Annotated in this window: 93 protein-coding genes, 2 tRNA genes, 1 riboswitch and 1 other annotated feature; of the genes, 54 read left to right on the forward strand and 41 right to left on the reverse strand. The window is 44.6% G+C overall.

From position 1 onward, the window contains the following. Positions 1-103: 103 nt before the first annotated feature. The 3 genes from infA to aat all read right to left on the reverse strand — a co-directional run bounded on the left by infA (position 104) and on the right by aat (position 1,812). Positions 104-322: a translation initiation factor IF-1 gene (gene infA, locus AB4486_RS02785; RefSeq protein WP_001040192.1), complete on the reverse strand. Its 219-nt coding sequence runs from the start codon at positions 320-322 to the stop codon at positions 104-106. Positions 323-403: 81 nt separating this feature from the next. After that, positions 404-1,102: an arginyltransferase gene (locus AB4486_RS02790; RefSeq protein ID WP_065585123.1), complete on the reverse strand. Its 699-nt coding sequence runs from the start codon at positions 1,100-1,102 to the stop codon at positions 404-406. After that, positions 1,102-1,812 (reverse strand): leucyl/phenylalanyl-tRNA--protein transferase, encoded by a 711-nt coding sequence (gene aat / locus AB4486_RS02795; protein WP_372116428.1) that lies wholly within the window; start codon positions 1,810-1,812, stop codon positions 1,102-1,104. Before aat ends, AB4486_RS02790 begins: the two co-directional genes overlap by 1 nt. A gap of 53 nt (positions 1,813-1,865) precedes the next feature. On the opposite strand from aat, the gene AB4486_RS02800 reads away from it, so the two are divergent. Beyond that, entirely contained in the window at positions 1,866-2,321 is a 456-nt protein-coding gene (locus AB4486_RS02800) for a glycine zipper 2TM domain-containing protein (RefSeq protein ID WP_004736438.1), read from the forward strand. Positions 2,322-2,483: 162 nt separating this feature from the next. Further along, the gene (gene aroA, locus AB4486_RS02805; protein ID WP_017062105.1) at positions 2,484-3,764 is read left to right on the forward strand and encodes a 3-phosphoshikimate 1-carboxyvinyltransferase; all 1,281 of its coding nucleotides are present in this window, start codon (positions 2,484-2,486) and stop codon (positions 3,762-3,764) included. A 61-nt stretch (positions 3,765-3,825) separates the two neighbouring features. Here aroA and AB4486_RS02810 read toward each other — a convergent pair whose 3' ends face one another. Further along, positions 3,826-4,071: a YciN family protein gene (locus tag AB4486_RS02810; protein WP_017062104.1), complete on the reverse strand. Its 246-nt coding sequence runs from the start codon at positions 4,069-4,071 to the stop codon at positions 3,826-3,828. A 439-nt stretch (positions 4,072-4,510) separates the two neighbouring features. On the opposite strand from AB4486_RS02810, the gene topA reads away from it, so the two are divergent. From topA to AB4486_RS02830, 4 genes are all read left to right on the forward strand, one after another. Continuing rightward, entirely contained in the window at positions 4,511-7,141 is a 2,631-nt protein-coding gene (topA, locus tag AB4486_RS02815; RefSeq protein WP_372116430.1) for a type I DNA topoisomerase, read from the forward strand. A 523-nt stretch (positions 7,142-7,664) separates the two neighbouring features. Next, positions 7,665-8,894, forward strand: a complete 1,230-nt coding sequence (gene glgC / locus AB4486_RS02820) for a glucose-1-phosphate adenylyltransferase (RefSeq protein ID WP_080582251.1) — start codon at positions 7,665-7,667, stop codon at positions 8,892-8,894. Further along, entirely contained in the window at positions 8,884-10,338 is a 1,455-nt protein-coding gene (glgA, locus tag AB4486_RS02825; protein ID WP_372116432.1) for a glycogen synthase GlgA, read from the forward strand. The genes glgC and glgA overlap by 11 nt, the downstream gene beginning before the upstream one ends. Before the next feature lie 285 nt (positions 10,339-10,623). Continuing rightward, positions 10,624-11,421 (forward strand): alpha/beta fold hydrolase, encoded by a 798-nt coding sequence (locus AB4486_RS02830; RefSeq protein ID WP_017062100.1) that lies wholly within the window; start codon positions 10,624-10,626, stop codon positions 11,419-11,421. A 131-nt stretch (positions 11,422-11,552) separates the two neighbouring features. Here the strand turns inward: AB4486_RS02830 and AB4486_RS02835 are convergent, their stop codons facing one another. The 5 genes from AB4486_RS02835 to torD form a co-directional block, all read right to left on the reverse strand. Further along, positions 11,553-11,870 carry a DUF2007 domain-containing protein gene (locus AB4486_RS02835; protein ID WP_017062099.1) on the reverse strand — a complete coding sequence of 106 codons (318 nt, stop codon included), beginning with the start codon at positions 11,868-11,870 and terminating at the stop codon, positions 11,553-11,555. A gap of 64 nt (positions 11,871-11,934) precedes the next feature. Then, the gene (locus tag AB4486_RS02840; protein WP_372116434.1) at positions 11,935-12,615 is read right to left on the reverse strand and encodes a TVP38/TMEM64 family protein; all 681 of its coding nucleotides are present in this window, start codon (positions 12,613-12,615) and stop codon (positions 11,935-11,937) included. A gap of 134 nt (positions 12,616-12,749) precedes the next feature. Then, entirely contained in the window at positions 12,750-13,340 is a 591-nt protein-coding gene (locus tag AB4486_RS02845) for a TfoX/Sxy family DNA transformation protein (protein ID WP_019820997.1), read from the reverse strand. 127 nt (positions 13,341-13,467) lie between these two features. Next, positions 13,468-13,553, reverse strand: a riboswitch (cyclic di-GMP riboswitch). 170 nt (positions 13,554-13,723) lie between these two features. Further along, positions 13,724-14,728 (reverse strand): HTH-type transcriptional repressor PurR, encoded by a 1,005-nt coding sequence (gene purR, locus AB4486_RS02850; protein ID WP_017062096.1) that lies wholly within the window; start codon positions 14,726-14,728, stop codon positions 13,724-13,726. Between the two features lie 316 nt (positions 14,729-15,044). Beyond that, positions 15,045-15,692 (reverse strand): molecular chaperone TorD, encoded by a 648-nt coding sequence (gene torD / locus AB4486_RS02855; RefSeq protein WP_017062095.1) that lies wholly within the window; start codon positions 15,690-15,692, stop codon positions 15,045-15,047. Positions 15,693-15,977: 285 nt separating this feature from the next. Between torD and torR the strand changes: the two genes are divergently transcribed. Continuing rightward, positions 15,978-16,691, forward strand: a complete 714-nt coding sequence (torR, locus tag AB4486_RS02860; protein ID WP_017067841.1) for a two-component system response regulator TorR — start codon at positions 15,978-15,980, stop codon at positions 16,689-16,691. A gap of 164 nt (positions 16,692-16,855) precedes the next feature. On the opposite strand, the gene elyC is transcribed toward torR, so the two are convergent. Further along, positions 16,856-17,707: an envelope biogenesis factor ElyC gene (elyC, locus tag AB4486_RS02865; RefSeq protein WP_017067525.1), complete on the reverse strand. Its 852-nt coding sequence runs from the start codon at positions 17,705-17,707 to the stop codon at positions 16,856-16,858. 115 nt (positions 17,708-17,822) lie between these two features. Here elyC and cmoM point away from each other — a divergent pair, with 115 nt between their 5' ends. The 5 genes from cmoM to fdhF all read left to right on the forward strand — a co-directional run bounded on the left by cmoM (position 17,823) and on the right by fdhF (position 29,878). Next, positions 17,823-18,608: a tRNA uridine 5-oxyacetic acid(34) methyltransferase CmoM gene (gene cmoM, locus AB4486_RS02870; RefSeq protein WP_017063509.1), complete on the forward strand. Its 786-nt coding sequence runs from the start codon at positions 17,823-17,825 to the stop codon at positions 18,606-18,608. A 125-nt stretch (positions 18,609-18,733) separates the two neighbouring features. Next, positions 18,734-20,071, forward strand: a complete 1,338-nt coding sequence (gene mukF / locus AB4486_RS02875; protein WP_017055049.1) for a chromosome partition protein MukF — start codon at positions 18,734-18,736, stop codon at positions 20,069-20,071. Further along, on the forward strand, positions 20,052-20,858 hold the full coding sequence (gene mukE, locus AB4486_RS02880; RefSeq protein WP_372116435.1) for a chromosome partition protein MukE: 807 nt from the start codon (positions 20,052-20,054) through the stop codon (positions 20,856-20,858). Before mukF ends, mukE begins: the two co-directional genes overlap by 20 nt. Continuing rightward, a complete protein-coding gene (gene mukB, locus AB4486_RS02885; protein WP_372116437.1) occupies positions 20,855-25,315 on the forward strand; it encodes a chromosome partition protein MukB in 4,461 nt (1,486 codons plus the stop codon). The genes mukE and mukB overlap by 4 nt, the downstream gene beginning before the upstream one ends. A gap of 333 nt (positions 25,316-25,648) precedes the next feature. Beyond that, on the forward strand, positions 25,649-29,878 hold the full coding sequence (gene fdhF, locus AB4486_RS02890; protein WP_372116439.1) for a formate dehydrogenase subunit alpha: 4,230 nt from the start codon (positions 25,649-25,651) through the stop codon (positions 29,876-29,878). Positions 29,879-29,987: 109 nt separating this feature from the next. On the opposite strand, the gene AB4486_RS02895 is transcribed toward fdhF, so the two are convergent. From AB4486_RS02895 to AB4486_RS02920, 6 genes are all read right to left on the reverse strand, one after another. Further along, positions 29,988-30,968 (reverse strand): alpha-L-glutamate ligase-like protein, encoded by a 981-nt coding sequence (locus tag AB4486_RS02895; protein WP_026084277.1) that lies wholly within the window; start codon positions 30,966-30,968, stop codon positions 29,988-29,990. Positions 30,969-30,971: 3 nt separating this feature from the next. Beyond that, on the reverse strand, positions 30,972-32,477 hold the full coding sequence (locus AB4486_RS02900; RefSeq protein ID WP_372116441.1) for an inactive transglutaminase family protein: 1,506 nt from the start codon (positions 32,475-32,477) through the stop codon (positions 30,972-30,974). 17 nt (positions 32,478-32,494) lie between these two features. Further along, entirely contained in the window at positions 32,495-33,235 is a 741-nt protein-coding gene (locus tag AB4486_RS02905; protein ID WP_372116443.1) for an ATP-dependent zinc protease, read from the reverse strand. A 288-nt stretch (positions 33,236-33,523) separates the two neighbouring features. Beyond that, positions 33,524-34,495: a tRNA 5-methoxyuridine(34)/uridine 5-oxyacetic acid(34) synthase CmoB gene (gene cmoB, locus AB4486_RS02910; protein ID WP_009846365.1), complete on the reverse strand. Its 972-nt coding sequence runs from the start codon at positions 34,493-34,495 to the stop codon at positions 33,524-33,526. 238 nt (positions 34,496-34,733) lie between these two features. Further along, positions 34,734-35,462, reverse strand: coding sequence for a carboxy-S-adenosyl-L-methionine synthase CmoA (gene cmoA, locus AB4486_RS02915; RefSeq protein ID WP_017062083.1), 729 nt, complete (start codon positions 35,460-35,462; stop codon positions 34,734-34,736). A 139-nt stretch (positions 35,463-35,601) separates the two neighbouring features. Next, positions 35,602-36,507 (reverse strand): DUF72 domain-containing protein, encoded by a 906-nt coding sequence (locus AB4486_RS02920; protein ID WP_372116445.1) that lies wholly within the window; start codon positions 36,505-36,507, stop codon positions 35,602-35,604. Between the two features lie 280 nt (positions 36,508-36,787). Between AB4486_RS02920 and aspS the strand changes: the two genes are divergently transcribed. From aspS to AB4486_RS03005, 17 genes are all read left to right on the forward strand, one after another. After that, the gene (gene aspS / locus AB4486_RS02925; RefSeq protein WP_017630636.1) at positions 36,788-38,560 is read left to right on the forward strand and encodes an aspartate--tRNA ligase; all 1,773 of its coding nucleotides are present in this window, start codon (positions 36,788-36,790) and stop codon (positions 38,558-38,560) included. Positions 38,561-38,699: 139 nt separating this feature from the next. Next, positions 38,700-39,221, forward strand: coding sequence for a crossover junction endodeoxyribonuclease RuvC (gene ruvC / locus AB4486_RS02930; protein ID WP_008219936.1), 522 nt, complete (start codon positions 38,700-38,702; stop codon positions 39,219-39,221). A gap of 153 nt (positions 39,222-39,374) precedes the next feature. Beyond that, positions 39,375-39,986, forward strand: a complete 612-nt coding sequence (gene ruvA / locus AB4486_RS02935) for a Holliday junction branch migration protein RuvA (protein WP_017062079.1) — start codon at positions 39,375-39,377, stop codon at positions 39,984-39,986. A 103-nt stretch (positions 39,987-40,089) separates the two neighbouring features. After that, positions 40,090-41,106, forward strand: a complete 1,017-nt coding sequence (gene ruvB / locus AB4486_RS02940) for a Holliday junction branch migration DNA helicase RuvB (RefSeq protein ID WP_017062078.1) — start codon at positions 40,090-40,092, stop codon at positions 41,104-41,106. A 551-nt stretch (positions 41,107-41,657) separates the two neighbouring features. Next, positions 41,658-43,244, forward strand: coding sequence for a cytochrome ubiquinol oxidase subunit I (gene cydA / locus AB4486_RS02945; RefSeq protein ID WP_017062077.1), 1,587 nt, complete (start codon positions 41,658-41,660; stop codon positions 43,242-43,244). Positions 43,245-43,257: 13 nt separating this feature from the next. Continuing rightward, complete coding sequence (cydB, locus tag AB4486_RS02950; protein WP_372116447.1) at positions 43,258-44,394, forward strand: cytochrome d ubiquinol oxidase subunit II; 1,137 nt, start codon at positions 43,258-43,260, stop codon at positions 44,392-44,394. A 31-nt stretch (positions 44,395-44,425) separates the two neighbouring features. Continuing rightward, positions 44,426-44,533, forward strand: coding sequence for a cytochrome bd-I oxidase subunit CydX (gene cydX, locus AB4486_RS02955; RefSeq protein ID WP_000270284.1), 108 nt, complete (start codon positions 44,426-44,428; stop codon positions 44,531-44,533). Next, positions 44,526-44,828 carry a cyd operon protein YbgE gene (gene ybgE / locus AB4486_RS02960; RefSeq protein WP_017067532.1) on the forward strand — a complete coding sequence of 101 codons (303 nt, stop codon included), beginning with the start codon at positions 44,526-44,528 and terminating at the stop codon, positions 44,826-44,828. Before cydX ends, ybgE begins: the two co-directional genes overlap by 8 nt. A 172-nt stretch (positions 44,829-45,000) precedes the next feature. Then, positions 45,001-45,438, forward strand: a complete 438-nt coding sequence (gene ybgC, locus AB4486_RS02965; RefSeq protein WP_017062074.1) for a tol-pal system-associated acyl-CoA thioesterase — start codon at positions 45,001-45,003, stop codon at positions 45,436-45,438. Continuing rightward, positions 45,428-46,111, forward strand: coding sequence for a protein TolQ (gene tolQ / locus AB4486_RS02970; RefSeq protein WP_017063515.1), 684 nt, complete (start codon positions 45,428-45,430; stop codon positions 46,109-46,111). The genes ybgC and tolQ overlap by 11 nt, the downstream gene beginning before the upstream one ends. 3 nt (positions 46,112-46,114) lie before the next feature. Then, the gene (gene tolR / locus AB4486_RS02975) at positions 46,115-46,558 is read left to right on the forward strand and encodes a protein TolR (protein WP_017062072.1); all 444 of its coding nucleotides are present in this window, start codon (positions 46,115-46,117) and stop codon (positions 46,556-46,558) included. A 13-nt stretch (positions 46,559-46,571) separates the two neighbouring features. Further along, complete coding sequence (gene tolA / locus AB4486_RS02980) at positions 46,572-47,639, forward strand: cell envelope integrity protein TolA (protein ID WP_017062071.1); 1,068 nt, start codon at positions 46,572-46,574, stop codon at positions 47,637-47,639. A gap of 12 nt (positions 47,640-47,651) precedes the next feature. Continuing rightward, positions 47,652-49,004 (forward strand): Tol-Pal system beta propeller repeat protein TolB, encoded by a 1,353-nt coding sequence (gene tolB, locus AB4486_RS02985; RefSeq protein ID WP_017062070.1) that lies wholly within the window; start codon positions 47,652-47,654, stop codon positions 49,002-49,004. A 113-nt stretch (positions 49,005-49,117) separates the two neighbouring features. Further along, positions 49,118-49,660 carry a peptidoglycan-associated lipoprotein Pal gene (pal, locus tag AB4486_RS02990; RefSeq protein ID WP_017062069.1) on the forward strand — a complete coding sequence of 181 codons (543 nt, stop codon included), beginning with the start codon at positions 49,118-49,120 and terminating at the stop codon, positions 49,658-49,660. A gap of 33 nt (positions 49,661-49,693) precedes the next feature. Next, positions 49,694-50,476: a tol-pal system protein YbgF gene (gene ybgF / locus AB4486_RS02995; RefSeq protein ID WP_017062068.1), complete on the forward strand. Its 783-nt coding sequence runs from the start codon at positions 49,694-49,696 to the stop codon at positions 50,474-50,476. 209 nt (positions 50,477-50,685) lie between these two features. Next, the gene (nadA, locus tag AB4486_RS03000; protein WP_017062067.1) at positions 50,686-51,747 is read left to right on the forward strand and encodes a quinolinate synthase NadA; all 1,062 of its coding nucleotides are present in this window, start codon (positions 50,686-50,688) and stop codon (positions 51,745-51,747) included. A 175-nt stretch (positions 51,748-51,922) separates the two neighbouring features. After that, positions 51,923-52,954, forward strand: a complete 1,032-nt coding sequence (locus AB4486_RS03005) for a potassium channel family protein (RefSeq protein WP_017063519.1) — start codon at positions 51,923-51,925, stop codon at positions 52,952-52,954. A gap of 75 nt (positions 52,955-53,029) precedes the next feature. Here the strand turns inward: AB4486_RS03005 and AB4486_RS03010 are convergent, their stop codons facing one another. Further along, complete coding sequence (locus AB4486_RS03010) at positions 53,030-53,599, reverse strand: UPF0149 family protein (protein ID WP_017062064.1); 570 nt, start codon at positions 53,597-53,599, stop codon at positions 53,030-53,032. Positions 53,600-53,770: 171 nt separating this feature from the next. Between AB4486_RS03010 and AB4486_RS03015 the strand changes: the two genes are divergently transcribed. The 6 genes from AB4486_RS03015 to AB4486_RS03040 all read left to right on the forward strand — a co-directional run bounded on the left by AB4486_RS03015 (position 53,771) and on the right by AB4486_RS03040 (position 61,320). After that, positions 53,771-56,224, forward strand: a complete 2,454-nt coding sequence (locus AB4486_RS03015) for a hybrid sensor histidine kinase/response regulator (RefSeq protein ID WP_229647091.1) — start codon at positions 53,771-53,773, stop codon at positions 56,222-56,224. A 248-nt stretch (positions 56,225-56,472) separates the two neighbouring features. Continuing rightward, positions 56,473-56,922, forward strand: a complete 450-nt coding sequence (locus tag AB4486_RS03020; RefSeq protein WP_017062062.1) for an L-alanine exporter AlaE — start codon at positions 56,473-56,475, stop codon at positions 56,920-56,922. Positions 56,923-57,102: 180 nt separating this feature from the next. Next, a tRNA-Ser gene (locus AB4486_RS03025) sits at positions 57,103-57,193 on the forward strand. Between the two features lie 254 nt (positions 57,194-57,447). Beyond that, positions 57,448-58,662: a sodium/glutamate symporter gene (gene gltS / locus AB4486_RS03030; protein ID WP_017062061.1), complete on the forward strand. Its 1,215-nt coding sequence runs from the start codon at positions 57,448-57,450 to the stop codon at positions 58,660-58,662. Between the two features lie 251 nt (positions 58,663-58,913). Then, entirely contained in the window at positions 58,914-59,840 is a 927-nt protein-coding gene (locus tag AB4486_RS03035; protein WP_017062039.1) for a LysR family transcriptional regulator, read from the forward strand. A gap of 226 nt (positions 59,841-60,066) precedes the next feature. After that, entirely contained in the window at positions 60,067-61,320 is a 1,254-nt protein-coding gene (locus AB4486_RS03040; protein ID WP_136978945.1) for a D-amino acid dehydrogenase, read from the forward strand. 75 nt (positions 61,321-61,395) lie between these two features. On the opposite strand, the gene AB4486_RS03045 is transcribed toward AB4486_RS03040, so the two are convergent. From AB4486_RS03045 to AB4486_RS03060, 4 genes are all read right to left on the reverse strand, one after another. Continuing rightward, positions 61,396-62,133 carry a dienelactone hydrolase family protein gene (locus AB4486_RS03045; RefSeq protein ID WP_372097813.1) on the reverse strand — a complete coding sequence of 246 codons (738 nt, stop codon included), beginning with the start codon at positions 62,131-62,133 and terminating at the stop codon, positions 61,396-61,398. A gap of 225 nt (positions 62,134-62,358) precedes the next feature. Then, entirely contained in the window at positions 62,359-63,294 is a 936-nt protein-coding gene (locus AB4486_RS03050) for a pyridoxal-phosphate dependent enzyme (RefSeq protein ID WP_229647088.1), read from the reverse strand. 138 nt (positions 63,295-63,432) lie between these two features. Next, the gene (locus tag AB4486_RS03055; protein ID WP_372116449.1) at positions 63,433-64,719 is read right to left on the reverse strand and encodes a sensor histidine kinase; all 1,287 of its coding nucleotides are present in this window, start codon (positions 64,717-64,719) and stop codon (positions 63,433-63,435) included. Continuing rightward, on the reverse strand, positions 64,716-65,393 hold the full coding sequence (locus AB4486_RS03060; RefSeq protein WP_372116451.1) for a response regulator transcription factor: 678 nt from the start codon (positions 65,391-65,393) through the stop codon (positions 64,716-64,718). The genes AB4486_RS03055 and AB4486_RS03060 overlap by 4 nt, the downstream gene beginning before the upstream one ends. A gap of 125 nt (positions 65,394-65,518) precedes the next feature. Between AB4486_RS03060 and AB4486_RS03065 the strand changes: the two genes are divergently transcribed. From AB4486_RS03065 to AB4486_RS03075, 3 genes are read left to right on the forward strand one after another with little or no spacing between them, the layout of a single operon-like run. After that, positions 65,519-66,538 (forward strand): glycosyltransferase family 2 protein, encoded by a 1,020-nt coding sequence (locus tag AB4486_RS03065; RefSeq protein ID WP_372116453.1) that lies wholly within the window; start codon positions 65,519-65,521, stop codon positions 66,536-66,538. After that, positions 66,535-68,022: an ArnT family glycosyltransferase gene (locus AB4486_RS03070; RefSeq protein WP_372116455.1), complete on the forward strand. Its 1,488-nt coding sequence runs from the start codon at positions 66,535-66,537 to the stop codon at positions 68,020-68,022. Before AB4486_RS03065 ends, AB4486_RS03070 begins: the two co-directional genes overlap by 4 nt. Beyond that, the gene (locus tag AB4486_RS03075; protein WP_017062031.1) at positions 68,009-68,473 is read left to right on the forward strand and encodes a GtrA family protein; all 465 of its coding nucleotides are present in this window, start codon (positions 68,009-68,011) and stop codon (positions 68,471-68,473) included. Before AB4486_RS03070 ends, AB4486_RS03075 begins: the two co-directional genes overlap by 14 nt. Positions 68,474-68,558: 85 nt before the next feature. Here AB4486_RS03075 and AB4486_RS03080 read toward each other — a convergent pair whose 3' ends face one another. Then, complete coding sequence (locus AB4486_RS03080; RefSeq protein ID WP_408063670.1) at positions 68,559-70,856, reverse strand: YgiQ family radical SAM protein; 2,298 nt, start codon at positions 70,854-70,856, stop codon at positions 68,559-68,561. 330 nt (positions 70,857-71,186) lie between these two features. Between AB4486_RS03080 and AB4486_RS03085 the strand changes: the two genes are divergently transcribed. Both AB4486_RS03085 and AB4486_RS03090 read left to right on the forward strand, forming a co-directional pair. After that, positions 71,187-71,867, forward strand: a complete 681-nt coding sequence (locus AB4486_RS03085; RefSeq protein WP_017062029.1) for a hypothetical protein — start codon at positions 71,187-71,189, stop codon at positions 71,865-71,867. Positions 71,868-71,999: 132 nt separating this feature from the next. Beyond that, positions 72,000-72,200 carry a DUF4250 domain-containing protein gene (locus AB4486_RS03090; RefSeq protein ID WP_004736508.1) on the forward strand — a complete coding sequence of 67 codons (201 nt, stop codon included), beginning with the start codon at positions 72,000-72,002 and terminating at the stop codon, positions 72,198-72,200. A 139-nt stretch (positions 72,201-72,339) separates the two neighbouring features. Here the strand turns inward: AB4486_RS03090 and AB4486_RS03095 are convergent, their stop codons facing one another. Beyond that, a complete protein-coding gene (locus AB4486_RS03095; RefSeq protein ID WP_372116459.1) occupies positions 72,340-73,251 on the reverse strand; it encodes a LysR substrate-binding domain-containing protein in 912 nt (303 codons plus the stop codon). A gap of 280 nt (positions 73,252-73,531) precedes the next feature. On the opposite strand from AB4486_RS03095, the gene metE reads away from it, so the two are divergent. Then, the gene (gene metE / locus AB4486_RS03100; RefSeq protein ID WP_372116460.1) at positions 73,532-75,901 is read left to right on the forward strand and encodes a 5-methyltetrahydropteroyltriglutamate--homocysteine S-methyltransferase; all 2,370 of its coding nucleotides are present in this window, start codon (positions 73,532-73,534) and stop codon (positions 75,899-75,901) included. A 107-nt stretch (positions 75,902-76,008) separates the two neighbouring features. Here the strand turns inward: metE and AB4486_RS03105 are convergent, their stop codons facing one another. The 6 genes from AB4486_RS03105 to AB4486_RS03130 all read right to left on the reverse strand — a co-directional run bounded on the left by AB4486_RS03105 (position 76,009) and on the right by AB4486_RS03130 (position 79,606). Continuing rightward, on the reverse strand, positions 76,009-76,404 hold the full coding sequence (locus AB4486_RS03105) for a GspS/AspS pilotin family protein (RefSeq protein ID WP_010437997.1): 396 nt from the start codon (positions 76,402-76,404) through the stop codon (positions 76,009-76,011). A gap of 1 nt (position 76,405) precedes the next feature. Next, positions 76,406-76,702, reverse strand: coding sequence for a YciI family protein (locus tag AB4486_RS03110; RefSeq protein WP_010437999.1), 297 nt, complete (start codon positions 76,700-76,702; stop codon positions 76,406-76,408). A gap of 195 nt (positions 76,703-76,897) precedes the next feature. Continuing rightward, complete coding sequence (yciA, locus tag AB4486_RS03115) at positions 76,898-77,296, reverse strand: acyl-CoA thioester hydrolase YciA (protein WP_010438001.1); 399 nt, start codon at positions 77,294-77,296, stop codon at positions 76,898-76,900. A gap of 188 nt (positions 77,297-77,484) precedes the next feature. Then, positions 77,485-78,051, reverse strand: a complete 567-nt coding sequence (locus AB4486_RS03120) for a septation protein A (RefSeq protein ID WP_017067397.1) — start codon at positions 78,049-78,051, stop codon at positions 77,485-77,487. 133 nt (positions 78,052-78,184) lie between these two features. Further along, positions 78,185-78,433 (reverse strand): hypothetical protein, encoded by a 249-nt coding sequence (locus AB4486_RS03125; RefSeq protein ID WP_017069991.1) that lies wholly within the window; start codon positions 78,431-78,433, stop codon positions 78,185-78,187. 285 nt (positions 78,434-78,718) lie between these two features. Beyond that, complete coding sequence (locus AB4486_RS03130; protein WP_372116462.1) at positions 78,719-79,606, reverse strand: LysR substrate-binding domain-containing protein; 888 nt, start codon at positions 79,604-79,606, stop codon at positions 78,719-78,721. Between the two features lie 181 nt (positions 79,607-79,787). On the opposite strand from AB4486_RS03130, the gene hisC reads away from it, so the two are divergent. The 5 genes from hisC to AB4486_RS03155 all read left to right on the forward strand — a co-directional run bounded on the left by hisC (position 79,788) and on the right by AB4486_RS03155 (position 85,130). Continuing rightward, positions 79,788-80,930, forward strand: coding sequence for a histidinol-phosphate transaminase (hisC, locus tag AB4486_RS03135; protein ID WP_102427834.1), 1,143 nt, complete (start codon positions 79,788-79,790; stop codon positions 80,928-80,930). A gap of 10 nt (positions 80,931-80,940) precedes the next feature. Next, positions 80,941-81,714 (forward strand): ABC transporter substrate-binding protein, encoded by a 774-nt coding sequence (locus AB4486_RS03140; protein ID WP_029235360.1) that lies wholly within the window; start codon positions 80,941-80,943, stop codon positions 81,712-81,714. Positions 81,715-82,294: 580 nt separating this feature from the next. Then, on the forward strand, positions 82,295-83,254 hold the full coding sequence (locus AB4486_RS03145; protein ID WP_017063537.1) for a TRAP transporter substrate-binding protein: 960 nt from the start codon (positions 82,295-82,297) through the stop codon (positions 83,252-83,254). Between the two features lie 67 nt (positions 83,255-83,321). Next, entirely contained in the window at positions 83,322-83,801 is a 480-nt protein-coding gene (locus AB4486_RS03150) for a TRAP transporter small permease (RefSeq protein ID WP_004736522.1), read from the forward strand. Between the two features lie 21 nt (positions 83,802-83,822). Further along, entirely contained in the window at positions 83,823-85,130 is a 1,308-nt protein-coding gene (locus AB4486_RS03155) for a TRAP transporter large permease (RefSeq protein WP_010438025.1), read from the forward strand. Between the two features lie 102 nt (positions 85,131-85,232). On the opposite strand, the gene AB4486_RS03160 is transcribed toward AB4486_RS03155, so the two are convergent. The 8 genes from AB4486_RS03160 to AB4486_RS03195 form a co-directional block, all read right to left on the reverse strand. Continuing rightward, the gene (locus tag AB4486_RS03160; protein ID WP_346393668.1) at positions 85,233-86,552 is read right to left on the reverse strand and encodes a dicarboxylate/amino acid:cation symporter; all 1,320 of its coding nucleotides are present in this window, start codon (positions 86,550-86,552) and stop codon (positions 85,233-85,235) included. A 310-nt stretch (positions 86,553-86,862) separates the two neighbouring features. Further along, positions 86,863-87,669: a tryptophan synthase subunit alpha gene (gene trpA, locus AB4486_RS03165; RefSeq protein WP_017069986.1), complete on the reverse strand. Its 807-nt coding sequence runs from the start codon at positions 87,667-87,669 to the stop codon at positions 86,863-86,865. Continuing rightward, positions 87,669-88,859, reverse strand: a complete 1,191-nt coding sequence (gene trpB, locus AB4486_RS03170; protein WP_009848758.1) for a tryptophan synthase subunit beta — start codon at positions 88,857-88,859, stop codon at positions 87,669-87,671. Before trpB ends, trpA begins: the two co-directional genes overlap by 1 nt. 130 nt (positions 88,860-88,989) lie before the next feature. Next, positions 88,990-90,441: a bifunctional indole-3-glycerol-phosphate synthase TrpC/phosphoribosylanthranilate isomerase TrpF gene (gene trpCF / locus AB4486_RS03175; RefSeq protein WP_372116465.1), complete on the reverse strand. Its 1,452-nt coding sequence runs from the start codon at positions 90,439-90,441 to the stop codon at positions 88,990-88,992. Positions 90,442-90,461: 20 nt separating this feature from the next. Further along, positions 90,462-91,457: an anthranilate phosphoribosyltransferase gene (gene trpD / locus AB4486_RS03180; RefSeq protein WP_372116467.1), complete on the reverse strand. Its 996-nt coding sequence runs from the start codon at positions 91,455-91,457 to the stop codon at positions 90,462-90,464. Positions 91,458-91,466: 9 nt separating this feature from the next. After that, complete coding sequence (locus tag AB4486_RS03185) at positions 91,467-92,075, reverse strand: aminodeoxychorismate/anthranilate synthase component II (RefSeq protein ID WP_017063544.1); 609 nt, start codon at positions 92,073-92,075, stop codon at positions 91,467-91,469. 2 nt (positions 92,076-92,077) lie between these two features. Further along, entirely contained in the window at positions 92,078-93,667 is a 1,590-nt protein-coding gene (locus tag AB4486_RS03190; protein WP_017063545.1) for an anthranilate synthase component 1, read from the reverse strand. Positions 93,668-93,792: 125 nt separating this feature from the next. Continuing rightward, positions 93,793-93,907 (reverse strand) — a sequence feature (Trp leader region). Further along, the gene (locus AB4486_RS03195) at positions 93,854-93,979 is read right to left on the reverse strand and encodes a trp operon leader peptide (protein ID WP_009848753.1); all 126 of its coding nucleotides are present in this window, start codon (positions 93,977-93,979) and stop codon (positions 93,854-93,856) included. Its footprint overlaps the feature before it by 54 nt. Positions 93,980-94,099: 120 nt before the next feature. Here AB4486_RS03195 and rnm point away from each other — a divergent pair, with 120 nt between their 5' ends. From rnm to rluB, 3 genes are all read left to right on the forward strand, one after another. Further along, positions 94,100-94,954 carry an RNase RNM gene (rnm, locus tag AB4486_RS03200; protein WP_017061496.1) on the forward strand — a complete coding sequence of 285 codons (855 nt, stop codon included), beginning with the start codon at positions 94,100-94,102 and terminating at the stop codon, positions 94,952-94,954. Positions 94,955-95,016: 62 nt separating this feature from the next. Further along, the gene (locus tag AB4486_RS03205; RefSeq protein ID WP_009848751.1) at positions 95,017-95,637 is read left to right on the forward strand and encodes an L-threonylcarbamoyladenylate synthase; all 621 of its coding nucleotides are present in this window, start codon (positions 95,017-95,019) and stop codon (positions 95,635-95,637) included. A gap of 159 nt (positions 95,638-95,796) precedes the next feature. Then, entirely contained in the window at positions 95,797-96,831 is a 1,035-nt protein-coding gene (rluB, locus tag AB4486_RS03210; RefSeq protein ID WP_136982007.1) for a 23S rRNA pseudouridine(2605) synthase RluB, read from the forward strand. A 232-nt stretch (positions 96,832-97,063) separates the two neighbouring features. On the opposite strand, the gene AB4486_RS03215 is transcribed toward rluB, so the two are convergent. The 3 genes from AB4486_RS03215 to yeiP all read right to left on the reverse strand — a co-directional run bounded on the left by AB4486_RS03215 (position 97,064) and on the right by yeiP (position 98,603). After that, the gene (locus tag AB4486_RS03215) at positions 97,064-97,546 is read right to left on the reverse strand and encodes an RNA methyltransferase (RefSeq protein ID WP_017061495.1); all 483 of its coding nucleotides are present in this window, start codon (positions 97,544-97,546) and stop codon (positions 97,064-97,066) included. A gap of 147 nt (positions 97,547-97,693) precedes the next feature. Then, a complete protein-coding gene (locus tag AB4486_RS03220) occupies positions 97,694-98,023 on the reverse strand; it encodes an HI1450 family dsDNA-mimic protein (RefSeq protein ID WP_004741258.1) in 330 nt (109 codons plus the stop codon). 10 nt (positions 98,024-98,033) lie between these two features. Further along, positions 98,034-98,603, reverse strand: coding sequence for an elongation factor P-like protein YeiP (yeiP, locus tag AB4486_RS03225; protein WP_017055115.1), 570 nt, complete (start codon positions 98,601-98,603; stop codon positions 98,034-98,036). 137 nt (positions 98,604-98,740) lie between these two features. Between yeiP and AB4486_RS03230 the strand changes: the two genes are divergently transcribed. Further along, positions 98,741-99,508, forward strand: coding sequence for a nucleotidyltransferase domain-containing protein (locus tag AB4486_RS03230; protein ID WP_372107023.1), 768 nt, complete (start codon positions 98,741-98,743; stop codon positions 99,506-99,508). Between the two features lie 93 nt (positions 99,509-99,601). On the opposite strand, the gene AB4486_RS03235 is transcribed toward AB4486_RS03230, so the two are convergent. Then, the gene (locus AB4486_RS03235; RefSeq protein WP_372107022.1) at positions 99,602-101,965 is read right to left on the reverse strand and encodes a DNA polymerase II; all 2,364 of its coding nucleotides are present in this window, start codon (positions 101,963-101,965) and stop codon (positions 99,602-99,604) included. A gap of 425 nt (positions 101,966-102,390) precedes the next feature. Between AB4486_RS03235 and uvrY the strand changes: the two genes are divergently transcribed. The 4 genes from uvrY to AB4486_RS03255 all read left to right on the forward strand — a co-directional run bounded on the left by uvrY (position 102,391) and on the right by AB4486_RS03255 (position 105,827). Then, entirely contained in the window at positions 102,391-103,035 is a 645-nt protein-coding gene (gene uvrY, locus AB4486_RS03240) for a UvrY/SirA/GacA family response regulator transcription factor (RefSeq protein ID WP_004729778.1), read from the forward strand. 15 nt (positions 103,036-103,050) lie between these two features. Next, a complete protein-coding gene (gene uvrC / locus AB4486_RS03245) occupies positions 103,051-104,883 on the forward strand; it encodes an excinuclease ABC subunit UvrC (RefSeq protein WP_372116468.1) in 1,833 nt (610 codons plus the stop codon). A gap of 46 nt (positions 104,884-104,929) precedes the next feature. Then, positions 104,930-105,487, forward strand: coding sequence for a CDP-diacylglycerol--glycerol-3-phosphate 3-phosphatidyltransferase (pgsA, locus tag AB4486_RS03250; RefSeq protein ID WP_017061490.1), 558 nt, complete (start codon positions 104,930-104,932; stop codon positions 105,485-105,487). Positions 105,488-105,753: 266 nt separating this feature from the next. Further along, a tRNA-Cys gene (locus AB4486_RS03255) sits at positions 105,754-105,827 on the forward strand. Positions 105,828-105,873 lie beyond the last annotated feature (46 nt).

The raw sequence follows: 105,873 nt of genomic DNA on the forward strand, positions 1-105,873 counted from the left end.
CGAGATGCGAGATGCGAGATTGATGTGCTTGTGTAGTAAAAAGCTCAGGCAATAAAAAACGGAGCCTTAAGCTCCGCTTCTTATTGTATTCGCTAATTAAAAATTAACGAGCACGGAAGACGATGCGGCCTTTAGAAAGGTCGTATGGAGTCATCTCAACAGTTACTTTATCACCAGTAAGAATACGGATGTAGTTCTTACGCATTTTACCAGAGATGTGTGCTGTCACTACGTGACCGTTTTCAAGCTCAACACGGAACATTGTGTTTGGTAGAGTATCAAGGACAGTGCCTTGCATCTCGATTACGTCTTCTTTAGCCATCTAATCCTCTTTCGAAATTTGGCGGTTTTCAACGGCTTGATTGTGCCGTTAAAATCAAAATATGTAAAGTTGTCGCGTATTCTACCCTTGCCACCGCTGATTTACTAGCCTTTGATGACGTTGAAATCGTACTTTATAGTTCATCGCAGGGCATTCATCGATTTGATAACCCAAATATAACCATTGTTTTTGTTCTTTCTGGGCATGTTGGATCTGAAATAGAACGCCAAGTGTTCCCATCGAAATGTCTATATCAGGATCGAAGAAGGTATAAAACGCGCTCGTACAGTGAGCCATGATGTCGGTTACGGCGATACCAACCAACTTGTTCTCATCATAGATGTGCATGAACTTTGTAGTAAGCCACTCATTTTTAGAGAATTGTAGAAACTCTTCTTTCTTGGGTGGGTACATGGTTCCCGAACGGTGACGAGCGGTGATATAGCGACTGTATAAGTCAAACCAGTTGTCATCCATCTCATCTTTCAGTTCCCAACGTAGTGATTTTCCTTTGTTAAGGATCCGTCGTTGGCTTTTGGAAAGCTTAACCTCAGGAATTGAAAGCCGAATCGCTTGGCATGCTGAGCAATTATCGCAATGTGGCTTATAAATGGTTGAACCACTGCGGCGAAATCCATTCGCAAGCAGAACTTCATAGTTATCTGAGGTGTGCATGTGTTCGTCAAGCGTGACCGCCACTCTCTCTTCGAAGTGAGGTAAGTAGCTGCAAGCGTGATTGTCTGTTAATCCAATTCTGATTTGTTGTAAATCTGGATTCATTAAGGCATTTCCTTTAGCCATTGGGTTTTAAAGCATGCATCGTCAACGGAGAACTCTTTGAGTAATTGCAGAGAGCCTAGGAATTCATCCCTATCAACCTCGATAGCGCCCAAGGATTCCAAGTGAGGGTTCATGACTTGGCAATCAATCAGTTGTCCGCCGAATCGGGTAAAGTGTTTACAAAAGTACCACAGCGCAATTTTAGAGGCATTGGTCTTTAGGCTGAACATCGATTCACCGCAAAAGACTTGGCCTCTTTGTAAGCCGTAAAGTCCACCGATCAGTTCATCATCTTGCCAAACCTCAACCGAGTGGCAGAAACCTAATGAAGCGAGTTTGCGGTAGGCTGACTGCATGTCGCTGTTTAGCCAGGTTTCTTCTTCGGGTCTTAGTGAAGAGCAATAACCAATTACTCTGTCCGTCGCTTGGTTGATGCTGACTCGGTAATTGTGCTTTCTTTGAAACTTTTTAAGACTTTTTGACGGTTCGAATGTCTTAGGATTAAATACCGCTCGCGGTGCAGGGCTCCACCAAAGTATAGGCTCACTTGGGCCATACCATGGAAATATACCTTGGCTATAAGCGTTTAAAATTCGCATTGGTGATAAATCACCACCGAAGGCGAGCAGACCGTTGGGGTCATCAAGCGCGTCGAAAGGCGAAGGAAACTCTATACTAGTAGTATCAAGTTCGGTTAGGTATATAGTCATAAGTACCGCATTACAGATTAATCACTGACCAAGAGGTCTTTAGGAGTTTTACCATGAAGAAGTTGCTTTGGATTTTACTTGTTTTGCCCATGTTGGCAAATGCAGCTTACAACAGAAACCAAGCTCGACCAGTAAACGAGGTGGTTTATGGTGAGATTGATACGGTCAGATACATCACTCAGCAAGAGATCGTTGAGTCGAAAGCGAATGGTTGGGAAACCTTGTTAGGTGCGGCGATTGGTGGCTTGATTGGTAACCAGTTTGGCGGCGGTACTGGTAAAGAAGTGGCGACAGCTGTAGGTGCAGTAGCAGGTGCGGGTATTGCTCGTAACCGAGGTAACACACAATATAAAGTAGAGTACAAACTGGTCGAGTTATTGGTCAAAACCAAAGACGACAAGTTGGTCAACATTATCCAAGATGTCGATAACTCGATGCTGTTCAACCGAGGCGATGATGTACGAATTCTCTATTTTTCAGATGGTGTTCGAGTTGATCTCGTGTACTAGTATATAAATACGATTGATTGGCTAATTAATCACCGGTTTGGGCCGGATTAGCTCTGGAGTTCGTTGGAAAAGTTCGTTAGTCTGCAAGTACGAAGAATTATTCATCACCCGAAAATAAATACGCACCAGTGACTTCGGGTGGTACAAGGACTATAAGATTTAATGGAAAGCCTTACGTTACAACCAATTCAAAAAGTGAACGGGGAAGTTAACCTACCTGGTTCAAAAAGCGTTTCCAACCGTGCACTTCTTTTGGCTGCACTTTCTACGGGAACCACTCGCCTAACAAACTTGCTAGACAGTGATGATATTCGTCATATGTTGAATGCATTGACTCAGTTAGGTGTTGATTATCAGTTGTCTGCAGACAAAACCGTTTGTGAAGTGACAGGTGTTGGTGGTGCATTTTCAAGTGACAAAGCCCTAGAGCTTTTCTTAGGTAATGCGGGTACGGCGATGCGTCCGTTGGCGGCTGCACTATGTTTAGGTCGCGGTGAATACGTTCTTACTGGTGAGCCTCGTATGAAAGAGCGCCCAATTGGCCACTTAGTAACAGCACTACGAGAAGCCGGTGCCGACGTTGAATATTTAGAGAACGAAAACTACCCGCCATTGAAGATCACAGGTACCGGTTTGAAGAGCGGTACGGTTTCTATCGACGGTTCGATCTCTAGTCAATTTTTGACGGCATTTTTGATGGCTGCGCCTTTAGCTGAAGGTGAAGTGACCATTAAAATTGACGGTGAATTGGTTTCTAAACCTTACATCGATATTACGCTGCACATCATGAAGCAATTTGGTGTGGACGTGATCAATAATGATTACCAAGAGTTTGTGATTCCTACCGGGCAATCTTACTCGGCACCGGGTGATTTCTTGGTTGAAGGTGATGCATCATCTGCGTCATATTTCCTTGCAGCCGCTGCTATCAAAGGTGGTGAGATTAAGGTCACTGGTATTGGTAAAAACAGTATCCAAGGTGATATCCAATTCGCTGATGCGCTTGAGAAAATGGGTGCGGAAATCGAATGGGGTGACGACTACGTTATTTCTCGTTGTGGCGAGCTGAAAGGCATTGATATGGACTATAACCATATCCCAGATGCTGCGATGACTATCGCGACAACCGCATTGTTTGCGAAAGGCACAACGGCAATCCGTAATGTCTACAACTGGCGTGTGAAAGAGACAGACCGCTTGGCTGCAATGGCAACAGAGCTACGCAAAGTCGGCGCTGAAGTGGAAGAGGGTGAAGATTACATTATTGTTAACCCTGTGGCTGAACTGACTCATGCGGCGATTGATACTTACGATGATCACCGTATGGCGATGTGTTTCTCGCTGGTTGCTTTGAGCGATACGCCTGTGACGATTAATGATCCAGGTTGTACGTCAAAGACATTCCCTGATTATTTCGACAAGCTGAAAATGCTAAGTCTATAAAAATGCTTAGTATGTAAAGGTTTAGGAACAAAAAAGCTTGCCTAAGTGGCAAGCTTTTTAATTATTGCTGAATTGTAAATTCTTTCGAAAGGTGGTGCGCTAAGTATTTAAACATGTTAAATACCGCGGTTGTATTCTCTGTCGGCATTCCATTGCTGTCTAAGAAGTATTCACCTTTGAAGACGAGTACATCGTCTTTTTCTACTACGCTGTTTGCGCGCATGCCTTCAATGTAGTCATCATGTGATTGGATAATTTGGTTTGCGATAAGCAGTAAATCAAATTCTGCTATTACTTTCTTTGTCATGAGTTTATCTCTGATAACTGAATATAACGTTGAGTTTATGGTGTCGAACTAGAAATTCAATGATTTCACAACCGATTAAGAGAGTCTTTTCAAACATCCACAATTTATTTTGTGATTTACGGCAAAAATAATTGAATGGGGCTCGCGTTAGATTCGCGGACAAGCTTAGTATGAGCCCGTTTAGACGTAATGCCTGATGAATAGGCTCTTGCAAGTATTCTTAGTGAGTACTTTATAGCTTCTTTATATTGTGACCCTTTTATCTATGAGTCGTCGAATTGTCGAGCGATCAGATCCAATTTTGAAAAAAGCGGTTGATCTTCTAGTAATCTCGCACAATAGTAAAAAAAGAAGCAATGAATTTAGAATATCATGCGTAAAAGCCCACAAGCTAAATTGTTGGTGCTGAAGCATCGTGATTAAGGACGTTAGAGTCAATATGGGTAAATCGCTCGTTATAGTGGAGTCGCCAGCCAAGGCTAAAACTATCAATAAATATCTTGGCAAAGACTTTGTCGTTAAGTCGAGTGTAGGTCACGTACGTGATTTACCAACGGCAGGTCAAAGTACTGGTCAAAAGGCTGCTGCAGTTTCAACCAAGGGTATGAGCCCAGAAGACAAAGCTCGTATCAAGAAAGAAAAAGATCGCAAAGCTCTTATCAAAAAGATGGGTATCAACCCGTATAAAGAGTGGGAAGCGAACTACCAAATCCTACCTGGTAAAGAGAAAGTCGTCGCTGAATTGCAAAAACTGGCTGAGAACGCAGACCATGTTTATCTCGCAACCGATTTGGACCGCGAAGGAGAAGCTATCGCATGGCACCTTCGTGAGATCATCGGTGGCGATGAAACGCGATACAAGCGAGTGGTTTTTAACGAAATCACCAAGAATGCTATTCAACAAGCTTTCGAAACTCCAGGTGAGCTAAATATTGATGGCGTAAACGCACAACAAGCACGACGTTTTATGGACCGTGTTGTTGGCTTTATGGTGTCACCTCTGCTTTGGAAAAAAGTAGCACGAGGCCTGTCCGCTGGCCGTGTTCAATCAGTAGCGGTAAAACTACTGGTAGAGCGTGAGCGCGAGATCAACGCCTTTATCCCTGAAGAGTTCTGGGATGTGCATGCTGATACTAAAACAGCCGAGAAAACCGACTTTAGACTGCAAGTAGCGCAGAAAGACGGTGTTGCGTTTAAACCTGAAAATGAAGCGCAAACACAAGCTGCTGTTAGCGTTTTAGAAAAAGCGCAATACGAAGTATGTAAACGTGAAGACCGCCCAACAAAGAGTAAGCCGTCTGCACCTTACATCACGTCGACGCTGCAACAAGCGGCGAGTACGCGTCTTGGTTATGGCGTAAAGAAAACCATGATGCTGGCTCAACGCCTGTATGAAGCGGGTTACATCACTTATATGCGTACTGACTCAACCAACTTGAGTTCAGAAGCTGTAGAAGCCGCTCGTGAATACATTGGTTCTGAGTACGGCGTGCAATACCTTCCACCTAAAGCACTTGCATACGGCAGCAAAGAGGGCGCTCAAGAGGCCCACGAAGCGATTCGTCCTTCAAGTGTAGATGTTAAGTCGGAAGATCTAAACGGCGTAGACGCAGACGCACACAAGCTTTACTCGCTAATTTGGAATCAATTCGTAGCGTGTCAAATGACGCCAGCTCAATACGATTCAACGACAGTAAGCGTTAAAGCCGATGAGTACACGTTGAAAGCGAAAGGTCGTATCCTTAAATTTGATGGTTGGACTCGTGTTCAGCGTCCAATGGGTAAGAACGAAGATACGATCCTTCCAGCAGTACAGATCGGCGATAAGCTCGATCTGATCGCGCTAGACCCTAAACAGCACTTCACTAAGCCACCGGCTCGTTTCACTGAAGCGGCGCTAGTTAAAGAGCTTGAGAAGCGTGGTATTGGTCGTCCTTCAACATACGCATCAATCATCTCGACGATTCAAGATCGTGGTTATGTAAAAGTTGAACAGCGTCGTTTCTATGCTGAGAAGATGGGTGAAATTGTTACTGACCGTCTAGACGGCAGCTTCAATGACCTAATGAACTACGACTTCACTGCTCGTATGGAGCAGAAGTTGGACCAAATCGCAGAAGGCGAAGCAAGCTGGAAAGGCGTGCTAGATAACTTCTTCGAAGACTTTACTGGCGATTTGGAAAAAGCAGACTTAGACGAAGACGCTGGTGGCATGAAGCCAAATCATATCGTGGAAACCGATATTGAGTGTCCGACTTGTAGCCGTAAAATGGGTATTCGTACTGCTTCGACAGGCGTATTCCTTGGTTGTTCTGGCTATGCACTTCCACCAAAAGAGCGTTGTAAGACAACAATCAATCTTGGTGATGAAGAAGGCATTATCAACGTGCTTGAAGAAGACGTTGAAACAGCAGCACTTCGAGCTAAAAAGCGTTGTCCTATTTGTGAAACGGCAATGGATGCCTATCTAATCGATGATAAGCGTAAGATGCACGTATGTGGTAACAACCCGAACTGTGAAGGTTATGTGGTTGAGCACGGCGAATTTAAAGTGAAAGGCTACGATGGTCCACTTGTTGAGTGTGACAAGTGTGGTTCTGACATGGTTCTGAAGAACGGTCGTTTTGGTAAATACATGGACTGTACGAGTGAAGATTGTAAGAACACTCGTAAGATTCTGAAAAATGGCGAAGTTGCGCCACCAAAAGAAGACCCGGTGCATTTCCCTGAACTTCCGTGTGAAAATTCAGACGCGTACTTTGTTCTTCGTGATGGTGCTTCTGGTCTATTTATGGCTGCGAGCAACTTCCCTAAATCACGTGAAACACGTGCACCATTAGTGGAAGAGCTGGTTCGTTTTAAAGACCGTATCTCACCTAAGTTCCAATACCTAGCATCAGCGCCAGTTGCTGACCCTGATGGTAAGCCGACAGTGGTTCGTTTTAGTCGTAAGACCAAAGAAAACTACGTGCGTACTGAAGTAGATGGAAAACCGTCCGGTTGGACTGCGTTGTACATCGACGGTAAGTGGGAAGTTACGGATAAGCGTAAAAAGCCTAAAGAGAAATAACTGAACGTTATTGATGAAAAAGCAGCCTAATGGCTGCTTTTTTTGATCTCAATATGACTAAATATGCAACTCGTTGACCTGGTGTTTCGTCGGTGGGGATTTATTAAATTCACACCGCGAAATTAATGGCGGCAATTAATCATATCTTCTTATGCAACTTTAACGAAAATGTAACTTAATTAAAATATTGTAACTCACAGATCAGCGTTTAGTTGTATACCTGATGTGTGTCGGGTGTTAATGTAATGTTTCGTCTGGACGGTGTAGTGTGAGCTGCTTTAAGTCTTAGGAAAGCAATCAGCTTACGTACCACAGAATGGCGTATTAAAAATTGAATTCGGCCAAAAAGTCGATAACGTATATAAAACCAAGTGCAAAGAATAGTGCACACATAACAACGTTTGGCTTAGGATATTGTCACTGTATGTGAATGGATATTCGCTAAATACCGAAATAAGTGTTGGTGCTCATCCCCCAGAGGAAGATACCTCTACGAGTACTAACATCGACAAGCTATAGATATATGGAGAATAAAATGGCTGGTGTATTGGGAATGATTCTTGCTGGTGGTGAAGGCTCTCGCTTAAGACCTTTAACTGAATCTCGCAGCAAACCCTCGGTTCCTTTCGGTGGTAGTTACCGCTTAATTGATTTCGCTTTGAACAACTTCGTTAATGCTGATCTAATGAAGATCTACGTATTAACACAATTTAAGTCACAGTCACTGTTCCACCATATGAAAAAAGGCTGGAATATCAGTGGTATAACAGACCGTTTTATCGACCCAATTCCTGCGCAAATGCGTAAAGGAAAGCGTTGGTATGAAGGCACAGCAGATGCTATCTACCAAAACATGGGCTTTATGGAGTTGGAAGAACCTGATCAAGTATGTATTTTTGGTTCAGACCATATTTATAAGATGGACATCAAACAGATGCTTGATTTCCATAAAGAGAAGAAAGCGGCTCTAACAGTATCAGCATTGCGCATGCCGCTTGCTGAAGCATCAGAATTCGGTGTTATTGAGGTTGATGCTGACGGCCGTATGATTGGCTTTGAAGAGAAACCTGCAAATCCGAAGTCGATCCCGGGCGATCCAGAATCAGCGCTCGTTTCAATGGGCAACTACGTGTTCGAAGCGAAAGAGCTTTTTGCTGAACTAACGGAAGATGCTGATAGAGAAGGTTCGACACACGATTTCGGCAAAGACATTATTCCAAACATGTTCCCACGTGGTGACGTGTTTGTTTATGATTTCAGCACCAACCGTATTACTGGTGAGAAAGAAGAAGTTTACTGGCGCGATGTAGGTACGATTGACGCGTACTGGCAAGCGCACATGGACCTTCTTAAGAAAGATGCGCCATTCTCGCTATACAACCGTAAATGGCCTCTACACACTTATTACCCGCCACTACCACCAGCTACGTTTACTGATTCGGCAAATGGTCGAATTCAGATCATTGATAGCCTTGTGTGTAGCGGTAGTTATGTACGTGGTTCGCGTATTGAAAAGAGTGTATTGGGCTTCCGCAGCAATATCGCATCAGCGTGTGATATCAGCGAAAGTATCTTACTCGGTGATGTAAAAGTGGGTGAGGGTTGTATCTTGCGCCGCGTTATCATTGATAAAGATGCAGACATCGCACCGGGTACACAGATTGGTGTGAATCTGACAGAAGACAAAAAGCATTACCACGTATCTGACGATGGTGTTGTAGTGATTTCTAAAGGAGCACGAGTTGGTTACTAAGACTCTCTCGGTACTTTTTGTAGCGTCTGAAGTTGAAGGCTTGATTAAAAGTGGTGGCTTGGCTGATGTAGCCAAGGCACTGCCGAAAGCGTTGCAAACACTCGAACAGGACGTTCGAGTGACTATCCCCGCATATAGAAACATTCCAAACATTGATTCAGCAGAAGTTATTTTATCGACTGAACTCGATCATTGGCCTCATACGGCTTATCAAGTTAAAAAACTGAGCGTAGAAGGCGTTCCAGTTTTTGGTATTGAATGTGCCAAGTATTTCGACCGCCCGGAAATGTACGCAGAAAACAATCAAGCTTATGCTGATAACGGAGAGCGCTTCTCGTTCTTTAGTGCAGCCTGTCTTGATATGCTTCCTAAGCTTGGTTTTCAACCGGATGTCATTCATGCAAATGACTGGCATACTGGTTTCGTTCCTTTCTTGCTTAAATCGCGTTATCAACAACACGATTTCTTTGAAAATACGCGCAGTGTTATCTCGATCCACAATGCGGTTTTCAAAGGTGTGTTCGCATACGATGAACTTCAATTCCTGCCAGAGATGCACAGTTACCATGCGCCTGAAGCTTCAGTGAGTGACACTCATGTCACTATGCTAAGAGCTGGAGTGATGTGTGCGGATAAAGTGAACGCAGTAAGTCCTACCTATGCAGAAGAGTTGAAAACGGAATTAGGTAGCCACGGTATGGCTGCAGAATTCCAACACAGATCTGCTGATCTGTTCGGCATTTTGAATGGGTGTGATTATGGGGCTTGGAATCCGGAAACTGATGCTTTCCTTCCTCGTAAATACAAAGCGACCAAGCACAGCATGGCTCGCGGAAAATCAGCTTGTAAGCAAAAACTGCAACAAGATGTAGGTTTACCCGTTGCCGATTGCGCGGTTTATGGCATGGTTTGTCGCTTGACGAATCAAAAAGGTGTTCATTACTTACTGCCTATCATCGAACAGTTTTTGAAAAATGATCTTCAGATCGTGATTGTCGGTACTGGCGATCCGGTTTTGGCGAGTCAATTGAAAGAGCTATCAGCGCTTCACTCAGATAAGTTCTCGTTCGTAGAAGCGTACAATAATGAACTTGCGCACTTGGTTGAAGCAGGCTCTGATTTCTTCTTGATGCCTTCGGAATTTGAACCGTGTGGCTTAAACCAAATCTACAGCATGGCTTACGGTACTTTGCCGATTGTTCGTTCTGTGGGAGGTTTAAAAGACAGCGTGAATGATTACGATGAAGATCCTGAAGTCGCGACTGGGTTTGCTTTTGAAGAGCCAACACCGCAAGCGTTATTGGCTGTGTTACATCGTTCATTACTGCTTTACGCACAAAACCCATCTGAAATTAAGCGTGTTCAGCTTTATGCGATGCAGCAAGATTTTAGTTGGGAAGATGCGGCTAAAGAATACCTAGCTATGTATCATTCAGCATTTTAACTTGTTGACTTAGCTTTAAAGTTAGCTGGCGAGCAACTGCCGCTCGTACTAAATGAAGGCGCTCTAATTGTAGAGTGCCTTTTGGTTTCCTGGTCAGAGCACATCACGTTTACGAAGACAAAGCTTGCAAACTCATTTTAGTCAGGTAGAAAAGGTGAGGTAGGTATTCACATGACTAATGATAGGTTTGACACTATTATCACTTAAAGTTCTTAATAGCGTGGTATCCTTAGTCATCGCCTCGTGATGAGGCATAGCTCCATTCCAATAATTAAAGCGATAGGTATGTCTGAGAGTTTACTATTTCATAAAACATTTACTCACCCTACGAGCGATGAGTGGGTTGTATTTGTGCATGGCGCAGGAGGCAGTTCCTCCATCTGGTTCAAGCAGATCAAAGCGTATAAACAGCATTTCAACTTACTTCTCATTGATCTGAGAGGGCACGGTAAATCAGACAATATACTTAAAGGGCTGATTTCGAATCGTTATACGTTCAAATCGGTGACGCTTGATATTCTTAAAGTGTTAGACCATCTTAAGATCCGTTCTGCACATTTCGTTGGCATGTCTTTGGGCACGATTATTGTGCGTAACGTTGCCGAACTGGCGGCTGGCCGTGTACGTTCAATGGTACTGGGTGGCGCTGTCACCAAGCTAAACACTCGCTCTCAAGTGTTAATCAAGTTGGGTAACCTCAGCAAGCACATCATTCCTTACATGTGGTTATACAGCCTTTTTGCTTATGTTGTGATGCCACAAAAAAGCCAAAAAGAGTCTCGTCACCTTTTTATCCGCGAAGCCAAAAAACTGTGCCAGAAAGAATTTAAACGCTGGTTTATCTTAACGGCTGATGTAAACCCCTTGATGAAATATTTTAAAGATAGAGAGCTACCAATACCGACTCTTTATTTGATGGGTGAACGTGACTACATGTTTATTAAGCCTGTAAAAGAAATGGTTGCAGCGCATGAATCGAGTGAGCTAGTAGAAATCCCGAATTGTGGACACGTGTGTAACGTGGAAAACCCTGAAGAGTTTAATCAGCGTTCGATTGCGTTTATTCAAAAACAAATTCAGTGATTTTCTAGGCGTGAAATCAAAGATGATGAGTTAATCGAATTGAAATAAAAACGGGAAGCTAACTTTAGCTTCCCGTTTTTAATTGGAGGAGGTATCTGACCGAATCGTTCTATCAGGTCACTGAAACCCTGCTATTCAGGTGAGGCAGCACCGCACTGCCAGCAAGAGCCGAATTGCGCTTCGTTGACTTCATGACACTCACCACAACGCCACTCTTCATAGATGATCGAATCTTGCTGCTTTTGGTAGTCATTGACGAGCATGCGAGCTTTACTGGCCAATTCTGGCTCATATAACCATACGTAAGGGTCAGTTTCTTCAGTGAATGGGATTTCCCCCTTTAATCCGAACAACCCCTCACCACGGACTTCACAGGCAATATTCTCGCTTTCTAACAATCCACAGATGATATGAGCTTCTGTCGGATTCGATGCACTGAAGATTTTCATTGAAATAGAACCTTATTCGGCTATCTGTGTTGTTTAGATATTATAAACTATTCTGCTATATACATTATTCAGCTACGGGTGCTGAGCGAAACTTACCCATCAACCATTTAGCCACTATTGGGAATATCCCCAATAATGCAAATGACAATAGTACTGAAGGGGAGACGATGCCCGAAAGTGAATCAATTTCTGCGAGCTGAGTACCAGCATTCAAGAAAACCGCCGTCCCCGGTAACATCCCGATTTGACTCGTAATGTAGTAACGACTCACTGACATCGATGTTAGACCCATCAATAGGTTGATAAGGAAAAATGGGAATACAGGAATCAGACGCAGAGAAAACAGGTAAAATGCGCCGTCTTTTTCAACCCCCTTGTTAATCGTCGCCAATTTGTCACCAAACTTGGTTTGAATCCAGTCACGCAACAGGTAACGGCTACTTAAGAAAGCTAAGGTCGCACCGATCGCACTTGCGAAAGATACCAGTAGCAAGCTGTTCCAGAAGCCAAATAGCGCGGCCCCTAATAAGGTTACAACAGCGGCACCAGGAATGGAGAAAGCCGTAATCATGACATACGCGACAAAATAGATAGCGGCAGCCGCAATAAAGTTGCTGTCAATGTAGTCATTTAACACAGCTTGTTGGGCCTTAGCATTTTCAAGCGTTAAGTACTGGCCGAAATTGATGCCTAACAAGACGATGGTTACGACCAACACAATACCCAATATCATTTTCTTACTCATTGATACTTCCTCTAAATTTTCAATGCATACCGATAGTATAGATAGACAGGCAAAGCATAGATTAACTTTCACCAGATATAAAAAAAGCCGCAGTAAATGCGGCTTAGTTATGTATATAGATTGCACTGACAATGTTAATTGACGCGATTGATAAGCTCTTCGCGACGCTGCTGCGGTATAACAGACCAATGTGTACCATTAATCGCGCCTTCTAGCGCCCAAAGTAGTTCAATACTGACAGAAGACGCATGCGATTCTTTGATGGCGTTAAATGCGTTTACAGAGCCAGATTCATATAAACGTTCTACAGAATCGATCCCTGCCTTTTTCAACATACGCTCGGTAGCGAGTCGAAGATTAGGCAGATCTTTGAGTCGGGTCGGCTTAGCAGAAGACTGCTCAGCTTTTTCTTCTTTAGCAAAACCTAGAGACGTGGTTGCAAGCTGCAAGATTTTCTCTTGGTCTTGCCAGAGGCCTTCAGGTAAAGCGAAATATTTAGTAACGACAGGGAAACCACGTTTTTTGTAGACGTACGGTTGAAACCCTTGTTGTTCGAATTGTTTAGTTGTGCCTTTGTCTGCGCGTATGTGCAACTGGTCATTTACAACCAGAGCAAACATAGTGTCATCAGCAAAAAGACCGAAGCCACCAAACATTGAGCGTGATTTTATTTTTCCTAGGGACTCAAATAACTTCATCGAGTCCTTTAGTATCGGTTTATCCATGTTATTTATCTCGGTGTATTTGAACTACGCCACCAAATAAGCAGGTCCGAGAGATTAGCAAAATGTTGCAATTAAATTGTCAATAAGCTGTAAATTACTAAATTATTAGTAGTTACTGCATTTTGCCATCGGTAACCCCGCTACCATACCAACGAGTGGTTTAGGCCGGAAGCTTTGCGTCTCACTCTTTCGAGTGGTTTGCCCTGTGCGTGACTGATTGAATAGAATAAAGTTTTTGTTGAATGAAGCTCACACTTGATATTTCAAAATGTGATACTGCTTCAATTAATGATCTTTCATTTATGCATAAGGGTTCATTATAGTTGCTGATAAAAAAAGCGCACCTAAAGGTGCGCTTGATGAAATTAAACTCGAATTATCAATTAATTTAACGTCTTAACTGTACTTCGTTCAACAATTTCAGGGTGCATTTCGAAGACGCGTTTTTCGTGGTCTTTGTCTTTGATGCGCTCCAATAGAATTTCGAATGCATTCTTACCAACACGACGTTTTGGTTGGTGAACTGTCGTTAACGGCGGAGAGAAGTATTCAGCGAGTTCGATGTTGTCGTAACCGATCACTGAGATATCTTCAGGAATGCGGATGCCTTTTTCTTGCAGTCGGCTCATTAAGCCGAGTGCCATTGTGTCGTTAAAGCAGAATACCGCCGTTGGACGATCTTCCATCTCAACGATTTGTTCTGCAGCAAGAACAGCCGTATCACACTCAAAGTTGCCTTCGATGATCATATTTTCATCAGCAGAAATCTTTGCTTCGTTCAGTGCGCGCTTGTAACCGGCAATACGTTCAACACATGCTGCTTTGTCTAAGTGGCCACTTAAACATGCAATCTTAGAGTGACCGCGTTCAATAAGGTATTTGGTCGCTAGGTAGCCACCTTCTTCTGAGTTATCGATGATCTTATCAGCCTGAGAGCTCTCAGGGCCCCAGTCCATGATAACTTTAGGGATGTCAGCGTGACGGTCTAACATCTCTCTTAGTTCTTCAGTTAGGTCAGAACACATAACTAAGATGCCATCTACACGTTTCTCTGCAAGCATTCGAATGTAGTCACGTTGCTTCTCATAGATGCCGCCCGTATTACACAGGATCAAAGTGTAACCTTGACGGTAGCAGTAGCTCTCAACACCATCGATAACTTCAGAGAAGAATAGATTAGTTGATTGAGTCACTAGCATGCCGATGGTGCGTGTTGTATTACACTTCAAGCTACGAGCAACAGCACTTGGTGCATAGTTCAGTTCATCTACGGCTTTGTTTACTTTTTCTTGCGTTGCTTCTGCAACAAAGCGAGTTTTATTGATTACGTGAGAAACGGTTGTTGTTGATACGCCGGCTAAGCGAGCGACATCTTTTATAGTGGCCATGGTTTTATCCTATTAGAAGCTACTTTCCCAAAGTACGGAATAAAGTAGCCGTTAAGCTACCTAACTAAGAGCTTAAATTTGTAGGGCTCTTTGGGTACTAAAAGTGCTAAAAAACAAAAAACCGCTATTGAGCGGCTTGTCTTAACACCGAAATGCTCAAAACTATAATAAGCATAGCATTTCGTGAATGTTTCATATTTTATCGTTTGCGGTCACAATTTTAGACTGACTAGAAATTACTCGCAATAAAATTCACCCGGAAATCCGGGTGAATTGTCACATTCTTCTGAATTTATTTAACGAGTCATCCAATAAGCTATTCACCAGCTAAATATTGAGTGTCTAATTGACAGAATGCGAGTAGCAACGATGAGACGGAGGCGTAGAAACCGAATTCATCAACGTCATGACATTTCACGTTGAACTTTGGTAACCAAGTCAGCAGTTGTTGTTCGATAAACTGCTGTTGAGCGGCAAATGAATTCTCTAGTTCTTCTTCAATATTCGTTTCGTTTGAACGAATGATCAAGTTACCAAGGAAATCGAGTTCGATAGCAATGTGGTCTGCTGGCTCTTTTAGATCTTGGTTCACAACTAAGTTGTGCTTAGCCATGATCTCTTCCATATCTTTTGCTGGCTTATCATTCAAAAGGCCAGTTTCGCCGATATACATTGAAGCGTAAGGAAGAGCGCCGTGCTTATCTGTCTTTAAGAAAAGATCGCAAAAGTCTGCAGACAGTTCTAGCTGAGCATCTTCACGAGTTTGTAGGCGGTTCAGCGCATCCACTAACTTATCAATCGCTGGCTTTAGTGTCTCATTTTCGCCTAAACCAGTTAGGAAAGAACGAATTTCAACAGAGTGGTAGTGATCGAGTTCTTCTTGAGTGAGCTCTTTGGCAAATAAGCTTGATAGCCACCAGTATATTTCTGCTCTTTGCTCGTTGAACGCTTTCGTATCTTTCATTTGTTAGATCCTGACTTAGTCTTGTGATGTTGCTTATATGCATCTTGAAGTCACTTGGGCATAAGCACACCAAGGCTGAATAACAAGGTTATTTGCGAAACGCAAAGTTACTCGTTAGTAGTAATGCCTATATTGAATTGCGATGGACGATAAATAGCAAGGTTTAAGATTGTCTTGTATCAAAAAAAATCCATGTTTCTGGCTTTTATCTTCTGTACCACTAGAATTGTTACTAGTTATGAATAGAATAGTCACTGAAACTATTAAATAAGAAAAGTGGTGTAGATGAGCTATCACGTATTAGTCGTAGAAGATGATGTGGTAACCCGCAGTAAACTGGTTGGATACTTCCAGAACGAGGGTTACACAGTGAGCGAAGCAGAAAGCGGCGCTCAAATGAGAAACGTGTTAGAAGAAAACAACGTTGACCTCATTATGCTGGACATCAACTTACCAGGCGAAGATGGATTGATGCTAACTCGCGAATTACGCAGTCAATCAGACATTGGAATTATTTTAGTTACTGGACGCACGGATAGCATCGACAAGATCGTAGGCCTTGAAATGGGCGCTGACGATTACGTTACTAAACCCTTCGAACTTCGCGAGTTATTAGTTCGAGTTAAAAACCTACTTTGGCGTATCTCTGCTGCTCGTAAAACAGCAGCGGGCGCTGTAGAAGAAACATCAGATGAGTCTGTGGTTCGTTTTGGTGAGTGGACATTTGATATCCCTCGTCGTGCGTTAAGCAAGAACGGCGAACCAGTGAAACTGACCAAAGCAGAATACGAACTGCTAGTGGCTTTGTCTTCTTACCCTAATCAAGTATTAAGCCGCGAACGTATTTTGAATATGATTAGCCACCGAGTGGACGCGCCTAATGACCGTACTATCGACGTATTGATTCGTCGTATGCGTGCAAAAATGGAGTTCGATCCTAAGAACCCACAAATCTTTGTGACGGTACACGGTGAAGGTTACATGTTCGCTGGTGATTGATTTCCTTCGGGAGTGATTAATCAACAACGACATTTAAACGTAAAAAGCCGAGACATCATTGATGTCTCGGCTTTTTTATTACTTAGCTTTTATTGTTAACGACCAGAAAATCTATAAATATTTGGCGACTCGTCTGCTCATATGAGTTTAAAGATTCAATAGGGTTACTGAGGCTGGGCCGCAGAAACGTCACCGTCATCTTCAACTAAGCTGGAAGCTTCTGGAATAACCGGCTCTTCAACAATGTCATTGCTTGTATCTAGCCAATCACGCAGGCTTTGCCAAACTAATCCCATAGTTTCGTGCCAGTATCGCTCAGTCTGCTCAAGGTAAAGAGCTTTTGGCAGGTACTTGTTCCAAGGCTCAACTATACCTTCTTGTGCAAGGTAGTTAGTTGGTGCCGGCAGTGGTTTCATTCCAGCAGCATTGAATTCGTTCAGTGCGCGAGTCATATGGCTCGCTGAAGTCACCAACACCATTCTTTTATTCTTAACGAACGCAGCGGCTTGGCGGGCTTCTTCCCAAGTGTCTTTTGCGGTTTCAAGCAGAATGATGTTGGGCTTTGCTACGCCAAGTGCTAAAGCCACTTTAGCCATCATTCTTGCGTTACTTACTTCAGTGCCTGCGCCATAGCCAGACAAAATGAGTTTTGCACCAGGGTAGAGGCGTAGAATACGAATCCCTTCACTTAAACGCATCAGGCCGGTGCGGCTAAGTTCTGATGTCGGTGGAATTTGGTCGTCTACGACGTGACCACTTCCAAGAACCATCACGTAATCGACGGTTTCATCGACAGGTAAAAATGCGGTGTGTTGCCTTTCCATTGGCATTAAAAGTTGACTAGAAACTGGCTGGAAAGCGATTAGGAAAATACCACATAGGGCTGAGAGGGTGATTAGGCAACCAGTCTTCCTTTTGGTAGTAAACATCACTAGGGCTAAACCCAGAAAAGCGAGAATTAACATTGCTGGCAGTGGCATCAATAGCGAAGACACTACTTTTTTCAGCTCAAACATATCCGAATAGTCCGAAAAAACATCACTTAGTAGTAAAAAGAGACATCGCCTCTTTATTCCTGAAATTCCTGTGACAGAATAGCAGGCACGATAGGACATAATAACTCAAGTAGCCGTGACTGAAGACCGTAATTTCGACGATATTGCCCACAAATTTGCAAAAAATATTTACGGCTCTGACAAAGGAGAGATCCGTCAGATCATCGTATGGGAAGATTTAGAACAAGCTTTGAGCAAGTTTGAGCAATCAGCTTCGCCGCTGCATGTGCTTGATGCTGGAGGCGGCCTTGCGCAGATGTCGCAAAAAATTGCGTCGCTTGGGCATAACGTTTCTCTGTGTGATCTCTCTTCTGAAATGCTGAAGCTCGCCGAAGAAAGTATCAGCGAAGCGGGTTTGCTAGAGCAATATCGATTTATTCATTCACCGGTACAAAAAGTCGCAGAACATCTCGATGAGAAAGTCGATTTTGTGATGTTTCATGCCGTAATGGAATGGTTAGCCGATCCTAAAGAGGCGCTTGATTTATTGCTTGAACAAGTTAAGCCAGGTGGTGTTGCCTCGATAATGTTTTACAACCACCACGGATTAGTCCTGAAAAATGTGATTTGTGGCAACATTCCTCATGTATTGAATGGGATGCCACATCGAAAACGGTTTAAGCTGCAACCACAAAAAGGCTTGAAGCCGGAAGAGGTTTATCAATGGATAGAAGACGCTGGTCTAGAAATCTGTGGTAAATCAGGCATTCGCTCTTTCAGTGACTACATAGGTAATATGGAGTACATGGGCGATTACCAATTTGAAGATGTATTGGAACTGGAAAAACAGCTATGTCGCCAAGAGCCATATCTGTCACTAGGCCGTTATATTCACGTTTGGGCTCAAAAACCTGCGCAATAACAGCGGTGAATGTGGTAAAAGAAGCCACAACATGCGCTATGCAATCGTAAGAAGCCCGCGTCATAAAGAAATAGGCGTCATATCTAATACATTCGATATGACGAAGAACAGTAACAGGAACCACAATGAGTGAAATGACTCAAACTGCCGAAGAGCAGCCAATTGATGAGTTGGTGGGCTGGGTCAAGCAGCATGATTTTTCATTAAACTTGCCACCAGAGCGCTTAGCATTTTTGATTGCTATCGCAGTACTAAGCAATGAAAGGTTCGATGAAGAGTTGGGCGAGGGTGAACTGCACGATGCATTTACCATCGTCACTCGACTGTTTGAAGATACTGGCGAAGCGTCCGCGTTTCGTGCCAACAATGCCATCAACGAGTTAGTTAAACAGAAGTTGATTAGCCGCTTTACCAGCGAAATCACCGATGGTGCGAGTATTTATCGCTTATCACCATTGGCGATTGGTATTTCAGATTATTACTTACGCCACCGTCAGTTCTCTAAGTTAAAACTGTCTATCCAGCTTTCTATGGTTGCGGACGAGATGGCAAAAGCCATTGAAGCAGCACAAAAAGGCGGAACTCCAGGACATTGGAGAAAGAATGTTTACGGCGTGCTCAAGTATTCTGTTGGTGAAATTTTCGATCAGATTGATCTTAACCAACGTGTTATGGATGAGCAGCAGCAAACCGTTAAACAGCAAATTGCCGACCTTTTAAACAAGGATTGGCGAGAGGCGATTAACAACTGTGAAACCTTGCTTTCAGAAACCTCGTCCACACTAAAAGAATTGCAAGACACCTTGCAAGCGGCGGGGGATGAACTGCAAACACAGATCCTCGATATTCAAGAAATTGTTTACGGTGACGATGAACTCGAGTTCGTTGGCGAAACCCTGTTCGGCTTGCAGATGAAGCTAGACCGAATCACCAGTTGGGGCCAACAAGCCATCGATTTATGGATCGGCTACGACCGCCATGTTCACAAGTTCATCCGTACCGCGATTGATATGGATAAAAACCGCGCCTTTAGCCAGCGCTTGCGTCAGTCAGTCACTGACTACTTTGATGCGCCTTGGTTATTGACCTACGCCGATGCTGAGAAGCTGACGGATCTTCGTGATGAAGCGCTCGTGCTTCGTGATGACGAAGTGATGGGACAAGCACCAATCGACGTAGAGTACGAAGAATTTGAGCAAGTAAATGACCTGCTTTCAGATCGAATTGCAGAGATGTTAAAAGCTCACAAACAGCAAGGCGCGCCAATTGATCTTGGCCTTGTGTTACGCGATTACCTCGCTGCACACCCTCGCACACACCATTTTGATTTAGCCAGAATTGTTGTCGACCAAGCCGTGCGCTTAGGTTACTCAGAGTCTGACTATCAGGCTATTCAGCCAGATTGGCAGGCAATTAACGATTTCGGTGCAAAGGTACAAGCAAATGTCATTAACAAGTACTGATGATTACATGCCAGAGAAACTGGTAAAAGCGATAGCGAACCCACTGTTCCCTGCGCTAGATAGCATGCTGCGTTCAGGCAAGCATGTTTCAACAGAAGATCTAGATAACCACGCGTTGCTTTCCGATTTTGAACTTGAGCTTCAGCATTTCTATCAACGCTACAATACGGAACTGGTAAAAGCGCCGGAAGGTTTCTTTTACTTGCGTCCGCGTTCTACGTCTCTGATTGGCCGTAGTGTGTTGTCTGAGCTCGACATGTTGGTTGGCAAGGTGTTGTGTTTCTTATACCTAAGCCCAGAGCGTCTTGCTCATGAAGGTATCTTCACCAACCAAGAACTGTTTGATGAGTTGATGTCGTTAGCGGATGAGAAAAAACTCATGAAGCTAGCAACCAACCGTGCGTCTGGTTCTGATTTAGATAAAGAAAAGCTGTTCGAAAAAGTACGTACTTCTCTGCGTCGTTTACGCCGTATCGGTATGTTGATTGCGATTGGTGAAACTGGCAAGTTCCGTATCAGCGAAGCGGTATTCCGTTTTGGCGCTGACGTTCGTGTTGGCGACGATATGAAAGAAGCGCAATTACGTCTTATCCGTGATGGTGAAGCTGTGGTGCATACCCAAGAGCCTAACCAAGGTAGCTTGTTGAATGAAGAACAAGCGGAAGCTGTATCAGAAGTAGTTGCAGACGTAGACGAAAACGGTCAACAAGACATTTTTAACGATCAAGCTGACTTTGACCTTGAGTCAAACGATGGCGAACAAACAAAAGTAGAAGGTGAAGCATGATTGAAAGAGGTAAGTATCAATCATTAACCATGGTCAACTGGAACGGCTTCTTTGCGCGTACTTTTGATATTGATGGATTGGTTACAACGCTTTCTGGCGGTAATGGTGCGGGTAAGTCGACCACAATGGCGGCATTCATCACAGCACTGATCCCTGACCAAAGCCTTCTGCATTTCCGTAACACAACGGAAGCGGGTAGCTCGCAGTCATCTCGTGATAAAGGCCTTTACGGTAAGCTTCAGCCTGGCGCATGTTATGCCGCGCTAGATGTTGTGAACTCTCGTAATCAGCGTCTATTATTTGCAGTAAAACTGCAGCAAGTAGCGGGTCGTGATAAGAAAGTCGACATCAAACCGTTTGTTATCCAAGGCCTTCCAAGCCATGTAAAACCAACGGATGTGTTGATTCAGAACGTTTCAGACAGCCACGCTCGCGTATGTCAGTTGAACGACGTAAAAGCGGCGGTTGCACAATACGAAGGCGCGCATTTTAAAGCGTTTTCTTCGATTGTTGATTACCACTCGCAAATGTTTGAATACGGTGTGGTACCGAAGAAACTGCGTAACAGCAGCGACCGTTCTAAGTTCTACCGTTTGATTGAAGCATCACTTTACGGTGGTATTTCTAGTGCGATTACACGTTCTCTGCGTGATTACCTTCTACCGCAAAATGGCGGTGTGAAGAAAGCATTCCAAGACATGGAATCAGCACTACGCGAAAACCGTATGACGCTAGAAGCAATCAAGACGACTCAGTCGGATCGTGACTTGTTCAAGCACTTGATCACTGAATCTACGAACTACGTGGCTGCGGACTACATGCGCCATGCAAACGATCGTCGCAACAAGCTTGATCAAACTATGAAGTTCCGTGGTGAGCTGTTTGGTTCTCGTGAAACCTTGCTTGATCAAAACAACTTGTTGAACCGCGTTCAAGAAGAACTAGAGTTACTTGTCGATCAAGAATCAGCACTAGAGCAAGATTACCAAGCAGCTTCGGATCATCTGCAATTAGTTCAAACTGCACTTCGTCAGCAAGAGAAAATTGCTCGCTACAGCGAAGATCTAGAAGAGCTTAATGAGCGTCTAGAAGAACAGATGATGGTGGTTGAAGAAGCTCAAGAGCGAGTACTTCTTGCTGAAGAGCAGGCAACCATCACTGAAGAGGAAGTGGATAGCCTGAAAACTCAGCTTGCTGACTACCAACAAGCGTTGGATGTCCAGCAAACTCGTGCACTTCAATACCAGCAAGCGGTTCAAGCATTAGAGAAAACTAAGCAGTTGCTTGGTGATGAATCTATTACGGCAGAAAGCGCGTTAACATTGGTTTCTGAGCTAAAAGCACAAGAAGAATCAAGCACTCAAACGCTATTGTCGACGAAGCACAAACTAGACATGTCTTCTGCTGCTTCTGCGCAGTTCGACAAAGCGCTGTCTTTGGTTAAGAGCATCGTTGGTGACGTTGAGCGTAAAGAAGCGTCTCAAAGCGCTAAGCAAGCTTTAGAGAAAGGCCGTAACGCAAAACACGTTGTTGAAAATGAACAGCAGTGGCGAGCTCAACACCGCGACATGGCTCGTGATGTGGCTCAGCAGCGTCAAGCAAAAGAGCTTGCGACTGAATACCAAAAACAGCACAACATCTCACTGACTGATGAAGCGGTTTTCGATGAAGAACGTGAACGTCATGCTATGCAGATCGAGTCCCTTGAGTACGCTCAAGAAGAGCTGCGTGAAGCGAAGAGCGAGCAACGTCGTATACAACAAAACCACGACCAAGAGATTCAAAAACTTGAGTCAATTGCTCCTGCGTGGATCACGGCAAACGATGCACTTGAAGCTTTAAGAGATCAAACAGACGCTGAGCTAGAAGATAGCCAAGCGGTAATGACTCAAATGCAGCAAGTACTTGAAGATGAGAAATCTCAAGCGGTAGCAAAAGATCAGTTGGCAACGCGCCGAGCTGAACTTGAGCAAGAGATTGAGCGTTTAGCTTCGCCAGGTGGTTCTAACGATCCTCGCCTGAAAGGCCTGGCGGATACGCTGGGTGGCGTGCTGCTTTCTGAGATCTACGATGACATCACGATTGGTGATGCGCCGTACTTTAGTGCGATGTACGGCCCAGCTCGTCACGCGATTGTGGTTTCGGATCTTGATGGTATTAAAGAGAAGCTGGTGGATCTTGATGATTGTCCAGAAGACCTTTACATCCTAGAAGGCGATGTAGACGCGTTTGATGACAGCTCGTTTAATGCCGATGAGCTTGAAGGCGCGGTGTGTGTTCAGCTGAACGATCGCCAAATGCGTTACTCTCGTTTCCCTGAGATCCCACTGTTTGGCCGTGCGGCTCGTGAACAACGTCTAGAGAAATTGCGCGAAGAGCGTGACGTTGTGGTTGAAAACCACGCGAAGGCAGCGTTTGACTCTCAAAAACTGAATCGCCTATACCAAGCATTCAACAGCTTTGTTGCGAAGCACCTGCACGTTGCGTTTAACGCAGACCCAGAGCAAGCACTTGCTGCGATTCGTGATAAGCGTAATCAAATTGTTCGTTCTCTGGCTGAGCTTAACTCTAAAGAGCAGCAGCAACGCAGTCAGCTTCTACAAAGCAAGCAGGCACTTGGTGCGCTAGATAAATTAGCACCAATGGTTCGTATTTTAGAAGACGAAACATTGGCTGAGCGCTTAGCTGAATTAGAAGCACAACTAGAACGTCTGAGTGAAGCTAAGTCTTACTTGAATACGCACGGCAAGGCGCTTGCTTCTCTAGAACAGATCGTATCTGCACTAGACGCTGACCCAGAGCAGTTCGAAGCTTTGGAAGCCGAATATCGTCAAGCTGATAACGCGCTACAAACGCTAAAAGGCAAAGTGTTCGCACTGTCTGATCTGATTGAGCGTCGTCACTACTTTGCTTACGCAGATTCTGTTGATTTGCTTAACAAGAGCAGTGAACTGAGCGAGCAATTAAAAGCGAAACTGGTTCAAGCTGAACAAGCAAGAACCAAAGGCCGTGATGGCTTGAAGCAAGCTCGTGAACAGATGAACCAATACAACCAAGTATTGGCGGCATTGAAGAGCTCACATCAAGCGAAGCAAGAGACGGTTCAAGAGTTCAAACAAGAGCTACAAGAGTTTGGCGTAAACGCTGATGAAGGCGCTGAAGAGCGTGCTGTACGTCGTCGTGACGAGCTTCAAGAGCGTCTACATACATCTCGCAGCCGTAAGAGTGAATACGAGCGTACGATTACGTCAACAGAACTTGAGATGAAAGCCCTAGCTAAGCGTCTTAAGAAAGTTCAAAAAGAGTACACCGAGCTTCGTACTTTCGTTGTTGCAGCGAAAGCGGGTTGGTGTTCAGTACTTCGTTTAGCGCGTGAGAATGATGTTGAACGTCGTCTGCATAAACGTGAACTGGCTTATCTAACGGCAGGCGAGCTTCGCTCTATGTCGGATAAATCACTGGGTGCGCTACGTCTGGCGGTAGCCGACAATGACGACCTGCGTGATTCGCTGCGTTTATCTGAAGACAACGCGCATCCAGAGCGTAAAGTTCTGTTCTACATTGCGGTTTACCAACACCTTCGTGAGCGTATTCGCCAAGATATTATTCACACGGATGATCCGGTTGAAGCAATCGAAGAGATGGAAGTGGAGCTAGCTCGACTAACAGAAGAGTTGACGCAGCGTGAAAATCGCCTGGCAATCAGCTCTGAGTCCGTAGCAAGCATCATCAAGAAAACGATTCAGCGCGAGCAGAACCGTATTCGAATGCTGAACCAAGGTTTGTCTAACATTTACTTTGGTCAGGTTAAAGGCGTACGTCTGAACGTTAAGATCCGTGAAAGCCACGAGATCTTGCTATCAGGGCTAGCAACTCAACAAGAGCAACACAAAGACTTGTTTGAATCAACGCGCTTTACCTTCTCAGAAGCGATGGCGAAGTTGTTCCAACGAGTGAACCCGCATATCGATATGGGTCAACGTTCTCCACAGGTTCTTGGTGAAGAGCTACTGGATTACCGTAACTACCTAGAGCTGAGTGTTGAAGTTAACCGTGGTTCAGATGGTTGGTTACAAGCTGAATCGGGCGCATTGTCTACGGGTGAGGCGATCGGTACGGGTCAGTCAATCCTATTGATGGTTATTCAGAGCTGGGAAGAGGAATCTCGTCGACTTCGCAGTAAAGACATCGTTCCATGTCGTTTGTTGTTCCTTGATGAAGCAGCACGTTTGGATTCTAAGTCGATCTCTACGCTGTTTGAACTGTGTGACCGTTTGGGTATGCAACTTCTGATTGCAGCACCTGAAAACATTAGCCCAGAGAAAGGTACAACCTACAAACTGGTTCGTAAGGTCTTCAAAGACCACGAGCACGTACATGTTGTTGGCCTGCGCGGTTTTGCTCAAAACAAACCGGCATCCCCAGTTCAAGAGCTTATTGAAGAAGCTGAGCAATAACCTTGATAGCCGAGCAATAAGCTTGATAACTGAGTTATAAGCTCGAAAGCGACTCAATGATATTTGTACAAAGCCCCTAATCAATAGGGGCTTTTTTGTATCTTGAATCTAATTTCCTCAACTGAACTCCTCTCGCCTAATTCTTTTATCGATACTGATAAGACCACTCATACCTTGTGGTTATTATCAATGGAACTTGTTTGAGGTCACACGCACAAAACCACAAATAATGTATGGTAATGACATAGATTTAATAATATTAATAATATTGTATTACTTAAATTTTAATTGTTGATAACTCGCGTGTGCGAAAGGTAAAGGTAGGACTTAGGTATGATTCAAATCGTTATTGATGGGAAATATCGAATCGTCGAGCAAGGACAAACCGTTCTTGAAGCGGCAAAAACATGTGGTTTGGAAATCCCATCTTTATGTGGTTTGAATAAAACAGCGGATAAAGTGCCGTGTGATTTGTGTGTTGTGGAAGTTGATGGCGTTGGTGTTACTCGCTCTTGTGAGCTTGAAGTGTCTAATGGGCTGAATATTACCACTCAGTCAAAACAGTTAACGAATCATCGACAAGAAGCGTTGAATCGCATCATGACCGATCACTACGCTGACTGTGAGGCGCCATGCCAAACAGCCTGTCCTGCTGGGGTCGACATCCAATCTTACCTGCACCATATTGCTCAAAATGATCACATTAAAGCGATTGAAGTGATCAAAAAGACATTGCCAATGCCGCTTTCAATTGGTCGTGTGTGTCCTGCTTTCTGTGAAACCGAATGTCGTCGTAACTTGGTCGATGAATCCATTGCGATTCGCCAACTCAAACGACACGCTGCCGATGCGGATCTAGCGGCTCAAGAGAGCTACATGCCAGCGAAGAAACCAAATAAAGGCAAGAGCATTGCTATTGTTGGTAGTGGCCCCGGTGGGCTTACGGCGGGTTATTACCTATCTAACGAAGGCTATGAAGTCAGTGTCTATGAGTCGATGCCCAAAGCGGGTGGTTGGCTGCGTTACGGTATCCCTGAATATCGCTTACCTAAGTCGATTCTAGATAAAGAAATCGAGTTGATGTGTCGCAACGGAATGGTGGTTGAGTGCGGTAAAAAACTCGGTGTTGATTTTACACTGTCTGATTTAAGTAACGATTTTGATGCGGTTTGTTTAGCCGTTGGCGCATCACAAGCGGTTGAAATGAATTACCCGGGTAGTGAACTCGGCGGTTGTTATTTGGGTGTCGATTATCTGAAAGATTACGTGACCGATCAGCAGTATGTCACAGGTAAAAAGGTCGCAGTAATTGGTGGCGGTAATACCGCGATTGACTGCGCTCGAACAGCGGTGCGTGATGGCGCGGATACTACGCTGATTTATCGTCGTACTCGAGATGAGATGCCTGCAGAAGATTACGAAATCGAAGAAGCTGAGCATGAAGGTGTGAAGTTCCATTTCTTAACCAACCCGGCAGCAAACATAGCCGATGAAAATGGTCATGTATCAGAAATACGATTAGAGCGTATGGCTTTGGGTCCGGCTGATGCTTCAGGTCGTCGCAGCCCTAAACCAACGGGCGAGTTCTTTGTTGAAGCGTTTGATACGGTTATTGCTGCCGTGTCACAAAAGCCTGATCTGAGTTTTATGGACAATGAAGCAATTGATATTCCTCTTACTCGTTGGAATACCGCAGATGCTGATCCACAAACCATGCATACCGGAACCGGAAATATTTTCAGTATTGGTGATTTCCGACGCGGCCCTGCAACTGCAGTCGAAGCGGTGGGGGATGGGCGTATTGCTGCACAAGCGATCGATCGCTTCTTCCATGGTGATATGGAAAATATTCCGGCTAAACCGTTTAACTCAAGAAAGCACAAACAGCTCAAAGCGGTGGATCCTGAGCAATACAAATCTATACAACGCATGGCGCGCAAGATCATGCCTGAGCTAACGCCCGAACAGCGTGAACAAAGCTTCGATGAAGTAGAAACAGGGTTTGATAATGCCGATGCAATCGCTGAAGCTGCAAGATGTTTAGAGTGTGGCTGCCAAGCTAATACAGATTGCGACCTACGAGACTACTCGACTGAATACAAAGCAACGCAAACCCATCCTGAATACAAAATCGATGTGGCTTCGAATGAGAGTTGGCAGGCGATTCGTGCTGAAGAAGCGAAGGTCGGGTTAACAAGACAAAAATTTCCGGTCGATGACAGTTCTGAGTTCATTATCTTTGACGCTAACCGCTGTATTAGTTGTGGCCAGTGTATCCAAGCGTGTCGAGAACAGAATGTTCATGGCGTTCTAAGCTTCATGAACCAATCGGATGGCAAACCTGCATCAAGACCAGAATGTCGTCCTAACTTTGGGGCGGACAAGACCTTAATGGGCGACTCAAACTGCGTTCAATGCGGATCGTGTATTCAGGCGTGTCCAACCGGTGCAATGGTCGATGCTCGCGACAGAAAGCAGGGAGACACAGACGTACTCAAGAAAGTCGATACCATCTGCACTTATTGCGGTGTGGGTTGTAAGTTAACCATGCATATCGATGAGCAGAAAAACAAAATTCGCTATATCGAAGGCGGAGACTCTCCGGTTAATGAAGGCATGTTGTGTGTTAAGGGACGATTTGGCTTCGATTTTGTGGGCAGCGATGCGCGTTTAACCACACCATTAATTCGTAAAGATGGCTGGTTGCAACCTGCAAGTTGGGATGAGGCAGTTAAGCTTATTGCCGAGAAGTTTACTGCGATTAAGCAAGGCTTTGGCAGTAACGCTTTAGCGGGGTTCTCGTCGGCGAAAACCACCAATGAAGATAACTATGCCTTCCAAAAATTCATACGTCGTGAACTCGGTACCAATAACGTCGATCACTGTGCGCGCCTTTGTCACGCATCTACTGTTACTGGTTTAGAGGCTTCGCTAGGTAGCGGGGCGATGACCAATGATATTCCAAGCATCAAGCACTCAGATGTGATCTTTATTATTGGCTCCGACACCACGTCAGCACACCCAATTATTGGCTCGCATATCAAGCAAGCTGTGAGACATGGTGGAGCGAGATTGATCGTTGCCGATCCAAAACGAATCGATATTGCTGACCATGCTGAACTTTATTTAGCGCACCGACCGGGTACTGATGTAATGTTGATCAATGGTGTGATGCAGCAAATCATCAAACACGGTTGGTACGACCAAGAGTATATCGAAGACCGTGTGGATGGCTTTGATACCTTGCTTCAAGAGGTAATGTCACCAAGTTATTCGCTAGACAAAGTAGAACTAGTGACTGGCGTTAAAGCGGAAGACATCTTCGCAATGGCGCGATTGATTGGTACTGCAGAGCGTACAGCGGTGTACTACTCGATGGGCATTACGCAACATACCACTGGTCACGATAACGTTCGATCAATCGCTAACCTACAGCTCTTGTGTGGCAATATCGGAATTGAAGGCGGCGGTATCAACCCATTACGTGGTCAATCCAATGTTCAGGGTGCGTGTGACATGGGCGCATTGCCAAATAACCTTCCGGGTTATCAGAAAGTGTACAACCCAATGGTTCGTCAAAAATTCGCGATGGAGTGGGGTGTTTCTGACCTACCGGCTGAAACAGGCTTAACGTTGACCGAAATTATTGATGGAGCGTGTCATCGAGATGTTCGTGGTCTGTACGTAATGGGCGAGAACCCAGTGCTGAGTGACCCGAACCAAGCGCATGTGATTGAAGGTCTTGAAGCGTTAGATTTCCTCGTGGTTCAAGATATTTTCTTAACCGAAACCGCTCAATATGCCGATGTGGTGCTACCGTCTTGCTCGTTTGCTGAGAAGTCTGGTCATTTTACTAATACCGAGCGTCGTGTTCAGCGTATTAACCCGGCGGTATTGCCTCCAGGTGAAGCGAAAGAAGATTGGGTGATTATCCAAATGTTGGCTAATGCGATGGGCGGCAATTGGGAATATGACTCGGTTGCTGATATCACCAATGAGATAGCGCGTGTCACGCCACAGTATGGTGGTTTACGTTGGGAGAACATTACGGTGAACGGCGTGCAATGGCCAAGTAATAAGAACAACCCTGATGGCACACGTATCATGCACCAGACCCAATTTACCCGTGGGCGTGGTCAAATGGAGGCGATTCCGTTTAGATACGCTGCTGAGCTTCCGGATGAAGAGTATCCGTTAGTATTAACGACTGGGCGTATTCTAGAGCAGTTCCATACCGGAACCATGACGCGTAAAACTAAAGGGCTGGATAACTTAGCTGGGCCACGTGCGATGGTCAGTGTTCATGATGCTGAAGCGTTAGGGATCTCGAATGGTCAGATGCTTAAAGTCTCAACACGTCGTGGTGAAATTGAAATCGCGGCTTTTGTAACCAAGCGAATGCAGAAAGGTGTGGTGTTTATTCCCTTCCATTTCGTGGAGTCTCCTGTGAACCGTTTGACGACAACGGCGACCGATCCGCATGCCAAGATCCCTGAGTTTAAGGTTGCGGCAGTGCGCATTGATCCGATTCGTGAGCCTGAAATTGAAGCGACAGAGGCTTAGCCCAATTCGTTAACAAATGGCAGATACTAAAAAGCCGCGTAACTCTCAGAGTTATGCGGCTTATTTATTGAGCTCTATTAGGTATCAAGTGACCTAGTTAGCAAATAGCTCAGTTCGGAACAATCTCGTTACCGTGAACACCGAATTGCTTAGCTGCGTATGCCACGCGCTCTGCAGGTTTCGGGTATTCAGCCGGCGTACCAAGGTTCTCAATATGGTGCAATCGAGGAAGCAGACCAGCACCGTTCGCGATTTGGATAGCCAAACCTGGACGTGCGTTAAGCTCAAGTACCATTGGGCCTTCTTCTTGGTCTAGAACCATGTCAGTACCCATGTAGCCAAGCCCCGTCATTTCCCAAGCGCTTGATGCCAGTGTTAGCAGTTTTTCCCAATGCGGCACTTGAAGTAGCGCCAACTCTTTACCCGTATCTGGGTGGTGAGTGACTGGGTGGTCAAACTGAACCGCACGAACGGCTTTACCCGTCGCAATACAAATACCTACACCTACAGCCCCTTGGTGCAAGTTAGCCTTGCCGTCTGAAGCTGAAGTAGATAAGCGCATCATCGCCATAACAGGGTAGCCCTTGAATACGATGATTCGTACATCTGGCACACCTTCGTAACTGAAGCCATCGAAACACTCATCAAACTTAATGAGGTTTTCAACTACCGCTACATCGTTCTTACCACCAAGTGAGAAAAGGCCTGCAAGAGCGTTACTGATGTGACGCTCTACGTCTTCTTCATTGATAGTCGAACCTGATGGCTTGGTATAAACCCCATCCTTGTGAGATGTCACAACAAGGATGCCTTTACCACCACTACCTTGAGCTGGCTTGATTACGAAACCCGGCCACTCTTTTACCATCTTGTGGATTGTTTTTACTTCAGCTTGGTGACCGATAACGCCAATCAGCTTTGGCACCGTAGCGCCAGCCTGTTCAGCGATGATCTTAGTCTTAAGCTTGTCATCAACGAGTGGATACTTGGAACGATCATTGTAGCGACCAATGTAACTATGGTTACGCTTGTTCATTCCCATTATGCCTTTGTCTTTCAACCTAAACGGTGAAGTAAACTGATCAAACATAACTTAGTCCTCCGCTAGCGGTTTAAAGCGACGAAGCTCAGTTAGACGGTAGCCTGTGTAGTTACCTAGTAGCAAGATGGTCGCTAGAATAACAAGCTGTAAACCAATAAAGTTAAACGTTAAGTGCTGAATGAACGGGTTAGTCATGCCTAAGTAAACAAGAACCGCAGTGAATAGAGAACCACCACCTTGTAGCATTACTTCTTTCGCGCCTTCTTCTTCCCATAGGATAGACATACGTTCGATAGTCCAAGATAGGATGATCATTGGGAAGAACGTAATCGATAGACCTTCAGTCAGACCGACTTTAAACGCGACCACGGTAAACACGGAGATAATCATGATTACCGTAATGATTACGGCGGATATCCTGGCTACCAGTAGCAAGTTGAGTTTGGATAAGTAACTTCGAATAATAAGACCCGTACCGACGATCAGTAGGAAGCCAACAATACCCGTTACCAGTTGTGTTTGAACAAAGGCCACCGCAATCAGAACTGGCATGAAGGTACCAGACGTTTTCAAACCGATGATGACACGCAAGAACACAACAATAAGTGCACCGATAGGAATCAGCATGATGGTTTTAAACATCGCTTGCTCTTCTAGCGGTAGGCTATGAATCGATAGGTTTAACAGCTGATCAGCAGAGACTTTACTATTGGTTGCTTCAGTTGGTGAAACCTCTTGAGCAATCATAGAGAAGTGAACTTTACTGTTTTGACCGCCAACTACATCCAGTAGAGAAACGTTTGACTCGTCCCAGATAAGTAGGTTTGGTTGAACTTGCTGTTCGCTGGACTCAGGAGAGAATAGGATCCACTCATCGTTATCCCAAATCTGAATCATGTTCTGAATTGATTGACGACGACGGCCATCTTCTAGCTCGATAACACCAACCACTTTGTTGTGTATTTTCGCTGCTGAAAGTAGCTTGTGTGTCGCTTCCACTTTGGTCATGTTGTTCAGAATCAGCGCTGAGTTTTGGCTGTCTGGATCATTAAGTGTTTTGATGAGCTCACGGGTAAAAGTGATATTGTCTGCAGAACGTTTTGTCGCTCTATCAATCAATGCAAGAGACGCCGCTTCTTCCGGGCCGTCGAAGCTTGGTTGAACCACTTCACCTTCTGGTGGTGTGTCGTTCACTTTAGCTTGGTTGTCGACTAGGAATTGTGTCTTGTAGTAGATGGTTTGAGGGCCATCTGCGTAACGAATAGACCACTCTGCACGACGACCTGACTCAGTATTTAAGTAAGAAATACCGTAACCTGGTGATGAAGCCGATTCGCCGATAAGTGTGTAGTTAGACTGAGTATGAGGAGCCGCTAAGGAAACTTTTGCTTCTTTGCCTACTGCGTTGAACTCAATACGAGCTTCAACGTCCCAAACCTGCCTGGTTTCCCCTGGAGTCCAAGGTACACCGTAGGTCGTATGTCTGAACATACTCAGTGTTATGCCTGCCACGATAAGCAGGAATATAGAGATATAAAATGGAATTCTTGACGTCATAGCTTACCCTACTATTGTTATTTAACTTCCGTTTGTACGTACTTTTTACTTACATCTACTAGCGCTATGTCTTTGATAAACTCGCGCCCTAGTAATACAGGGTGACTCATTTGAGAGCGATCCGCCAATGTAAATTGCGCTTTTTCATGGATTTTTCCAACTTTAACCCATAATTCAATCACAGCTCGACGTTCTGTCTGATCATTCGTTGATTGGCGGATTTTCACATAACGTACAACAGGCGCTTCAATCCATTTTTGGTCTTCTGCCGCTTGTCCTTGGTCTTCTAGGTGGAACTTAACCCAGTTCTTACCATTTCGTTCGAATTCTTTAATATCGACGGCATTCAAAGAAGAGGTTGTTGCGCCGGTATCCACTCGCGCATCAAAGCTTTGCTTGATAGAGTCGATAAACACTTTTTCGATTCCGCCAAGGATAGTCGGTTGTGAGGTAGGAGCGATAGGAGCCGCTGCAACTGCCACGGGTTCTTCTTCCTCTAGCTCTTCAATGACTTTGTGTTCCATGCTTGTTAGATGAACATCTAACTGATTTGAAAGGGTGATGATTTCGTCTTCTAAGCTTTCAATGTAATCACTTTGATTACTGACTTGCAGTTCAAGATTTTGAACCTTATTTGCGATGTTTGTCTCTGAGCGGGAAATAGCGTCGAGAGTTTCTTGGTGGTAGGTAGCACCATTTGTAAGAGTACAACCAGAGAGCAAACCAACCGCCACAATAGGCGATAATCGCTTAAACATAAAAAAACCTTTGAGAATTAGAGAATAGTTCAGACTATTTAGAAGTTTAGCCCACAAAAAAGGATGCGTGAAGCATCCTATTGTAAGAGTCTGGTCATATTGAATCGCAATGTGAGCGCTACGCCAATTATTGTAATTTTAAATAGCTCACTTATTAAGCATAAGTCAATTTTTGTTCAATTTGCGCGCATTTTTGTGAAAGCTCACAGCGAAGCAAAAGGTGGCGCTGTAGCCACCAAAAAGCCATTACTCTGTTATCGGCTAAATAATGGCTTTCGGGCATCACATTTATGGCTTGGTCGCCACAAGAATGGCACGTCTTGGTGCTGGGTGACCTTCAACCGTTTTACTTGGATCATTCGGGTCTAAGTAATCTGGTAGAGAGTTGTGTGTCATCCATTCTGTCGTGCGTTGCTCGCCGATTGTCGTGACATTCTCATCCACGATGCGCACGTCTTCAAAGCCGACCTGTTCAAGCCAGCGTTTCAGAGCTCGAGCAGAGGGGAAGAAGTACACGTTTCTCATCTGCGCGTAACGGTCAACAGGAACCAGAACTGCATTTTCATCGCCTTCAATCACCAAGGTTTCAAGAACCAGTTCACCGCCAGACACCAATTGGTCTTTCAGTTGAATCAAGTGGTCCAGTGGTGAACGACGATGGTAAAGCACGCCCATGCTGAATACCGTGTCGTAGGCTTCTAGCTTTGGGAGCTGCTCAATACCTAGAGGTAATAGGTGAGCTCGTTGGTCATCGCCCATCAACTTACGAATTGCTTCAAACTGAACCAAGAATAGGTGGGAAGGATCGATACCAACCGTTAAGCGAGCACCTTCACCCAGCATGCGCCACATGTGGTAACCATTGCCACAACCTACATCGAGAACCGAACGGTTTTTTAATGGAGATATATGTGGAAGCACACGATCCCATTTCCAGTCACTGCGCCACTCTGTATCGATATGGATGTCGTGAACCGTATAAGGACCTTTTCTCCACGGGTGGAAAGTCTTCAATAAGCTTTCTAGCTTTTTCAGTTCACCCGTGTGGAACGGTGTAGAGCTGCCAATGGTCACTGAGTTTTTCAGATCAACTTGGTCAGGCACACCTTGTGGAATCTTGTTCAATGCACGTAACCAGCGGTCGAAGTCACCGTGCTCTGCATTTTGCCAATCCGTCAGCTGTTGAGGAAGAACATTTAGCCACGGCTGAAGGCGAGTATCTTGGGCAATAAGTTGATAAAAATTGGCAAAATTAAACATTAGAACAAGTTCCTAAATTTTATTACTCGATACTATCGTCATCCTCGAACGCGAGTCGACGAGTGCATCGGGGATCTATAAATAGATGCTAGAGTGTTTTGTTAAGGGGCGCTTTCTGAGTCGCTCGACACTCATAAAAATACTAGTGATTAAGGTAAAGCTAAAAAGAGAGATTCCCTATCACGTTTATCCCTCACAGTAGGGAATGACGGGTATCATTCAGTATCACTTAGCTAGACTATTTAATAGCAAACATCGAACCAAAGTTGAAACACTGGAACCACACTTCGCTGCTTGAGAAGCCAATCTTATCAAAGCGCTCTCTGTGCACAGGGATAGAATCAGGACGCATCACGTTTTCAATCGCACTACGTTTTTGGCTCACTTCTAGCTCGCTGTATCCGTTAGCACGCTTAAAATCATGGTGCAGGTCGATAAGAAGTTCATTTGAGCTTTCGTCTTCGAAGACGTATTTTTCTGACAGGATTAAGATGCCGCCAGGGCGCAAGCCTGCGTGAATTTTCTCAAGCAAAGCGTATCGGTCGTCTGGAGACAAAAATTGCAGCGTAAAGTTAAGCACCACAACAGACGCGTCTTTGATTTCTACTTCACGAATATCGGCTTCGATCACTTCTACCGGCGTGTCACTGCGGTAAGCGTTAACGTGCAATTTACAGCGCTCAACCATCGCCTCTGAATTATCGATAGCGAAAATTGTGCAACCTTCTTGTTGGATGTGGCGACGCATTGAAAGCGTTGCTGCACCTAGAGAACAACCAAGGTCGTAAATATTTGAATGCGGCTTTACGAAGCGCTCTGCCAGCATGCCGATTGCGGAGATGATGTTGCTATAACCAGGCACCGAGCGTTGAATCATATCCGGAAATACTTCAGCAACCCTTGCATCAAAGGTGAAGTCTCCAATTTTATCAATAGGAGCGGAAAAGATATTGTCTGTGTTGCTCATGGCATTCTCTCTCGACAGTCAGCGTAATTGGCACAAAATTCGTACCAAATAAAAGGGGACGTATTTTACGTAAAAAAAGGACTGCTGTCACGAAAACTGAGATTACTACTTAGGATTGCGACCAGATGTTCAAGAGGACTTAAAACATCGAGATTTGATGGTTGCCTTTCTGAGCTGGAAACTGAGCAAGATCGGGCAATATTAATGACGTATTTTCAGATACTTGCTTTTGCAATAGCTCGTAAATAGCCATTGCGAGTTCAGGTGCATGGTTATTGTCTGGGGTGTGAATCATTAAATACGGTTGTTTTCCTTCACTGAGCCAGCTTGGAATTTTGCTAAACCAAGGCTTAAAAAACTCGATGTTAGGCGCTTGGTCAGGGTGGCCAATAAATCGAATCATCGGGTTATTGGCGGTAGCAATTGCATGAACAGGAACACGCGGTTTTTTCTGATGCGCATCGATCACCGCTTCTGTGGTGGGTGGCGCAGAGAAAACGGGGCGGCTGTCCATAATGATGCGATTGATGCCTTCCTCAACCAGCCATTGGTTGAAGCGTTTTTCCGCATCGCCCTTATCAAAGAAACCTAAGTGTCGAACTTCGACGCCAAGCTGCATATCTTTTGGGAATAAGGTGCAAAACTTTTGTAGGGCAGGCAGCATGCTGGGCTCAAAACTGTGCGGCAGCTGAATCGTCCATTGACCAATACGGTCATGCAGTGGCGACATCGTCATCAAGAACTCTTTGAGTTCGGCTTGGCAGTGTCTCAGTTGTTGCTGGTGGGTGATGAATTTGGGCAATTTGAAGGTGAACTTGAAATCATCGTGACTGGCGGCTTTCCAATTGTGAACGGTAGACATACTTGGCGTAGCGTAAAAGGTGGTGTTGCCCTCAACGGTATGGAAAACTTGGGTGTATTTTTCCAAGCGTTCGGCAGGCTTTGTTCCCTTACCATAGAACTGACTTTGCCACTCAGAGTGAGACCACATGGTTAATCCAAGTCTTAAAGGTAAAGTGTCCATTGTTTTTGCACCATTAGTCATCACATTACTGCTTTTAATCGAAATGAAAATCAACTGTACGAGAGTTTTGCTGATTAAGGTACTTTCGAGATATAATTATCGCAATTTTTTCGGTTTTGATGAATCTTTGCGCACTTGGTGGGCTAAAAAGCAGCAAAGCCAGATAAAACACAATAAATTCGAATGTGGAAGGTCGATTTTAAGCGAGTTTCCGCGTATAAATGTTTCTTTGCTCTGTTGTGTGGAATGACCACTGACAGCTTGGAAATTAGTAAATAATTAAGAGATTGGGAAATTCATTATGCGTACCCATTACTGTGGTAACCTGAACAAGTCCCTGGCGGGACAAACTGTAGAATTGTGCGGCTGGGTAAACCGTCGCCGTGATTTAGGCGGTCTTATCTTTATTGATATGCGTGATCGTGAAGGCATCGTTCAGGTTGTTGTCGATCCAGATATGAAAGATATCTTCCCGATCGCTAACCAACTGCGTAATGAATTCTGTATCAAATTTACTGGTGAAGTACGTGTTCGTCCTGACAGCCAAGTAAATAAAGACATGGCTACTGGTGAAGTAGAGCTTTACGCGACGGGTCTAGAGATCATCAACCGTTCAGAAGCGCTTCCACTAGACTTCAACCAAACGAACTCTGAAGAGCAGCGTCTTAAGTACCGTTACATCGATCTTCGTCGTCCAGAAATGAGCGACCGTATCAAGCTTCGTGCACGCGCTTCTAGCTTCGTTCGTCGTTTCCTTGATGAGAACCTATTCCTAGACATCGAAACGCCAGTATTAACTAAAGCGACGCCAGAAGGTGCTCGTGACTACCTAGTACCAAGCCGTGTTCACAAAGGCAGCTTCTACGCGCTTCCTCAATCTCCTCAGCTGTTCAAACAACTGCTGATGATGTCTGGTTTTGATCGTTACTACCAAATCGTTAAATGTTTCCGTGATGAAGATTTACGTGCTGACCGTCAGCCTGAATTTACTCAGATCGATATCGAAACATCGTTCATGTCTTCTCAAGAAGTACGTAACATCACTGAAAAGCTAGTTCACGATATGTGGAAAGAGCTTCTAGATGTTGAACTAGGTCAATTCCCAGTAATGCCTTTCTCTGAAGCGATTCGTCGTTTCGGTTCTGATAAGCCAGATCTACGTAACCCACTAGAGCTAGTGGACGTTGCTGACTTAGTTAAAGACGTTGAGTTCAAAGTATTCTCTGGCCCAGCTAACGACGAAAAAGGTCGTGTAGCGGTTATCCGTGTACCAGGTGGTGCTAAGCTAACTCGTAAGCAAATCGATGGTTACGCAGAACACGTAAACATCTACGGCGCGAAAGGCCTAGCATGGATGAAGGTTAACGACCGTGCAGCAGGCATGGAAGGTATTCAATCTCCAGTTGCTAAATTCCTAAGCGAAGACGTAATCAACGGTATTCTAGATCGCACTCAAGCTGAATCTGGCGATATCATTCTGTTCGGCGCAGACAAAGCGGGCATCGTTGCTGAAGCAATGGGCGCACTTCGTCTTAAACTAGGTACTGATCTAGAGCTAACAGACACATCTGCATGGGCTCCACTGTGGGTTGTTGACTTCCCAATGTTCGAAGAAGACGGCGAAGGTAACCTACACGCAATGCACCACCCATTCACATCGCCACTAGGTGTGAACGCGGAAGAGCTAAAAGCGAACCCAGCAGCAGCAAACTCTGATGCATACGACATGGTAATCAACGGCTACGAAGTAGGCGGCGGTTCTGTACGTATTCACAACGCAGAAATGCAAACGGCTGTATTCGGTATCCTAGGTATCGAAGCACAAGAGCAACAAGAGAAGTTCGGCTTCCTACTAGATGCTCTTCAATACGGCACTCCACCGCACGCTGGTCTAGCATTCGGTCTTGACCGTCTAGCGATGCTACTTTGTGGTACAGAGAACATCCGTGACGTTATCGCATTCCCGAAAACAACAGCTGCAGCATGTCTACTAACAGACGCGCCAAGCCTAGCGAACCCAGCATCACTGGAAGAGCTAGCAATTGCAGTTAAACTAGCGAAGAAAGAAGACTAATCAAACGATTAGCCTAACTTTCTAAAGAACTTAGTTTCGCAGTAGAACAATAAAATGCCCGTTAATTTGACGGGCATTTTTTTTTGCGTTCGATATACTAAGCTCATAAAGCATGTATAAATAATCAGTATTTGAAGTTATGTCTATTATATTAGGGATTGACCCTGGCTCACGCATTACCGGTTACGGTGTTATTCGTCAAAATGGCCGCCACCTATATTACTTAGGGAGTGGTTGCATTCGCACCTCAGAAAAAGAGTTACCGGGTCGCCTCAAGCAGATCTATGCAGGTGTGAGCGAAATCATTACTCAGTTCCAACCGGATGTGTTTGCGATAGAGCAGGTCTTCATGGCGAAGAATGCGGATTCTGCACTTAAGCTGGGACAAGCGCGTGGCAGTGCGATAGTGGCAGCGGTAAATGCTGATCTCCCCGTTCATGAATATGCGGCTCGTCTAATCAAACAAGCGGTGACAGGCAATGGTGGTGCAGATAAGTCGATGGTTCAGAACATGGTGATGAGCATGCTTAAGTTACCCGCTAAACCACAGGCCGATGCTGCCGATGCTCTAGGCGTAGCGATCACTCACGCCAACACCAATAAAACTTTGATAGCGCTTGCGGGTAAAGCAACAGGAGCAAGAAAAGGGCGTTACCGATAACCATAGGCTATGGCGTTTCTGAAGCCAGAATCATTCGGTTTCTTAAGCTAAGCAAGCTTAAATAAATCATCCTAATAAACACAAAGAACTGGATAAGCATCCAGTTCTTTTATATTCTGTCCCTCAAATTATATTCCATCAAGAGAGTGAATTGTGATCGGACGTCTACGCGGTACATTAATAGAAAAACAGCCACCAGAATTACTAATCGAAGTGAGTGGCGTTGGCTATGAAGTTCAAATGCCAATGAGCTGTTTTTACGAATTACCAAACGTGGGCGAAGAGGCAATCATCTACACGCACTTTGTTGTACGTGAAGATGCGCAGCTACTTTATGGTTTTAACACGGTTAAAGAGCGTGCGCTGTTCCGTGAAGTGATCAAAGCGAACGGTGTGGGCCCTAAGCTAGGCCTTGGCATTCTTTCAGGCATGACGGCTAGCCAGTTTGTTCAAAGTGTTGAACGTGAAGACATCTCGACGCTGGTTAAACTTCCGGGTGTGGGTAAGAAAACCGCTGAACGTCTGGTTGTTGAAATGAAAGACCGCCTGAAAGGGTGGGGCGCGGGTGACTTGTTTACTCCAGCGACAGATGCAGCTCCGATTGATTCTATGCCAACCGTTCACGACGCGGAAGAAGAAGCGGTAAGTGCGCTACTTGCATTAGGCTACAAGCCGACTCAAGCTTCCAAGGTGGTTTCTCAAGTGGCTAAAGATGGCATGACCAGCGAACAGTTGATTCGCGAAGCTCTGAAATCGATGGTTTAATACCCAATATACTTGTTCGACAAAATAGACTCATTCACTTTGCCTTTACACAGAGTCAAGAAGCGCAGAGTCAACAAGAGCATAGTTAGGAATAGCAGAATTTATGATTGAAGCCGATCGCCTTATTGCACCGGATAACCCAGTATTCAAAGATGAAGATGTCATTGATCGTGCAATACGCCCTAAAGCACTGGCTGACTATCAAGGTCAGGATCACGTTCGTGGCCAGATGGAGATTTTCATCAAAGCGGCACAACTGCGTAACGAGGCGCTCGACCATCTGTTGATATTTGGCCCTCCAGGCTTGGGTAAAACCACGTTGGCGAACATTGTTGCCAATGAGATGGATGTCAACATTCGTACGACTTCAGGCCCTGTTCTAGAAAAAGCAGGCGACCTAGCGGCGTTACTGACCAATCTCGAAGAAAATGATGTCCTGTTCATTGATGAGATTCACCGTTTAAGCCCTGTGGTTGAAGAGGTGTTGTACCCTGCAATGGAAGACTACCAATTAGATATCATGATTGGTGAAGGCCCAGCGGCACGCTCTATCAAGATTGACCTTCCTCCTTTTACTTTGATTGGCGCAACCACTCGTGCTGGCTCACTGACATCGCCGTTACGTGACCGTTTTGGTATTACTCAGCGTCTTGAGTACTACAAGGTTGAAGATCTACAAAACATCGTTCAGCGCAGTGCAGATTGCCTTGGTCTTTCTATGGAGTCCGAAGGGGCGCTAGAAGTTGCTCGCCGAGCTCGTGGTACGCCACGTATTGCTAACCGTCTACTGCGCCGTGTTCGTGATTATGCGGAAGTAAAAGGCGACGGGCATATTTGTCCGGAGGTTGCTGACAAAGCGCTAAACATGTTGGATGTCGATGCTAAAGGTTTCGACTACATGGATAGAAAGCTTCTGCTGGCGATTATGGAGAAGTTTGGTGGTGGTCCGGTAGGTATCGACAACATGGCTGCCGCGATTGGTGAAGAGAGAGACACTATTGAAGATGTGTTAGAACCTTACTTGATTCAACAAGGTTACCTACAAAGGACGCCAAGAGGTCGAATCGCGACCGACAGAGCGTATTTACACTTTGGAATAGATAAACCCTCCAATCGTTAAATTATTCATTTTTAAAGATCCCAGTTGCATAAGCGCTGGGTTTTTTTGCTTTTTACTGAATAACAACTCTTTGAGCGAGTCGATAAAAAGATCGAAAAGGGAGCTTCAAAAATGGAAACTTTGATTTCAGGTTTGATTTAGATAACAGGAAATGAAATAAGTTGTCATATTTTTGTTAATACTTTATAGGTAGTTGTAATTAGGATGTTGAGGCGGTGCTGAGCATTTGTCACAGATATCATGCGCTGTTATTAAGACAAGCATAATTGGTGTGATTTTAATCATAAGTGTACAAAAATAACTCTAATTTGCTCGAATAAATTTGATACAAATCAACGCAGGGTTCTCCCATAAACCTTTTGAAACATACTGATTTTACCAGTAATATTAGCGCCAGCTATATTAGCTCATGCTTAACAATAATCTAACTATAACGGTACGTTTTTGCTACAAATTTCAATTTGTAATAACAATTGCATAAATTGTTTTAACATGGATTTTTGCGGTGAATAATCACACAAGTGTCATTCAGCCGACACAAAGGAGTTACCATGATTGATGTTGTTGATCTGTCGCGATTGCAGTTTGCATTTACAGCGATGTATCACTTCCTATTTGTTCCACTGACTTTAGGTATGGCATTTCTACTTGCCATTATGGAGTCAGTTTATGTAATGACTGGCAAGCAAATTTACAAGGACATGACCAAGTTCTGGGGTAAATTGTTTGGTATTAACTTTGCTCTTGGTGTAGCGACAGGCTTAACCATGGAGTTCCAGTTTGGTACTAACTGGTCTTACTATTCTCACTATGTTGGCGACATTTTTGGTGCTCCGCTAGCTATCGAAGCGCTTGTTGCATTCTTCCTAGAGTCTACTTTTGTTGGCCTATTCTTCTTCGGTTGGGACAGACTGTCAAAGCGTCAGCACTTAGCGGTAACTTGGTTAGTAGCACTTGGCTCTAACTTCTCTGCGCTTTGGATCTTGGTAGCAAACGGCTGGATGCAAAACCCAGTGGGTGCGGAATTTAACTTTGAAACTATGCGTATGGAAATGGTGAGCTTCGCTGAAGTTGTACTAAACCCAGTAGCACAAGTTAAATTCGTACACACAGTAGCGTCTGGTTACACAACGGGTGCAATGTTCATCCTTGGTATCAGCTCATACTACATTCTTAAAGGTCGTGACCTTGCCTTTGCTCGTCGCTCTTTCGCGATTGCAGCGTCTTTCGGTATGGCGGCGATCTTGTCAGTAATCGTACTAGGTGATGAATCTGGTTACGAGCTTGGTGAAGTTCAAAAAGTGAAGCTCGCTGCTGTAGAAGCGGAATGGCACACTGAAGAAGCACCAGCCGCATTTACTGTTTTTGGTATTCCAAACCAAGAGACAATGAATACTGACTACGCAATTAAAATTCCTTACGTAATGGGTATCATCGCAACGCGTTCGCTTGATACTGAAGTAACGGGCCTACGTGACCTACGTGATGACCACGTTGATCGTATCCGTACTGGTATGTACGCGTACGAGCTGCTTGAAAAGCTACGTGCAGGCGATAAGTCTGAAGAAAACATGGCTGCGTTCGACGAAGTGAAAGGTGACCTAGGTTACGGCTTGCTTCTTAAGCGCTACACAGACGACGTTGTTGATGCAACTGAAGACCAAATCCAAATGGCTGCGGATGATTCTATCCCAACAGTTTGGCCTCTATTCTGGTCATTCCGTCTGATGGTTGCTTGTGGCTTCATCATGCTGTTTGTATTCGGTGCTGCGTTTGTTCAAACGTGTCGTCAGAAAATCGAACAGAAACCATGGGTACTTAAAGCTGCGCTATTCTCAATCCCACTTCCTTGGATTGCGATTGAAGCAGGTTGGTTCGTTGCTGAGTTTGGTCGTCAACCATGGGCGGTTGGTGAAATCCTACCGGTTAACGTTGCTGCATCAGCACTGACTATTGAACAGCTTTGGACTTCTCTATTCGCTATCCTGGCACTTTACACAGTGTTCTTGATTGCTGAAGTTTACCTAATGCTGAAATTCGCACGTAAAGGTCCAAGTAGCTTGAAGACAGGCCGTTACCACTTCGAACAAAACGATAACTCTGTTGAAGACAAAGTTAGCCGTTCAGTTGAAGTATAAGTGAGGGAATATTATGTTTGATTACGAAAGCTTACGACTTATTTGGTGGGTATTGATCGGTGTTCTACTGGTTGGTTTCGCCGTAACTGATGGCTTTGATATGGGTGTTGCCGCTCTGTCACCTGTTATCGGTAAGAGCGACACTGAACGTCGTATTATGCTAAACACGATTGCCCCTCACTGGGATGGTAACCAAGTTTGGCTTATCACTGCGGGTGGTGCATTGTTTGCTGCATGGCCACTGGTTTACGCGACGTCTTTCTCTGGTTTTTACTTCGCAATGTACGTAACGCTAGCTGCACTTTGGTTACGTCCACTTGCTCTTGACTACCGTTCAAAGATCGAAGATCCAAAATGGCGCAAAACTTGGGACTACGCACTTTGCTTTAGTGGCGCAGTACCACCAATCATTTTCGGTGTGGCATTTGGTAACCTACTACAAGGTGTTCCATTTGAACTGAACGAATTTATGATGTCTAAGTACCATGGTACGTTCTTCGCTCTGCTTAACCCATTTGCATTGCTTTGTGGTGTGTTGGCTCTGATGTTGTTCGTGATGCAAGGTGCAACATGGCTTCAAATGAAGACAACAGAAGCGCTGCACGCTCGTGCTCGTAACGTTGCTCAGATCACTGGCCTAATTGCTATTGCTCTATTCGTTATTGGTGGTTTCTGGGTTCAATCTATCGAAGGCTATGTAATTACGAGCACTATCGATACGTTTGCTGACTCAAACCCACTAAACAAAGAAGTATCACTTCAAGTGGGTGCTTGGATGACAAACTTCGAAACGTACCCTGCAATGTGGGCAGCACCGATTCTTGGTGTAGCAATGCCACTACTTGCTGTGATTGCATCTCGCCTTGAACGCGGTGGCTTCGCATTCTTGTTCTCGAGTCTATCTAATGCTGGTGTTATTTTGACTGCTGGTTTTGCAATGTTCCCATTCGTAATGCCATCAAGCCTGAACCCTAACCATAGTTTGACTATGTGGGATTCTACGGCAAGTGAGCTAACTCTTGGCCTAATGACTGCTGTTGCGGCGGTAATGGTTCCTGTGATTCTTGGCTACACAACTTGGACATACTACAAAATGTTCGGTCGTCTAGATAAGAAACACATCGAAGATAACGACGTTTCAGCTTACTAAGCTAGAAGTTAAATAACTTAGGAGAAATTTTATGTGGTATTTCGCATGGATTTTGGGTGTACTTCTAGCATGTGCATTCGGCATCATCAATGCTCTATGGCTAGAGCATTCAGAAATGATGGACAAAGACAGTGAGTAATCTCGCAGAGCAAATCGCTAAGCTGCATCAACCAATGGATAAGACTCTGCTTAGAGCCTTATCCCTAGTATTGGGTTTCATGCATGTGGGTTTAGTGATGTGGGATCCTGAAGCGTATGCGACAAGCATCGGTGGCTTTAACGCGATCATCGGGCCAATGTTCATTTGGGCAGTATGCTCAAGCATGGTTTACGGTATCGGATTTAAGCCAAGAGCTTGGATGTGGCAGCTACTGTTTAGCCCATATGTTTCACTCACAATTTTGCTCTACCTAACGACGCTGCGCCTTCTATAAAAGGCAAAGGATTTAGGTTCATAACAACGTGAGCCTTTATACTTGTTGGGTTTTTAGCCAAAAAGAGGTCATCTTATACAGATGGCCTTTTTTTTCGTCTCTCAAATCAAAAAATTCACAGCGATATACTATTAATGATAAGGAGTTAGGTTATAGTGAGATCTTTATCGTTTTGGATTGTGGTAGCAAATTGCAGGGATTATCTAAGCTATTTACGTGGCCAGTGACTGTGTATTACGAAGACACCGATGCGGGTGGCGTTGTATACCATTCAAACTATCTTAAGTTTTTCGAACGCGCTCGAACTGAGATGTTGCGCTCAATTGGCGTTTCTCAGCAAGTATTGTTAGAACAAAACATCGGTTTTGTAGTCCGACATATGGACATTGATTTTATTCAAGGCGCGCGTCTTGATGATTCTTTACAAGTCATTACAAATATTTACGAGTTGAAACGAGCTACCTTGGTCTTCTGTCAAGAGATCGTAAATCCTGATGGCAAGGCATTGTGTAAAGCAATGGTTAAGGTAGCATGTATCGATAATCAAAAAATGAAACCCAAAGCAATGCCAACATTTATTCTCACGGAGCTAACGAATAGTGACTGCTGAAATCTCAATCTTAGGCCTAATTTTAGAAGCTAGTTTACTAGTTAAGATGGTCATGCTGACTCTTATGGGCATGTCTGTTGTTTCTTGGGCGATGATCATAAAAAGAAGTAAAGTGTTATCTCAAGCTTCTAAACAAACAGAAGTGTTTGAAGACAAATTTTGGTCAGGCGTTGATCTTGCAAAACTGTACCAAGAGAGCAACAAACGCAAAGACGAGCTTTCTGGTACTGAAGAAATTTTCTACGCAGGCTTTACTGAGTTCGCTCGCCTTCGTAAATCGAATGCAACATCACCTGACTTCATTATGGAAGGCACTGGCCGTGCGATGCGCGTTGCCGTTGCTCGTGAGATTGATGAACTAGAAACTAACTTACCTTTCTTGGCGACCGTTGGCTCTATCAGCCCATACATCGGCCTATTTGGTACGGTTTGGGGCATCATGCACTCATTCATCGCATTAGGTGAAGTGAAGCAAGCGACGCTCGCAATGGTTGCTCCTGGTATTGCAGAAGCACTGATCGCAACAGCAATGGGTCTATTCGCTGCGATTCCAGCGGTAATGGCGTACAACCGCTTCAGCAGCCGAGTAGGCAAGCTAGAACACAACTACGCGACTTTCTCTGAAGAGTTTCACAGTATTCTTCACCGTCAAGCGATGGCTGGCAGGGAATAATAGATGGCTGGATACCAACCTAAAAAACGCAAAATGACAGCAGAGATTAACGTTGTACCTTACATCGACGTTATGCTTGTTTTGCTGATCATTTTTATGGTGACTTCGCCGTTTGTTACTCAAGGTGTCGACGTTGAATTGCCTCAGGCTTCAACGGCTAAATCGGCACAAGACCTACTGGGTGACGACAACGCGAGCTTTATTATCGTTGAAGTGAACAAAGACGGTGAGCTTGGTTTGAGCGTGAATGACGAAGAAGTACAACGTGGCTTATCCATGGAAGATATTATCGTCCGAGTAAAAGCTGAGTTGTCTTTGAAGCCGAATTCTCCAGTGGCGGTTGGCGGTGATGCCGCAACGCCATACGCTGAAGTGGTTTTATTACTTGATGAATTAAGCCGTGCAGGTGTGCCAAAGGTTGGCCTTTTAACGGATATAAGGGAATAGCTCCGTAGCATTCATGAAAGCGAATAATAAAAAATCCAATAATTTCAGATCACCGCTTCTTATTTCTCTTGGGCTGCACGTCATTTTATTCGTTGCGCTCATTTGGGGGGCGGATTTCACGATGTCAGAGCCAAAGCCTACAGGGCAGATGGTTCAAGCAGTGGTGATTGATCCTCAGTTGGTTCGCCAGCAAGCTCAACAGATTCGTCAACAAAGAGAAGCGGCAAGCAAGAAAGAGCAAGAGCGTCTTGACAAACTAAGACGTGAAAGCGAACGACTTGAAAAGAATCGTAAAGCTGAAGAAGAAAATATTCGCAAGCTAAAAGAACAGCAAGCGAAAGAAGCTAAAGCAACTCGTGAAGCTGAAAAGCGTCGAGTTGAGAAAGAGAAACAACGCAAAGCTGAAGAAGCGCGTTTACAGCAAGAGCAAAAGAAAGCCGCTAAAGCCGAAGCTGACCGTAAGCTAAAAGAAGCTGCGTTAGTGAAAGCCGAGAACGAGCGTAAAGCCAAAGAAGCGGCAATCGCAAAAGCTGAACAAGAACGCGTGGCAAAAGAAAAAGCAGCGAAAGAGGCAGCAGACAAAGCTCGTAAAGAGAAAGAAGCCGCTGAACTCGCGGAAAAGCAACGCATAGCGAAAGAGAAAGAAGCGGCAGCCGCAGCAGAGAAAGCCCGTAAGGCAAAAGAAGCTGCTGCAAAAGCAGAAAAAGAGCGTAAACAACAAGAAGCCGCATTGAACGATATCTTTGCTGGGCTTGAAACGGAAGCGACTCAAAACTCTTCAGCAAGACAACAATTTATCACTGATGAAGCGCAACGTTACGGGGCTATCTATACCCAACTGATTCAACAGAACCTGTTGTTAGAAGACAGCTATCGAGGACGCTCATGTCGAGTGAACCTTAAGCTGATTCCAACGGGCTCTAACGCGATATTGGGTAGTTTGAGTATCTTAGATGGCGATAGCCGTTTATGTGCAGCAACCAAGCGTGCGGTGGCACAAGTACAATCTTACCCGTTGCCTAAAGACCCAGACATTGTGAACTCACTGAAAGACATTAACTTAACTGTATCACCAGAGTAAAAGGACGAACTTGTGTTAAAGAAACTATTACTGAGTTTTGTTTTCTTAATAGCTACAAGCAGCCAGTTTGCACATGCAGCGCTGGAGCTGGTTATTACAGACGGTATTAACTCTGCAAGACCTATCGCTATTGTACCTTTCCGTTGGGAAGGCTCAGAGCCATTGCCACACGATGTATCAGCGGTTATCGCTTCTGACTTACAGCGCAGTGGTAAATTCAGCCCAGTTGCGACAAGCAAAATGCCTCAAACGCCTTACAGCGAAACTGAGGTTAACTTTGATGCTTGGACTAACCTAGGTGTTGACTCATTGCTTACCGGTAGTATCACTAAAAATGCCGAAGGGCAGTATGTGGTGAATTACCAATTGATCGACATTGTTCGTGGTCAACTGACCAAAGGACAAAGTCGTGCGCTGAGTGATGAAGGCCAATTAGTGCTTTCTAAAGATCACGTTCTATTCAATAAGAAGGCTACGGTTCCTGGTAATCGCTTGAGAGAGTACGCACACCGTATCTCAGACCTAGTGTATGAAGAGCTAACTGGTGAGAAAGGCGCGTTCTTAACTCGTATCTCTTACGTGGTAGTGAACGATAAAGACAAGTACCCGTATCAACTTCGTGTTGCTGACTACGATGGCTTTAACGAGCGTTTAGTACTTCGTTCTAAGCAGCCTCTCATGTCTCCAGCATGGTCACCAGACGGCAAAAAGCTAGCTTATGTGAGCTTCCAGAATGGCCAAGCTGAAATATTCATCATGAATATTTACACGGGTGAACGTGAGAAAGTGACGTCATACCCTCGTCACAATGGTGCGCCAAGATTCTCGCCAGATGGTAAAACATTGGCATTGGTATTGTCGAAAACGGGCAGCCTTCAGGTGTACACACTTGACCTTGCTAGCCGTAAGCTGACTCAAATTACCCGCGGCCGTTCGAATAATACTGAACCATTCTGGCACCCAGATGGCAAGTCTCTTATTTTCACATCGGATCGTGGTGGTAAACCACAGATTTATAATGTAAATTTGTCCAATAATTCGACTTCTCGTATTACTTGGCAAGGTAGCCAAAACTTAGGTGGCCAGATCACTCCTGATGGTCGATTCATGATCATGGTGAATCGCAGCAACTCAGGTTTTAACTTGGCTAAGCAAGATTTGGAAACCGGTGCGGTTCAGGTACTAACAAAAACATTGTTAGATGAGTCTCCAAGTATTGCACCGAATGGAGGTATGGTTATCTATAGCTCTATTTACAACAAAACAAATGTACTATCGATGGTTTCTATCGATGGACGTTTTAAAGCTAGATTACCGGCAACTAACGGACGCGTAAGAGCGCCTGCATGGTCACCGTTCCTCTAGGGAAAATTACATATTCTTTTAGCTATTGATAGTGTTAACTATTGTGGCATTTAACTATCTATAGCACTCTTAGTCGCTGTAGAAACTAAGTTTGATAACGTAAGGAAAAAAAGATGCAACTTAACAAAGTTCTTAAAGGCTTGATGATTGCACTACCAGTGATGGCAGTAACGGCATGTAGCTCAACTGATGAAGCAACATCTGCAACATCTGGTACTGAAAGCAACCAAACAACTTCAGGTTCAGAAGGCAATGTAGACACAACTGTTGTAACGCCAATTGACGCTAACGGTCAACTGTCTGAGCAAGAGCTTAAAGAGCAAGCGCTACGTGAAACTCAAACAATCTACTTCGCATTCGATAACTCTACTATCGCTGGCGATTACGAAGAAATGCTAGCAGCTCACGCAGCATACCTAGTTAAGAACGTTGACATGAACGTTACTATCGAAGGTCACGCTGATGAGCGCGGTACTCCTGAGTACAACATCGCACTTGGCGAGCGTCGTGCACAAGCTGTAGCGAAATACCTACAAGCTCTAGGTGTTCAAGCTGACCAAATCTCTATCGTAAGCTACGGTGAAGAGAAGCCACTTCTTCTAGGTCAATCTGAAGATGTGTACGCTAAAAACCGTCGCGCAGTACTAGTTTACTAATTTTAGTAGACTATATAATTGAGGAATTGCCTCATGTTCAGTAACACAAAGCGAGTCATTTTGCTTTCGTTACTGGCAAGTGCAGCGAACACCGCGTTCGCTGCACCAGCTCCAGTATCCGATCTCAATAGCACCGCAACCAATTCATCATCTTCCTCTCGATCAGCATCTAACGAATCAGATATTGAGCGTTTAGAGCGCCTGCTTCAAAATCGCAATCTCGTTCAGCTTCAAATGCAACAGCAAATCGACGACATGGCACTGGAGATCAGTGAACTTCGTGGTGATCTGGAACGAAACAGCTACGATATGAAGCAAATGCTAGAGCGTCAGCGTGAACTGTTCATTGAACTGGATCGCGTAAGAGGCGAGGTGAAAGCAGCAGGAACAGCAACGGTAGCAGTGGCGGCGAGCGAAGGCTCTAAAGACGCTTCTGGTACGTTCAGTACTGATGTGGATGAGCAAACTGCTTATCAAAATGCTGTAGATATGATTCTAAAGCAACGAGACTACACGGGTGCTATCGCTGCATTCCAAAAGTTTCAAAAAGACTTCCCAGATTCTACCTTCACACCTAACTCACATTACTGGTTAGGTCAGCTTTATTTCGCTAAGAAGCAAGATAAAGAAGCCGTGAAGAGCTTCGCTGCTGTTGTGTCGTACAAAGACTCAAACAAGCGAGCAGATGCACTGGTTAAGCTTGGTGACATAGCAGCGCGCAACAACAACGCGACGCAAGCTAAGAAATATTACCAACAAGTCGTAACCGAGCACCCAAACAGTGCTTCGGCTAAAGTGGCCAAAACCCACTTATAACCAAAATAGGGGTGCTTAGGCGCCTCTTTTTTATACCTGTTCACTTCCGTTTAGTGTTTACTTCTCTTGCTAGTGATGACAACACATCGCCTTGTTTATGCGTTTTAAGCATTAGCTAGTCACCGCTTGCAACCAATCCTTTTTGATCCCAATCGCTGTCCTGTGTAGAATACTCGGATTCTCGGAAGAAGTTGCGTAGAGCAAGAGCAATGAGTCATATACTAGATAAAATCGATACAGTTTACCCGTTTCCGCCTAAGCCAGTTCCATTGAGCGACGCTCAGAAACAGGCCCACATCGCAAACATCAAAAAACTACTTCAAGAAAAAGATGCAGTTCTAATTGCACACTACTACACCGATCCTGAAATTCAGGCTCTGGCAGAAGAAACTGGTGGTTTCGTTGGCGATTCATTAGAGATGGCTAAGTTCGGTAACCGTCACTCAGCAAGCACTTTGATCATCGCTGGTGTTCGTTTCATGGGTGAGTCTGCAAAGATTCTTACTCCTGAAAAACGCATTTTAATGCCAACACTTGAAGCTGAATGTTCGCTTGATCTTGGCTGTCCAGCTGACAAATTTACAGAATTTTGTGATGCTCACCCTGACCACACTGTGGTTGTATACGCGAACACCTCTGCAGCTGTTAAAGCTCGTGCAGACTGGGTAGTTACGTCGAGCATCGCTTTAGAAATCGTTGAAAGCCTAGACGCTGAAGGCAAACCCATTATTTGGGGGCCAGACCGTCACCTAGGTTCTTACATCGCAAATCAAACTGGCGCTGACATGTTGCTTTGGCAAGGTGAGTGTATCGTTCATGATGAGTTCTCAGCTGATGCTTTGAAGAAAATGAAATCGGTATACCCAGAAGCGGCTATCTTGGTTCACCCAGAATCACCAGCAAGCGTGGTTGAACTGGCTGACGCTGTAGGCTCAACAAGCCAACTGATCAAGAAAGCAAAAGAGCTGCCTCATCCACAGATGATTGTTGCGACAGACAAAGGCATCTTCTTCAAGATGCAGCAATTGGTTCCTGAAAAAGAGCTGATTGAAGCGCCGACAGCGGGTGCTGGTGCAACGTGTCGTAGCTGCGCACACTGTCCTTGGATGGCAATGAACGGCCTTGAAGCGATTGAAAACGCGCTTGAGAATGGTGGTGAGCAACACGAAATCTTCGTTTCTGACGAATTACGCGTGAAGTCTCTTATTCCATTGAACCGCATGCTAGATTTTGCAGAGCAGTTAAATGTGCAGGTAAAAGGTAACGCGTAAGTCGTTCTTTTATCTAACCAATAAAAAAACCAGCCAATAGTGCTGGTTTTTTTGTATCTGCGTATAGGCCGCCAATATCAATCTTGTGGTCATGTATCTTTTTCTGATGATACATCTTGTTGATATCGCGTATTTTTTCTAGCATGTAAGTAAGAGGAAAAGATTAGAGGCTCGAATGATAATCTGGTTACAACTCAAACGCTGGATCAAAGCAAACATCTTTGTTTTGAATGGCAAAAACTTACTGTTCACTTTTCTTGGCTACATCGCTTTATCGTGGTCGATGCTGTATTTGGCGGGTGAAACAGATTTAACCAGTTCGGTTACCGTATTCGCTTACTACTTGGTGGTGACGGCTTCTACGGTTGGTTATGGTGATTTATCACCGACCACGGTAGCGGGGCAGTGGATCGTTATTCTATTTGTGATTCCAGGCGGGTTGAGCCTTTTTGCCGCGTTGCTCGGTAAAGTGGCGACAGAAGGTGTTGAATATTGGCGAGCGGGCTTGCTAGGAAAAAGGAGAGTTAGAGTGGACAACCACATTTTGATGTTGGGGTGGAATGAGCAAAGAACCATTCATCTCATCCGCATGCTACAACACGAAGAAACGGGTAAACGACCAATCGTGCTATGTACGCGTTCAGATATCGAGAACCCGTTACCCGGTGAAATCAATTTCGTCAAAGTAAACAGCTACACCGATGGCAAAGAGATGGAGAAAACGGGCATTGAGTCTGCAAGTTGCATCCTGATTGATAACCCAGAAGACGACATTACGTTATCTGCGGCGCTTTACTGTGCCAACCGAAACCCTAAAGCGCACCTTCTTGTTTACTTTAAAGATGAAGCGCTGAGCGATTTGTTACACAAGCATTGCCCTAACTCAGAATGTATTCCAGCGGTGGGTGCTGAGATGCTAGCAAAGGCTGCGGTAGACCCAGGTTCCAGTGCGCTTCACCAAGAATTATTGAGCTCAACAAGAGGCATGACACAGTATTCAACGTATTTCCCTGAAGACGCTGAGTCTGTCACCGTCGCGCCTATTTTCTCAGTGTTTAAAGAGAAGTATCAAGCAACTCTGATCGCCATTGATACGGGGAGCGGTATTGAACTCAACCCAGAGTTAGATCAAGTGGTCAGCAGTGGCACTAAGCTGTTTTATATTGCTGATGAGCGAATTGATGACTTCGATTGGAAAGGCTTCTAAAGCGACTATTTTATTTCGTCTGAAAACTAAAAAAGGCCTCATAATGAGGCCTTTTGGCTTGTATAAAGCTAACTGTTATTGAGCTTCAGCCAGTGCAATGCCACGCTGCGTTAGTCCGCAAAGCATCACAGGAACAGCGTTAAAGATCTCTTCGAACTGCTCTAGGCCTTCGATGCCTTGCTCTGCAAGCGTAGCAATTGACGTTTCTGGATCGTAAAGCATGCTCAGTGACAGCAGGACACCGCCAACGAGTGCGTTATCTTCGCTCTCTTCAGGCATTAGTGTTTCCCAATCGTCGCGAGCAATCTGCCAGCCTTGAAGCAAGCCTTCACAAAAATCACGAGCGGCAGTGTTCACCACTTCTTCGTCGTCTAATTGACAAGCTTCAGGCCAAACCCAAGTCCCTTCAATCAGTTCTGGGCGGGTTTTATTCCAAAGCTCGATGATAACTTCAATGTAGCTTTCTAGCTGTTCACCATCCGTAAAAGGTGCGACTTCTTCGCCACCCCATAAGAACGGTAGCCACTCATGCGGGGTTAACACATTCGGTGCCGCTGCCATTGCAGTGACAAAGCCCATTGTTTTGTGTTCTGTGATTAGCTTTCCTTCCAACTCTGGAAGCGCAAGAATATCTTGTAAAGTCAAAGTGAGGTACCGTAAAAGGGAACATATTTGCGCTTATAGTACCAATGAACTTGTGCCAATCAAGCTTCAATCTAAAAAGGCTTGATGTCATGGATGATAAACACTAGGTTTAACAGAAAAGAAAACAATAAAAGAATTATGCAGATACGGTCGTCTTTAAAGAAAAAAAGCATGGTAGCGCTTGGATTATACCTTGCGATGTTTATTGCCATTGTCGGTAGTGTGACGTATTACGTCGTAGAATCCCCTGTGCGCGTCAAATTACAACAAAACCTCGACTTGCGTACGCAACTGTTATCCGCATTGATTACAGAGCCACTCAGTAGTTCTCGAGGCTTCGTAGACAGTCTCGTTGGGTTTGCTCAAGCGCATCGTAACGGTGATGATGTTATTCCGCTCTTTAAGTCCATGTTGGCGGCGAGCGACGATACGATTGTCAGTGCCGGTATTTGGCCCGAACCTTATGCGCTTGATTCTAAAAAGCTTCTCAACAGTTACTTTTTTAATAAAGCCGACGATGGAATAATCGACCAGATATATTCTTACAACAACCCCCAAAATGCCCCTTATCAAGAAGAGTATTGGTACACCTCTGTCGTCAACCAAAAACAAGGCACGATCTCTTGGAGCGATGTGTATATCGATCCATACACACACGTTCGAATGATTACGGCGTCTTCCCCTTATTATTACGACGGTACTTTTGCCGGTGTTGCCACGGTGGATCTCTCGCTCGAAGAGCTGCTTGGTTTTATCAAGAACCACGCCGAAGAATACAACCTTGGCATTACGCTCAGAGATAAGCTTAACCAAGTGTTGGTTTCGCATAACTTTAATCTCGTTGAAGGCATTTACATCAGTAGCAATCAATTTGGTGATTTCGGCTGGCAAGTGGATGTGGTGAACTCCAAATCACGAGTAGAAGACGAAGTGTTTCGTCAGGTGATGAGCATTGAAGGCGGTATTGTTCCGCTATTGCTACTTTGTGTCATGGCGGGGTATTACTTATTGAACCGTTATTTGATTAGTCCAATCACAAGGATTGCAGCACAGGTTGATAGTTCGAAAGCCGGCGAAATCATTGATGTGGATTACTCGAGTGATGACGAAATCGGCCATTTGATTAAAACCTTCAACGAAAAGACCATTTATCTCGAAGCGGAAAAGGTTAAAGCTCAGGCATCCACCAATGCAAAAACCGCTTTCCTTGCGACCTTGTCACATGAAATTCGCACTCCGATGAATGGGGTATTGGGTACCGCTCAAATCCTATTAAAAACGCCTCTAAATTCTGAACAAGAGAAGCATCTTAAGAGCTTGTATGAGTCCGGCGATCATATGATGACTCTACTCAACGAGATCTTAGACTTCTCGAAGATCGAGCAGGGCAGGTTGGATCTTGATGAAACGCGTTTCCCGCTTGATTCGATCATCGGCAGTATTAACAGTGTTTACTACACATTGTCTTCCGAGAAAGGGCTTCAATTCAAAGTGTACTCTGAGGTGACTTCGGGTCGTTGGTACTTCTCAGATAAAGCTCGCCTTCGCCAAATTTTGTTTAATCTATTGAACAACGCGGTGAAGTTCACCTCCAGAGGCTTTGTTGAGGTGTACCTGAAAGAAGTTGTAGAGGGGAGTGACACCTATCTGAGCATTCGAGTTCGTGATACCGGAATTGGTATTTCTAAAGAAGCTCAGAAGCGTATTTTTAAACCGTTTGAACAAGCGGAGTCTTCGACCACAAGGCGTTTTGGCGGTACTGGCCTTGGCCTCGCGATTGTGAAGAAAATTGCCCAGTTGATGGATGGCAGTATTACCGTCACCAGTGAAGAAGGGATAGGCACGAGTTTTGATGTTCGCTTGAAGATTCAGCCATGTCAGCCAGGAGAAATCGAGAGTTTGCCACATAAGAAGTTGGACTACTCTGGCTTAAAGGTACTGATCGTCGAGGACAACCGAACTAACACGGTGATCATTGAAGCCTTCATGAGCAGTAAAGGCTTTACCTGTAAGAGCGTCGAAAACGGTGAACTTGCGATACAAGCCGTGGTTGCTGAGCGCTTTGATTTGGTGCTCATGGATAACCATATGCCTGTGATGGATGGCGTTGAATCAACCACTGCTATTCGTGCTTTGATAGGCGATGTGTCATCGGTATTGGTGTTTGGTTGTACGGCTGATGTCTTTAAAGAGACTCGTGAGCGTATGTTGGGGGCAGGTGTGGATTATATTATTGCTAAGCCGATTGACGAGCGTGAACTGGATGATGCCTTGTTCCGCTATTCAAATAAGCTTTATCAATACCATGAAGTAAAAGCGGATGAGCTCGAAAGCCAAGACGTAAAACCACACGATTCGAAAAGTAAAAGCGAGTCACTGCCTAAACCTGATCTTCGCAACAAAGATAACACTGAAGAGCTGTTAGTGACGTTGTATGTGGCGCTAGAAGACAACAACCTAGAACTGATTCAATTTGCACTAGAGAGCCTACGTGTCCACGTTGAAGCTATGAACAACGCGGAACTTACTGAACAAGTCGATAAAGCGTTAGAGCAGGTTGCTTTAGGATCACCACCTACACAAGATGTCATTAATATCATTACTGTAAATCTACCTATGGCTTAAATGTTGTTTAATTACGGTAAGTAAATGACGAACTGTCCAATATTTGACCTTGGTTGGATTTTTTGGTGAAAGTGACTGCTTTTAAAGTGGTTTTTGGTTGTTAATTTACAACTTGATTTTTAATTTGGAGTGTATGACTACTAATCTTGTGATTTAATAGCGACATTATCTGGTGAGGTGCAAATGTGCCTTGTTTATATGTTACTAAATCACTAATTAAGCAGTGATATATTTTAGGTTTGTCGTCAATGAAGTCTCGTGGTCCATTTTGTATTCGAAACGCAGCTGCGGATACATTTGCTATGGTCGTTTTCTGTTTTATTTCTGGCATGATCGTAGAAGTGTTTATTTCTGGTATGACGTTTGAGCAATCTCTTGCTTCTCGAACGTTATCTATTCCTGTAAACATTGCTATCGCTTGGCCTTATGGCGTTTTTCGTGATTGGTTCTTACGCAATGGTGCAAAACTTTCAGAAAGCTCATTGATGAAAAACTTGTCTGATTTGATGGCATACGTGTTATTCCAGTCTCCAGTGTATGCGGGTATTTTGTTGGCAGTGGGTGCTTCAGGCGACCAGATCGTTACGGCTGTCACCAGTAATGCAGTTATCTCGTGCGGTATGGGCGTACTTTACGGCTATTTCCTTGATATGTGTCGTAAATGGTTTCGAGTTCCTGGCTACTATCAACAAGCTTAAGAAAAGCAACAAGCGTAAGTGCAGCGAAAGAATGAAATTTGGTTTGTTTTTGATCTAATGAGTTAATTTGTAATCGAACAAACCGAAAAAGGCACTTTTTTTGAGAATGCCCCTTGACCAAAGCAAGCAGAATCAATAAAGTAGCGCCTCGTTGAGTGACATGCTCAACACACAATTTGTGGAAGGATGGCTGAGTGGCTTAAGGCGCTCGCCTGGAAAGCGAGTATACGTTTATAGCGTATCTGGGGTTCAAATCCCCATCCTTCCACCACTATTCAAAACCCTAGCAGAAATGCTGGGGTTTTCTCGTTTTAGAGCCTCTATATCCCACCTCATCTGTATACCTCCCTAATATCCGTTCCTTTAATCATTGCTTTATAGTTATAATCTCTATTAATACCGTCGCAGAATTAACCATATTAGGTGTTTTTATCATAGATAATCGCTTGATTTTTTGGCGTGAACCTAGATTATTAATAGTACGCAATATTATGAATAATCTAACTATTAGGAATCCATAACCTCATGACAGAAACCCTAGTTTCTCCAATGCTCTCTTTTACGATCGCGATTTCATTACTGTTTATCGGTAAAGGTTTGATCGAGCGATCTGAAGTATTAAGAAAGTATTCACTGCCAGAGCCTGTGATTGGTGGCTTTGTCTGCGCAGCGACCGTAGCGGCGCTTTACTATATTTTTGAAATCCAAATCACTTTTAGCCTAGATGTCAGAGACTTTTTGCTTCTCTACTTTTTTGCTGGCATCGGGCTCCAAGCGGATATTAAAACACTGATTAAAGGCGGGCGACCGTTGTTCATCCTACTGTGTCTTGCTGCCATTTTTATCGTGTTGCAAAACGTAGTCGGAATGGCAGTCGCTTCTGGCTTTGGAATGGATGCGAAAGCAGGCTTGCTATCTGGGTCTGTTAGCTTGATAGGCGGCGTAGGCACAACGTTAGCTTGGGCGCCAATGTTTGTGGAAGAGTTTGGTATTGCTAACGCGCTCGAACTTGGTGTCGCTTCAAACACGGTTGGTTTAATTGCAGCGTGTGTGATTGGTGGCCCGATTGCCAACTACCTGCTCAATAAACACAAAGTAAGCCCTTCTAATGAAGAAGAGGTTACGGTTGGTGCATTCCAAGAGAGTGAAACAAAAACAGAGCTAAGCCACTACGGCGTTCTGTGGGCATGGTTGATTCTTAACTTAACACTGATGCTGGGTTACAGCTTGAGTGAAGTTATCGACTCAATGGGTTTGAAACTGCCGTTATTCGTTAGCTGTTTGATCGCAGGTATCCTAATCGGAAACGTTGGTCGCGCACTGTTTAAGAAACGTCGTACACAAGAGAAAATCGCTCAAGGCCGCAAAGGCTTAGCGATGATCTCTGATATTTGTTTAGGCATGTTCTTGACCATGGCATTGATGGGGTTGCGTATCTGGGATCTCGATGGACTGTTTGGCTATATCTCTGTTGTCATGAGTATCCAGATCTTGCTTTCCCTGTTGTTTACTGTGTTTGTCGTTTATTACTTGATGGGAAGAAACTACGATTCTGTGGTGATATGTTCAGGCTTCGGTGGTATCACTCTAGGCTCGACCGCAACAGCAATTGTGAACATGACGGCAGTAACTCATCGATATGGCGCAAGCCCACAAGCATTCATTGTGGTGCCATTAGTGTGTGGTTTCTTTGTTGATTTGATTAATGCGCTAGTGATCAGTTTCTTTGTTGGTCTGTAGTGAAGTGACCGGTTATTGACTGCTTGAGGTTTACATCGGGATAATGACCACAAAGGCGATGACGAAAGTCGTCGCCTTTGTTTTATCGACAGCAAGCTAAAACACGTATATCAGCCTTTGATGTGATGTCTTGAAGTGACTCGGTGCACAAGTTAGTAAGAGCAATTACGATCTTGATAAATTGGGATATATGTTCGCAGCAAATTTGTGAGACGCTTGATTAAGTGTCAGTTGAATTACAAGGAAGTTGAATGCACCACTTTAATATCCGTGCTCTTGAGTATTTAAATGCGTTGTCAAAATATGGGTCGTTACGTAAGGCATCTAAGATGATGAACGTTGACCCTGCCGCGATGAGTCGGATGTTGACACAGTTAGAAGCGCAAGCGGAAATGAAAGTATGGGAGCGCAACAACCGCCAATCACTGTTAACCGAAGCGGGTAATGAACTGCTGAATTACTACCGTTCCATTGTTCGTGGAGAGGCCGCTGTACTTGCTCGACTAACTAAGCTTAAAAACCTCAAAGGAGGCAATGTCAGCATTGCTATCGGTGAAGGATTTATTACCAACTTGGTGTCAAAACCGATGCAAACCTTCATGACTCGTTATCCTGATATCAATCTTTCTATTGAGATCGCTGGGGCATTGGATGCAGTCAAGATGTTGGAAGATCAACAGATAGACTTTGCGATAACCTATGCGTCTGCACCGCACCCTAAACTGCACTCCCACGTTGAACGCAGCCATCCGCTCGAATTGATTGCTCCGAAGGGGCACTTCCTTACGATGAAAGAAGCACCAGTGGTAATGCAAGATATTCAAGACGCTTCTCTCGCCTTGATCGATAACTCGACCGGTATGGGGAGGCTAGTAAAGCAGGCTGAACAAATTTCCCATCTTACCTTGCAGCCAAAACTTCAAACTAACTCAGTCACGGCACTGACTAACTTCGTTTCAGCAGGGTTGGGCGTCACCTTTATGCCTAAGCTCACTGTGATCGATGAAATAAAGTCAGGGCAGATTGAAGTGGTTGCGACCGAGTTGGAGATGCTATCGAAGGCGACGGTTAAGGTTCAATCTTTGAAAGGCCGTGCACTTACGCTACAAGCCGAAACCTTGTTGGATTTCTTACTCGAGAACGCCACTTTCTTAAGCCATGACGCTTACAATATCTAGGCTTAGTTGATTTACTTAGCGACTCCTACCTAAGCTTTCAAATACCGCCAATATCACACTTTCAAACTGCCGAATTCGTTTTTAAGTCGAATTGAGTTTTTGTCAACGCTCTCTCTATTGTTAAGTCAACACGTGCGGAATAAGTTACAAACCATTAACGAAACGAGTTTTACACTGACAGTTGTGTTCGGCTGGTTTTGGCTTTGTCGGGCATTAGGGGAAGAGAATGGAAGTAATTGTAATTGGCAGCGGTGTGATTGGCTTGACCAGTGCTTGGTATCTGGCGAAAGAGGGCCACTCGGTGACGGTTATCGATCGTCAAGATAGCAGTGGCAAAGAAACCAGTTTTGCGAATGCCGGGCAAATTTCTTACGGTTATTCATCACCATGGGCGGCACCGGGCATCCCTTTGAAAGCGATGAAATGGCTTACCCAAGAACATGCGCCACTTAAAGTGAAGCCTTCTCTTTCTCCAGAGTTAATGTCTTGGGCGACTAAGATGCTCGCCAACTGTAATGAAGCCAAGTACGCACAGAATAAATCGCGGATGTTACGAGTCGCTAACTACAGCCGAGATTGCCTGACTCATCTAAGAATCAGTGAAGATTTGGCTTATGAGGGCCGGCAGAAAGGCACCTTGCAAGTATTCAGAAGCGAAAAACAATTGGACGCTATTCAGCAGGATATGAAGCTATTAACAGAGAGTGGAATCGAACACTCGCTGTTTGATGTTGAACAGTGTCTGTCAGTGGAGTCTGGTTTAGCAGACGTTAAAGACAAGCTGGTGGGCGGCCTGTATTTACCACACGATGAAACCGGTGATTGTCATCAGTTCTGTTTAACCTTGACCGAAAAAGCCAAGCAACTCGGCGTTCAGTTCGTGTTTAATACCGAAGTGGTTAGGCTCAATCATCAGAATCAAACCATTGAGAGTATTACAACGACTCAAGGCGAGTTCAAAGCGGATGCTTACGTGGTCGCTTCAGGAAGCTATTCTCGAGAACTGTTGAAGCAAGTCGATTTGTCGATCCCGGTTTATCCAGTGAAAGGCTATTCGCTAACACTGCCGATCGTGAATGCAGATAAGTCACCAACCTCGACTGTGATGGATGAAACTTACAAGGTAGCGATGACGCGATTTGATGATCGTATTCGCATTGCAGGGACGGCAGAACTTGCGGGGTTTAATTACCTTATCCCTGAAAAACGCAAAGCCACGATTGATATGGTGATTAAAGATCTTTTCCCACAAGCGGGTGACTTTTCTAAGGCTGAATACTGGACTGGGTTAAGACCAATGACGCCGGATGGTACGCCTATTATCGGTAAGACGCCTATCAAGAACCTATTTACAAATACTGGACATGGGACATTAGGTTGGACAATGGCATGTGGCTCAGGAAAGATCTTGGCAAGCGTGGTCAGTGGCTCTGATTGCGATATAAAAGCAGACGACTTGAGCATCCATCGTTACATGTAGTTCATCCAAATCCTTGGTCATACGAATTAGCCCATGTTTATTAAGCATGGGCTAATTTGGTTTGAGTGTCGCGGCTTATCGGGTGGTGGTTTCTAACACATGAGTGAATCGTTCCCACGATTTTTGGTCAGCTTCATTTTGGTAATTATTAGAGCCGAACACGGTAAAGGCATGCGGCGCCCCACTGTAGGTGATCATTTCATGCGGAACTTTGGTTGTTTCAAGTTCAGCGGCAAGGTTGCCAAAGTCTTGCATTGAAATCATGGCATCAGCCGTACCGTGGAACACGACAACCGGAGCCTTTGTCTGCGAGTAGTCTTGACCTTTTGGTGTTGATAAACCGCCATGGAAGGTGACATAAGCCTTCGAAGGAATGCCCGCACGAGCGGCTTCCAATACAGCGGCTCCGCCGAAACAGTATCCCATCATTACGTTGTTATCTAAGTTGCCGCCAAGTCTTTTCGCTTCCATGGCACCAGCGTTGAGCAACGTACGCATTTTTTCTCTGTCTTTATACAGTTCGCCTGTGTGTTGCTTTTTATCTTTCACTTCGGTCGGGCGAATGCCTTTACCAAATAGGTCGATGGCGAACACGTTGTAACCGAGTTCGTTGAGCATCTCAGAACGTTTCTTTTCGTAATCGGTTAAGCCATCCCAATCGTGTATTAGCAGTACTAAAGGTGCTTGGTCACTGGCCTCACTCCAATAACCTTCGTAATCCATCCCATCGACTTGGTAAGTGACGTTTTCTCCTGATATCGCAGAGAAGGGCAGTAAAACTGAAAACAGGCCGAGTGTAGTGAGTTTTCGCATGCGTAATTCCTTTCGATGACAATTGACGTTCCAATCGAAAGTATAGATAACGCGATGATTCTCGCCAGATTTCTGTCTCTAACTTGAAATGTCTGGCAGGGATAGCAGGTGGCTATTACTGATAAACAGCCATCGAAAGGGAGTGCGATGGCTGTTCATGATGCGCTGAGAAATTCTCAGGTCCGCAGAAACGCGGGGGGTATTAGAGTAGAAAAGAACGGATTACTACCAAGTAGCGTTATCAGCGGTGTGACTACTTCGAAGTTCTGGGTACTTACGTTGATAGCGCGGCAACATCGACTCATTACCTAAGATGCCGCCTTGGTGGATATAGATGACGGTTTTTGTTGGGTTCTCTTCTTGCCATTGCTCTAGGCATTGCCACATCAATGGGTCGTAGAGCAGGTCGAATTCAATATCCGTCTGTTCTTGCAGATCCAACCAAGTTTGATAGTCCTGCTGGTAAAGCTTACCAAAGTGGTGTTTGGCTTTAAGTGGTAATATCTGCGGGTGATCGGTTTCGCCGAGTTCATTGAACTGCTGTGTTAGGTAATCACTGCCGCCAACACAAGCGCAAGTTAACACTGGGATGTTGTGCATTTTTAAATGCTTATGCAGATACAGAGCTGTGCTGCCTGTGCCTGCTGGAAGTGCTACCACGAAATCGTGTTTGTTTTCGAAACGCGTCCAGCTGAGTATTTCAATCGCCAGTTGCTTCACGCCGTATTCAGAAAGCTGAGAGCGTCCACCTTCTGGTAACACAATGCATTGTGAGTCAGGTTGTCTTACTTGCTCAATATACTCTTGTGGATGAAGCTCAGAGCCTGTTTCTTTGACTGAAATAACCTTAGCCCCGAGATCGATAGCGCCACGGTAGTTGCCGAGTGGGCGTTCTTGTAGCCATTGAGGCAGGTGGTCGACGTAAAACTCAAGCGTCCAGCCTTTGATTTTCGCAAGTGCGGCGAGTGAGAACAAGGAGTTAGCCTGAGCGGAACCATAGCTTATTAGAGTGGTGGTGTTTGGGCTATCGTCTTCCAGTAGCTTCATGAACTTTCTGGCTTTGTTGCCGCAAAAGTGGGAGTGAAGCTGATCGTCACGCTTTAAGAAAAAGGTGTGCTCGTTGTATTGATGTTGAGTTACAGGGCTATTATTTAGTTTCATCGCACTTAGACAAAATGCTGACTCAGAGCCAGCATTTATAGTTCAAATAGGACTGACGAGTATCTAGTAGCTAGGGACCGCTGTAAACCAACTAAATCAAGTTTTCGTTCGATATTGAGCTTCGAACTATGAACTCATTTACTCTGGGGTGGATGCGGATAGATCGGTTTGAAAGGTGATTTTAGCGGTACATCCACCACAACTGCGATTGACCAATTCAAAGCCCCATTGGAAGCGTTGACATAAGTCCTCGACAATCAATAAACCTAACCCATGCCCATTCGGATTGTACTGTTCTTGTAGGCCTTCGCCTTGATCTTCAATCACAACACTCTCTTGGGACAGAGTGACCGTTACGGTGCCACTATTGGTCGCTGCAATGGCATTTCTCAACAAGTTTCCGACCAACATGTTCATTATCGCGCTGGTGGCTTGAATGGTGGGTTCTGATTGAACTTGTAAGGTTATCGCGACTTCCTTCTCGTCAGCCTGCAACGAATTTTTAGAAACGATAGTCTCTAGCTCTTGCTGGCTGAATAAACGTAGCGGTGCATCGTCACTGTTTCTTTCATAGCGAACGAGACCAAGCAGTGCATCGACCATTTCAGACATTTGAACAATGGCTTCATCAATACGTTCAACCTGACGAGATTGAAATTCGGTTGTTTCGCTTCTCAGTAACAGTTTGTTGGCACCACGAGCAACAGTCAACGGAGTTCTTAGTTCATGACTTGAGTAGCGTGCGAAAGCTTGCTCGCGTTTTACTAGAGAATTGATTTCTCTTCTGTATTGATTGAGTTGATCCGTCAACTGACGAAACTCCACCGCCGCATCGTCATTCACTCCAAATTCTTCGTTTAGTTTGAGCTTATTGGATTCAAGCTGTTCAGACAGGGAGTTGAAGGGCTCAATCAGCCGTTTAGACAACCGATAGAGCAGAGCTCCGAAGCTGAATATTAGAATAGAGAGAAGGGCTAATACAAATGTGGTGGCATAAACGAGCTCAAAGACACTAAGCTCGACACGGTCTATTTCAGAAAGCAGAACAATAGGGTGAGTTCTACCTTCATGAGTATACTCGCCTACATAGACCATGCGAGATTCTGGATCTTCACCGACCTCACCAATGAAATTTTCTTTGCCTTCAATATACTTTAAATACTTTTTCGGTAGATAGGAAAGATCGTTGTAAGCGATAGTCAGGTCATCAATACGAAGCTCTCCACTTTCACCTGACTGGAATAACCCGACTGCATAGTTGCGGTCAATTAGGATGCGTCTTTCACCCACGCGGTCTTCCGACAAGTACAGGGCTGTGATAAATACCACATAGACAAATGCCGACACAATTACGGCCATTAACCCAAAGAAAACCGCTAAGCGGCCCGTTAGGGTTTTTGTGCTTGTAAGAACATTTGAAATCAATTCGATGGCTCCAATCGGAAGCCAACTTTAGGCACCGTAATTAACATCTGAGTGTCGAAAGGCTTGTCGAGTTGATTACGTAACTGATAAATGTGACTGCGCAACACATCATTGTTGGGTTCGTTTTCTTCCCATAACTTGTAGGAAATAGCTTCACGAGTGACTACTTCAGGTGCGCTTTGGCACAGCATCTCAAGTATGGTGTAAGTGGTTGGGTTGAGCGCTAGTAGTTTATCTTGGCGGTAAGCTTTACGGGTTTTTTGGTCGATGGTGAGTTCATCGAACTGAAGTTTTGAAGAGGCGACTTTTCCGCGGTAACGACGAACCAGTGCGTTCATTCTCGCTTCTAAAATATCCAAATCGAAAGGCTTGGTTAGGTAATCATCGGCACCGTGGTCAAACCCTTTCAACATGTCTTCACGGCTATCAAGCGCGGTAAGCATCAGGATCGGGGTTGTGTTGCCTTGGTCTCTTAGCTTGTTACAAACCGTTAGGCCGTCCATTCTTGGCAACATCAGATCCAATATGATGATATCAAATGAGTTTTCCAACGCGAGTTGCAGGCCGAGTTCGCCGTTGTCCGCATAATCGAGTTCCATGTCAATACACTCAAAATAATCAAACAAGACACCTGCGATTTCACGGTTATCTTCGACTAATAGAACTCGTTTCATTTTGATTCTCATACAGAAATAGACGGTAACATTATCCTGAGTGAGCGTGAAAAATATGTCAATAACATAACTTTCACTTATGGGAGGGTAGATTGGATTCAGATTAAAAAATAGAAGAACGTATTATGTCTGAACTTCATATAAGCCGCCCTAAGATATCTACATCGCAGATCAACCCTGCGGTTTCTCTGTCTATCATTGTGCCTTTTTACGATGAACAAGAGGTATTGGAAGAGTTTCACTCTCGCCTTACCAAGGTGCTTGATAGCTTACCCATCACCAGTGAAATCGTTTATGTCGATGACGGTAGCAAAGACAGCAGCTTGGAGTTGGTGAGTTCATTCACTTCAATCAATAGCTCAATTTCTGTTATCGGTTTAAGCCGTAATTTTGGCAAAGAATCAGCGATGAGCGCAGGCCTTGAGCACTGTCGTGGACAAGCGGTGATTTTGCTAGACGCTGACTTACAAGATCCACCTGAGTTGATTCCGCAAATGATTGCCAAGTGGCGCGAAGGTTATGACGTAGTCAATATGCAGCGTAGCCAGCGCGACGGTGAAACATGGTTTAAGAAGTTTTCAGCAGCGAGCTTTTACAAAGTCATGAACGTGGCGGCGAAGATTGATGTTCCTGAGAATGTGGGTGATTTCCGACTGTTAAGCCGAGAAGTTGTCGACCATATCAATCAGCTTCCAGAACGTAACCGCTACATGAAAGGCATTTTTTCTTGGCCGGGTTTCCGACAAGCGACGCTCCAATTTAAGCGTGATGCTCGCTTCTGTGGTGAGACCAAGTGGAACTACCTCAAATTAATCGGTTTGGCGATGGATGGGATTACCTCGTTCTCTATCCGACCTCTGCGTATTGCGACGGCCGTTGGTGGTTTAGTGGCGCTTACTGCTTTTGTGTATGGCGTCTTCATCGTATTCAAAACCATTATGTTTGGTGAGCCTATCACGGGTTACCCGTCAATGATGGTGGTGCAACTTGCCCTTGGAGGTATTCAACTCCTGAGTATTGGTTTAATGGGGGAATACATAGGTCGTATTTTCATTGAAACCAAGAATCGTCCTTTGTATCTGATCCAATCGGTGGTCGATACACCTGCATTAAAAACACATTTCAAATTAGAGGAGTCAGCATGAGCCTGAACAGAACGCACCTATGGTATTTGTTGGCTTTTGCACTGGTTCTAAGACTCCTATCTTTGGCGACTTATCCGTTAATGGATACTACGGAGGCGCGCTACGGAGAAATGGCTCGCTTGATGGTGGAAACCGGCAATTGGTTAACACCTCAGTTTGATTACGGCATTCCTTTTTGGGGCAAGCCACCGTTGTTCACATGGATGAGCGCTGCGGGAATTGAGCTGTTTGGTTTGAGTGAGTTTGCTGTTCGTGCACCTCACTGGTTAGCAGGTTTTGCGACGATTTTGTTGGTTGCGTGCATGGCTAAGCGCACCGGACAAAGTGCCTTGGTGGCGGCCGTGGTATTGGCGACATGTGGGATTTTCTCTATCGCGGCGGGTGCTGTTATGACTGACATGGCATTAACGTTAGCGATGACCATAGCCATGTTAGGTTTCTACCTATGTTGGTTAGGAGGAGAGGGTTCGAAGGGAGAAGGGAGCGCGAAGACTAATCGGTCTTGGGGCTATGTCGGTTTCATTGGCTTAGCACTAGGCTTGCTGGCAAAAGGGCCGGTAGCGATTGTGATTATGGGTATCGCCGTTTTCCCTTGGTTAGTATTGCAACATGGATTTTTTGGCGCTTTTAAAGTGTTATGGCAACGCTTTCCACTGTTGTCAGGCTTAGGCGTGATGCTAGCGATTGCTTTGCCGTGGTACATCATGGCTGAAATGGCAACACCGGGTTTTATTGATTACTTTATTGTTGGCGAGCACTTTAAGCGTTTTGTTGTGAGTGGTTGGGAGGGCGATTTATACGGTTCTGCCCATGACCAAGCAAGAGGCATGATTTGGATTTTCTGGATTCAAGCGGCTGCGCCGTGGTCGATTGTGTTGCCTATTTTGACTTTCGCCCGTCGTAAGAAAATCGCAGAAGTTAACGCTGAACATAGTGGGTTGTTTTCATTCCTTGTGTGTTGGTTGGTCTCTCCTCTAATTCTTTTCACTATGGCGGGTAATATTCTTCCAGCTTACGTCCTACCGGGTATTCCAGCCCTTGGCTTGCTGGTGGCAACGCTTGTGGTAGAAAAAGATAAGAAGTGGTTCTCGAGTGTGGCTTTGGTGCTACCTGTGCTGTTAATGATTGCGATGGTCTACCTCAACCTAGGCAAAGCGAACGAGAAAAGTGACCGTATTATCTTCGAGCAGATCACGGATGAAGCGCCGAGCTTTTACATCGGTAAACGACCGTTCTCTGGGCAATTTTACAGTCATGGACAAGCGAAAAAGCTACTTGATGTTAAACAGTTAGATGGTATCGACAAGTTCTATCTGATTGGTAAAAGAGCGGAAGTGGAAACCAAGATTAAAGACAATGCGTTGACCTGTATTTTAGAGCCGACGGTGAAGATCAAGCGCGCTCTATTTAGTTGTCATAGCCAAAACATCAAACCAAATCTATCGTTGAGCCATATTCGAAGTGATGGCTATGTTCAATTTTAACTCGTCATCGAGACTGTTTAGCCACAAGTTCGACGTGCTAAACCAAAAACTACAACCTCATCATAAGATGATTAAATTCGCTATGGTGGGGTCGGGTGGCTTTGTTGTCGATTGTGCCGTGTTTGCGTTGCTGCATTACGTTATTGGGCTGCCGTTAATGAGTGCTCGAATTGGCTCTTTCATCGTTGCAGCAACGACAACCTGGTTTGGAAATCGAGTGTTGACCTTTGAATTCAAAGGGCAGGGGAATTGGTCCGAAAAGCTGATTCAATGGCAAAAGTTCATGTTCTCTGCATCAATATCGGCGATACCTAATTTGCTGTGCTTTAAGTTGATGACTGAATTGCTGCCTGCATTTACTGGGGCAGTGTTTATCGCAATGGCGGTTGGCATCTTGGTGGGCATGGTCAGTAACTATTTGCTTAGTCAGTATTGGGTGTTTGCTCGTTAGGCTATCTTGTAACAGACACAAAAAAGCGCAGCTAAATAGCTGCGCTTTGTGTTTTTACGATAGCGAAGTCAATCGGTTCGCGATATTAGCGTTGTGCTGCGCGCTGGCGGTTCTTGCCGTTACTTGCAGGTTTGCCACCTTGACCATTGCCCGCTTTGTTACGGTTTGGTTTGCCATTTCCGCCGCCATTACCTTGTGATTGCTGACCACCAGGACCTTTCTTAATGAAGCCAGTCGCTGGTTTACGAGCATTGCCATTACCGCCACCTTGGTTAGCATTACCTTGGCTACCGTTGCCGTTACCATTCGGCTTCTTGCCACCCGGTTTCTTACCAGAGTGGTTACGTGGGCTTTCGCCACCAAGACCTGGCTGAGATTTACTGTGCTTAGTCGCAAAGCGTTGTGAACCGTGACGACCAGACTTACGACGTTGTGCCGGTGTTTGTGCATCAAAGTCTTCTGCTGGTACTAGGCAGTTTGCTTTGTCACCAATTAGGTGCTGTTTACCCATGCTGATCAGTGCTTCACGGATGATTTTCCAGTTTTCAGGATCGTGGTAACGAAGCAGTGCTTTATGCAGACGACGTTGACGATCACCTTTCGGCACAGGAACATCTTCACGCTTCTTATATTTCACGCGTTTCAGAGGGTTAGTCTCTGAGTAGTACATCGACGTTGCATTACACATTGGCGATGGGTAGAAGTTCTGTACTTGGTCACACTCGTAGTTGTGCTTTTTCAGCCACATTGCTAGGTTAAGCATGTCTTCATCTTCTGTGCCCGGGTGAGCTGAGATAAAGTAAGGAATTAAGTACTGTTTCTTACCGGCTTCAGCGCTGTACTTCTCGAACATCTCTTTGAAACGATCGTAAGTGCCCATGCCCGGCTTCATCATCAGATCCAGTGGGCCTTTTTCAGTATGCTCTGGAGCAATCTTCAAGTAACCACCAACGTGGTGAGTCACAAGCTCACGAACGTATTCTGGAGATTCAATCGCTAAGTCGTAACGTACACCAGAAGCGATCATGATCTTCTTAACACCCGGTATTTTTCTCGCAGAGCGGTACAGGTCGATAGTGTGTTGATGGTCTGTGTTTAGCTTTTCACAGATTTTCGGGAACACACATGATGGACGACGACAGTTAATTTCAGCTTTTGGATCTGAACAACCTAAACGGTACATGTTCGCCGTTGGGCCGCCCAAGTCAGAAATAGTACCTGTGAAGCCCGGTACTTTATCTTTAATGTCTTCGATCTCATCCAAGATAGATTCTTTCGAACGGTTCTGAATGATGCGACCTTCGTGCTCTGTGATTGAACAGAAAGAACAACCACCAAAACAACCACGCATGATGTTAACCGAGGTTTTGATCATGTCGTATGCTGGGATTTTCGCTTTGCCGTACATCGGGTGCGGAACACGCTTGTACGCAAGGCCAAACACGTAGTCCATCTCTTCTGTGGTCAATGGAATAGGCGCTTGGTTAATCCAAAGCTCGCGATCACCGTGACGTTGAATCAGAGCACGACCTGAGTACGGGTTTGTCTCAAGGTGCAGAATACGACTAGCGTGAGCGTAAAGAATACGGTCATTGTTTAGCTTTTCGTAACCTGGGATACGAACCGCTGTAGTTTTTGCATCGTGACGAGAAGGGCGAATAGTAATAGGTTGCGCTTTTACTTCTTCTTTTTCGTCTTTCTTGGTATCACACTGAGTTTCAACTTCGTACGGGTTAACCGGAACATACGCTTTGTTCGGCTTTTCGATACGAGAAGAGTCAATGATCTTGAAGCCTTCAGGGGCCGCAGGAAGATTGATAGCAGTACCGCGGATATTGGTCAGCGTAGACATGTCTTCACCATCGGCAATGCGGTGTGCTACTTCAACCAATGCACGCTCAGCGTTACCAAAAAGAAGAATGTCAGCTTTTGCATCAAACAATACAGAGCGGCGAACTTTATCTGACCAGTAGTCGTAGTGAGCTACACGACGTAAGCTCGCTTCAATACCACCAAGCACGATTGGCGTGCCTTTGTAAGCTTCACGACAACGTTGAGAATAAACCAGAGTTGCACGATCAGGACGCTTGCCACCTTCATTGTTCGGAGTATAAGCATCATCGTGACGTAATTTGCGATCAGAGGTGTAGCGGTTGATCATGGAGTCCATGTTACCCGCTGTGATGCCGAAGAATAGGTTAGGTTTACCTAGCTTCATGAAGGCATCTTTATTGTCCCACTTTGGTTGAGCAATAATGCCCACGCGGAAACCTTGAGCTTCAAGCAGACGGCCGATGATAGCCATACCAAAGCTCGGGTGATCGACATAAGCGTCACCAGTTACAATAATAATGTCACAGCTATCCCATCCAAGAGCATCCATCTCCTTTCTACTGGTAGGCAAAAAGGGTGCAGTTCCGTAGCACTCGGCCCAGTATTTTTTGTGTTCGTGAATAGGAGTGATATCGCTGTACATATTTCAACCTCTGATTTTTGAGGCGGGAATTATAGCGGCATGAGCCTAGACTAGCCAGTAGAACATGCCCCTGTTAGTTCTGGTGTCTTTCGTCTTTTTACGGTAAATGGCGATAAAAGAGCCATACAACAGCATAGTTGAAGCCTTGAATAACGTCGCTAATTTGTGATTTTGATTAGTGTTCGCAGCAGTTTTTGATATTATTCGCGAAAATAAGTCTGAAGAAGTAGATCCACAATGGTCGAAACGTTATTAGTACAATTTGCTCCGATGCTTTTAGGAGCCCAACTGATCTTAACCCTCATCTTGGTGAAAGGGGATATTTGTCCGGGGCAGCGTGGTCGTATCCACAAGATGTTACCTGCGATTGGCGTGCTGTGGCTTGCCGTTGCCTCAGTAAAAATTGAAGCCTTTCTGGTCGTGTTTGCGATCTTTTATTTCTATTCTCAAGTTCAAACTAAGAAGACACGCGATTCTGGCCCTATTTGGGTGATGTACTTAGCTTGTGGTTTGGCATTGTCTTACGTTGCTATCCAAGCGACGGAACAAGCAACTACCGTTGGTATCATCACTACTGTATTGCTAGTGGCACTGTTAGGCTCAGCGTTTGGCCATTTACTGCTGACGATTGCAAGAACACGCTTACAGGCATTTCACCGTGTTCTGCCTGTTGTTGGTGTTTTGACGGGCATGTTGGTGGTTTTGGCAACAGTCGTGAGTGTCTATTCTTTGTCTGAAGCTCAACTAGAACCAGTGATTTCAACGCTACTGTTCAGCTTTGCTTTGCTAATCTCAGCTATCGTGGTGTGGTGTTGGCATCTACTGTTCGTTAAAACCCCGGAAAAACTTCAACTGACGGTTTCGTTACTGATGTTATTGGCTGCGGCTGTGGGTTTAACGCCAGTGTGGGCACTTTAATCGCGCACTTTCATTAATTACGTGCGCTCATTAATCACGCATTCTCTTTAAGAAGTGTGATCAGTTTTTTAGCATGGCCTTGGTAAGCGTTCTAAACTTAATTTTAGTCGGTGTGTTCGTAAGGAGTACGAGATGGATTTAAGCAACGTCAAAGGTTTCGATAGCATTATCTTGCTGGGAATCGTGAATGAGAAACTTCGCCTAGAGTGCGATAGCTTTGAAGAGCTGATCAGTATGTATGAAATGGATATAGAAAGTGTCGTGGGCAAGCTCGATATGCTTGGCTATCAATACGACCCATTGACTAACCAGTTTAAGTCTTATCCAAGATAGTCTATTTTCGCGAATCAACAGATATCGAAAATCATCGATACTGAAACTAAAAAGTCACAGATTATCTGTGACTTTTTTTGTTTCTGGCGTTTGCCTTTCCGATTTAATACAGGCTTAAGCTAGCTCAATAATGAACCTCTTAAACGACCTCAATACCATCTAAGTGACTCTTACTCTGCTGTCTTGCTGTGCTAAAGAAAGCCTGTAGGTAACGTTTGTCTTTTTCTGAGTTTCTTACTGCGGCAAACAGTCTTCTTGAAAGCCCTTTACCTAACGGTTTGCTGGCTATCAAACCTTGTCTTGAGAACTCACTGATCGCCCAATTTGGTAATGCCGAGACACCTAATCCTGCCGATACCATTTGCACCAACATTAAGGTGTTGTCTGCTTGTTTCCACTTCTTAGGTTCTACACCTGCTGGTTGCAAAAAGTGCTTCACTACGTCTAAACGCTGCTTTTGAACTGGGTAGGAGAGCATAGTGAGATCGCTAAGATCTTGCGGTTCAATGCTCGCCTTTTCTGCCAAAGGTGAGTTGATTGCGGTGATCAAACGCATCTCAAAATCAAAGAGTGGTTCGTAGTGAACCTCAGAGCGAGGCTGTATATCAGAGGTGATCACCAAATCTAGCTCGCCTGCCATTAGCGCGGGTAGCGGCTCAAACCCAAAGCCTGACGAGAAATCTAGCGTTACGCTTGGCCAAGCCACTTGATATTCCTTCAAAGCAGGCATTAACCATTGGAAGCATGAGTGACATTCGATCGCCATGTGCAAACGACCATTCACATCCTCTTTCAGGCTCGCGAGTTCGTTCTCCGCTTTAGCTATTCTTGGCTGTATCTCATCGGCAAGCCTAAGCAAAATCTCACCTTCAGAGGTGAACTTAACTGGTCTAGTTTTACGTAGGAAAAGCTGACCACCGATACGCGCCTCAAGGTCTTTCAGTTGGTGAGAAAGCGCCGACTGAGTCAAGTGAAGAGAAGTTGCCGTCGCTGTTAGCGAGCCGCTGTCTCTTAAGGTAGTCAATGTTCGAAGGTGTTTAAGCTCTATCATGAGTTTTCCTCATATTCCCTAAGCCAATTCAATATTTCTTAATAATCACCCTACGGGGTTTTCTTTCATTTGTAAACGTCTAGATGTCCAGATGGATTTAATTTTTCAGCTTTAGATTATTCAAGATGAATATTTTTAATAAACAAGATGAATATTTGGACGTTGTTCATCGTTCAGATTAGGGAGATAGTTTAGCCATCTAGACGCCTTGTAAAGAACTTAAACCATAAGCTAGGCAGTTTGATCGAACACTAAAAATTATTGAATAAGGAACAGGTTCATGACTACGACAACGCATATTTTAGGCTACCCACGTATCGGCGAAAAACGCGAACTCAAATTCACTTTAGAAAAATACTGGCGCGGTGAGATTAACCAATCAGATTTAAAGCAACTCGGTAGCGAACTAAGAAATCGTAACTGGAATGTACAAGCTAAGGCGAATCTAAGCTTTGCAACTGCGGGTGACTTCGCATGGTACGACCATGTTCTAACAACGACGTTACTTCTAGGTCATGTACCTGAGCGTCACGCTGGTGGATCAGAAGGTGAAAAAGCCTTCCCAGATTTAGATACCTTGTTCCGCGTTGGTCGCGGTCAATCTCAAACTCAAATACAATCTCAAAGGCAGCCAACTTGTTGTGGCGCTAAGCACGGCTCTGAAAGCGCTAAAGATGGTGCAGCAGCATCAGATATGACGAAGTGGTTCAACACTAACTATCACTACATTGTTCCTGAGTTCAGTAAAGACGACACCTTTGAAGTGAGTTGGCCACAACTGTTTGACGAAGTGAATGAAGCGATTAAAGCGGGGCATAAGGTGAAGCCAGTTCTTCTAGGCCCATTATCTTATTTATATCTCGGCAAGGAAGTAGAAGAGGGCTTTGACCGTTTAACTTTGCTTCCACGCTTGCTTACCGCTTACCAAGCGATTCTGGCAAAACTGGCCAAGTTGGGCGTTGAGTGGGTACAAATCGATGAACCTATCCTTTCTCTGGAACTTGAGACTAAGTGGGCAGATTCATTCAAATTGGCTTATCAGGTGATTCAAGGTGATGTGAAGCTACTCCTTACCACGTACTTTGATTCTGTGACTGACACGTTAGATAAAATCATGGAACTGCCCGTCAACGGCTTACACATCGATTTGGCTGCCGCACCCCAGCAACTCGATGAAGTGGTGAACAAGCTACCTGAAGATTGGGTGCTTTCTGCAGGAGCAATCAACGGACGCAATGTTTGGCGAGCAGACTTAGCCGCGCAGCTTGAGTTGCTGCAACCAGTGAAAGAAAAGCTAGGCGATAAACTATGGGTCGCAAGTTCATGTTCATTGCTGCATAGTCCAGTCGACCTTGAGTTAGAAGATTCACTCAGCGATGAAGTGAAGAGTTGGTTTGCTTTCGCGAAACAGAAAGTGACCGAGGTGAGTATATTGGGTGCTGCACTAGACGGTAACCACAATGCTATCTTGGCGTGTGAAACCTACAGCCAGCCGATTGTTGCACGCAAGAGCGCGACTCATGTGAATAAGCCGCAGGTTCAAGCTCGTATTAACACCATTACCAAAACCCTAACCGAGCGAAGTGCTCCTTATGCCGAACGCGCTTCACATCAGTCTGAGGTGTTAGGTTTACCATTATTGCCAACCACAACAATTGGTTCATTTCCACAAACCGGAGAGATCCGTGTTCAGCGTAGTGCTTACCGCACTGGCAAACTGAGTGAAGCGGAATACAACACCGCGTTGAAAGGTCATATTGCGGATGCGGTGAAACGACAAGAAGCACTTGATTTGGATGTACTGGTTCATGGTGAAGCTGAACGTAATGATATGGTGGAGTACTTTGCTGAAAATCTAGCAGGCTTCCAAACTACCAAATTTGGTTGGGTACAAAGTTATGGCTCTCGTTGCGTGAAACCTGCGATTGTGGTTGCGGATATCGAGCGTGAAAAACCAATGACGGTGGAATGGTCGACCTATGCTCAATCTCTGACTTCAAAGCAGATGAAAGGCATGCTAACTGGGCCTGTTACTATCTTGTGTTGGACATTCCCACGTGAAGATATTTCACGCAAAGAGATAACCAATCAACTGGCGTTTGCGTTGCGAGATGAGGTGTCTGATTTGCAAGACGCAGGTATCAACATTATTCAAATTGATGAGCCTGCCATTCGTGAAGGTTTGCCATTGAAAAAGCGTGACCATGCAGAATACTTAGAGTGGGCAGTGGATGCCTTTAAGATTTCAGCTGCGAGTGCTAAACCAGAAACTCAGATTCACACCCACATGTGTTACAGCGAGTTCAACGAGATCATTGATTCAGTCGCTGCGCTAGACGCCGATGTGATTACCATAGAGACTTCTCGTTCGAACATGGAACTGCTGAAAGCGTTTGAAGAGTTCAACTACCCGAATGCGATTGGGCCTGGCGTTTATGACATCCACTCACCAAACATTCCTTCAGAAGAGTGGATTGTTGATTTACTTAAGAGAGCGGCAAAGAAAATCCCAGCAGAACGTTTGTGGGCAAACCCTGATTGTGGGCTGAAGACGCGTAACTGGGCAGAGACAGAAGCGGCACTGGCTAATTTAGTTTCAGCGACTAAAATGCTGCGTAAAGAGTGGGAGTCGGCAGAAGCATCAGCATAATTAAAGCTAGGGTGTTATCGTTCTAAAAACAAAAGTCTGAGAAAAGAAAGGCCTCGCATCTGCAAGGCCTTTCTTGTTTGTTACTAGCTTAACGTTAGAAATCAAATCTAGTTAATGCTCTGACATGTCTCTTTGCTGATTAGCTTTTCAACCATCAGTTGTCCGCGAGTGTTGCGAACCTTAATGTTGTAAGCCAAGCCCATGTCAAGGTTTGCTCTAACTTCAGAGTTGGTGCAGTAGCTGTTAACACTCATGTCTACAACTTGGTTTAAAGGCTTAGCACCTTTAGCGTCTTGGTTGTAGATCATCATGATCTCGATAACGGTGTTTTTTGCCAGTACACGCATGACTGACAGTGGGCCATACTCAATCGGCAGGCCGGCAGATAAAACGCCAGCACGGTGTTGCGCCATCATTTCAAGCTGTCTTTGTTGGTCTTGCTCACTTGAAGCACAGCCTGCGAGCAGAGCTAAAGCCAGAGAGCCAATAATCCATTTTTTCACGTTAAAATACTTTCTTGAATGGTTTTACAATGACATTTTGGTAGACACCTGCCTCAATGTACGGATCTGCGTCTGCCCATACCTGTGCGTCCTCTAAAGAATTAAACTCAGCAATTACAGTAGAGCCAGTGAAGCCGGCTTCACCAGGGTTGTCTGAATCAATCGCAGGCATTGGGCCAGCAGTCAAAAGTCGGCCTTCATCGTGAAGTGTTTGCAGGCGTTCTAGATGTTGTGGGCGAACACTTAGGCGCTTTTCTAATGAATTTTCGACGTCTTGAGAAAAAATCACGTACCACATATTGGTATATCCTTATTTTACTTCACTGAATTGGGGGCGTTTAAATTCGCTATCTTGCTAATTTACGCGAACTAATTGGTATTGGAAGAGCTAATGATAAGAAATTGTGAAATGGTGCGAGAGAGAAGTATGGTCTTTAGCGATTTCATTCGTTGAAACTAAAGACCGTCTACATTAGCAGCTTGGTGAAAAGTACTATTTATTGATCGGGCGAGGCTTACCACCCTCATCAACCGCAACGTAGTTGAATGTCGCGCCACAAACCTTGTAGCGGTCGCCGATACCGTGATCAAGTACAGGCTTAACCCAGACTTCTAGGTCGATATTCATCGAGCTACGGCCAATCTTGGTGCAGTCACCATAAACACACACCACATCACCTACTGAAACCGGCTGTTTGAACTCGATACTCGATACTGAAACCGTGACTATCTTGCCGTTAGATATCTCTTTTGCCAGTATGCCGCCAGCAAGGTCAAGCTGTGACATTATCCAACCACCGAAAATCTGGCCTGCTGCATTTGTATCAGAAGGCATCGCTAATGTGCGAAGAAGTAAAGAACCAATCGGGTTCAAAGTTGATTGAATAGTCATTGTCGTACTCTTAATGGTATTGATTGTTTTATATAAAAATAGATGTGTTTACGAGACTCGTGGTGGTCTAATTTTTAACGTCTTCACCGAACACAAATAATCAGCGGCCAATGATCACGAGTATCATTGGCCAATCGCATATTGATAATAATTGTATCAAATAGGGTATGAGGACTCATCCCTAAGGGCTATTTCTCGTCGGTATTTTTATCCGTTAACTCTTTCTGCTGGTCTTTTGGTAGATGCTTATAGATATAAACACCAGTGAGCAAGGTGAAGAGCAAGGTCGCGATGAGTAGACCAAACACTTTGAAGTTGACCCAAACATCCAACGGTAGGCTGAAAGCAACGTAAACGTTGAGAATGGCACATAGGGTAAAGAATAAAGTCCAAGCCCAGTTGATCTTGCTCCATACCGCTTCAGGAAGTGTGATCTCTTTACCCAGCATGCCTTTAATCGCTGACTTGCCCATTAGGTGACTGACGGTCAGGCCGATAGCGAACAATGCATAAACGATGGTTACTTTCCATTTTATGAAGTTATCATCATGCAGAAAGATGGTCATGCCACCAAATACGGCAACCATCAAAAATGTGATGATCTGCATTTTCTCTACTTTCTTGTAGATAATGTACGTCAAAACGATTTGTACTGCAGAAGCAACAATCAAAGCGCCGGTCGCGGTATAGATGTCGTACATCTTATAAAGCGCAAAGAAAATAATGAGAGGAATGAAATCAAGAATTTGTTTCATGAGACACTGACTATCCAGTTAGTTGAGTTGCTGACAGTCTAACGAAAACTGTCTCGATGCTAAATAGCTCGAGACAATTGGGTGCCAATTAATTCAATCTAACCACTCATCGTGTTTAAAGAGTTGAAGCAGGTTATCGCATTGACGAGGTTTGATAGCGAGGTATCAGCTTTTTGATATCTTCAAGGTAACCTTCGCTCTTTAAGCTGTCTAAGGTGTTTTCGAGCTCTTGCTCACTCATGGCAAAACATGTCGATTTACCGGTCGTTAAGTCGAGATACTCGTGATATTCACGCTCTGTGAAGTGGCCAATTCTGTCCATTAATAGGGTTTTAATTCCATGGTGAATCAAGCCGTAATACGTATGTCTTTGTAAGGTCATAGCCTATCCTCCGTGACAAGCTGCAGTGAAACTGGTGCAACCTGCTGTATATTGGTTGGGTTATCTATGACAAAGCAACTCGAATGCCATTTTCTCCAACGGAACAGAATAAATTCCCGGCTAAATAGAATTGAACTTCTTTTCAAATAGTTAAAGGAAGGTACGTTCTATTCTCTGACAATCAATACGAAACAGACATCAAATAGTTTCATTTTGAGAACGGAAAAATTCTCATTATGACGCTCTCCTGCCGCTTATAAAGAGGCCTACCAACAATGATTGCCGCTAATCGACGAGCCAATCAACAAGCGTAGATAAGGATGTATTTTGTCGATTCTTGGGTTGCAGCAAGAAGTAACCATTTCCAGAGAAAACACTGCCTTCACTCACTTTTACCAATCTACCTAAATCAATATCTTGCTTGGCCAGTGTGATGTCGCCTATGGCAATGCCAAACCCTTGAATGGCGGCGTTCATAGCTTGATCGAGTGTCGCGAATTGTTGGTTGTTCTTGCTTGAAAGGTCGTGGCTGCCTATGTGCTCTAACCAAAGTCGCCAATCACTTTGCTCATTGTTGGCGTGTAGCCAAGTGTATTGGGCAAGCTTGTGTGGCTTGATGATGGTCGATGCGTCGTCGACAAGATGGCTCTGTGTAATGCTTTGTGCTTGGCAAACGGGCGCTAGCTGCTCGTTAAACAATAATTGGCTGATAATCGATTGTTGGTTTGGCTTCTTACCATAGGTAATTACGGCGTCAAACGGATCAAAGCTTGGTTCGAAGACGTGCTTGATGGTCGACGTCAGTTCGACATCAATTTCAGGATAGGCTTGCTGAAAAGACATCAACTTAGGTAGTAGCCAAGAGGTAATACAGCTCGGTGCGTTGAGTTTGATCTTAGACGGAGAGCTAGCCACTTGATTTAGAGCCGATTGCAGCTGATGAATCGTTCCTTGTATCAGCGGAACCAGTTCTTCTCCTTTGGGTGTTAATGACAACCCCCGAGCATGACGATAGAAAAGGTCGCACCCAAGATTTTCTTCAAACGACAATACCTGACGACTCACTGCACCTTGCGTAACATTGAGCTCATGTGCCGCGCGTGTAAAGTTGAGGTGCCTTGCCGTAGACAAAAACGCGAGCAAGGTTTTGGTTGAAGGAAGTGTGCGATTCATATCTTTACCTATGACTTTTTATCATGGCTATTATGTGATTATTTCGATTCATTTATCAATAGTGTTCTGTTTGAATGTAAATACTTAATCATCATTTGTGATTCAATATTTGTATAAGTCACATTTTTTGAATATGAAGGCAATGATGAAGACATTGTGATTTTGTGAAAGGGATAGCTTCTTGACATCTTTTATTGATAGCTTAGTGCCTCAGGCTGTAAAAAAATTAATACCTTATCAATCGGCAAGAAGAATTGGTGGTGATGGACGTGTCTGGCTAAACGCCAATGAATTGGAAAGCTCGCTGTTTCAAGGAGAAGCAAGTCACAACCGATACCCAGACTTCTTACCACAAGATATTGCTAAGGCTTATCAAGATTACTGTAGTACCGATGCCGCGACTGTGGCTGTTCGTGGTGCAGATGAAGCGATTGATTTGCTGATCAGAACATTCTGTAAACCGGCGTGCGACAACATACTTATCTGCTCTCCAACGTATGCGATGTATGAGTTTTGCGCTGATGCATTGGCGATTAATACCTTGGACTCTCCATTGCAGGAAGACTTTAGCCTGAACGTCGCTGATATTGTGAATAAGGCAGAACTGGCGAATATCGTGTTTCTTTGCTCACCAAACAATCCAACGGGCAATGTGATTCCTAAATCGGATTTGATTCAGGTATTGGAAGGCACGATTGGGAAGTCGCTAGTGGTCGTCGATGAAGCGTATATCGAATTTGAACCACAAACGTCAGCCGTTAGTCTTATTGAACGCTATCCACATTTGGTTGTGATTCGCACCTTGTCTAAGGCATTTGGACTGGCTGCGGTTCGTTGTGGTTTTATCTTAGCGAGTCAAAATGTGATGCAGTATGTCGCGAAGCTGATTCCACCGTATCCGATGCCAGATTGCTCATCTCAAATCGTGCTAGACGCTTTGTCCGATGAACGAGTCTCAGTGATGCAAGACGCGACGCAAAAGCTGGTTGAACTACGTAACTGGTTTGCTTGTGAGCTAACGCGGTTTGATTTCATCGAGTCTGTTTACCCTTCATCGACAAACTTCATTTTGCTGCGTCAAAAAGCAGGGCACCAAGTGTTCAGTGTCTTGGCGAAGGACGGCATTGTGACAAGGAACCAAAACCATGAACCGGCTTTGCGTAACTGTGTTCGAATCAGTATTGGTAGCCAAGAGAGCATGCTAGAAGTGATAACGTCACTAACACGTTACCAAACCGAATTAGAACAGAGTCAACAAGGCAAACAAATTCAACAAGCTCAACATAAAGAAATTCAATCTCAACTCGATAAAGATCATATCTAGGATGGCAATGATGAAAAAGATAATACTAGGACTCGCTTGTGCGGCCGCTTTACTTGGTACAACGGTACAGGCGAAAGAAATCCGTTTAGCGTCGGACTTTACGTATCCGCCATTCAACTATAAAAACAGCGACGGTGTGCCTGTCGGGTTTGATATTGAGATAGCTGATGCTTTGTGTGAGCAAGCTAAACTCGATTGTACTTGGGTTTCACAAAGCTGGGATTCGCTAATTCCAAGTTTGTTGGCAAGAAAGTCGGATGTGATCATGGCTTCGATGCGCATTACCGAAGAGCGTAAGCGTAAAATCTTATTTACTGACAAGTACTACCAAACACCAGCCGTATTTGTTGCTGCTAAAAGCGCAGAATTCAGCGTTGATGAGGCAGGCTTAGCGGGTAAAACCATCGGTGTTCAGCAAGGTACGATTCACGATCGCTACGTAACCGACAAGTTTGGTAGTGTTGCCAACATTAAGCGTTACACAGGGCAAGATGAAGTGTATCTGGATCTGCAAAACGGTCGCTTAGATCTAACCTTCGGCAACTCAGATCAACTGTCATTGGCTTTCTTAGATAAGAAAGAAGGCGAGGGTTTTGAGTTCAAAGGCAAAGCCGTTACCGACAAAGCCTACATCGGTGAGGGTACGGCGTTAGCATTAAGAAAGCAGGATTCAAAATTGGCGAAACAATTCAATGCTGCGATTGAAGAGATCAGAGCAAACGGTACTTACGACAAGATCGCCGCTAAGTACTTCACGTTTGATATCTATGGCGCTGATTTGTAATTCGTTTAACGCCTAAAAATTAGAACACCAAAAACAAAAATCCGAGGGCTGTAAGGCTCTCGGATTTTTGTTACAAACAATTCATCCTCTCAAGCTTCTCTCTATTGCCTTTATCTATTCTTGTTACCTAAATCCAACCGAAAACCTTGCCTTCATCACCTCACAAAGCACTGTTCACGACTCGCGTTTTCGAGCGAGGAGACCTTCTTTGTCGTGCTCCATAACTGAATTTAATGTCTTAAAATAACATAAATAGATCGATACTCTTTTACTAAGAGATTGTTCTTAAAGCAGTTGAAAGTAATCGAAATTACAAAAAAATCCAAAGTAGAACTGATTAATGGTCTAATTAGTCCCAAATATGATTGGTATCACAATCAATTAGGTTCTCAGGCCAATAGATAAACCTTAGTTCACAAAATATACATATAGTATTGTAATACAAGATTCATAGGGTAAGAATATTGTAATGAAACGTTACTGCTATGAGCGATGTGCAATTGAACGTTAGATTTCAAACTTAGCTATAGCGTTGCATATAAAAACTGTACCTCTTACAAAATGGATTCTGGAGAAGAACATGAAAAAACACCTACTGACGATTGCAGCGGCTTCAATTCTTATGGCATTTGGCGCTCAAGCAAAAACTTTGACGTTAGGGCATGCAATGTCATTAGAAAGCGCAGCTCACCAAGGCATGGTGATCATGGCTGATAAAGTTAAAGAAAAATCGAATGGTGAACTTACGATTAAGATCTTTCCAAACGGTCAATTAGGCTCTGAACGTGACCAAGCGGAGCAAGTTGTTACTGGCGCGATTGATATGGCCAAAATCAATGGTGGGTTAGCCGAATCTTTTGAACCAACGTTTAAGGTTAATGCACTGCCTTTCTTATTCCGTGACGTTCCACATATGAGAACCTTCATGCGAAGTGAAGCTGCACAAGAGATGCTGCTTTCAAGCGAAGGTAAAGGTTTCATCGGTCTTACATTCTATGATTCAGGCACACGTAGCTTCTACGCTAAGAAAGCCATCAACTCACCAGCAGATCTAGCTGGCATGAAAGTTCGAGTTCCTGGTTCTCCAACCATGATGGAAATGGTTAACTTACTTGGTGGTAAAGCAACACCTGTACCTTTCAATGAGGTATACACGGCTCTGCAACAAGGTGTAATTGATGGTGCTGAGAATAATATTTCTAGCTTAGTTGAAATGAAACACAGTGAAGTTGCCAAATTTTACTCTATGGACCAGCACATGATGACACCTGACGTGATCATCATTTCAGAATACAAATGGGGTTCATTAACGGCAGAAGAGCAAAAGATCTTAAAAGAAGCTGCTGCTGAGTCTCTTGAAGAGCAGATCAAAATCTGGGATGCAACAGATGACATGAACAAAGAGAAAGGAATGAAAGAAGGTGTCACGTTTGTTGAAGTTGATAAAGCCCCTTTCCGTGCAGCTGTTAAACCTATGATTGATGAGGCGAAAAAAGATCCAAAACTAGCTCCATTCATTGAAAAAATTGAAGCTCTTTAATCAGTCTTAGTGAAAATATAATTTTGCCTTGGCTTTGCTAAGGCAAAATTTTTTGAGGTATCACACCATGTTAGCAACTTTCAGAAACCTACTTGATAGGCTGATTCTTTTTGTCTCTTCTTTTGCACTAATGTTACTTGTCGTTACTGTCACTTGGCAGGTCTTTAGTCGTTATGTTTTGAATGATCCAAGTAACTGGACTGATGAACTTGCTCGTTATGCGATGGTATGGCTTGGCTTATTAGGAGCAAGCTACTTATTCGGTATCAAAGGACACTTAGCAATAACGTTATTGGATGGTTATCTTAAGGGTAAAGCACATATCGCATTACATGTACTCATCAATATCATTTCTGGCGCATTTGTATTTCTAGCAATGCTTCAAGGTGGCATCGCCCTAATGGGAAGAACCACACAACAACTCTCTCCAGCACTGCAATTACCGATGTCGACGGTGTATTCAATATTGCCGATTTCAGCCGTTATTATCCTCATTTATTTGGTCATGAATACGTTTGATCTTTTTTGTGAACCCAACAAAAAATAAGTTTTAAAAGGACTCTATATTATGGATTTGTCCATTGGTGTTTGGCTGCTAGGCCTATTCTTATTCATGATCGCGATAAGCATGCCGATTGCGATTGCAATTGCCATGTCATCTTTAACCATCATGTATTTCATCTTACCGTTTGAAGTCGCCAGTATTACTGCGGGTCAAAAAATCATTACCGGTATTGATAGTTTCAGTTTATTAGCCATCCCTTTCTTTATCCTCGCGGGGAATATAATGAATGTAGGTGGCATCGCGAGTCGACTCATCAACCTTGCAAAGCTCTTGGTTGGTTGGATCCCGGGCTCACTTTTTCACGTGAACATCTTCGCCAATATGATGTTTGGCGCCGTTTCAGGATCAGCCGTTGCAGCAGCAGCTGCGGTTGGTAAAACCTTAGGCCCAGAATTAGAAAAAGATGGTTATGATAAAAACTTAGCAACAGCAGTAAACGTTGCATCTTGCCCGGCAGGCTTATTAATACCGCCGAGTAATTCACTGATCGTATTTTCAGTGGTATCGGGTGGAACATCCGTTGCGGCGTTGTTTATCGCAGGGTATGTCCCAGGTATTCTAATGGGCTTAAGTTGTATGGTCGTCGCCTATTTCATCGCTAAAAAGAAGGGCTACAAAACAAGTGCGAATGACGGCTTCACAACGAAAGATGTGCTGAATATTGTTTGGCAAGCAACACCAAGCTTAGGGCTTATTGTTGTTGTTATTGGCGGTATTATTGGTGGTATATTCACTGCAACAGAAGGGGCATGTATAGCGGTTCTATACTCTTTTATACTGTCACTCTGTTACCGAACCCTCAAATGGGCACACTTTCCGATAATTTGTAGAGAAACGGTTCAGGTTACTGGCATTATGCTGTTCTTGATTGGTGCTTCTACCATTATGTCATGGGCAATGGCGTTTACCGGTCTACCAACCATGATCAGTGATTGGATGCTCTCTATTTCAGACAATCCAATTATCATCTTTATTCTGATGAACCTGATTCTACTGATTGTGGGTATGTTTATGGACCTTACGCCAGCCGTATTGATCTTTACCCCTATCTTTATGCCGATTGCTGAGCATTTAGGCATGCATCCAATTCACTTCGCGATGATGATTATCTTCAACTTATGTATTGGCATTGCAACGCCACCCGTTGGTACGGCGCTATTTGTGGGTTGTAGTGTCAGTGGCTCTAAGATTGAAAACGTTATAAGAAGTATCATGCCGTTTTGTGCCGTATTGATCGTCACACTGTTGGCCATTACTTTTATTCCTGAAATTAGTTTGGCTCTGCCTCGTGCGTTTGGACTCATCAATTAGCCTGACAAGGGTAAGATTTACCGAATCAATATCGATCATTACCTAATAAAAAAACCGCCTCATGAAGGCGGTTTTATTTATCAATCAAACTGAAGCTTAATATTACGCTTGCTGTTTTTGTAGCTCAGCTTCTTTCGCTTCGTCTTCGATTAGAGAATCAACGATGACTGCACATGCTGCATCACCAGTGATGTTTAGAGCAGTACGGATCATGTCGAAGATACGGTCTAGAGCGAACAACAGAGGTAGACCTTCAATAGGGATACCAGCTGCTAGAAGAACCGCAACCACTAGGAAAGAAGGACCTGGAACACCTGCTTGACCAACTGCGCCTAGAGTCGACGTTACGATGATAGCAATGTAAGCGCCCATAGACAGGTCGATGTTGAACAGCTGTGCGAAGAAGATAGCAACTAGGCCGTAGTAAATTGCGTTACCAGACATGTTGATCGTCGCACCAAGTGGCAGAACGAATGAAGCCGTAGAGTTACGAACGCCAAGTTCTTTCTCTACCGTTTCCATTGTTACTGGCAGTGTCGCCATTGAAGAGGCTGTTGATAGTGCAACCGCTTGAGGCTTCTTCATTGCCACTAGGAACTTCTTAGCAGAAGTCTTAGTGAAGATTTGAATCATTAGCGGGTAAGCAACAAAGCCGAAGATCAGAATCGCAGCGATGTAGACAACGAACAGTTTGAACACAACCATAAGTGCGCCAAAGCCGAATGTACCCACAGCTTCTGCCATTAGGCCGAATACGCCTAGTGGTGCAATGATCATAACCTTGTTGATCATCCAAACCATAGCGTCAACAATCGCGTTTACGCCATTGATGATAGGGTCACGTTTCTCTTTCGCTTGTTTAGAAATCGCAATACCGAAGAATAAGCAGAAAACTAGAATTTGCAGAATGTTTGCTTCATTCAGTGATTGGAAAACGTTGGTCGGGATCATGCCTGTGATGGTTGCCCAGAACGTTGGAAGTTCACCTTTCGCAGCGTATTCAGAAGAGAACATGCCTTCAACGCCAGAAACATCGATACCACGACCCGGTTCGAATATTTCACCCATTACTAGCGCTAGTGCTACAGCAAGTGCAGACGTTAGTGCAAAGTAACCTAGAGTGGTCACGCCCACTTTACCTGCTGATGAGCTGTTGCCTAGACCAGCAGCACCTGAAATTAGGGCAACCGCGACTAGAGGGATAACCAGCATCTTGATCAAATTGATGAAGATAGCACCCAGTGGAGCGAACATAGTTGCGCTGTCACCCATCATCGCACCGACTAGGGTACCGATGATCATTGCAATAACGACTTGAACGCCGATGTTGCTTAGTAAACTCTTTTCTTTTAACACTTCCATAACCTCTGTGCTACTAAATATAAAAATCCCAGAACTACTCACCAATGTACGATGTACCATTGGATTAATATTTCGCGAGAAGTTTTACACGTATCTTTTACATTTATCAATATGAGCAGAGATGAAAGAACACCAAAAAGCAGTAATCAAATGTCATTTGATGATTTTTCACACTAAAGCAAACGTTTGCCTTTTGATTTGTCATTATTTTTATAAATGGTGGTGATGTTTTGGTGGGGTATTATAGGTGTGCTACAGGTTTGTATGAGGTGTTGTTTTTGTCAGAAATTTAACAATTGAGAGGGTTTGGACGTGTTCTCGGAGAAAAACTCCCACAGCGCTAATTATCGCACTAGTGGGAGCCTATTTATTATTTTTGCGTTGCCGCTTTCATTGGCGTAACAAACTCAGCAAGTGCTTTAAGCATTGCTTCTGGTTGTTCAACGTTGTTTTCAATGATTTTCACAACCGCAGAGCCAGAGATAGCACCAGCAGCGCCAGCTTCGATGGCTTCTTTTACTTGCTCAGGAGCAGAGATACCGAAACCAAGCAGTGCTGGTGGCGCATCAAACTTGTTCAAACGGTCAAGTAGGGCTGTCACAGGCATGTTTGCTTTGGTTTCTGCACCCGTTACGCCAGCACGAGAAAGTAGGTAAGTGTAACCACCACCTAGCTCAGAAACCGATTGAAGCGTCTCATCACTTGCTGTTGGTGGAGCAATAAATATTGGGTGAATACCAAACTTCTTAGCTGCAGCAACAAACTCGCCACTCTCGTTGGTTGGTACATCAGCAATCAATACTGAATCGATACCTGCATTCGCACAACGCTCGTAGAAGTTCTCGATACCACGTGCGTACACCAAGTTTGCGTACATCAGTAGGCCGATTGGCAGATCTGGGTATTTAGCACGAATTTGACCAATAAGATCAAAACACACATCTGGCGTTACTTTTGAATCTAACGCACGAATGTTTGCACCTTGGATTGTCGGGCCATCTGCAAGCGGATCTGAGAATGGAATACCAAGTTCAAGTGCATCAGCACCCGCTTCAACGAGTGTTTCCATGATCTTAAGAGACTGCTCAGGGTTAGGATCGCCAACCGTTACGAATGGTACAAATGCGCCCTGATTCTTTTCAGCTAAGCGAGTGAAGAGTGATTGATAGCGATCCATTATAATGCTCCTTTCTCTTTAAGAATGTCGTGTACAGAGAAGATGTCTTTATCACCACGACCAGATAGATTAACCACTAATAGCTGTTCTTTCTCTGGGTCATCGTGAGCCATTTTAACAGCATGAGCCAAAGCATGAGATGACTCTAGCGCTGCGATAATACCTTCTTTACGTGCAATCAATTGGAACGCTTCTAGCGCTTCGTCATCGGTCACGTTGTCGTATTCAGCACGGCCAATGGCATTTAGGTGCGCGTGTTGAGGACCAACTGATGGGAAATCTAGACCCGCAGAAACAGAGTAAGACTCTTCTACTTGGCCGTTCTCATCTTGCATCAGTGGTGCTTTCATACCGAAGAAAATACCTGTTTTACCGTGTTTAAGTGGTGCGCCGTGTTGGTCGGTATCAATACCTTTACCAGCAGGCTCTACACCGATTAGGCGAACAGACTCTTCTTCAATGAAATCAGCGAACATGCCGATAGCGTTAGAACCACCACCTACACAAGCGATAACGGCATCAGGAAGGCGACCTTCACGAGCTAGAATTTGGTTCTTCGTTTCTTCACCGATCATGCGTTGGAAATCACGAACAATCGTTGGGAATGGGTGAGGACCCGCTGCAGTACCCAATAGGTAGTGCGCGTCTTCATAAGTTGCAGACCAGTCACGTAGTGCTTCGTTACATGCATCTTTTAGCGTTGAAGAGCCAGAATGAACAGGGATAACCTCTGCGCCCATTAGCTTCATACGGAATACGTTCGGGCTTTGACGTTCAACGTCTTTAGCACCCATGTAAACGCGACACTTAAGGCCTAATAGAGCACACGCTAGAGCAGTTGCAACGCCGTGTTGGCCTGCGCCTGTTTCAGCGATGATTTCTTGCTTACCCATACGTTTAGCAAGTAGCGCTTGGCCAAGTACTTGGTTTGTCTTGTGAGCACCGCCGTGAAGTAGATCTTCACGCTTTAGGTACAGTTTGGTTTTTGTACCTTTAGTCAGGTTACGCGTAAGCGTTAGTGCCGTTGGGCGACCTGCGTACTCTTGCAGAAGCGTCATGAATTCACTGCGGAACTCAGGATCGGCTTGTGCATCGATAAATGCTTGTTCTAGTTGGTCTAGTGCTGGCACTAGGATCTGCGGTACGTATTGACCACCGTATTCACCGAAGTAGGCATCGAGTTTAGCCATTGTGTTATTCCTTCAATTCTATTGATGTGTCTTCACACCAAGTCATTTAATCTTGTTTGAGCTTCGCTGAAGCAAAGCTCACAAATATGTTTTTAGTTTCTGCTTTCTAATCCCTAGAGCCGAGCTTGGACTAGTAATTACGAATCGCTGTAAAAGCGCGTTGCAGTTTGTCTGCGTCTTTTTTACCTGGAGCGGATTCAACGCCAGAATTTAGGTCTAATCCTAAACAACCCAACTTAGCCGCTTGGTTAGCATTTTCTGGGCTTAGACCACCTGCCAACATGATTGCGCTTTGGTTGTTGATTAGGCTCCAATCGAACGCTTGGCCAGTACCACCCGTTTGAGAACCCACTTTAGTATCTAGCAGGTGACGAGTCACGTTGCTTTCTAGTAATTCTGGCAGCGAGCTCTCACCGCCTTTTTCAGCACCAGAAGCCACACCGTAAGCTTTCCAAATCTCAACGCTTTCAGGCAGTGACTGTTTTAACTCATCGACAAATGCTTGAGACTCATCACCGTGCAGTTGCACCGCAAATAAACCTAGCTCAGAAACCGTTTTTTCAACGTCTGCTACGCTGTGGTTTTGGAACACACCCACGTAGTTCAGCGGTGCGCCGCTCATGGTTAAACGAGCTGCTTCGATATCCACATGACGCTTAGATGCTTCAACGAAAATCAGACCACCGAATACCGCACCAGCTTGATACGCTTTCGCGGCATCATCAGAGTGAGTTAAACCACACACCTTGTTTTCACCGAGTGTTACTTTGCGCACTGCGAGTTCTAGGTTTTTTTCAGCCATTAAAGAGCTGCCGATTAGGAAGCCGTCTGCAAACGTTGAAAGGTCACGAACTTGTTGATGTGTGTAGATGCCAGACTCTGAAATCACGACTGCGTTTGGAGCCAGTTCGCGAACCAGCGGAGCCAACTCTTTAGTACGGTTCAGATCCGTCGAAAGGTCACGTAGGTTACGGTTATTAATACCGATCACTTTTGCTTTTAAAGCGACTGCGCGGTGAAGCTCTTCTTCGTTACTGACTTCGGTTAGTACACCCATGTTGAGCGAGTGAGCAACTTCAGCAAGTGCTTGGTACTCTTCGTCATCCAATACCGATAGCATCAACAAGATAGCATCTGCAGAGTAGTGACGAGCTAAGTAAACTTGGTAGATATCAACCATGAAGTCTTTACACAGGATAGGCTGCTTAGCAATGCTGCGAACCTTGGGTAAAAACTCGAAGTCACCTTGGAAGTATTTCTCGTCTGTCAGCACTGAAATCGCGTCGGCGTGGTTGTTGTACACCGATGCAATGTAGTCCAAATCAAACTCGTCACGGATTAAACCTTTTGACGGTGATGCCTTCTTACATTCAGTGATGAAAACGGTTTGCTCGCCGCTCAGTGCATCATAAAAGCTGCGGTCTGTTGCGGTTAACGCCGCTTTAAACTCGTCCAATGGTTGAGTCTGCTTACGCGCTTCAACCCATTGGTATTTATCACGAACGATTTTTGCTAGTACTTCCGCCATTTCAGCTTCTTTGACTGAAACGTGGGTCGACAATTTATCGGTAGTCTGTGTCATGTTCTTTGTCTCGTCGTTCGTTAGGCGTGTGCAGCAAGCTTTTGTACAAGCTCGTACGCTTTGCCAGAGTTCATCGCGTCAATCGCTTGCTGTGCGTTGGCTTTTAAATCTTCGTGACCAAATAGACGCATCAATAGAGCAACGTTCACGGCTACTGCGCCAACTTGGGCTTCAGTGCCTTTACCCGTTAGGATATCGGTTGTGATAGCTTTGTTCTCTTCTGGCTCACCGCCCTTGATTGCTTCAAGAGGGTGAGTGTTCAAACCAAAGTCTGCCGGTGTCACTGTGTATTCGTGAATTGTGCCATCTTTGATTTCAGCAACCATGGTTTCGCCGTGAATCGCTACTTCATCAAGGCCGCTACCGTGAACAACCGCCGCGCGCTTCATGCCCATTTGCAGCATGGTTTCTGCGATAGGGCGTACCAGCTCTTTGCTGTAAACACCCATTAGCTCGATGTTAGGGCGAGCAGGGTTAATCAGTGGGCCAAGAATATTGAAGATAGTGCGCGTTTTCATTGTTTGACGAACCGGCATCGCGTGACGTACACCAAAGTGATATTGCGGAGCAAATAGGAATGCTACGCCAAGTTCATCAACAGCCGTACGTGTGTCTTCAGCTGTCATCGCTAGGTTGATACCGAACGAATCCAGTAAGTCAGAAGAGCCTGATTTGCTCGATACGCTGCGGTTACCGTGCTTCGCGACTTTTAAGCCACACGCTGCGGCAACAAATGCAGAAGTCGTCGAGATATTGATGGTGTTGTGACCGTCGCCACCTGTACCTACGATGTCTGCGAAATCGTAATCAGGGCGCGGGAACGGGTTTGCATTCGCAAGTAGTGCTTTTGCTGCGCCTGCAATTTCATCGGGCGTTTCGCCTTTGATTTTCAGTGCAGTTAGCGCAGAAGCCATCAAGATTGGGTCTAGTTCACCCTTGATGATCACATCAAATAACTGTTGGCTTTCTTCTTGAGTAAGAGACTGCTGTTCGTAAAGTTTATTAATCTGTTCCATGATCGTTTCCTATTTTCCAGTCTTTTCAAGGCGAAGAGGTTTCTCAAGAGCCCATTCGATAGCGTTTGCTAGAAGCGTTGCACCGTAGGTCGTCATAATTGATTCAGGGTGGAATTGGAATCCACACACCTTGTCTTGTTCTTGAACCACAGACATCACCAAATCATCTACTTCAGCGGTCACCGTTAGGCTATCAGATACATGCGTTGCCACTAAAGAGTGGTAGCGAGCGATAGCCAATGGCGAAGGTAAGCCTTGGTAAGTCGCATGGTTTTGGTGTTCCATCATCGACACCTTACCATGAATGATTTCGCCAGCGCCTGCAACGGTGCCGCCATAGGCTTCAACAATCGCTTGGTGGCCTAAGCAAATACCAATCATTGGCACTTTACCTTTTAGAAGCTGAATCAGCTCTGGCATACAGCCCGCATCTGCTGGAGCGCCAGGGCCTGGTGAAAGCAGTGCAACAGGGTTGTCTAGTTCGTTGATCGCCGCTTCAACTACTTTTGCAGGAATGTTGTTACGGTAAATTTTTACGCTGTGACCTAATGAACGAAATTGGTCTACAAGGTTGTAAGTGAACGAGTCGAAGTTATCGATGAATACAATATCAGCCATGATTACGACTCCTTCTTATTTGTTAGGTTCTTAGTATGAGCTGCTTGAATCGCTGAGATAACCGCTTGTGCCTTGCCGCGAGTTTCATCGGCTTCTGCTTGTGGGTCTGAGTCAAATACGACCCCAGCGCCTGCTTGTACTTGTGCCACGCCATCTTCAACGTAAGCAGAGCGAATTACGATACAAGTATCTAGAGTCCCTTCACCAGTTAGATAACCGACTGCACCACCGTAGCTACCACGACGCGTTTTTTCTACGTCTCGAATAAGCTGCATTGCGCGGATTTTTGGTGCGCCCGTTAGCGTGCCCATGTTCATACAAGCTTGGTAAGCGTGCAGAGCATCTAAGTCTTCACGGAGCTGACCAACAACACGAGAAACCAAGTGCATTACATGGCTGTAGCGGTCTACTTTCAGTAAGTCTGCTACGTGGCGAGTGCCAGCTTCGGCAATACGTGCCACATCGTTACGCGCTAGGTCAACTAGCATCATGTGCTCGGCGTTTTCTTTCTTGTCGGTACGCAGTTCAAGCTCGATACGGCTGTCTAGGTCGAAATCGATTTGACCGTCAGGGCGCTTACCACGACGACGAGTACCAGCAATCGGGTAGATCTCGATTTGGTTGGTTTCTGTCTCGTATTTCAGCGCGCTTTCTGGAGATGCACCGAACAGAGTAAACAGCTCGTCTTGCATGTAGAACATGTAAGGGCTTGGGTTGCTTTGTTTGAGTTCTTTATAAGCCGCCAGTGGGGCAGGGCAAGGTAGAGTGAAGCGGCGTGAAGGTACCACTTGGAATACATCGCCTTTAACTACGTACTCTTTTAAATCACGAACCGTTTGGCAGAAGTCTTCATCTGAAACGCTAGGTACAGCTTCAACGTTGTCTAACGGCGTTACTTCAGTGATGGCTTTCAGGGACTGACACTGAGTTTGAATGTCGGCTAGACGGTCAGTTAATTGCGCTTTGATGTTGTCATCTTGAGCAAATAAGCTCGCGTGAAGTAGGCCTTCGTTCTCTTGGTGATCGAAACGCAATAGTGTTTCAGCTACGTAGAATACAAAGTCAGGACAATTGTTGGTTGCTTCAGCATCACCTAGTGGCTCAAAGTTTGCCACGATGTCGTAAGCGAATAAGCCCGCCATGAATAATGCGTGTTTGTTATCCGCGTCTTGCTCAAAGCTGTGCTGAACCAAACGCAGTGCATCGAATGAAGAGGCTTCTCTTAAACGTGAGTCTTCGTCTAATTCGTTGCTTGGTTCGATAAAAGTCAGCGTCAAAACGTTATCAGTAAGGTCAGATTTAATTTCTGCTTTCACGTTTTGAGTGAGATGTTCGATAAGCGCTTGACCGTTTTCAGTCAATGCTTGAAAGGTTACTTCATGTCCGCGACATACGATGCGAACAGCAGAGTCGATAAGGAGTAGGCTTGTCAGGTTCTGTTTAGATTCAATCTCGGCAGATTCCAACAAAAGACTATCAGTTTTGTTTTCACACAAAGTATGAAAAACGCTGGTTGGATCTTGCGAGTAAGGAACTGAGGAATTGATGACCTCAATGGTTCCCAGCTTTTTGATTTCAATGGCCTTGTTCACAAGACCTCCTTTATGATTCTTTAAATTTCCTGCCGTACATAGTCGCATAAAGATACCTTTCACCCAATCTAGAATATGGTCAATTCGATGATTTGTTAGTCAGTTGAATGTGAGATGTTCGACAAATTAAAAAGCCCGCTATTAAAGCGGGCTTAGTGATAACTTTTTTATAAACAAACTGTTTAACTAGAAGTACACGTTAGCCCACCAAGAACTTGTCCAAGTGCGCCACCAATTAAGCTCTGAACTTGCTTCTACTGAAGAAAGTTCTAAAACTTTATCTTTATGGTTTTGGTTAAATTCTTGTAACATGGTGAACCTATCAAATGTGATACTTCGTATTTGTGTACTAGTTAACTAGTTTTCTGCTTGCGGGTCAAGTGTGTTGACACAAATATAACGATAAAAATTGAAAACAATGAAAAAGAATATATGAGAATTGATCTACATAGTCATACAACAGCCTCAGATGGCCGACTTACTCCACCTGAGCTAATTGACCGAGCGCTTGGCTTTAACATCGAAGCGCTAGCGATTACAGATCATGACACGACTGATGGGCTTGCTGAAGCACGCAGCTACATTGCGGATAACAACCTTCCTATTCAGTTGATAAACGGCATTGAGATTTCGACTGTTTGGCAAAACAAAGATATCCATATTGTTGGGTTAAACGTTGATCCTGAGTCACCAGAACTCAAAGCGCTCATTGAACAACAGAAGCAACACCGTATTGGGCGTGCTGAGATGATCGCTCACCGTCTTGAGAAAGCGACTCGTGAAGGGGTGTTAGAAGAAGTTAAATTGATTGCGGGTGATGCACCAATCACTCGCGCTCACTTTGCTAAATGGCTAGTCGACAATGGCTATGCGAAAACTATGCAGCAGGTGTTTAAAAAGTTTCTTACTCGTAATAACCCAGGTTATGTGCCGCCAACTTGGTGTTCAATGAGTGATGCTGTCACGGCTATTCATGCTGCTGGTGGACAAGCCGTACTCGCTCACCCTGGGCGATATGGACTTACAGCCAAGTGGGTTAAGCGCCTGCTAGCGGCATTTGTTGAAGCGAAAGGGGATGCGATGGAAGTAGCTCAACCTCAGCAAGCGCAACAAGAAAGACGCACACTCGCGGATTATGCTATACAATACAAACTATTAGCCTCCCAAGGCAGTGATTTCCATTACCCATCTCCGTGGATGGAACTTGGACGCAATCTCTGGCTACCTTCTGGGGTCGAAGAAGTATGGAAAGATTGGGAGTTTCAAACGGTTTCACCATCTGAATAGTCTTTAGGTGAGCCAGCTCCTTCTGATGATAGAGTCGAGAGATTCGATAACGAGGATCAACAATGAGCCAGTTTTTTTATGTACACCCAGATAACCCACAAGCACGCTTAATTACTCAAGCGGTTGCGATTATTCGCAATGGCGGCGTTGTGGTTTATCCAACAGATTCCGGTTATGCGCTGGGCTGTCAGCTTGAAAACAAACAAGCACTTGAACGTATCTGTAAAATTCGTCGCATCGATGACAAGCACAATTTCACCTTGTTATGTCGTGATCTTTCTGAGTTATCACTGTATGCACGCGTTGATAACGTGGCTTTCCGTCTGCTGAAAGCACACACGCCAGGTGCTTACACGTTTATCTTTAAAGCAACTAAAGAAGTGCCAAAGCGTTTGATGAACGCCAAGCGTAAAACGATTGGTATTCGTGTCCCAGACAACAAGATTGCACTCGACCTGTTGGAAGCGATGGGCGAACCACTGATGTCGACGTCTCTGATTCTTCCGGGTAACGAGACTACAGAGTCGGATCCAGAAGAAATTCGTGACAGCCTAGAGCATGCGGTTGATGTGATTTTGAATGGCGGTTACTTAGGTGAGCAACCGACGACCGTTATTGACTTCAGTGACGATGATGCCGTGGTTCTACGTCGTGGTGCTGGCGATCCTGCGCCGTTTGAATAATCGCTTTACTGATTAACAGTCTGTAACGATACAGCAAACCTGCCACAGTAAATAACAAGTGCTTTTTGGCAGGTTATTTGCGATAATACGCGACCGCGATTTGGTCGCGAAAAATTCATTCGACGTCTGTGAAGACGACAATTAGGTAGAAAAGAGTAAATGAGCGAAAAATTACAGAAGGTTTTAGCGCGAGCTGGTCACGGTTCTCGTCGTGAACTAGAAGGTTTAATCAAATCTGGTCGTGTAAGTGTTAACGGTCAAGTTGCGAAACTGGGCGAGCGTCTTGAAGACGAGAACTCAGTGATCCGTATCGATGGCCATACTGTTTCAGGCAAGGCTTCTGAAGAAGTGGTTTGCCGTGTACTTGCTTACTACAAACCTGAAGGTGAGCTTTGTACTCGTCACGACCCTGAAGGCCGCCGTACTGTTTTCGATCGTCTACCTAAGATCCGTGGTTCTCGTTGGATTTCAGTTGGTCGTCTTGATGCAAACACATCAGGCCTTTTGCTTTTCACTACTGATGGTGAGCTTGCAAACCGTCTAATGCACCCAAGCCGTCAGGTTGAGCGCGAGTACCTAGTACGTGTATTCGGTGAAGTGACTGAGCAAAAAGTTAAAAACGTTACTCGTGGTGTACAACTAGAAGACGGCATGGCTCGTTTTGAAGATGTTGTTTACGCTGGTGGTGAAGGTATGAACCATACTTTCTACGTAGCGATTAACGAAGGTCGTAACCGTGAAGTTCGTCGTCTTTGGGAATCTCAAGAAACGACAGTAAGCCGCCTGAAACGTGTACGTTACGGTGATATCTACCTTGATAAGAAACTGCCTCGTGGCGGTTGGAAAGAGCTAGATCTTCAAGAAGTTAACTACCTGCGTGAGCTTGTTGAGCTTAAGCCTGAGAAAGAGACACTGTTGGATCTTGATCCTTCAAACACTTCTCGTAAGCGTGAGCGTTCTCGTAGCCAAAAAATTCGTCGTGCTGTTAAACGTCACGAAGAGCGTGCAAACGCACCAAAAGGCCGTAGCAACCAAACTAAGCGTAAGAAGCCTGCAACTCGCGGTACTACAACACCTGATTCAGGTCGTAGCGCTCCAGCTGCAAACAAAGGCAAACCTCAGGCTAACAAAAGTAAGCCTAAACAGAACAACGGTCGTCCGGCTAAACCAGCTAAGCCAAGAACACGTCAGTAATTACGTAATTTCTTACGCGTAAAGCTTCATTAGCTGAAAGCACTGAATACTAAAAAACCTGCTCATTGAGCAGGTTTTTTTACGTCTGGAGAAATAGCAGATGCGGGATGCGAGTAACCGAGTATCGAAAACATGCTGCCATAAGTGACAGTAAGCGAGCTTTTCGCATCTCTTATCTCGTGTAGGCGCATCTATAATCTGCTCGTATCTCGTATCTCGTATCTCGTTTCTTTTACTTATGATTCGAAAAGTTATCGCCTTTCGCCAGTCGGTCGTAAAGCACAACATTCACTGATGCCGCTAGATTCATACAGCCGTTGGTCGGAACGTAAATCGTCTCACGACAGAAATCTGTGATTTCTTTCTTTAGCGTGCCATCTTCTGGGCCAAAAATGTAAAACGCACGTGGTGGGTGCTTGTAATCAGGTAGAGGCTTAGCACCTTCAATCAGATCAACAGCAACCGGCACGCAGCCTACTGGAATAATATCTTTCAGCTCTTCAACACCAATCAAAGGCAGGGCTAAGTGCTTTTCTTTGGTATCGGTATGGAATTTTCGCGCATGGTCGTAGCGTGTGCCAGTGTAAAACACAGAGTTGGCGCCGTAGCAGCCAGCTGCTCGCATCACTGAGCCTACGTTTTCTGGCGTCTTTGGGTTAACTAGGCCAATGCAGGCATAGCCTTTTGATTGTGTGTCTGTTTTTGCTTTGGTCATAATCAGTGAATCTAACGTTGATGATGAAAGTGATGAATCACGATGGAAAATAGCGTGATAAAAATAGCCGAGCAATGGGCTCGGCTAACTTTTAACTCGCTTACATGAATACTTGTTTACTCATGCAGATGAGCGTCAACAGCGGTATTAGTCGCGTTTCCACAGCATGTGACAGAACTTATGTTCTGGATCACGGCTGATTAACATGCGAGCAAATACGTCGTCTAGAACGTCATCAGCTTCATTCACAAGACCAATGCGCACTTCAGCGTAGATCTCTTTGTCGACTTCAAAGCCAACATGTTCAACCCAATCATCGCCAGTTTCAACAAGCTCTGCTGCGCCACGATCTTCAAACTGAGCAGTGAAAAGAATCACGTCTGCAGGCTCTAGGTTGTCAGGTGCCATCTCTAGGAAGATGTCGTATGCAGTGTCAATTGCGTCGTCATAAGACATTAGGTCGTTAGCTTCGGTCATAATAAGTGTCTTAGCTTGCGCGGTTCATGTATTTACGTTCAGCAGTGTTTACTACTACTTTGTCGCCAGTCGCGATGTATTCAGGTACTTGAATAGTAAGACCTGTAGAAAGACGAGCAGGCTTAGTACGAGCAGACGCTGATGCACCTTTGATTGAAGGATCAGTCTCTTCGATAACTAGTTCAACAGATGTTGGTAGCTCAAGCGTTGCAGCGTTGCCGTCGATAAGGATCGCGTACATGCCTTGAGTTTCTTCGTTGATGAACAGTAGTTCGTCTTCGATAGTCTCACCGTTGAAGATGAATTGTGTGTAATCTTCGTTGTCCATGAAGATGTACTCGTTGCCATCAACGTAAGAGAACATTACTGCACGCTTAGTTACGTCAATAGTTTCAACAATTTCGTCAGCCTTGTGGCGAACTTCAGTTTTAACGCCAGTTGCTACATCGTTACCACGGAAGCGGTAAATCTTTTGGCCGCCACGGCCGCCTGGTGTTGTTACTTCGATATCTTTAACGATCACTGTTTTGCTTTCTACTGTGATAGCAAAACCTTTTTTAATTTCACTTGCTCTAGGCATTTTGTGTTTGTCCTTAGTGGGTCTATCCGCTGATTATATCTCGGAGATGCTATAAATAGGAATAGCTTGAATCATAAAGTCACCTAGGCGATCATAGAGTTATAGTTAAATCATTATTTTATTTACCGAAACGACCTATGCAGCTACCCGTTATTGACCCAACACAGCCTTTTCAACCTGAATTTCAACCTGTGGTTAACGATCTGATTACCTTTCTAAAAGGTGGGTTAGGATCTAATCTGCACAGTATTTATATTTATGGCAGTGTGGCTCGTAAGCAAGCCGTCTTCGGTCGCTCCAATCTAGATGTGGTTGTGGTGACCCATCGACCGTTTCCTGACCAACGAACCACTTTGTTGAACACCATCAAATGGCGTTTCCAAAAGAGCTTCCCGCAGGTAACTCAAGTGGCGATAAAAACTACCTTAGTGAGTGAGATAGTCGATTTCGACAATATCTTCACTTGGGGTTTTATGCTCAAGCATTTAGCCGTGTGTGTGCATGGTGAAGACTTATCAGACTGCTATGGTGATTTTGAAACAAGTTGGGAAATCGCTAAGCACTGGAATATGGATGCGGAAAACTGGTTGGCGGTGTATCGCAACAAGATCGCACGAGCGACAACGCCAGAACAACAAGTCGCTGTGCAGGTGATTATTGCCAAGAAGCTTCTACGGGCGAGTTACTCACTGGTGATGTACCGCGATAAATATTGGTACGATGATCCTGTTGAATGTGGCCAACAGTTCTTGAAGTATCACCCAGATCGAGAAGTCGAAATCCAAAGGTTGGGCATTTTACTTTCTGGTCGACCAATCCCTAAACGTTCGGTGATCGGTATTCTTGATGGCTTTGGTGAGTGGTTGATTAAGCAGTATCAGAAAACCGAGTTCAGAATCGGATAGAGATTTATAACCGATCCATTGATACTAAAAAGCAGAGTGTGCTGAAGAACATATCTCTGCTTTTTTCGTTTTAAGAGCATATTGAATATAGTGCTAGAACAAACCCAACTGCTGCCCACTAACTCTTTCAAAGTCTAAACCGATGAAGGGCAGTATTGCCTCTGCGACCGGTTTAATCTGCTTGTCGATATAGTGCTGATAATCGATACCACTCTTTAAATACTCCTTGGGCTCAGGGCCACTCAGAGTAATCAAATACTCAATGCGTCCTTTATTTTGGTATTGAAGAGGGCGCCCTAACTGAGCATTGATCTCATCGGCCATACGAGCTGCGCGAACCTGCGGCGGAATGTTCTTTTGGTATTCATGTAATTTGCGGCGTAAGCGCTTTTGATACACCAATAAATCATCATGTTTGCCAGCAGAGGTTTCATCAACAAACTGTCTGACGTAGTCGGTTGGATCTTGATCGTGAAACACCATCTCATACAAGGTTTGTTGGAATTGCTGTGCGAGAGGTGTCCAATCGGTGCGTGCACTCTCAAGCCCTTTAAATATGATCTTTTCTTTATCGCCTTGAGTGATTAATCCGGCATAACGTTTCTTCGAGCCGGTTTCTGAACCTCTAATGGTCGGCATTAGAAACTTGCGATAGTGAGTCTCGTATTCCAATTCGAGTATTGAGGTTAGGTTGTGGGTCTCTTTTAAGTGATTCGTCCACCAATCGTTGATGTAAGCGACCAGTGTGTTCCCGATCTCGTCTGCTTTTTGCTGATCATAACTGCCGTTCAGAGACACGAAGGTTGAATCGGTATCGCCGTAAATCACTTGATAGCCTTTGTCTTCGATCAGAACCTTGGTTTGCTTCATGATCTCATGTCCACGCATGGTAATTGAAGACGCTAACCGGGTATCGAAGAAACGACAACCAGACGAACCTAACACACCATAGAATGAGTTCATGATGATCTTAATCGCCTGAGAGAACGCTTTCTCGTTGTTCTTCTTCGCCACATCACGTGCAGCCCAAAGGTTTTCGATCATCTCGGGCAAGAAGTGTTTAGAGCGGTGGAATTGCCCACCTCGAAAGCCATCAACGGCTTGGTTTTCTGCTGGGCCTAGTTCAAGCTTCAACCCTTCAATTAGTCCCATAGGGTCAATCAGAAACGAGCGAATGATCGATGGATACAGGCTCTTAAAATCGAGTACCAAAACCGAGTCGTACAGATTGGGAATTGAATCCATCACATAACCGCCGGGGCTCGCAATCCAATTCTCTGGCTCTAAGTTCGGTGCGACATAACCCGCTCTGTGGATTTGAGGCAGATATAAGTTAGTAAAGGCCGCAACAGAGCCACCAACGCGATCCAGCTCAACACCGGTTAATCGAGAGCGCTCAATCGCGAAGTCGAGTAGGTGAGTGTGCTCGAAGATGCTGTTTACCAGTACGCAGTCTTGAAGGTTGTACTTAGCGAGTGAGGGTTTATCGAACTTAAACATTCGGTTTATCTCATCCATACGGTCATGAACGTTATGGATGTCTTTGCCTTCCCCAAGCAGCTCTTGCGATACCGACTCAAGAGACCAAGAACGGAAGTGGTAGGTCGCTGTCTTGAGCATATCAATACCATCCAAGACAACGCGCCCCGGAATCGTGATAAAACCTTGCTGATTTTGAGCAGAACTGCGGAAAAAGCTCGGTTGGTTGTCTCTGCCGATGTTGAGCTTCACTTCGTTCCATTCTGAACGTTTGTGCAGCAGCCTAAAATCGAAGTCGATAACATTCCAACCAATGATGATGTCAGGATCAAACTCCGAGAACCAAGCTATCATCGCTTCAAGCAGCACTTTTTCGTTGACAACCCATTGGATGTTGGTGTCTGCTTCTTGTGGTTCGCCGACCATGATGACTCGGCTGTCCATCGGGCTGTCTAAGCCAATGGAATAAAGCACGCCTTTTTCTGAGCATTCAATATCAAGTGACACTACTGACAAGTTAGGTAAGTAATCACCTGCTCGGCATTTTGCGTTTGAGACTCGACGATGCTGATTTTTTTGCACAGCAGATCCGGTGAACTCAATACTTCCCTTGATAAAACGTTCCATCAAGAATCGATCGGCGAGTCGAATATCGCTTTCAAAGGTTTGGATTTCTTCGTTGTGAAAGGCTTGCGCTAAACCAAAGCTGCTTCTCGACAGTGAGGTGTAACACGCGGCGAGAGGTGTTTGCTCGAATGTGGCTAATTCTAGAGGCTTAAATTGGCAATCGATCGACTCTTTCGCTGCGATTGCCTGACATGCCTCAACGTCAGATTGAGCGACAAAAAATACCGGTTTTTCATTTTGAATCGTCAGCAGAGTAGGGCCTTGAGGGGTGCTTAACCACAAGTCGATTTGTGTGCGCCCTGAAAAATCTCTTGCTTGTCTTGTGAGTACAAAGCCTTGCTGAATATCCAATGTAGTAACCTATTGAAATGGGGAATCGAATACTACCATCTAGCGACCCTCTGCGCACAAAAGGCAGTAAAAATACTAACTAAATTCTAGTTAGTAGAGGCAAATAACGGGACTCTATAAGCAAATAAGTGAAATTGTCGCGAATGGTTATTCAATGGTATTGAAAATATCTTTATCTTATGTAATTTTATTGGGTGTTGTTTTAACTGGTTGATTTTTAGAAAAAGCTTGTTGTTTTAGTTAGCTTATTTGTTAATAAGTACTTGCTAAAGTTCGTGTTTCAGCACATATTCAACAGAGCTTTTTTTTAGTAATTAAGTTAAGATGTACTCAATGCTGCATCCACTGTTCCTTTGTTCAATTGTTTTAAACAGATGAAATGACACAGTGGTTGCAGAGCCAATTAATAGTGTGGAGATACAAGTTTGATAAATGTTTTCCTTGTAGATGATCACGAGCTGGTTCGCACAGGGATACGACGTATTATTGAAGACGTCCGTGGAATGAACGTAGCAGGGGAAGCTGAAAGCGGTGAAGATGCTGCAAAATGGTGTCGTACTAACAATACTGACGTTATTTTGATGGATATGAATATGCCTGGTATTGGTGGCTTAGAAGCAACCAAGAAGATCTTGCGTTTCAACCCTGATGTTAAAATCATCGTTTTAACTGTTCATACGGAAAATCCGTTTCCAACTAAAGTGATGCAAGCTGGAGCTGCTGGTTACCTTACTAAAGGGGCAGGTCCGGATGAAATGGTAAATGCAATTCGAGTGGTTAATAGTGGCCAACGATACATTTCACCAGAAATTGCGCAGCAGATGGCTTTGAGCCAATTCTCGCCTGCGTCTGAAAATCCATTCGCAGACTTATCTGAACGTGAACTTCAAATCATGATGATGATTACCAAAGGTCAGAAAGTGACGGATATTTCAGAACAACTCAATCTAAGTCCTAAAACAGTCAACAGTTACCGCTACCGCTTGTTCAGTAAGCTGGATATCAGTGGCGATGTAGAGCTGACGCATTTAGCGATTAGACATGGAATGTTAGACACTGAGACCCTTTAACACTGAGATCGTATAGTGACCAACTTGTTTGACTCAGTCTCATTCCTCAAGACAGTAACAGAGCAGCCCGGCGTTTATCGAATGTATAACGCCGAGGCTGCCGTTATTTACGTCGGTAAAGCTAAGAACCTCAAAAAACGCCTTTCCAGTTATTTCCGTAAAAAAGTCGACAGTGAAAAAACACGCGCTCTAGTTAGTAATATTGACAATATCGATGTCACTGTAACGCACACGGAAACAGAAGCGCTCATTCTTGAGCACAACTACATCAAGCAGTACTTGCCTAAATACAACGTACTTTTGCGTGATGATAAGTCGTACCCTTATATTTTTATTAGCGGTCACAAGCATCCTCGTTTGTCGATGCACCGTGGTGCTAAGACGAAAAAGGGCGAATACTTTGGTCCTTACCCTGATTCCGGCGCTGTGCGTGAGACGCTACACCTAATCCAAAAGATTTTCCCTGCCCGCCAGTGTGAAGATACGGTTTATGCCAATAGAACGCGCCCGTGTTTGATGTATCAGATTGGTCGTTGTGCTGCGCCATGTGTTAGCTCAATCATCTCTGATGAAGAGTACAGTGAACTTATCGACTACGTTCGTCTGTTCCTGCAAGGGAAAGACAAATTAGTCCTTGAGACGCTCATCGACAAAATGGACAAGGCAAGCCGTGAGCTTCGTTTTGAACAAGCTGCCGCTTTCCGTGATCAAATCCAAGCGATTCGACGTGTGCAAGAACAACAATACGTATCTGACGATTCAATGGAAGATATGGACGTGTTGGGATTTGCTCAAGAGAATGGCGTAGCGTGTATTCATATCTTGATGATTCGCCAAGGCAAGGTTTTAGGCAGTAGAAGCCATTTCCCTAAAATTCCCAACAATACGGTGCGAGAAGAGGTCTTTTCGAGCTTTTTAAGCCAATACTATCTTGCGCATAGTGAAGCGAGAACCATCCCAACCCGTTTGATTCTCAATGCCGATTTGATGGAAGATGTCACACCGATTCAAGAAGCCTTGTGTGAAGTAGCGGGTCGTAAGATTCACTTCAATACCAACCCTTCAGGTACTCGAGGTCGTTACCTTAAATTGTCTAATACCAATGCATTGACGGCTATTACCACCAAGATTAATCACAAGATGACGATTAATCAGCGCTTCAAAGAGCTCCAAGAAGTGCTGTCGATGGATGCTATCAAGCGCATGGAATGTTTTGATATCAGTCATACCATGGGTGAAAGCACGATTGCGTCGTGTGTGGTGTTCAATCAAGAAGGCCCGGTTAAACCAGAGTACCGTCGTTACAACATCACCGGCATTACAGGTGGCGATGATTATGCAGCGATGGCTCAGGCGCTTGAGAGACGTTATTCGAAGCAACTCGATGTCGACAAGATCCCAGACATCATCTTTATCGATGGTGGTAAAGGTCAGCTAAACCGCGCTCATGAGATCATTTCTCAATATTGGGGTGATTGGCCGTTTAGACCAAGAATGATGGGTATTGCGAAAGGCGTGACGCGTAAACCGGGTTTAGAAACTTTGGTAACCCTTGAAGGTGAAGAGTTTAATTTACCTAGCGATGCACCAGCGCTGCATCTTATCCAGCACATTCGTGATGAGAGCCATAATCATGCGATTGCAGGGCACAGGGCGAAACGTGGTAAAACGCGCAGAACCAGTGCTTTGGAAGGAATTGAAGGGGTAGGACCTAAACGTCGTCAAGCTTTGCTGAAATATATGGGTGGCTTACAAGAACTTAAGCGTGCAACTGTCGAAGAAATAGCCAAAGTGCCGGGCATTAGTCATTCTTTGGCAGAAAACATTTATCAAGCATTGAAACAATAGTAAAAATCCCGCACCATTAAAGCGCAATTAATAAGAGCCCAATAATATGCGTTTGAATATACCTAACATTTTGTCCTTACTGAGACTATTTTTGATCCCAGTATTCGTTGTCGTTTTCTATCTACCTTATCAATGGGCTCCTTTCGCTGCTGCGATGGTGTTTTGGGTAGCCGGTTTCACTGATTGGCTAGATGGCATGCTAGCTCGTAAGTTAGGGCAAACGTCTCGCTTCGGTGCCTTCATTGACCCTGTGGCTGACAAAGTGTTGGTCGCTACGGCTCTTATCCTGATTACAGAGCATTACCACTCTATTTGGATAACTATTCCAGCCGTGACCATGATTGCTCGTGAGATCATCATTTCAGCGCTTCGTGAATGGATGGCTGAAATCGGTAAACGCGCAAGTGTTGCGGTATCTTGGGTTGGTAAAGTCAAAACGGTTTCTCAGATGTTCGCTCTTTGGGTACTTATCTGGAGATACGACGACTGGATGGTGTGGGTAGGTTACATTGCACTGTATGTCGCCACCGTTCTTACTTATTGGTCAATGGCACAATACTTGATGGCTGCCAAAGACGATTTGTTAGACGAAAAACATCATTGATGAAGAAGCGAGCTGAGGCTCGCTTTTTTGATCTTTAACCTAAGGTTAAGTTATCAATAGTGGATATCTAATGTGATATAGATCTCCTTTGAATAACCCGCTCACAGTGTGTTTTGAACATAAAGTCAGCTATTTGGCCTGTTTCGTATGAAATCTATTCAAACGAATTAAAAATACAAAAATAATATTGACTCAATCGTCTGAATCCGTAGAATGCATCCCGTACCCAAGAGGATGGCAATGAGCGATTCGATTGGAGTTACTAAGGCGCCTTGGCAGAGTGGCTATGCAGCGGATTGCAAATCCGTGGACCTCGGTTCGACTCCGGGAGGCGCCTCCATTCTCTCTTTCTTCTAGAAAGAATTTGAATGAAAATGCGATACTAG

The sequence above is a fragment of the Vibrio sp. 10N.222.55.C6 genome (genome assembly GCF_041473395.1).
GTDB lineage: Bacteria > Pseudomonadota > Gammaproteobacteria > Enterobacterales > Vibrionaceae > Vibrio > Vibrio crassostreae_C.

Excerpts from the sequence above, each read along its gene's own strand:
- infA (WP_001040192.1), bottom strand. The coding sequence starts at position 322 with ATGGCTAAAGAAGACGTAATCGAGATGCAAGGCACTGTCCTTGATACT.
- AB4486_RS02790 (WP_065585123.1), bottom strand. The coding sequence starts at position 1,102 with ATGAATCCAGATTTACAACAAATCAGAATTGGATTAACAGACAATCAC.
- aat (WP_372116428.1), bottom strand. The coding sequence starts at position 1,812 with ATGACTATATACCTAACCGAACTTGATACTACTAGTATAGAGTTTCCT.
- AB4486_RS02800 (WP_004736438.1), top strand. The coding sequence starts at position 1,866 with ATGAAGAAGTTGCTTTGGATTTTACTTGTTTTGCCCATGTTGGCAAAT.
- aroA (WP_017062105.1), top strand. The coding sequence starts at position 2,484 with ATGGAAAGCCTTACGTTACAACCAATTCAAAAAGTGAACGGGGAAGTT.
- AB4486_RS02810 (WP_017062104.1), bottom strand. The coding sequence starts at position 4,071 with ATGACAAAGAAAGTAATAGCAGAATTTGATTTACTGCTTATCGCAAAC.
- topA (WP_372116430.1), top strand. The coding sequence starts at position 4,511 with ATGGGTAAATCGCTCGTTATAGTGGAGTCGCCAGCCAAGGCTAAAACT.
- glgC (WP_080582251.1), top strand. The coding sequence starts at position 7,665 with ATGGAGAATAAAATGGCTGGTGTATTGGGAATGATTCTTGCTGGTGGT.
- AB4486_RS02830 (WP_017062100.1), top strand. The coding sequence starts at position 10,624 with ATGTCTGAGAGTTTACTATTTCATAAAACATTTACTCACCCTACGAGC.
- AB4486_RS02835 (WP_017062099.1), bottom strand. The coding sequence starts at position 11,870 with ATGAAAATCTTCAGTGCATCGAATCCGACAGAAGCTCATATCATCTGT.
- AB4486_RS02840 (WP_372116434.1), bottom strand. The coding sequence starts at position 12,615 with ATGAGTAAGAAAATGATATTGGGTATTGTGTTGGTCGTAACCATCGTC.
- AB4486_RS02845 (WP_019820997.1), bottom strand. The coding sequence starts at position 13,340 with ATGGATAAACCGATACTAAAGGACTCGATGAAGTTATTTGAGTCCCTA.
- purR (WP_017062096.1), bottom strand. The coding sequence starts at position 14,728 with ATGGCCACTATAAAAGATGTCGCTCGCTTAGCCGGCGTATCAACAACA.
- torD (WP_017062095.1), bottom strand. The coding sequence starts at position 15,692 with ATGAAAGATACGAAAGCGTTCAACGAGCAAAGAGCAGAAATATACTGG.
- torR (WP_017067841.1), top strand. The coding sequence starts at position 15,978 with ATGAGCTATCACGTATTAGTCGTAGAAGATGATGTGGTAACCCGCAGT.
- elyC (WP_017067525.1), bottom strand. The coding sequence starts at position 17,707 with ATGTTTGAGCTGAAAAAAGTAGTGTCTTCGCTATTGATGCCACTGCCA.
- mukF (WP_017055049.1), top strand. The coding sequence starts at position 18,734 with ATGAGTGAAATGACTCAAACTGCCGAAGAGCAGCCAATTGATGAGTTG.
- mukE (WP_372116435.1), top strand. The coding sequence starts at position 20,052 with ATGTCATTAACAAGTACTGATGATTACATGCCAGAGAAACTGGTAAAA.
- mukB (WP_372116437.1), top strand. The coding sequence starts at position 20,855 with ATGATTGAAAGAGGTAAGTATCAATCATTAACCATGGTCAACTGGAAC.
- fdhF (WP_372116439.1), top strand. The coding sequence starts at position 25,649 with ATGATTCAAATCGTTATTGATGGGAAATATCGAATCGTCGAGCAAGGA.
- AB4486_RS02895 (WP_026084277.1), bottom strand. The coding sequence starts at position 30,968 with ATGTTTGATCAGTTTACTTCACCGTTTAGGTTGAAAGACAAAGGCATA.
- AB4486_RS02900 (WP_372116441.1), bottom strand. The coding sequence starts at position 32,477 with ATGACGTCAAGAATTCCATTTTATATCTCTATATTCCTGCTTATCGTG.
- AB4486_RS02905 (WP_372116443.1), bottom strand. The coding sequence starts at position 33,235 with ATGTTTAAGCGATTATCGCCTATTGTGGCGGTTGGTTTGCTCTCTGGT.
- cmoB (WP_009846365.1), bottom strand. The coding sequence starts at position 34,495 with ATGTTTAATTTTGCCAATTTTTATCAACTTATTGCCCAAGATACTCGC.
- cmoA (WP_017062083.1), bottom strand. The coding sequence starts at position 35,462 with ATGAGCAACACAGACAATATCTTTTCCGCTCCTATTGATAAAATTGGA.
- AB4486_RS02920 (WP_372116445.1), bottom strand. The coding sequence starts at position 36,507 with ATGACTAATGGTGCAAAAACAATGGACACTTTACCTTTAAGACTTGGA.
- aspS (WP_017630636.1), top strand. The coding sequence starts at position 36,788 with ATGCGTACCCATTACTGTGGTAACCTGAACAAGTCCCTGGCGGGACAA.
- ruvC (WP_008219936.1), top strand. The coding sequence starts at position 38,700 with ATGTCTATTATATTAGGGATTGACCCTGGCTCACGCATTACCGGTTAC.
- ruvB (WP_017062078.1), top strand. The coding sequence starts at position 40,090 with ATGATTGAAGCCGATCGCCTTATTGCACCGGATAACCCAGTATTCAAA.
- cydA (WP_017062077.1), top strand. The coding sequence starts at position 41,658 with ATGATTGATGTTGTTGATCTGTCGCGATTGCAGTTTGCATTTACAGCG.
- cydB (WP_372116447.1), top strand. The coding sequence starts at position 43,258 with ATGTTTGATTACGAAAGCTTACGACTTATTTGGTGGGTATTGATCGGT.
- cydX (WP_000270284.1), top strand. The coding sequence starts at position 44,426 with ATGTGGTATTTCGCATGGATTTTGGGTGTACTTCTAGCATGTGCATTC.
- tolR (WP_017062072.1), top strand. The coding sequence starts at position 46,115 with ATGGCTGGATACCAACCTAAAAAACGCAAAATGACAGCAGAGATTAAC.
- tolA (WP_017062071.1), top strand. The coding sequence starts at position 46,572 with ATGAAAGCGAATAATAAAAAATCCAATAATTTCAGATCACCGCTTCTT.
- pal (WP_017062069.1), top strand. The coding sequence starts at position 49,118 with ATGCAACTTAACAAAGTTCTTAAAGGCTTGATGATTGCACTACCAGTG.
- ybgF (WP_017062068.1), top strand. The coding sequence starts at position 49,694 with ATGTTCAGTAACACAAAGCGAGTCATTTTGCTTTCGTTACTGGCAAGT.
- nadA (WP_017062067.1), top strand. The coding sequence starts at position 50,686 with ATGAGTCATATACTAGATAAAATCGATACAGTTTACCCGTTTCCGCCT.
- AB4486_RS03005 (WP_017063519.1), top strand. The coding sequence starts at position 51,923 with ATGATAATCTGGTTACAACTCAAACGCTGGATCAAAGCAAACATCTTT.
- AB4486_RS03015 (WP_229647091.1), top strand. The coding sequence starts at position 53,771 with ATGGTAGCGCTTGGATTATACCTTGCGATGTTTATTGCCATTGTCGGT.
- AB4486_RS03020 (WP_017062062.1), top strand. The coding sequence starts at position 56,473 with ATGAAGTCTCGTGGTCCATTTTGTATTCGAAACGCAGCTGCGGATACA.
- gltS (WP_017062061.1), top strand. The coding sequence starts at position 57,448 with ATGACAGAAACCCTAGTTTCTCCAATGCTCTCTTTTACGATCGCGATT.
- AB4486_RS03035 (WP_017062039.1), top strand. The coding sequence starts at position 58,914 with ATGCACCACTTTAATATCCGTGCTCTTGAGTATTTAAATGCGTTGTCA.
- AB4486_RS03040 (WP_136978945.1), top strand. The coding sequence starts at position 60,067 with ATGGAAGTAATTGTAATTGGCAGCGGTGTGATTGGCTTGACCAGTGCT.
- AB4486_RS03045 (WP_372097813.1), bottom strand. The coding sequence starts at position 62,133 with ATGCGAAAACTCACTACACTCGGCCTGTTTTCAGTTTTACTGCCCTTC.
- AB4486_RS03050 (WP_229647088.1), bottom strand. The coding sequence starts at position 63,294 with ATGAAACTAAATAATAGCCCTGTAACTCAACATCAATACAACGAGCAC.
- AB4486_RS03060 (WP_372116451.1), bottom strand. The coding sequence starts at position 65,393 with ATGAAACGAGTTCTATTAGTCGAAGATAACCGTGAAATCGCAGGTGTC.
- AB4486_RS03065 (WP_372116453.1), top strand. The coding sequence starts at position 65,519 with ATGTCTGAACTTCATATAAGCCGCCCTAAGATATCTACATCGCAGATC.
- AB4486_RS03070 (WP_372116455.1), top strand. The coding sequence starts at position 66,535 with ATGAGCCTGAACAGAACGCACCTATGGTATTTGTTGGCTTTTGCACTG.
- AB4486_RS03075 (WP_017062031.1), top strand. The coding sequence starts at position 68,009 with ATGTTCAATTTTAACTCGTCATCGAGACTGTTTAGCCACAAGTTCGAC.
- AB4486_RS03080 (WP_408063670.1), bottom strand. The coding sequence starts at position 70,856 with ATGGATGCTCTTGGATGGGATAGCTGTGACATTATTATTGTAACTGGT.
- AB4486_RS03085 (WP_017062029.1), top strand. The coding sequence starts at position 71,187 with ATGGTCGAAACGTTATTAGTACAATTTGCTCCGATGCTTTTAGGAGCC.
- AB4486_RS03090 (WP_004736508.1), top strand. The coding sequence starts at position 72,000 with ATGGATTTAAGCAACGTCAAAGGTTTCGATAGCATTATCTTGCTGGGA.
- AB4486_RS03095 (WP_372116459.1), bottom strand. The coding sequence starts at position 73,251 with ATGATAGAGCTTAAACACCTTCGAACATTGACTACCTTAAGAGACAGC.
- metE (WP_372116460.1), top strand. The coding sequence starts at position 73,532 with ATGACTACGACAACGCATATTTTAGGCTACCCACGTATCGGCGAAAAA.
- AB4486_RS03110 (WP_010437999.1), bottom strand. The coding sequence starts at position 76,702 with ATGTGGTACGTGATTTTTTCTCAAGACGTCGAAAATTCATTAGAAAAG.
- yciA (WP_010438001.1), bottom strand. The coding sequence starts at position 77,296 with ATGACTATTCAATCAACTTTGAACCCGATTGGTTCTTTACTTCTTCGC.
- AB4486_RS03120 (WP_017067397.1), bottom strand. The coding sequence starts at position 78,051 with ATGAAACAAATTCTTGATTTCATTCCTCTCATTATTTTCTTTGCGCTT.
- AB4486_RS03125 (WP_017069991.1), bottom strand. The coding sequence starts at position 78,433 with ATGACCTTACAAAGACATACGTATTACGGCTTGATTCACCATGGAATT.
- AB4486_RS03130 (WP_372116462.1), bottom strand. The coding sequence starts at position 79,606 with ATGAATCGCACACTTCCTTCAACCAAAACCTTGCTCGCGTTTTTGTCT.
- AB4486_RS03140 (WP_029235360.1), top strand. The coding sequence starts at position 80,941 with ATGAAAAAGATAATACTAGGACTCGCTTGTGCGGCCGCTTTACTTGGT.
- AB4486_RS03145 (WP_017063537.1), top strand. The coding sequence starts at position 82,295 with ATGAAAAAACACCTACTGACGATTGCAGCGGCTTCAATTCTTATGGCA.
- AB4486_RS03150 (WP_004736522.1), top strand. The coding sequence starts at position 83,322 with ATGTTAGCAACTTTCAGAAACCTACTTGATAGGCTGATTCTTTTTGTC.
- AB4486_RS03155 (WP_010438025.1), top strand. The coding sequence starts at position 83,823 with ATGGATTTGTCCATTGGTGTTTGGCTGCTAGGCCTATTCTTATTCATG.
- AB4486_RS03160 (WP_346393668.1), bottom strand. The coding sequence starts at position 86,552 with ATGGTACATCGTACATTGGTGAGTAGTTCTGGGATTTTTATATTTAGT.
- trpA (WP_017069986.1), bottom strand. The coding sequence starts at position 87,669 with ATGGATCGCTATCAATCACTCTTCACTCGCTTAGCTGAAAAGAATCAG.
- trpB (WP_009848758.1), bottom strand. The coding sequence starts at position 88,859 with ATGGCTAAACTCGATGCCTACTTCGGTGAATACGGTGGTCAATACGTA.
- trpCF (WP_372116465.1), bottom strand. The coding sequence starts at position 90,441 with ATGACACAGACTACCGATAAATTGTCGACCCACGTTTCAGTCAAAGAA.
- trpD (WP_372116467.1), bottom strand. The coding sequence starts at position 91,457 with ATGGAACAGATTAATAAACTTTACGAACAGCAGTCTCTTACTCAAGAA.
- AB4486_RS03185 (WP_017063544.1), bottom strand. The coding sequence starts at position 92,075 with ATGGCTGATATTGTATTCATCGATAACTTCGACTCGTTCACTTACAAC.
- AB4486_RS03195 (WP_009848753.1), bottom strand. The coding sequence starts at position 93,979 with ATGTTACAAGAATTTAACCAAAACCATAAAGATAAAGTTTTAGAACTT.
- rnm (WP_017061496.1), top strand. The coding sequence starts at position 94,100 with ATGAGAATTGATCTACATAGTCATACAACAGCCTCAGATGGCCGACTT.
- AB4486_RS03205 (WP_009848751.1), top strand. The coding sequence starts at position 95,017 with ATGAGCCAGTTTTTTTATGTACACCCAGATAACCCACAAGCACGCTTA.
- rluB (WP_136982007.1), top strand. The coding sequence starts at position 95,797 with ATGAGCGAAAAATTACAGAAGGTTTTAGCGCGAGCTGGTCACGGTTCT.
- AB4486_RS03215 (WP_017061495.1), bottom strand. The coding sequence starts at position 97,546 with ATGACCAAAGCAAAAACAGACACACAATCAAAAGGCTATGCCTGCATT.
- AB4486_RS03220 (WP_004741258.1), bottom strand. The coding sequence starts at position 98,023 with ATGACCGAAGCTAACGACCTAATGTCTTATGACGACGCAATTGACACT.
- yeiP (WP_017055115.1), bottom strand. The coding sequence starts at position 98,603 with ATGCCTAGAGCAAGTGAAATTAAAAAAGGTTTTGCTATCACAGTAGAA.
- AB4486_RS03230 (WP_372107023.1), top strand. The coding sequence starts at position 98,741 with ATGCAGCTACCCGTTATTGACCCAACACAGCCTTTTCAACCTGAATTT.
- pgsA (WP_017061490.1), top strand. The coding sequence starts at position 104,930 with ATGCGTTTGAATATACCTAACATTTTGTCCTTACTGAGACTATTTTTG.